Annotated in this window: 130 protein-coding genes, 6 pseudogenes, 3 riboswitches and 1 other annotated feature (2 of these 140 only partly in view); of the genes and pseudogenes, 49 read left to right on the forward strand and 87 right to left on the reverse strand. The window is 35.6% G+C overall.

The window, feature by feature from the left end; all coding sequences use genetic code 11:
* Positions 1-335 carry the 5' portion of a homoserine O-acetyltransferase MetA gene (metA, locus tag AC3CH7_RS08415; RefSeq protein WP_012294631.1) on the reverse strand. It extends 601 nt beyond the left edge of the window, so only the first 335 of its 936 coding nucleotides appear in the window; the start codon lies at positions 333-335; its stop codon lies off the left edge, out of view.
* A 98-nt stretch (positions 336-433) separates the two neighbouring features.
* Positions 434-543, reverse strand: a riboswitch (SAM riboswitch).
* A 202-nt stretch (positions 544-745) separates the two neighbouring features.
* Between metA and AC3CH7_RS08420 the strand changes: the two genes are divergently transcribed.
* Entirely contained in the window at positions 746-1,117 is a 372-nt protein-coding gene (locus AC3CH7_RS08420) for a nucleotide excision repair endonuclease (RefSeq protein ID WP_025116318.1), read from the forward strand.
* 45 nt (positions 1,118-1,162) lie between these two features.
* On the opposite strand, the gene AC3CH7_RS08425 is transcribed toward AC3CH7_RS08420, so the two are convergent.
* Together AC3CH7_RS08425 and AC3CH7_RS08430 are read right to left on the reverse strand one after the other, a co-directional pair.
* Positions 1,163-1,546 carry a hypothetical protein gene (locus tag AC3CH7_RS08425; protein ID WP_230584417.1) on the reverse strand — a complete coding sequence of 128 codons (384 nt, stop codon included), beginning with the start codon at positions 1,544-1,546 and terminating at the stop codon, positions 1,163-1,165.
* Positions 1,547-1,567: 21 nt separating this feature from the next.
* Positions 1,568-2,350, reverse strand: a complete 783-nt coding sequence (locus tag AC3CH7_RS08430; RefSeq protein ID WP_012294634.1) for a TrmB family transcriptional regulator — start codon at positions 2,348-2,350, stop codon at positions 1,568-1,570.
* Between the two features lie 127 nt (positions 2,351-2,477).
* On the opposite strand from AC3CH7_RS08430, the gene AC3CH7_RS08435 reads away from it, so the two are divergent.
* Positions 2,478-3,248 (forward strand): TSUP family transporter, encoded by a 771-nt coding sequence (locus AC3CH7_RS08435; RefSeq protein WP_008178734.1) that lies wholly within the window; start codon positions 2,478-2,480, stop codon positions 3,246-3,248.
* 44 nt (positions 3,249-3,292) lie between these two features.
* Here the strand turns inward: AC3CH7_RS08435 and panF are convergent, their stop codons facing one another.
* The 3 genes from panF to AC3CH7_RS08450 all read right to left on the reverse strand — a co-directional run bounded on the left by panF (position 3,293) and on the right by AC3CH7_RS08450 (position 6,673).
* Complete coding sequence (panF, locus tag AC3CH7_RS08440; protein ID WP_036161783.1) at positions 3,293-4,738, reverse strand: sodium/pantothenate symporter; 1,446 nt, start codon at positions 4,736-4,738, stop codon at positions 3,293-3,295.
* A complete protein-coding gene (locus AC3CH7_RS08445; protein ID WP_012294636.1) occupies positions 4,738-5,001 on the reverse strand; it encodes a YhdT family protein in 264 nt (87 codons plus the stop codon). Before AC3CH7_RS08445 ends, panF begins: the two co-directional genes overlap by 1 nt.
* A 691-nt stretch (positions 5,002-5,692) precedes the next feature.
* Positions 5,693-6,673, reverse strand: coding sequence for a diaminopimelate dehydrogenase (locus tag AC3CH7_RS08450; RefSeq protein ID WP_012294638.1), 981 nt, complete (start codon positions 6,671-6,673; stop codon positions 5,693-5,695).
* Positions 6,674-6,956: 283 nt separating this feature from the next.
* Between AC3CH7_RS08450 and AC3CH7_RS08455 the strand changes: the two genes are divergently transcribed.
* Entirely contained in the window at positions 6,957-7,256 is a 300-nt protein-coding gene (locus tag AC3CH7_RS08455) for a hypothetical protein (protein ID WP_036163751.1), read from the forward strand.
* A 46-nt stretch (positions 7,257-7,302) separates the two neighbouring features.
* On the opposite strand, the gene yeiL is transcribed toward AC3CH7_RS08455, so the two are convergent.
* A complete protein-coding gene (gene yeiL / locus AC3CH7_RS08460) occupies positions 7,303-7,965 on the reverse strand; it encodes a transcriptional regulator YeiL (RefSeq protein ID WP_031416058.1) in 663 nt (220 codons plus the stop codon).
* Between the two features lie 98 nt (positions 7,966-8,063).
* Here yeiL and AC3CH7_RS08465 point away from each other — a divergent pair, with 98 nt between their 5' ends.
* Complete coding sequence (locus AC3CH7_RS08465; RefSeq protein ID WP_036161791.1) at positions 8,064-9,215, forward strand: MFS transporter; 1,152 nt, start codon at positions 8,064-8,066, stop codon at positions 9,213-9,215.
* A 37-nt stretch (positions 9,216-9,252) separates the two neighbouring features.
* Here AC3CH7_RS08465 and AC3CH7_RS08470 read toward each other — a convergent pair whose 3' ends face one another.
* Entirely contained in the window at positions 9,253-10,437 is a 1,185-nt protein-coding gene (locus tag AC3CH7_RS08470; protein ID WP_481276446.1) for an oxalate decarboxylase family bicupin, read from the reverse strand.
* A 146-nt stretch (positions 10,438-10,583) separates the two neighbouring features.
* Complete coding sequence (locus tag AC3CH7_RS08475; protein WP_488381680.1) at positions 10,584-12,044, reverse strand: aminotransferase-like domain-containing protein; 1,461 nt, start codon at positions 12,042-12,044, stop codon at positions 10,584-10,586.
* Positions 12,045-12,150: 106 nt separating this feature from the next.
* Here AC3CH7_RS08475 and AC3CH7_RS08480 point away from each other — a divergent pair, with 106 nt between their 5' ends.
* Complete coding sequence (locus AC3CH7_RS08480) at positions 12,151-12,753, forward strand: LysE/ArgO family amino acid transporter (RefSeq protein ID WP_012294644.1); 603 nt, start codon at positions 12,151-12,153, stop codon at positions 12,751-12,753.
* A gap of 41 nt (positions 12,754-12,794) precedes the next feature.
* Here AC3CH7_RS08480 and ileS read toward each other — a convergent pair whose 3' ends face one another.
* From ileS to AC3CH7_RS08505, 5 genes and pseudogenes are all read right to left on the reverse strand, one after another.
* Entirely contained in the window at positions 12,795-15,887 is a 3,093-nt protein-coding gene (ileS, locus tag AC3CH7_RS08485; RefSeq protein ID WP_488381681.1) for an isoleucine--tRNA ligase, read from the reverse strand.
* A gap of 59 nt (positions 15,888-15,946) precedes the next feature.
* Positions 15,947-16,183: a binding site (T-box leader), on the reverse strand.
* 243 nt (positions 16,184-16,426) lie between these two features.
* A pseudogene (locus tag AC3CH7_RS08490) lies at positions 16,427-16,908 on the reverse strand (DUF2785 domain-containing protein).
* A complete protein-coding gene (locus AC3CH7_RS08495) occupies positions 16,845-17,084 on the reverse strand; it encodes a hypothetical protein (RefSeq protein WP_227256849.1) in 240 nt (79 codons plus the stop codon). Before AC3CH7_RS08495 ends, AC3CH7_RS08490 begins: the two are co-directional and overlap by 64 nt.
* Positions 17,081-17,740, reverse strand: coding sequence for a hypothetical protein (locus AC3CH7_RS08500; RefSeq protein WP_036163761.1), 660 nt, complete (start codon positions 17,738-17,740; stop codon positions 17,081-17,083). The genes AC3CH7_RS08495 and AC3CH7_RS08500 overlap by 4 nt, the downstream gene beginning before the upstream one ends.
* A gap of 237 nt (positions 17,741-17,977) precedes the next feature.
* The gene (locus AC3CH7_RS08505) at positions 17,978-18,424 is read right to left on the reverse strand and encodes an Lrp/AsnC family transcriptional regulator (RefSeq protein ID WP_031416066.1); all 447 of its coding nucleotides are present in this window, start codon (positions 18,422-18,424) and stop codon (positions 17,978-17,980) included.
* A gap of 138 nt (positions 18,425-18,562) precedes the next feature.
* Between AC3CH7_RS08505 and AC3CH7_RS08510 the strand changes: the two genes are divergently transcribed.
* Positions 18,563-19,147 carry a DJ-1/PfpI family protein gene (locus tag AC3CH7_RS08510; protein ID WP_325881504.1) on the forward strand — a complete coding sequence of 195 codons (585 nt, stop codon included), beginning with the start codon at positions 18,563-18,565 and terminating at the stop codon, positions 19,145-19,147.
* A 57-nt stretch (positions 19,148-19,204) separates the two neighbouring features.
* On the opposite strand, the gene AC3CH7_RS08515 is transcribed toward AC3CH7_RS08510, so the two are convergent.
* From AC3CH7_RS08515 to AC3CH7_RS08525, 3 genes are all read right to left on the reverse strand, one after another.
* Positions 19,205-20,665, reverse strand: a complete 1,461-nt coding sequence (locus AC3CH7_RS08515; protein WP_036163764.1) for an S-layer homology domain-containing protein — start codon at positions 20,663-20,665, stop codon at positions 19,205-19,207.
* Between the two features lie 280 nt (positions 20,666-20,945).
* On the reverse strand, positions 20,946-23,651 hold the full coding sequence (gene acnA / locus AC3CH7_RS08520) for an aconitate hydratase AcnA (protein WP_099805897.1): 2,706 nt from the start codon (positions 23,649-23,651) through the stop codon (positions 20,946-20,948).
* Between the two features lie 885 nt (positions 23,652-24,536).
* The gene (locus tag AC3CH7_RS08525; protein ID WP_180276611.1) at positions 24,537-24,701 is read right to left on the reverse strand and encodes a hypothetical protein; all 165 of its coding nucleotides are present in this window, start codon (positions 24,699-24,701) and stop codon (positions 24,537-24,539) included.
* 262 nt (positions 24,702-24,963) lie between these two features.
* Here AC3CH7_RS08525 and AC3CH7_RS08530 point away from each other — a divergent pair, with 262 nt between their 5' ends.
* Positions 24,964-25,413, forward strand: a complete 450-nt coding sequence (locus AC3CH7_RS08530) for a hypothetical protein (RefSeq protein ID WP_488381682.1) — start codon at positions 24,964-24,966, stop codon at positions 25,411-25,413.
* Positions 25,414-26,739: 1,326 nt separating this feature from the next.
* On the opposite strand, the gene AC3CH7_RS08535 is transcribed toward AC3CH7_RS08530, so the two are convergent.
* The gene (locus AC3CH7_RS08535; protein WP_325881509.1) at positions 26,740-27,300 is read right to left on the reverse strand and encodes a hypothetical protein; all 561 of its coding nucleotides are present in this window, start codon (positions 27,298-27,300) and stop codon (positions 26,740-26,742) included.
* Positions 27,301-27,627: 327 nt separating this feature from the next.
* On the opposite strand from AC3CH7_RS08535, the gene AC3CH7_RS08540 reads away from it, so the two are divergent.
* Complete coding sequence (locus AC3CH7_RS08540; RefSeq protein WP_012294664.1) at positions 27,628-28,017, forward strand: hypothetical protein; 390 nt, start codon at positions 27,628-27,630, stop codon at positions 28,015-28,017.
* 236 nt (positions 28,018-28,253) lie between these two features.
* On the opposite strand, the gene AC3CH7_RS08545 is transcribed toward AC3CH7_RS08540, so the two are convergent.
* From AC3CH7_RS08545 to AC3CH7_RS08575, 7 genes are all read right to left on the reverse strand, one after another.
* Positions 28,254-28,571: a heme oxygenase gene (locus AC3CH7_RS08545; protein WP_488381789.1), complete on the reverse strand. Its 318-nt coding sequence runs from the start codon at positions 28,569-28,571 to the stop codon at positions 28,254-28,256.
* A gap of 31 nt (positions 28,572-28,602) precedes the next feature.
* Complete coding sequence (locus AC3CH7_RS08550) at positions 28,603-29,316, reverse strand: ABC transporter ATP-binding protein (protein ID WP_447402373.1); 714 nt, start codon at positions 29,314-29,316, stop codon at positions 28,603-28,605.
* Positions 29,317-30,438: an ABC transporter permease gene (locus AC3CH7_RS08555; RefSeq protein WP_488381683.1), complete on the reverse strand. Its 1,122-nt coding sequence runs from the start codon at positions 30,436-30,438 to the stop codon at positions 29,317-29,319.
* Between the two features lie 156 nt (positions 30,439-30,594).
* On the reverse strand, positions 30,595-31,113 hold the full coding sequence (locus AC3CH7_RS08560; protein WP_031417221.1) for a PadR family transcriptional regulator: 519 nt from the start codon (positions 31,111-31,113) through the stop codon (positions 30,595-30,597).
* A 739-nt stretch (positions 31,114-31,852) separates the two neighbouring features.
* On the reverse strand, positions 31,853-32,512 hold the full coding sequence (locus tag AC3CH7_RS08565; protein WP_488381684.1) for a hypothetical protein: 660 nt from the start codon (positions 32,510-32,512) through the stop codon (positions 31,853-31,855).
* A gap of 46 nt (positions 32,513-32,558) precedes the next feature.
* Positions 32,559-33,032 carry a GNAT family N-acetyltransferase gene (locus AC3CH7_RS08570; RefSeq protein WP_012294669.1) on the reverse strand — a complete coding sequence of 158 codons (474 nt, stop codon included), beginning with the start codon at positions 33,030-33,032 and terminating at the stop codon, positions 32,559-32,561.
* A gap of 188 nt (positions 33,033-33,220) precedes the next feature.
* A complete protein-coding gene (locus AC3CH7_RS08575) occupies positions 33,221-34,696 on the reverse strand; it encodes a methyl-accepting chemotaxis protein (RefSeq protein ID WP_200990369.1) in 1,476 nt (491 codons plus the stop codon).
* A gap of 136 nt (positions 34,697-34,832) precedes the next feature.
* Here AC3CH7_RS08575 and AC3CH7_RS08580 point away from each other — a divergent pair, with 136 nt between their 5' ends.
* Entirely contained in the window at positions 34,833-35,795 is a 963-nt protein-coding gene (locus AC3CH7_RS08580) for an MBL fold metallo-hydrolase (protein WP_198695940.1), read from the forward strand.
* Positions 35,796-35,846: 51 nt separating this feature from the next.
* Here the strand turns inward: AC3CH7_RS08580 and AC3CH7_RS08585 are convergent, their stop codons facing one another.
* Positions 35,847-37,664, reverse strand: a complete 1,818-nt coding sequence (locus AC3CH7_RS08585) for a DNA ligase D (protein ID WP_197149558.1) — start codon at positions 37,662-37,664, stop codon at positions 35,847-35,849.
* A gap of 107 nt (positions 37,665-37,771) precedes the next feature.
* Between AC3CH7_RS08585 and ku the strand changes: the two genes are divergently transcribed.
* Complete coding sequence (gene ku, locus AC3CH7_RS08590; protein WP_012294673.1) at positions 37,772-38,593, forward strand: non-homologous end joining protein Ku; 822 nt, start codon at positions 37,772-37,774, stop codon at positions 38,591-38,593.
* 17 nt (positions 38,594-38,610) lie between these two features.
* Here the strand turns inward: ku and AC3CH7_RS08595 are convergent, their stop codons facing one another.
* Positions 38,611-39,156: an AAA family ATPase gene (locus AC3CH7_RS08595; protein ID WP_488381685.1), complete on the reverse strand. Its 546-nt coding sequence runs from the start codon at positions 39,154-39,156 to the stop codon at positions 38,611-38,613.
* 320 nt (positions 39,157-39,476) lie between these two features.
* Here AC3CH7_RS08595 and AC3CH7_RS08600 point away from each other — a divergent pair, with 320 nt between their 5' ends.
* Both AC3CH7_RS08600 and AC3CH7_RS08605 read left to right on the forward strand, forming a co-directional pair.
* On the forward strand, positions 39,477-39,818 hold the full coding sequence (locus AC3CH7_RS08600) for a hypothetical protein (protein WP_488381686.1): 342 nt from the start codon (positions 39,477-39,479) through the stop codon (positions 39,816-39,818).
* A 164-nt stretch (positions 39,819-39,982) separates the two neighbouring features.
* Positions 39,983-40,354 (forward strand): hypothetical protein, encoded by a 372-nt coding sequence (locus tag AC3CH7_RS08605; protein ID WP_488381687.1) that lies wholly within the window; start codon positions 39,983-39,985, stop codon positions 40,352-40,354.
* Positions 40,355-40,489: 135 nt separating this feature from the next.
* Here the strand turns inward: AC3CH7_RS08605 and AC3CH7_RS08610 are convergent, their stop codons facing one another.
* Positions 40,490-41,020: a dihydrofolate reductase family protein gene (locus tag AC3CH7_RS08610; protein WP_036166404.1), complete on the reverse strand. Its 531-nt coding sequence runs from the start codon at positions 41,018-41,020 to the stop codon at positions 40,490-40,492.
* A gap of 101 nt (positions 41,021-41,121) precedes the next feature.
* Between AC3CH7_RS08610 and AC3CH7_RS08615 the strand changes: the two genes are divergently transcribed.
* The 4 genes and pseudogenes from AC3CH7_RS08615 to AC3CH7_RS08630 form a co-directional block, all read left to right on the forward strand.
* The gene (locus AC3CH7_RS08615) at positions 41,122-42,066 is read left to right on the forward strand and encodes a helix-turn-helix transcriptional regulator (protein ID WP_488381688.1); all 945 of its coding nucleotides are present in this window, start codon (positions 41,122-41,124) and stop codon (positions 42,064-42,066) included.
* Between the two features lie 89 nt (positions 42,067-42,155).
* Positions 42,156-43,199 (forward strand): DUF418 domain-containing protein, encoded by a 1,044-nt coding sequence (locus AC3CH7_RS08620; RefSeq protein ID WP_488381689.1) that lies wholly within the window; start codon positions 42,156-42,158, stop codon positions 43,197-43,199.
* A gap of 229 nt (positions 43,200-43,428) precedes the next feature.
* Positions 43,429-43,674, forward strand: coding sequence for a hypothetical protein (locus tag AC3CH7_RS08625; protein WP_012294680.1), 246 nt, complete (start codon positions 43,429-43,431; stop codon positions 43,672-43,674).
* Positions 43,675-43,979: 305 nt separating this feature from the next.
* Positions 43,980-44,264 (forward strand): annotated as a pseudogene (locus tag AC3CH7_RS08630) (IS5/IS1182 family transposase); the annotation flags it as partial.
* Between the two features lie 367 nt (positions 44,265-44,631).
* Here the strand turns inward: AC3CH7_RS08630 and AC3CH7_RS08635 are convergent.
* From AC3CH7_RS08635 to queF, 6 genes are all read right to left on the reverse strand, one after another.
* Positions 44,632-45,024 (reverse strand): RidA family protein, encoded by a 393-nt coding sequence (locus AC3CH7_RS08635; protein WP_012294682.1) that lies wholly within the window; start codon positions 45,022-45,024, stop codon positions 44,632-44,634.
* A 1,080-nt stretch (positions 45,025-46,104) separates the two neighbouring features.
* Positions 46,105-46,644 carry a VUT family protein gene (locus AC3CH7_RS08640; RefSeq protein WP_012294683.1) on the reverse strand — a complete coding sequence of 180 codons (540 nt, stop codon included), beginning with the start codon at positions 46,642-46,644 and terminating at the stop codon, positions 46,105-46,107.
* A 45-nt stretch (positions 46,645-46,689) separates the two neighbouring features.
* Positions 46,690-47,418, reverse strand: coding sequence for a 7-carboxy-7-deazaguanine synthase QueE (gene queE / locus AC3CH7_RS08645; protein WP_036161829.1), 729 nt, complete (start codon positions 47,416-47,418; stop codon positions 46,690-46,692).
* Positions 47,411-47,884 carry a 6-carboxytetrahydropterin synthase QueD gene (queD, locus tag AC3CH7_RS08650; RefSeq protein ID WP_012294685.1) on the reverse strand — a complete coding sequence of 158 codons (474 nt, stop codon included), beginning with the start codon at positions 47,882-47,884 and terminating at the stop codon, positions 47,411-47,413. Before queD ends, queE begins: the two co-directional genes overlap by 8 nt.
* 2 nt (positions 47,885-47,886) lie before the next feature.
* Positions 47,887-48,546 (reverse strand): 7-cyano-7-deazaguanine synthase QueC, encoded by a 660-nt coding sequence (queC, locus tag AC3CH7_RS08655; protein WP_012294686.1) that lies wholly within the window; start codon positions 48,544-48,546, stop codon positions 47,887-47,889.
* 53 nt (positions 48,547-48,599) lie between these two features.
* A riboswitch (PreQ1 riboswitch) is annotated at positions 48,600-48,643 on the reverse strand.
* A gap of 22 nt (positions 48,644-48,665) precedes the next feature.
* The gene (queF, locus tag AC3CH7_RS08660; RefSeq protein ID WP_031418567.1) at positions 48,666-49,166 is read right to left on the reverse strand and encodes a preQ(1) synthase; all 501 of its coding nucleotides are present in this window, start codon (positions 49,164-49,166) and stop codon (positions 48,666-48,668) included.
* Positions 49,167-49,288: 122 nt separating this feature from the next.
* A riboswitch (PreQ1 riboswitch) is annotated at positions 49,289-49,335 on the reverse strand.
* 426 nt (positions 49,336-49,761) lie between these two features.
* Between queF and AC3CH7_RS08665 the strand changes: the two genes are divergently transcribed.
* Both AC3CH7_RS08665 and AC3CH7_RS08670 read left to right on the forward strand, forming a co-directional pair.
* Positions 49,762-52,116 (forward strand): M13-type metalloendopeptidase, encoded by a 2,355-nt coding sequence (locus AC3CH7_RS08665; RefSeq protein WP_012294688.1) that lies wholly within the window; start codon positions 49,762-49,764, stop codon positions 52,114-52,116.
* A gap of 312 nt (positions 52,117-52,428) precedes the next feature.
* A complete protein-coding gene (locus AC3CH7_RS08670) occupies positions 52,429-52,581 on the forward strand; it encodes a hypothetical protein (protein WP_155729468.1) in 153 nt (50 codons plus the stop codon).
* Between the two features lie 91 nt (positions 52,582-52,672).
* On the opposite strand, the gene AC3CH7_RS08675 is transcribed toward AC3CH7_RS08670, so the two are convergent.
* The 3 genes from AC3CH7_RS08675 to AC3CH7_RS08685 form a co-directional block, all read right to left on the reverse strand.
* Positions 52,673-53,428 carry a class I SAM-dependent methyltransferase gene (locus AC3CH7_RS08675; RefSeq protein WP_012294690.1) on the reverse strand — a complete coding sequence of 252 codons (756 nt, stop codon included), beginning with the start codon at positions 53,426-53,428 and terminating at the stop codon, positions 52,673-52,675.
* Between the two features lie 93 nt (positions 53,429-53,521).
* On the reverse strand, positions 53,522-53,923 hold the full coding sequence (locus AC3CH7_RS08680; protein WP_036161832.1) for a VOC family protein: 402 nt from the start codon (positions 53,921-53,923) through the stop codon (positions 53,522-53,524).
* A 189-nt stretch (positions 53,924-54,112) separates the two neighbouring features.
* Positions 54,113-54,874: a glycosyltransferase gene (locus AC3CH7_RS08685; RefSeq protein ID WP_012294692.1), complete on the reverse strand. Its 762-nt coding sequence runs from the start codon at positions 54,872-54,874 to the stop codon at positions 54,113-54,115.
* Between the two features lie 1,269 nt (positions 54,875-56,143).
* On the opposite strand from AC3CH7_RS08685, the gene AC3CH7_RS08690 reads away from it, so the two are divergent.
* Positions 56,144-56,464: a DUF4183 domain-containing protein gene (locus tag AC3CH7_RS08690; protein ID WP_031418571.1), complete on the forward strand. Its 321-nt coding sequence runs from the start codon at positions 56,144-56,146 to the stop codon at positions 56,462-56,464.
* Positions 56,465-56,686: 222 nt separating this feature from the next.
* On the forward strand, positions 56,687-57,088 hold the full coding sequence (locus AC3CH7_RS08695) for a hypothetical protein (RefSeq protein WP_031418572.1): 402 nt from the start codon (positions 56,687-56,689) through the stop codon (positions 57,086-57,088).
* A gap of 569 nt (positions 57,089-57,657) precedes the next feature.
* Here the strand turns inward: AC3CH7_RS08695 and AC3CH7_RS08700 are convergent.
* Positions 57,658-58,131, reverse strand: coding sequence for a hypothetical protein (locus AC3CH7_RS08700; protein ID WP_031418573.1), 474 nt, complete (start codon positions 58,129-58,131; stop codon positions 57,658-57,660).
* Between the two features lie 144 nt (positions 58,132-58,275).
* On the opposite strand from AC3CH7_RS08700, the gene AC3CH7_RS08705 reads away from it, so the two are divergent.
* The 5 genes and pseudogenes from AC3CH7_RS08705 to AC3CH7_RS08725 all read left to right on the forward strand — a co-directional run.
* Positions 58,276-58,908: a hypothetical protein gene (locus tag AC3CH7_RS08705; protein ID WP_012294697.1), complete on the forward strand. Its 633-nt coding sequence runs from the start codon at positions 58,276-58,278 to the stop codon at positions 58,906-58,908.
* Positions 58,909-59,348: 440 nt separating this feature from the next.
* Positions 59,349-59,570 (forward strand): spore coat associated protein CotJA, encoded by a 222-nt coding sequence (locus AC3CH7_RS08710; RefSeq protein ID WP_036218267.1) that lies wholly within the window; start codon positions 59,349-59,351, stop codon positions 59,568-59,570.
* Positions 59,567-59,830: a spore coat protein CotJB gene (locus AC3CH7_RS08715; RefSeq protein ID WP_080695204.1), complete on the forward strand. Its 264-nt coding sequence runs from the start codon at positions 59,567-59,569 to the stop codon at positions 59,828-59,830. Before AC3CH7_RS08710 ends, AC3CH7_RS08715 begins: the two co-directional genes overlap by 4 nt.
* Positions 59,831-59,956, forward strand: a pseudogene (locus tag AC3CH7_RS08720) (manganese catalase family protein); the annotation flags it as partial.
* 303 nt (positions 59,957-60,259) lie between these two features.
* Positions 60,260-60,837 (forward strand): annotated as a pseudogene (locus tag AC3CH7_RS08725) (transposase); the annotation flags it as partial.
* 325 nt (positions 60,838-61,162) lie between these two features.
* Here AC3CH7_RS08725 and AC3CH7_RS08730 read toward each other — a convergent pair.
* The gene (locus AC3CH7_RS08730) at positions 61,163-61,534 is read right to left on the reverse strand and encodes a winged helix-turn-helix transcriptional regulator (protein WP_488381690.1); all 372 of its coding nucleotides are present in this window, start codon (positions 61,532-61,534) and stop codon (positions 61,163-61,165) included.
* 126 nt (positions 61,535-61,660) lie between these two features.
* Between AC3CH7_RS08730 and AC3CH7_RS08735 the strand changes: the two genes are divergently transcribed.
* On the forward strand, positions 61,661-62,287 hold the full coding sequence (locus AC3CH7_RS08735) for a nitroreductase family protein (protein ID WP_012294702.1): 627 nt from the start codon (positions 61,661-61,663) through the stop codon (positions 62,285-62,287).
* A 227-nt stretch (positions 62,288-62,514) separates the two neighbouring features.
* Here AC3CH7_RS08735 and AC3CH7_RS08740 read toward each other — a convergent pair whose 3' ends face one another.
* From AC3CH7_RS08740 to AC3CH7_RS08775, 8 genes are all read right to left on the reverse strand, one after another.
* Positions 62,515-62,697 carry a hypothetical protein gene (locus tag AC3CH7_RS08740; RefSeq protein WP_230591343.1) on the reverse strand — a complete coding sequence of 61 codons (183 nt, stop codon included), beginning with the start codon at positions 62,695-62,697 and terminating at the stop codon, positions 62,515-62,517.
* A 204-nt stretch (positions 62,698-62,901) separates the two neighbouring features.
* Entirely contained in the window at positions 62,902-63,771 is an 870-nt protein-coding gene (locus AC3CH7_RS08745) for a GNAT family N-acetyltransferase (RefSeq protein ID WP_031416078.1), read from the reverse strand.
* A 254-nt stretch (positions 63,772-64,025) separates the two neighbouring features.
* Entirely contained in the window at positions 64,026-65,231 is a 1,206-nt protein-coding gene (locus AC3CH7_RS08750) for an EAL domain-containing protein (RefSeq protein ID WP_031416080.1), read from the reverse strand.
* 469 nt (positions 65,232-65,700) lie between these two features.
* Positions 65,701-66,804 (reverse strand): TFIIB-type zinc ribbon-containing protein, encoded by a 1,104-nt coding sequence (locus tag AC3CH7_RS08755; protein WP_488381691.1) that lies wholly within the window; start codon positions 66,802-66,804, stop codon positions 65,701-65,703.
* A 14-nt stretch (positions 66,805-66,818) separates the two neighbouring features.
* A complete protein-coding gene (locus tag AC3CH7_RS08760; protein WP_031416084.1) occupies positions 66,819-68,150 on the reverse strand; it encodes an SPFH domain-containing protein in 1,332 nt (443 codons plus the stop codon).
* Positions 68,151-68,296: 146 nt separating this feature from the next.
* Positions 68,297-68,671, reverse strand: coding sequence for a DUF423 domain-containing protein (locus AC3CH7_RS08765; protein WP_012294707.1), 375 nt, complete (start codon positions 68,669-68,671; stop codon positions 68,297-68,299).
* Between the two features lie 12 nt (positions 68,672-68,683).
* Positions 68,684-69,109, reverse strand: a complete 426-nt coding sequence (locus AC3CH7_RS08770; protein WP_031416085.1) for an acyl-CoA thioesterase — start codon at positions 69,107-69,109, stop codon at positions 68,684-68,686.
* 352 nt (positions 69,110-69,461) lie between these two features.
* Positions 69,462-69,779: a YhjD family protein gene (locus AC3CH7_RS08775; RefSeq protein ID WP_488381692.1), complete on the reverse strand. Its 318-nt coding sequence runs from the start codon at positions 69,777-69,779 to the stop codon at positions 69,462-69,464.
* Positions 69,780-70,392: 613 nt separating this feature from the next.
* On the opposite strand from AC3CH7_RS08775, the gene AC3CH7_RS08780 reads away from it, so the two are divergent.
* Positions 70,393-70,704: a YpjP family protein gene (locus tag AC3CH7_RS08780; protein WP_488381790.1), complete on the forward strand. Its 312-nt coding sequence runs from the start codon at positions 70,393-70,395 to the stop codon at positions 70,702-70,704.
* Positions 70,705-70,763: 59 nt separating this feature from the next.
* Positions 70,764-71,300 (forward strand): hypothetical protein, encoded by a 537-nt coding sequence (locus AC3CH7_RS08785; protein ID WP_099806208.1) that lies wholly within the window; start codon positions 70,764-70,766, stop codon positions 71,298-71,300.
* Between the two features lie 98 nt (positions 71,301-71,398).
* On the opposite strand, the gene AC3CH7_RS08790 is transcribed toward AC3CH7_RS08785, so the two are convergent.
* The 4 genes from AC3CH7_RS08790 to AC3CH7_RS08805 form a co-directional block, all read right to left on the reverse strand.
* A complete protein-coding gene (locus tag AC3CH7_RS08790; RefSeq protein ID WP_180276638.1) occupies positions 71,399-71,638 on the reverse strand; it encodes a hypothetical protein in 240 nt (79 codons plus the stop codon).
* A 215-nt stretch (positions 71,639-71,853) separates the two neighbouring features.
* Positions 71,854-72,123 carry a capsid assembly scaffolding protein Gp46 family protein gene (locus AC3CH7_RS08795; protein WP_488381791.1) on the reverse strand — a complete coding sequence of 90 codons (270 nt, stop codon included), beginning with the start codon at positions 72,121-72,123 and terminating at the stop codon, positions 71,854-71,856.
* A gap of 3 nt (positions 72,124-72,126) precedes the next feature.
* Positions 72,127-72,384, reverse strand: a complete 258-nt coding sequence (locus tag AC3CH7_RS08800; protein ID WP_257216294.1) for a hypothetical protein — start codon at positions 72,382-72,384, stop codon at positions 72,127-72,129.
* A gap of 170 nt (positions 72,385-72,554) precedes the next feature.
* Positions 72,555-73,403, reverse strand: a complete 849-nt coding sequence (locus AC3CH7_RS08805) for a hypothetical protein (protein WP_031417203.1) — start codon at positions 73,401-73,403, stop codon at positions 72,555-72,557.
* Positions 73,404-73,830: 427 nt separating this feature from the next.
* On the opposite strand from AC3CH7_RS08805, the gene AC3CH7_RS08810 reads away from it, so the two are divergent.
* Together AC3CH7_RS08810 and AC3CH7_RS08815 are read left to right on the forward strand one after the other, a co-directional pair.
* A complete protein-coding gene (locus AC3CH7_RS08810) occupies positions 73,831-74,163 on the forward strand; it encodes a hypothetical protein (RefSeq protein WP_031417202.1) in 333 nt (110 codons plus the stop codon).
* 27 nt (positions 74,164-74,190) lie between these two features.
* Positions 74,191-74,502: a hypothetical protein gene (locus tag AC3CH7_RS08815; RefSeq protein ID WP_031417201.1), complete on the forward strand. Its 312-nt coding sequence runs from the start codon at positions 74,191-74,193 to the stop codon at positions 74,500-74,502.
* 248 nt (positions 74,503-74,750) lie between these two features.
* Here the strand turns inward: AC3CH7_RS08815 and AC3CH7_RS08820 are convergent, their stop codons facing one another.
* A complete protein-coding gene (locus tag AC3CH7_RS08820; RefSeq protein WP_289448928.1) occupies positions 74,751-74,921 on the reverse strand; it encodes a RusA family crossover junction endodeoxyribonuclease in 171 nt (56 codons plus the stop codon).
* 8 nt (positions 74,922-74,929) lie between these two features.
* Positions 74,930-75,112, reverse strand: a complete 183-nt coding sequence (locus AC3CH7_RS08825) for a RusA family crossover junction endodeoxyribonuclease (RefSeq protein WP_236249535.1) — start codon at positions 75,110-75,112, stop codon at positions 74,930-74,932.
* Between the two features lie 856 nt (positions 75,113-75,968).
* Here AC3CH7_RS08825 and AC3CH7_RS08830 point away from each other — a divergent pair.
* Positions 75,969-76,172 (forward strand): hypothetical protein, encoded by a 204-nt coding sequence (locus AC3CH7_RS08830; RefSeq protein WP_036216442.1) that lies wholly within the window; start codon positions 75,969-75,971, stop codon positions 76,170-76,172.
* 98 nt (positions 76,173-76,270) lie between these two features.
* Here AC3CH7_RS08830 and AC3CH7_RS08835 read toward each other — a convergent pair whose 3' ends face one another.
* Both AC3CH7_RS08835 and AC3CH7_RS08840 read right to left on the reverse strand, forming a co-directional pair.
* A complete protein-coding gene (locus AC3CH7_RS08835; protein WP_036216446.1) occupies positions 76,271-76,990 on the reverse strand; it encodes a hypothetical protein in 720 nt (239 codons plus the stop codon).
* 249 nt (positions 76,991-77,239) lie between these two features.
* On the reverse strand, positions 77,240-77,461 hold the full coding sequence (locus AC3CH7_RS08840; RefSeq protein WP_036216449.1) for a hypothetical protein: 222 nt from the start codon (positions 77,459-77,461) through the stop codon (positions 77,240-77,242).
* 655 nt (positions 77,462-78,116) lie between these two features.
* On the opposite strand from AC3CH7_RS08840, the gene AC3CH7_RS08845 reads away from it, so the two are divergent.
* Entirely contained in the window at positions 78,117-78,497 is a 381-nt protein-coding gene (locus AC3CH7_RS08845; protein ID WP_099806212.1) for a hypothetical protein, read from the forward strand.
* Positions 78,498-78,641: 144 nt separating this feature from the next.
* On the opposite strand, the gene AC3CH7_RS08850 is transcribed toward AC3CH7_RS08845, so the two are convergent.
* Positions 78,642-78,914 (reverse strand): SGNH/GDSL hydrolase family protein, encoded by a 273-nt coding sequence (locus AC3CH7_RS08850; protein ID WP_235616129.1) that lies wholly within the window; start codon positions 78,912-78,914, stop codon positions 78,642-78,644.
* 616 nt (positions 78,915-79,530) lie between these two features.
* On the opposite strand from AC3CH7_RS08850, the gene AC3CH7_RS08855 reads away from it, so the two are divergent.
* Both AC3CH7_RS08855 and AC3CH7_RS08860 read left to right on the forward strand, forming a co-directional pair.
* The gene (locus tag AC3CH7_RS08855) at positions 79,531-79,953 is read left to right on the forward strand and encodes a ferritin-like domain-containing protein (protein WP_031416121.1); all 423 of its coding nucleotides are present in this window, start codon (positions 79,531-79,533) and stop codon (positions 79,951-79,953) included.
* A 236-nt stretch (positions 79,954-80,189) separates the two neighbouring features.
* Positions 80,190-80,474: a hypothetical protein gene (locus AC3CH7_RS08860; protein ID WP_036216456.1), complete on the forward strand. Its 285-nt coding sequence runs from the start codon at positions 80,190-80,192 to the stop codon at positions 80,472-80,474.
* Positions 80,475-80,717: 243 nt separating this feature from the next.
* Here the strand turns inward: AC3CH7_RS08860 and AC3CH7_RS08865 are convergent, their stop codons facing one another.
* Positions 80,718-81,572: a hypothetical protein gene (locus AC3CH7_RS08865; protein ID WP_012294729.1), complete on the reverse strand. Its 855-nt coding sequence runs from the start codon at positions 81,570-81,572 to the stop codon at positions 80,718-80,720.
* A 649-nt stretch (positions 81,573-82,221) separates the two neighbouring features.
* On the opposite strand from AC3CH7_RS08865, the gene AC3CH7_RS08870 reads away from it, so the two are divergent.
* Positions 82,222-82,485: a hypothetical protein gene (locus tag AC3CH7_RS08870; protein WP_012294730.1), complete on the forward strand. Its 264-nt coding sequence runs from the start codon at positions 82,222-82,224 to the stop codon at positions 82,483-82,485.
* A gap of 199 nt (positions 82,486-82,684) precedes the next feature.
* Here AC3CH7_RS08870 and AC3CH7_RS08875 read toward each other — a convergent pair whose 3' ends face one another.
* On the reverse strand, positions 82,685-82,966 hold the full coding sequence (locus AC3CH7_RS08875) for a CPCC family cysteine-rich protein (RefSeq protein ID WP_207974157.1): 282 nt from the start codon (positions 82,964-82,966) through the stop codon (positions 82,685-82,687).
* A 683-nt stretch (positions 82,967-83,649) separates the two neighbouring features.
* On the opposite strand from AC3CH7_RS08875, the gene AC3CH7_RS08880 reads away from it, so the two are divergent.
* Positions 83,650-84,189, forward strand: a complete 540-nt coding sequence (locus AC3CH7_RS08880; RefSeq protein WP_036216464.1) for a hypothetical protein — start codon at positions 83,650-83,652, stop codon at positions 84,187-84,189.
* A gap of 110 nt (positions 84,190-84,299) precedes the next feature.
* Here AC3CH7_RS08880 and AC3CH7_RS08885 read toward each other — a convergent pair whose 3' ends face one another.
* The 4 genes from AC3CH7_RS08885 to AC3CH7_RS08900 form a co-directional block, all read right to left on the reverse strand.
* Positions 84,300-84,809, reverse strand: coding sequence for a hypothetical protein (locus tag AC3CH7_RS08885; protein WP_197149619.1), 510 nt, complete (start codon positions 84,807-84,809; stop codon positions 84,300-84,302).
* A 417-nt stretch (positions 84,810-85,226) separates the two neighbouring features.
* Positions 85,227-86,111 carry a peptidase MA family metallohydrolase gene (locus AC3CH7_RS08890; RefSeq protein ID WP_281487100.1) on the reverse strand — a complete coding sequence of 295 codons (885 nt, stop codon included), beginning with the start codon at positions 86,109-86,111 and terminating at the stop codon, positions 85,227-85,229.
* Between the two features lie 317 nt (positions 86,112-86,428).
* Positions 86,429-87,223, reverse strand: coding sequence for a cytochrome c oxidase assembly protein (locus tag AC3CH7_RS08895; RefSeq protein WP_488381693.1), 795 nt, complete (start codon positions 87,221-87,223; stop codon positions 86,429-86,431).
* A gap of 13 nt (positions 87,224-87,236) precedes the next feature.
* Positions 87,237-87,701 (reverse strand): DUF2243 domain-containing protein, encoded by a 465-nt coding sequence (locus tag AC3CH7_RS08900; RefSeq protein ID WP_012294741.1) that lies wholly within the window; start codon positions 87,699-87,701, stop codon positions 87,237-87,239.
* Positions 87,702-88,282: 581 nt separating this feature from the next.
* On the opposite strand from AC3CH7_RS08900, the gene AC3CH7_RS08905 reads away from it, so the two are divergent.
* Entirely contained in the window at positions 88,283-89,638 is a 1,356-nt protein-coding gene (locus AC3CH7_RS08905) for a lytic polysaccharide monooxygenase (protein ID WP_488381694.1), read from the forward strand.
* A gap of 549 nt (positions 89,639-90,187) precedes the next feature.
* Here the strand turns inward: AC3CH7_RS08905 and AC3CH7_RS08910 are convergent.
* Positions 90,188-90,346, reverse strand: coding sequence for a hypothetical protein (locus AC3CH7_RS08910; RefSeq protein ID WP_172799063.1), 159 nt, complete (start codon positions 90,344-90,346; stop codon positions 90,188-90,190).
* Positions 90,347-90,669: 323 nt separating this feature from the next.
* Between AC3CH7_RS08910 and AC3CH7_RS08915 the strand changes: the two genes are divergently transcribed.
* Complete coding sequence (locus tag AC3CH7_RS08915) at positions 90,670-91,215, forward strand: DUF7010 family protein (protein WP_031417209.1); 546 nt, start codon at positions 90,670-90,672, stop codon at positions 91,213-91,215.
* 269 nt (positions 91,216-91,484) lie between these two features.
* On the opposite strand, the gene AC3CH7_RS08920 is transcribed toward AC3CH7_RS08915, so the two are convergent.
* Positions 91,485-92,126 (reverse strand): DUF998 domain-containing protein, encoded by a 642-nt coding sequence (locus AC3CH7_RS08920; RefSeq protein WP_099806217.1) that lies wholly within the window; start codon positions 92,124-92,126, stop codon positions 91,485-91,487.
* Between the two features lie 230 nt (positions 92,127-92,356).
* Entirely contained in the window at positions 92,357-93,271 is a 915-nt protein-coding gene (locus AC3CH7_RS08925) for an EamA family transporter (RefSeq protein WP_036216491.1), read from the reverse strand.
* Positions 93,272-93,719: 448 nt separating this feature from the next.
* On the opposite strand from AC3CH7_RS08925, the gene AC3CH7_RS08930 reads away from it, so the two are divergent.
* Positions 93,720-94,655 (forward strand): EamA family transporter, encoded by a 936-nt coding sequence (locus AC3CH7_RS08930; RefSeq protein WP_036162783.1) that lies wholly within the window; start codon positions 93,720-93,722, stop codon positions 94,653-94,655.
* Positions 94,656-94,820: 165 nt separating this feature from the next.
* On the opposite strand, the gene AC3CH7_RS08935 is transcribed toward AC3CH7_RS08930, so the two are convergent.
* From AC3CH7_RS08935 to AC3CH7_RS08975, 9 genes are all read right to left on the reverse strand, one after another.
* Entirely contained in the window at positions 94,821-95,204 is a 384-nt protein-coding gene (locus AC3CH7_RS08935) for a hypothetical protein (protein ID WP_488381695.1), read from the reverse strand.
* 85 nt (positions 95,205-95,289) lie between these two features.
* Positions 95,290-95,673 carry a hypothetical protein gene (locus AC3CH7_RS08940; protein WP_012294750.1) on the reverse strand — a complete coding sequence of 128 codons (384 nt, stop codon included), beginning with the start codon at positions 95,671-95,673 and terminating at the stop codon, positions 95,290-95,292.
* Positions 95,674-95,902: 229 nt separating this feature from the next.
* Positions 95,903-96,487: a GNAT family N-acetyltransferase gene (locus AC3CH7_RS08945; RefSeq protein WP_036161862.1), complete on the reverse strand. Its 585-nt coding sequence runs from the start codon at positions 96,485-96,487 to the stop codon at positions 95,903-95,905.
* A 159-nt stretch (positions 96,488-96,646) separates the two neighbouring features.
* Positions 96,647-96,928, reverse strand: a complete 282-nt coding sequence (locus tag AC3CH7_RS08950) for a hypothetical protein (protein WP_036167046.1) — start codon at positions 96,926-96,928, stop codon at positions 96,647-96,649.
* A gap of 135 nt (positions 96,929-97,063) precedes the next feature.
* Positions 97,064-97,777, reverse strand: coding sequence for an MraY family glycosyltransferase (locus AC3CH7_RS08955; protein ID WP_031417854.1), 714 nt, complete (start codon positions 97,775-97,777; stop codon positions 97,064-97,066).
* A gap of 47 nt (positions 97,778-97,824) precedes the next feature.
* The gene (locus AC3CH7_RS08960) at positions 97,825-98,100 is read right to left on the reverse strand and encodes a hypothetical protein (protein WP_036216497.1); all 276 of its coding nucleotides are present in this window, start codon (positions 98,098-98,100) and stop codon (positions 97,825-97,827) included.
* A gap of 96 nt (positions 98,101-98,196) precedes the next feature.
* On the reverse strand, positions 98,197-98,370 hold the full coding sequence (locus AC3CH7_RS08965; protein WP_155273060.1) for a hypothetical protein: 174 nt from the start codon (positions 98,368-98,370) through the stop codon (positions 98,197-98,199).
* A gap of 275 nt (positions 98,371-98,645) precedes the next feature.
* Positions 98,646-98,819 carry a hypothetical protein gene (locus tag AC3CH7_RS08970; RefSeq protein WP_230584433.1) on the reverse strand — a complete coding sequence of 58 codons (174 nt, stop codon included), beginning with the start codon at positions 98,817-98,819 and terminating at the stop codon, positions 98,646-98,648.
* Positions 98,820-99,126: 307 nt separating this feature from the next.
* A complete protein-coding gene (locus AC3CH7_RS08975; RefSeq protein ID WP_031417856.1) occupies positions 99,127-99,606 on the reverse strand; it encodes a GNAT family N-acetyltransferase in 480 nt (159 codons plus the stop codon).
* Positions 99,607-100,019: 413 nt separating this feature from the next.
* Between AC3CH7_RS08975 and AC3CH7_RS08980 the strand changes: the two genes are divergently transcribed.
* Entirely contained in the window at positions 100,020-100,664 is a 645-nt protein-coding gene (locus AC3CH7_RS08980; protein WP_012294757.1) for a pentapeptide repeat-containing protein, read from the forward strand.
* Positions 100,665-100,841: 177 nt separating this feature from the next.
* The gene (locus AC3CH7_RS08985) at positions 100,842-101,012 is read left to right on the forward strand and encodes a hypothetical protein (RefSeq protein ID WP_171821092.1); all 171 of its coding nucleotides are present in this window, start codon (positions 100,842-100,844) and stop codon (positions 101,010-101,012) included.
* A 106-nt stretch (positions 101,013-101,118) separates the two neighbouring features.
* On the opposite strand, the gene AC3CH7_RS08990 is transcribed toward AC3CH7_RS08985, so the two are convergent.
* Positions 101,119-101,946, reverse strand: a complete 828-nt coding sequence (locus AC3CH7_RS08990; RefSeq protein ID WP_036167040.1) for a DNA alkylation repair protein — start codon at positions 101,944-101,946, stop codon at positions 101,119-101,121.
* A gap of 164 nt (positions 101,947-102,110) precedes the next feature.
* Positions 102,111-102,992, reverse strand: coding sequence for a cation diffusion facilitator family transporter (locus tag AC3CH7_RS08995; RefSeq protein ID WP_036161865.1), 882 nt, complete (start codon positions 102,990-102,992; stop codon positions 102,111-102,113).
* Positions 102,993-103,274: 282 nt separating this feature from the next.
* Here AC3CH7_RS08995 and AC3CH7_RS09000 point away from each other — a divergent pair, with 282 nt between their 5' ends.
* Together AC3CH7_RS09000 and AC3CH7_RS09005 are read left to right on the forward strand one after the other, a co-directional pair.
* Positions 103,275-103,472: a hypothetical protein gene (locus tag AC3CH7_RS09000; protein ID WP_488381696.1), complete on the forward strand. Its 198-nt coding sequence runs from the start codon at positions 103,275-103,277 to the stop codon at positions 103,470-103,472.
* 583 nt (positions 103,473-104,055) lie between these two features.
* Positions 104,056-104,163: a YjcZ family sporulation protein gene (locus AC3CH7_RS09005; protein WP_080695207.1), complete on the forward strand. Its 108-nt coding sequence runs from the start codon at positions 104,056-104,058 to the stop codon at positions 104,161-104,163.
* Positions 104,164-104,604: 441 nt separating this feature from the next.
* Here the strand turns inward: AC3CH7_RS09005 and AC3CH7_RS09010 are convergent, their stop codons facing one another.
* From AC3CH7_RS09010 to AC3CH7_RS09035, 6 genes are all read right to left on the reverse strand, one after another.
* Positions 104,605-105,327, reverse strand: a complete 723-nt coding sequence (locus AC3CH7_RS09010; RefSeq protein WP_488381697.1) for an SDR family NAD(P)-dependent oxidoreductase — start codon at positions 105,325-105,327, stop codon at positions 104,605-104,607.
* 239 nt (positions 105,328-105,566) lie between these two features.
* Positions 105,567-105,725, reverse strand: a complete 159-nt coding sequence (locus tag AC3CH7_RS09015; RefSeq protein ID WP_008177317.1) for a hypothetical protein — start codon at positions 105,723-105,725, stop codon at positions 105,567-105,569.
* A gap of 205 nt (positions 105,726-105,930) precedes the next feature.
* Entirely contained in the window at positions 105,931-106,218 is a 288-nt protein-coding gene (locus tag AC3CH7_RS09020) for a hypothetical protein (RefSeq protein WP_031417863.1), read from the reverse strand.
* Positions 106,200-107,180 carry an anti-sigma factor gene (locus AC3CH7_RS09025; RefSeq protein ID WP_012294765.1) on the reverse strand — a complete coding sequence of 327 codons (981 nt, stop codon included), beginning with the start codon at positions 107,178-107,180 and terminating at the stop codon, positions 106,200-106,202. Before AC3CH7_RS09025 ends, AC3CH7_RS09020 begins: the two co-directional genes overlap by 19 nt.
* A gap of 2 nt (positions 107,181-107,182) precedes the next feature.
* Positions 107,183-107,659 (reverse strand): sigma-70 family RNA polymerase sigma factor, encoded by a 477-nt coding sequence (locus AC3CH7_RS09030; protein WP_031417864.1) that lies wholly within the window; start codon positions 107,657-107,659, stop codon positions 107,183-107,185.
* A 321-nt stretch (positions 107,660-107,980) separates the two neighbouring features.
* On the reverse strand, positions 107,981-108,826 hold the full coding sequence (locus AC3CH7_RS09035; protein ID WP_488381698.1) for an MBL fold metallo-hydrolase: 846 nt from the start codon (positions 108,824-108,826) through the stop codon (positions 107,981-107,983).
* A 475-nt stretch (positions 108,827-109,301) separates the two neighbouring features.
* Between AC3CH7_RS09035 and AC3CH7_RS09040 the strand changes: the two genes are divergently transcribed.
* The 4 genes and pseudogenes from AC3CH7_RS09040 to AC3CH7_RS09055 all read left to right on the forward strand — a co-directional run.
* Positions 109,302-109,811 (forward strand): DUF3231 family protein, encoded by a 510-nt coding sequence (locus AC3CH7_RS09040; protein WP_012294768.1) that lies wholly within the window; start codon positions 109,302-109,304, stop codon positions 109,809-109,811.
* A gap of 50 nt (positions 109,812-109,861) precedes the next feature.
* Positions 109,862-110,283, forward strand: a pseudogene (locus tag AC3CH7_RS09045) (hypothetical protein).
* A 183-nt stretch (positions 110,284-110,466) separates the two neighbouring features.
* Entirely contained in the window at positions 110,467-110,679 is a 213-nt protein-coding gene (locus AC3CH7_RS09050) for an RNA polymerase subunit sigma (protein WP_230586074.1), read from the forward strand.
* 39 nt (positions 110,680-110,718) lie between these two features.
* A pseudogene (locus AC3CH7_RS09055) lies at positions 110,719-110,844 on the forward strand (ATPase); the annotation flags it as partial.
* 145 nt (positions 110,845-110,989) lie between these two features.
* On the opposite strand, the gene AC3CH7_RS09060 reads toward AC3CH7_RS09055, so the two are convergent.
* Positions 110,990-111,358, reverse strand: a complete 369-nt coding sequence (locus tag AC3CH7_RS09060) for a DUF6713 family protein (RefSeq protein WP_036215909.1) — start codon at positions 111,356-111,358, stop codon at positions 110,990-110,992.
* Positions 111,359-111,536: 178 nt separating this feature from the next.
* On the opposite strand from AC3CH7_RS09060, the gene AC3CH7_RS09065 reads away from it, so the two are divergent.
* The gene (locus AC3CH7_RS09065) at positions 111,537-111,737 is read left to right on the forward strand and encodes a hypothetical protein (protein ID WP_012294770.1); all 201 of its coding nucleotides are present in this window, start codon (positions 111,537-111,539) and stop codon (positions 111,735-111,737) included.
* Positions 111,738-111,982: 245 nt separating this feature from the next.
* On the opposite strand, the gene AC3CH7_RS09070 is transcribed toward AC3CH7_RS09065, so the two are convergent.
* Positions 111,983-113,065: a DNA alkylation repair protein gene (locus tag AC3CH7_RS09070; protein ID WP_488381699.1), complete on the reverse strand. Its 1,083-nt coding sequence runs from the start codon at positions 113,063-113,065 to the stop codon at positions 111,983-111,985.
* Between the two features lie 12 nt (positions 113,066-113,077).
* Entirely contained in the window at positions 113,078-113,413 is a 336-nt protein-coding gene (locus AC3CH7_RS09075; RefSeq protein WP_012294772.1) for a hypothetical protein, read from the reverse strand.
* Positions 113,414-113,564: 151 nt separating this feature from the next.
* Between AC3CH7_RS09075 and AC3CH7_RS09080 the strand changes: the two genes are divergently transcribed.
* Positions 113,565-114,509, forward strand: coding sequence for a helix-turn-helix transcriptional regulator (locus tag AC3CH7_RS09080; RefSeq protein ID WP_031417869.1), 945 nt, complete (start codon positions 113,565-113,567; stop codon positions 114,507-114,509).
* A 367-nt stretch (positions 114,510-114,876) separates the two neighbouring features.
* Here AC3CH7_RS09080 and AC3CH7_RS09085 read toward each other — a convergent pair whose 3' ends face one another.
* Together AC3CH7_RS09085 and AC3CH7_RS09090 are read right to left on the reverse strand one after the other, a co-directional pair.
* Positions 114,877-115,218 (reverse strand): YhjD family protein, encoded by a 342-nt coding sequence (locus AC3CH7_RS09085; RefSeq protein ID WP_012294775.1) that lies wholly within the window; start codon positions 115,216-115,218, stop codon positions 114,877-114,879.
* Positions 115,211-115,343, reverse strand: partial view of a YolD-like family protein gene (locus tag AC3CH7_RS09090; RefSeq protein WP_197150204.1) — the 3' end only. It continues 206 nt past the right edge of the window; 133 of the gene's 339 nt are visible here — the last part of the coding sequence; the start codon falls outside the window, past its right edge; its stop codon occupies positions 115,211-115,213. The genes AC3CH7_RS09085 and AC3CH7_RS09090 overlap by 8 nt, the downstream gene beginning before the upstream one ends.

Genomic DNA, 115,343 nt, shown 5'->3' on the forward strand with positions numbered 1-115,343 from the left:
TTTTCTACAGGTGCCCCAGTAATAATCATACCATCATAACGTCGGTGACGAATTTGGTTAAACGTTGTGTAAAATAATTGTAAGTGAGATTTACTGACATTTTTAGATTCATGAGTAGCCGTGTTTAAAAAAGTAATATTGACCTGTAATGGTGTATTTCCTAGTAAACGTAATAATTGTAGCTCCGTTTTTTCTTTTTCGGGCATTAAATTTAAAATTAATATGTTTAATGGACGTATTTGCTGTGTTCTCGCACGATCCTCTTCCATCACGAAGATTTTCTCCTCACGTAAATGCTCCCCAGCAGGTAAATTTTTCGGAATATTAATTGGCATCTAGCATTCCCCTCTCTTTTTTGCTCCTTTTTCTAAAAAAATTAAAAATCCTCCACATTCCATATGAGATAGAATGAGAAGGATTTTTTTCACGTTCACTCTTATCTCTCAAAGGAAAAACCTTTGCTGGAATTAGCACCTTTCTAACATTTGTTAGAGGTTGCTGAAGCGTCATCGGGCCAAATCCCTCTGCTTCTCTTGATAAGATTATTTAATTATTTTGAATTGTAACATGGACTAGTTAGAATATCAATAATTCATAGAATATTTTGTTATTCCCATGCATGTTCTACATTCATTTGATGAACACTAAGCTTGCTGTATATGGTTATTCTACATGAAATTTTATGGTAAACATGCCGCTATTATGTTACCATATATCTTTAGTAATAGAGAGGAACGTGAATACTTTGATTAATATTGAATTTCCAAAACCAGATGTAGTTATTCGCCAACGCGAACAAGATGTAAAACCAGGTGATGTCCCAATTACACCATACTTTGGTTTCATCGACTTCCACAAAATCACACGTGATAAAGGCGGCATTTTCTTATTTTATAATGAAAAGAATGAGTTATTATTTGTCGGCAAAGCACGTAAAATTCGCCAACGCATAAAAAAACATTTTGAAGACAATGTATCTCCGATGAAAAACTATCGTGACGAGGTCTTCAAAATTGAAGTCTATGAAGTAGAAGATCCTATGGAACGTGAAATTTATGAAACGTATGCGATTAATACGTTCCGCTCCAAATACAATGTAGATAAAGTATTTTATTAATATCAATAAAAACCGAAATCTCTTTTTAGGGATTTCGGTTTTTTATTACAGCATGGTAATACGATCTATCGGCATGCTTTTGCCGTTAATATACAGTTCGATAATAGTCAGCTCCGCGCTTTTGTTGATGGCATAGACATAGGGTAGAGCTTCTTTCTTTTGCTCGCTTCCTTCCTTGAAATGAATGACTAACCTATTTTCATTAGCTGCTACACTTGCTAGCACATTTCCTTTTGAAAACATGACAAGATAGTACGTCACGTCATCTTCATACAATAACTGAATTCTGTCTGTAGCTATAATATGTTGTTGGATATGGTCAGGAACGATTGTTAGCTCTTGAATCTTAGGAAAAACCGGCAGCGGTGCAGAATCACATCCACCCATCATTAATAAATAAAGTAATACTGGCAACATCCATTTTTTCAAGATGCTCCCCTTCCCTTATAACTACTCTAAGAAAAATGCTTTACGTTCTTTAGCAATCCAGTCCTCCAATTCATTATCATCGCGTTTTACTAGTCTATTGATAAGAACATCATGCCAAATATAATCCTCTAGTAAATAAATATGCACAGGGTCATTCGTTATAAATGCGGTTTCTTGGTTGGATGGCGAGTGACCATAAATCATTTCTTGACCATCAACCGATAAAATAAACCAATGAGGTGTAGAAGTCTTTCTCGTATAGTGTGTGGCTCTGTGCATGTCTATAGATGCTAGATGTTCCTCGACATATAAAGTGATGCCATGCACCTCCACATGCTGAGATACCTCTTCAATATCCTCACGTAAGGTATCGTACATATCTTCCCACATCGATAGGATGACTTTTGTCTCTGCTTTTTTTAATAAGGTTTGACAATAATTAACGATCGTCTGCTTCCCTTTTAGCATTAATACTTTAGATTCCGCTTCCTGTTCTTTCATTTCTAGTTTTTCTAACTGATCACTAATCGATGTAAAATTCGATTGCCAGCGCTGTTGAATTTGCTGCAAAAACATCTCGACAGGAATAGAAGAATACGTCGTTTGATCCGCCGTTTCCTCTTTCAGTACGAATCCCTTTTCAACAAGACCATTTAATATGTCATAGATTCTAGCTCTTGGAATCCCAGAGTTTTTGCTAACTTGATAGGCACTGACATGACTATTTTGTACGAGTGCTGTATAGGCCTTTGCCTCATATTCTGTCAATCCCAGTTCTTTTAATTGGGCGATTAATTCATCCATATCATCCCTCCATATTTTTATTATAGGCTACTGTTGTGAACATTTGCCAATGAAAAAGTTAGGCTTTACAGCTTCAAATAAATTAGTTACTATTTCAGTAGTAACTAATTAAAATGAGGTGTAAGACATGGTTTTTGATGTGGATGTACATATTCTAATACTTTTAATTTCGTTTGGATTTCTGGCGGCATTTATCGATTCAGTCGTTGGAGGTGGCGGTTTAATTTCCTTACCAGCTCTATTGTTTGTTGGCCTAAATCCAGCCGCCGCTGTGGCAACCAATAAGTTAGCAGGCGCAATGGGCTCACTTACTTCGTCCATTTCCTTTTACCGTTCTGGTCAGCTTGAAATTCGATCTGTGCTGAAATATTTCCCTCTCGCCTTCATTGGATCTTTATGTGGTGCATGGACTGTTCATTTAATTAACCCAGCTCTACTAAAACCATTAATGCTTATCATGCTGGCAGCTGTTGGGATTTATACAATCTTTAAAAAAGATTGGGGCGCTGTCTCAACGGTAAAAAATCTGTCGAAAACCCACTTATTTTTATTTATGATGCTATTATTTGCTATTGGATTTTATGATGGGTTTCTTGGTCCAGGAACGGGCTCATTTTTAATCTTTAGCTTCTTGCTTGTTGGCTTTGATTTTTTAAAGGCGGCAGGAAATGCGAAATTTTTAAATCTAGCAAGTAATGTGGCAGGTGTTTGTATGTTTGCTTACCTAGGTCAAATCCATTATGTATATGGTTTAGTCATGGGGGTTGCTCAAATTGGAGGGGCTATGCTTGGCTCTCGAATGGCCATTCAAAAAGGAAGCGGCTTTGTCCGGACGCTTTTTATTATTGTGACAATGACACTCCTTGCAAAAAATGCCTACGATTATATGATTCATTAATAAAAAACAACGCCACAGTCCAAAATTTGCGGCGTTGTTTTACATTATATGAGGAAGTGCTCGTCCTTAAATTTATGACTAGTAGCAAGACTTACGATTACAAAAATAATAAGGGAAGCTACAATTGGAATCGTAACGGTATGCATACCGAAGGCCGTCGGATAGAACCGGTCGATGAAAATATATAAAGCCATACCTGAAATCATGGACGCAATGGCGCCATATTTGTTTGCTTTCCTCCAGTATAATCCGAGAACTACCGTCCAAATAAAGACTGCCTCAAGCCCACCAAATGCAAATAAATTTAACCACACTAATAAATCAGGTGGATGGAGTGCAAAGACGATCACTGCTAAGCCAATCACAGTCGTTACAATAAAGCTTGCGCGTTTAATTTCGGCATCACTTGCCTGTGGCTTCATGTAATTTAGATAGATGTCTTTGACAACCGTAGAGCTTACTAGCATAAGTAATGCATTGACAGTGGACATGGTAGCGGCCATTGGCGCTGCTAAGACAATCCCTGCTAAAAATGGCGGCAGCACCTTCAATGTTAAGAGTGGCATGACTTTATCACCAATGTCGATGCCAGGTAGGACAGGTCGTGCTAACACACCAATTAGATGCATCCCAAACATAATGGTCCCAATAGCAATCGTACCAATAATAATCGCTAAGTGCATACTTTTAGAATCTTTATAACTCATCGCACGCACGGCAATTTGGGGAAGTCCCACCACACCTACACCAATTAATAGCCAAAACGTTGAAACATACAGAGGCGTTAAATCCCCTTCTGCTCCAAATGGAGATACGAAATGGGGATTTTCTGCGACCAGCGAGGACATAATTTTATCGATGCCTCCACCTGCAATAATAGTTCCGATTAATAAAATAACAGTTCCAATGACCATTATCGTACCTTGAACAGTATCTGTTAAAGCAACTGCTCGGAAGCCACCAATGATAACATACACTAATACTGATATCGCAAATATAAACAATGCTGCCGTGTAATGTAAGCCTGTTAAAGACTCGATTAAACGGGCTCCCCCTACCCACTGTGCCATCATCGCTGAAAATAAAAAGACAATGATACTAATAGCAGACAGAATGACAATGACATGGCTTTTATAGCGCTCACGTAAAAAGTCAATGAGCGTAATAGCTTGGTAACGACGAGCAATAATAGCAAATTTCTTCCCTAAAATCATCAGGACAAAATAGCCCGCAGGTAGCTGTGCCATGGCAAGTAGCACCCAGCCAAGTCCTTTCGTATAAGCTACTCCTGGCCCTCCGATAAAGCTGCTCGCACTACCATAGGTAGCTATCATGGTCATCGCTAGAATAAATCCACCCATTTCTCGACCACCAAGGAAATACTCCTGTAGAAACGAGTTAGAGGAGCGAACATGTTTATTGGCCCAGAGTCCAATTCCAAAAATAATAATTAGAAATAATAGCAATGGAAATACAACTTGCCAGTGCATTAGCGCTCCTCCTCCCCATCATCAAATGGAACCTCTTTAAAGAAGAGCTTCATAACGATCCAGACGAGCAGGATCATAAAGCCTGTCCCTGCGATACAGCTATAGAAAAACCAAGCAGGAAAACCCAAAACATACGAATAATTTGCGGGATCCCCTGCACCTAGTCCATATGCAAAGCCAAACCAAATCGCAAAGTTCACAAGGACTAGTCCAATTCCAATAAGTGCCTCTCGATGCGCAATTTTAAAGCGTTGATCTTTCACAAGACAATCCCCCTAACCTACTCTATTTTACTGATATGTTGGTCTGATGGGAAGAGATGTGGACAAATAAGCGTCCTTGACTTTACTACGCTTTAATTGACGATTTTAATTTTCCTATGATTGGAAAGGCATCCTCATAGCCAACAACGGAGCAATTAGGAGTGGCTTATCTATGTTACATAAGCAATTGATAAACAGCTTGTACCAGCGATTGAGCTCCTCCATTTTGGAAAGCGAGATAATTGGTCCCATGTATCAAATGTCTGACCAAAATTAGGTACAATTTGCTGTATACTGAGAAAAAGATGCCTTAAAAAGGGTAAAACTGTATCATCTTCATCGGAAATACTATACCAAGAAAAACGTCGAGATTCGGGTATAGAAATTGAGTGAGGATGGTTGTCTTGCCATATCCTGCTCCACTATGAATAAGTGTGCATGTATGCTGATGACATTTTATTAATGTTCTCATAAGAGTTGCTCGATTAATACAATAATTGGATGGATTTGGAGCTATACATTTAGATTCAATGATAATATCTGTCATGTAAACGATAACCTCCGTTAGTGTAAGGTTACAAAAATTCAGGTTATTAAATGATTGACAGTTTACCATATTTTAATAGTTTTGATGGAGATAAATAAAAAACCCGATTATCAAATCAATGATAATCGGGTTTTAGTTCTGTAATTATAATAATTCTTTACGTAATTCAGCCGCTGATTTTGGTGAAAGCAGACTGAATGGGATATCAAATACTGTTTTCGCCCCTTTATCACCAGCTTGGTTCAGACGGTGTGCTGCGCGTGCATAAGCAACTAAAACACTTGATGTGAAGTTTGGATTACTTTCGAGTTTTAATGAGAATTCAAGAATTTGTTTATCGTTTGCACCACTATCACCACTTCGAATAACAAAACCACCATGTGGCATACCTGTGTGGTTTGCTTTAAACTCTTCTTCAGAGATGAAGTTGACAGTTGTATTATATTCATCGAAGTAGTTAGGCATTGTCACAATTTCTTGTTCAACTTTTGCTGCATCTGCGCCATCTTCCAGCACAACCCAGCATTCACGAGCATGTTTCTCCCGTGTTGTTAGCTCTGGATTTTCACCGTTACGTACACGATCTACTGCTTCTTTAATTGGTAAAGTGTATTGTACAGCATTTTTAACGCCCTCAATACGACGAACTGCATCAGAGTGACCTTGACTTAGACCATCTCCCCAGAACGTATACGTTGTACCAACTGGTAATACAGATTCTCCTAATAGACGATTTAATGAGAATAAACCTGGATCCCAACCAACTGAGATGACAGATACTTTACCAGATTTTTGAGCTGCTCCATCAACCGCATCGAAAAATTCAGGAATTTTCGCATGTGTATCAAAGCTATCAATTGTATTAAACCATTGAGCAAAATGTGGACCTTGCTCTGGTAAATCTGTTGCTGAGCCCCCACATAGAATCATAACATCAATGTCATTTTGGAATTTTTCAGCGTCCTCTACTACATATACGCTAGCATTGCTTGCTACGTTTACTGTTGAAGGGTCTCGACGTGTGAATACTGCTACTAGTTCCATATCTGGATTTTGTGATATAGCATATTCCACACCACGACCTAAATTTCCATAACCTACAATACCTACTCGAATTGCACTCATTAAAATTCCTCCTCACGATTACGTGACTTTGTGAAAACCTTCACGTTAAATCTAACTACAATAATACTTCGTGTTAGAAAAATTCACAATAGTTTGAGTATGAGTTTTTTTGAAAGAATATATATCAGTTTTCTATGATTTTCATCCAATGATGGTATGAATACGGTTACAAATTACTAAATATTCCATGGACCTTTAAGTTTTCGTAAAAGACTTGTAAATGACGGCTATTTTTCGAACCAGTCTTGTACAATAAATGTAACGACAAAAGGGGGCATGTTGAATGAAAAGTACTGGTTACTCATTAAGCACAACAACGGCACAAGGAGAACTACTTACATTTTCTGTAAACCAAAGCAGTGAAACGATACAAACTGTAAGGAAGCCGCTTGAAAGTTTATTACCAAACAAGCATGTAAGTATCGGTGTTCTACCTTTTGACGTTATGGAAAGCACCTTAGACAAATCCATCCAAAAAAACAGGGTTAATGAAGTAGACTTTTATTATAGCGGCAAGGAAATTGCTCGCTGGCTCATTAAAAAAAGTGAATATAACAAATCTATCCATGACTTCTTTATTTGAAGTCTGAACGACGGTTTATATACTCCACCTATTTTTAATTCCCCAACTACTGAATCTCCTGAGCCAATTGTGCGAGACGTTTTTCATCAATAATATGGTAGCCTGTCTTGCGTTTTTCTAAAATTTTCTCCTCACAAAACTGTGCCAATACATATAATAAATGGCGATAGGAAACCCCTAAATACTCACAGATCTCTGTATGCTTTTCCTTATAAACACCTTGATCAGCCGATAATTGAATAAAGGCTGCTAAACGACTTTCAAAAGGATATGCCTGATTTTGTGTATATTTGGAGGTTATTTTTGTGGCCTTTTCCCCTAAAAACACACAAAGTCGTCGTAAAAATAAAGCGTCAGCAAGTAACTTTTCCTTACATGATTGGGTAATGGAGTAACAAATTGTCTTAGATACCGTTTGAATGCCCTTTGTATATCTTGCCTCATTCAGCAATTCAATCTCCCCCATAAAACGTGGTGCCTCTAAATATTCGATGAGTGAAACCTTGCCATTTTTATGCGTCATATAGAGCTTCGCCTTACCCTCAATCATGTAATACAATGTCTCTGGAAAAGAGCCTTCCTGGAAAATCCATTCTCCTTTGTCAAATTCACAAACTTCTAAATAGGGATTAATGTCAAAGGAGAAGAAATCATGAATAGGGTATTTTTCGAGATAATGGGTGCGTGTTTCAGCTGTTAGAATATGCATTTTTTACTCTCTCCTCTGAAAAATATGAGATATCTCACATTATTGTAGCGATGAACGTGCTATTATTCAACATAGTTAAATGGAGGTACGGTAAATTTATGAATAATCAACGATGGCTTTCTCAAAATTTCTTTACATTTTTTATTACTTGGGGCATATTCTTACCCTACTGGACAGGCTGGCTTGTGGATGCTAAACATTTGACAGTATCACAAGCAAGCGTTGTAATGGGCTGTGGGTTACTCGCTAGAGCCACGTCTAATCTATTCTTCTTCCCCACGCTCGCTAAATATGTTAACAATAAACGTCTCATTACCATTTTAGCAGTCGGTGCACTTCTGACAGCACTGCTGTACATACCAAGTTCGGGCTTTAGTGCATTATTAGTGGTCACAATTTTGTTTAGTATTTTTTACCCAGCACTGTTACCAGCTGTTGAAAGTAGTGCTGCAACGCTTGTCCAATCTGGCAACATTCATTATGGTAAAAGCCGCTCCTATGGTTCCTTTGGCTTTGTGATTGCCGTATTAATTATAAGTATGCTAACAGGGGTATTCGGTAAAAATATTATCTTTTGGAGCATGATCCTTGGCTTAATCGGCATGCTGCTTATGCAGCTATTCGCTACACCAAAGGAATTGCTTATTGTGCCAACAAAGGAGCAACGTGCTAAATCATTGTCCATGAAAACACTATGGACTATTAAAGGTTTCCCAATTGTTTTATTCATTGTTATTTTATTGCAAGGTGCACATGCCTCCTATTATAGCTATGGTTATATTTATTTAGAAGATTTACAAGTAGATCCATTTTATATGGGCATGATTATTAATATCGCCGTTATTTGCGAAATCCTATACTTTATGAAGGCTGATACTTTATTTACGAAATGGCGTTCTTCTTCATTATTACTGTTAGCAGCTAGCGGGTCTTCTCTACGTTGGTTACTCATATTTATGTTCCCAAATGTTTGGGTATTTATTGCCTCTCAAACTTTGCATGCATTCTCCTTTGCTCTGGCACATTTTGCTTTTATTCGTTATCTCACACAAACCCTACCGAAGGAGCAAATTCCAAACGCACAGGGTATATATTCAGCATTAGCGATGGGGTTAAGTACAGCCATCCTGACATTTTTGGGAGGCTATTTATACGAGCTATCGCCTGGTTTATCCTTTGCAGCCATGTTAATTTGTACCGTACCAGCCATCGCTATAGTGCTCATGACACGACGCAAATATCAATATTAATATGAAACGCAGGTGAGAATTACTTCACCTGCGTTTTTCATTTCGGATAATAGGAAAATCCAGGATATTTCACCACTGGCCACTTTTCCTTTCTTAATGCTTGTATTAGCTCCGGACCAACCTGTAGATTGCTTTGTATCAGCTCATTTGGTGTTAGTGCCATCCATTGATTTAACGATACATCTTGGAATCGGTCACTTTTAAACATTTCCAAAAACCATAATGGCTCCGTACCTGTATTTTCAATATAGTGACCGGTCGCAAACGGCACATAGCCGACATCTCCTGCGCGATAATCGAATGTTCGAGCAGTTCCATCCCCAGTGAATACCGTCATACGCCCTTTTCCTTGTAAATAATATTGCCATTCATCATTATTCGGATGCCAATGCAGCTCCCGCATTGCACCTGGCTCAATTTCCACTAATGCTGCCGCAATATTTTTAGAGATTGGGAAATTGGTCGAATCAACAATGCGTACACTGCCACCCGGTGTTTTCAATGGTGGCTGAGCCAACAAACGGTGTTTAAAAGTTTGTGGCACCTTACCATAGGGAGAGTGAATTTTTTGCGAGTCAATCGATCCTGGTACATTGCCTTGGTAAATATACACCTGTTCACTCGGAATATCATCAAAGGCACGAATTGGAACACCAAAATTCGCTGATAGCACTTCCTTTGGCGTATGAGCAAACCAATCAGAAATGGAAAGCGTATTGAGATCAGAGAAATTCCCATCATCAAATACTAATAAAAATTCACAGCCGTCCGCTAAGCCTTGTATGGAATGCGGTATTCCTGGTGGAAAATACCACAAATCGCCAGGGCCTACATCCGCAATAAAATTACAGCCATTTTGATCGACCGCCGTAATACGTGCATGCCCCAATAACATGTAGGACCACTCTGCCTGTTGATGCCAGTGTAGCTCACGTACGCCGCCCGGTGTCAAACTCATATTAACACCAGCCAATGTGGTCGCTATTGGTAATTCACGTACCGTAATTTCGCGAGACCAGCCCCCTTGATTTAAGGTCATATGTGTGTCTGAAAATGAAAATCGTAGGTTCGGAATCAAACCTGCATCTGTTGTTGGGGGCACCAGCATATCGGGATTTTCTAAATCTCTCATTATATCGCGTGGTCCTTTATCTATGCCTCCTGCCCCATCACTACGTATGGGTTGGGGCACCTGAAAATAACCTGACGACAAATTTTCCAATCATTCACCTCTTTATGTTAGAAATCGAACTGAAATGCTATGATTCTCTAAAATGTATGGGTATACAGCTCGGATTATGCCCTTTACATTCACAGGTAATTATGCAATCAATCGTTTCTGTTCAACAATTTCAGAGTGTCCCCTTCTTACTTCTTACTCACTTTGCTACCGTTACCAATATCCGTAGCCTCCACTACATAATCATATAAAATTTGTAAACCCTCCTGCATTTCCTCATAGGTTGCATAGGCGTAGGATAAACGAATATGATGCTGATCTTGAGGATCATAAATATAGCCTGGGTTAATTAAGACACGATGCTGTAATAGCTTGACAAAGAAGTCCTTATCGACAACTGGATAATGGAACTTGAGCCAAATGTAAAAGCCTCCCTTTGGCTTATTCCAATCAGCTAACTCTCTAAACTTTTCCTGTAATATTTGTTCTGTAAAATCAGCACGATCCTGTAATTGCTGTCGTAAACGTATAAGATGTTTTTCATATTTCCCTGATTGTAGCCAATGTAGCACAAGTTCTTGTGAAATAGCACTTGAGCCGTAGTCCGTTTGCATTTTAATATCTGCCAATCGTTCGATAACAGTCGTTGGACCGATTAGCCAGCCAATGCGTAACCCAGGACTTAAGGTTTTGGAGACACTCCCAATATATAGAACTTGTCCACTACTATCCATTGCCTTAATGGGTGGTGACGGGTCATCAAAAAGCAATTCATGATAAACATCATCTTCAATTATAGGAATGCGTGCTGCTTGGCAGACCTCATATAGCTGTTTTTTTTCCAAAGATGTCCATACATGGTTAGTTGGATTATGCAATGTAGGAATGGCATAAAACACGGCTTGTTTTTTTCGTTTCCTTTGAGATAGTGTTTGAGCAAGCTGTTCATCTCGCTGTATCCCAATCATTTGCATACCAACCGATTGAAATGGATGAACAGAATTCAAATAGGAGGTTGATTCCTGAAAAACGATGGACCCTTGCTCTAGTAAACCAACGGCAATTAGCTGTAAAGCTTGTAATGCACCAGAGACAATACAAACGTTCTGAGGCTCCGCTTCGATGCCTCGTTTTTGTACATAATCGCAGATAGCTGCCCGGAGTTGATCATTGCCCTGTGGTGATGAGTAGCCTAATGTTTTGGGCTGCAAGGATAGCTCCCTTAGTGAAGCTTCAATTTCCTCTGTTGGTAAAAGACTTGGTGCTAGTTCTCCTGTCCCTAATCGAATCACATCATCACGCTGCTCATATTCGTTAATTAATTGGATTGTATGGTAATTTGGTTTATGCAGGCTCGTTTCGATATATTTTTGCCAATTTGGCTGTGTTTGTTGAAGTAATGCATGCCAGAAATTGCGAGTGACATAAACTCCTGAACCTACCTTTGCTTCAAGAATACCGATCGCTTTTAATTCATCTAAAGCCTGTTGAACTGTACTGCGATTTACACCGAATTGCATAGCCAGTTGTCTTTGAGTAGGCAGTTTAGTCCCTGCTGCCCAATCTCCTCGTTCGACTTGGGCAGTTACCCACTGAACAATTTGTTGCTGTAATGTATGGCCACTTTTTCTACTTGGTTGCCAGCCCATGGTTATCGCCTCCATTTAAAATTGGGTGGATAAAAAACCATCCAATTGGTCGTTTTCTTTTAGTGATACCATAGCTAAAATGATGAAGGAAAGGAGGGATTAATCATTGGAAGCATTTCTTCACGGCATCATTTTAGCATTTGGTCTCATTTTGCCATTAGGCGTACAAAATGTTTTTGTTTTCTCTCAAGGTGCTACACAACCAACTATATGGCGAGCGCTGCCAGCTAGTTTGACAGCTGCCATTTGCGATACATTGCTAATATTACTGGCGGTATTTGGTCTGTCAATAATCGTCTTACAATTTGAATGGTTACGCATTACTTTAATGTCGGTTGGTATATTGTTCTTACTTTATATGGGCTATACGATTTGGCGTTCAAGTCCAGTAACTGGCAATAAGAGTGAGGCACTTCCCGTAAAAAAACAAATTCTCTTTGCACTTTCTGTATCACTTCTAAATCCACATGCCATTTTAGATACTATTGGGGTGATTGGTACGAGTGCCTTAAAATATAGTGGTACAGAGCAATTCATCTTCACTACAGCATGTGTCCTTATTTCTTGGCTATGGTTTTTTGGCCTTACTGTAACTGGATCCTCTTTCCAAAAGCTTGATAGCTCCGGAAATGTGATGAGAATTTTTAATAGATGCTCAGCGATTTTCATTTGGGCGACAGCTTGTTATCTAGCATTTGGCTTACTGTAACCTACAGAGAAAATGCTCAGGATGAATCCTGAGCATTTCTTTTATAAGGAGATATAAACAGTGAGCTTTTCATCAAATAGCTCTGTTTCTGCCGATCTCACTTCTGTCCATTCTTCGCCATAATGTATGGATTTGACTAGTACATTGGCTTGTAATAACGCTTCATGCTGTTGAATGACGGAAAGTAGCTCTTCACTACCGCAAAAGGCGATGGATATATATTGTTCAACAGGCAGCTGCCACTTTTTACGAGAATCTTGGATGAACCGAATTAATTCTCGTATTTGTCCCTCTTGTAGCAAACTCTCGGTTAATTGAACATTCATCAATACACGGCATTTGCTATCTTCAGCTAAAATATAGTCGTCTTTCACAATCGCTTCAGCTATGACATGACTTGATAATAATGTTAGCTGTTGCTCTTCCACTATGATGGGCACTTCCCCATTTTGCTGTAGCTGTTCTTTCTCTTCATCCGTTAACGTCATCATATACGATTTTACTTGATTGACCTGTGAACCAAAAGCAGTACCAGCTGTTTTAAAATTAAGCCTATATTGGACACTTTCATAAGCTGAAAAATCATGCGTCCATATGCAAGCCTTAATGTTTAATTCCTCTTGTATTAACTGGCTATAAGCTTGATAGCCAGTCAGCTCTCCAGACACCTCAACAATAAGCTCACTTAAAGGCTGTTTGACCTTCATTCCTTGACTATTACGTATACTCCTACCCAGCTCTACAACCGTTAAAACCGTAGACATTTCTTGTTCCAGCTGAGGATTCACAAGCTTTTCTTCGTAGATTGGGTAGTCTTCTACATGCACACTCTTGCCTGTTAATTGTCGGTAAATATCTTCGGTGATAAAGGGCGTAAATGGTGCAAGTAATCGGCAAATGTTCGTTAAAACCTCATAAAGGGTACTAAATGCACCTCGTTTATCCGCTGTCAGCCCATGTGCCCAAAATCTTGCACGTGATCGACGAATGTACCAATTGCTTAGTTCTTCCATTAATTGTGCGATTTCTCTTGTAGCATACGTAAATTGAAATTCATCCATAGCTGCCGTCACAAGCTGAATTGTGTGATGCAATCGTGACAATATCCACTGATCTAAAGGTGTTCGTGTACCAGTATTTGTAGCATCATACGTAAATCCATCAATGTTGGCATAGAGCTGATAAAATTTAAATGTATTATCCAATGTATCCACTAGCTTTGATTTGGCATCCACCACAATCTTTTTGGAAAAACGCTTTGGATTCCAAGGAGAGCTATCAACTAAAAATGCCCAACGTAATGCATCTGCCCCATATTGGTCCATTAACTCTACAGGCTCTAATGCATTGCCTTTACTTTTTGACATCTTTTGTCCATGTTCATCCAACACATGCCCTAACGATAACACCTGTTTATAAGCAGGCTTTCCAGTAAATAACGTCGAAACCGCTAATAAGCTATAGAAAAAACCACGTGTTTGGTCGATTCCCTCAATCACAACATCTGCTGGAAACTGATTGTGAAAAGCCTTGACATCTTCAAATGGATAATGTTGCTGTGCAAATGGCATTGAGCCGCTGTCAAACCATACATCCATTACCTCTGGTGTCCGCGTCATATCTCCTTGACATGTAGGACAAGTACAAACAATTTCATCAATAAACGGTTTATGAAGCTCTATTTGCTGATCGACAGCTCCCTTGGCTAATTTTTCTAACGCTGTGATACTATGAGGAGCCTCCTCATGACCGCAATTCTGACAAATCCAGACATTCAACGGCGTACCCCAATAGCGGTTGCGGCTTATATTCCAATCCACTATATTTTCGAGGAAGTTGCCAAATCGCCCATCCTTAATATGACTAGGATACCAAGTCACTTGCTGATTGTTTTGTAATAATTGCTCTTTTAAAGCGGTCATTTTGATAAACCAGCTATCCGTTGCATAGTACAATAATGGAGAATCACAGCGCCAGCAATGCGGGTAGCTATGCTCATATTTTTCTTTACTAAATAAGAGCTCCTTTTTCGCAAGCATTTTTATAATGTCCACATCACAATCTTTTACAAATCGTCCGACAAGCTCTGGCACCTCTTCTGTGTAACAGCCTTTCAGATCCACTACATTGACAAAGGACAAGCCATGCTGTTGAACCGTTTTATAATCGTCCTCCCCATATGCTGGAGCAATATGCACAATCCCTGTACCGCTATTCTCCGTGACATAATCAGCCATCACGACAACATGACCTTGATGAACCGTTACATATGAAAATGGTGGCTGATAAGACACACCAGCAAATTCCTGCCCAGTATGCTCACTTAAAATTTCCACAGCTTCAGTGAAAACCTTAGAAACCAAAGATTTGGCTAAAATAAATACCTGATCCCCTTGCTTTACCCGTACATATTGTAAAGATGGGTTCATCGCCAACGCTACATTGGCGGGTAATGTCCATGGTGTTGTGGTCCAGCCTAAGAAATATTCATCACAATCAGCAAGCTTAAACATAGCTGTGACAGATAAATCTTTCACATCCTTATAGCCCTGAGCTACCTCATGTGAGCTTAAGGATGTTTGACAACTCGGGCAATATGGTGAAACACGATGCCCTTTATATAAAAGCTGTTCCTTATGAACATGACTTAAAATATGCCACACCGATTCTATATAATCATTGCTTAATGTGAGATAGGGATCATCCATATCAAGCCAATAGCCAAGCTGTTCTGTAAAGGAACGCCATTTCTGTTCATAGGTAAAAACACTATTTTTACACGCTTGAATAAAGCGCTCCACTCCATACTTCTCAATCTCCTGCTTCCCTGAGATACCTAAGGCTTTTTCTACTCCTAGTTCTACAGGTAAACCATGTGTATCCCAGCCTGCTTTTCGTTCAACAAAAAAACCTTGCATTGTTTTATAGCGGGCCACTACATCTTTAATCGTTCTTCCAAAGGCATGCCCAACATGTGGTAAACCATTTGCTGTCGGTGGTCCCTCATAAAATACAAAGGGCTGCTGTCCAGCTCGATTTGTGACAGAGGCTAAAAATGTTCCCTCTTGCTCCCACAATGTCCGTATCCGTGTTTCTCGTTCAAGCGTCGTTTCTTTCTTTTGTTCTGTTTGCATTTAATTCCTCCTATACAATTCTATTTTGTATAAAAGGCATACAAAAAACCCCGTCCCAAGAAAGGGACGGGGTTAACCGCGAATACCACCCTAATTCTATTGACGCCAGTCAATAGCACTCAGCAACGTACTATCATACGTGTTCTTTTTAACGGTAGACACCCGGGTTAGCTTACTGTTTTCAGCCAACCTTCTCAGAGAGGATTTTCATGTAACACCTGCACACCGACTTCCACCAAATGTCGGCTCTCTGTAGAACATAATGAAACATTACTTTTTCTCATCAACGAATTTGTATGCTTTTATTGTCACTCATCTTATCAGATTTACCAATTGTCTGTCAACGGTGGACAATCTTAATTAATCTCATTTAGACAAGTGATAATGCTTTGATGCAAGGTTGCATACTGAGCTTGGTGATTCGTTTGAATAAAAAAGCTCTTTAGCAATGTTTTACTATTAAACCTTACATGATAAAAATACTCTTCGTCCACTTAATCTTTTAATGTGGATAGGATTGATGGAATTTACTGGAATGATCAGACTACCTCATTTTGTGCTAAGCCTCGCTCCAACATCGCAAAAATGCGTACTAACAGCCTTTCATCCTCATCATGAATAAAGATATATTGAGGCTGTAAATAAATGGACCCTAATGCATGTAACATATCAACATAGGCAGTTTTCTTTATTTTAGGATTTTTCACAAGTTCATCGATCGCACCTGATACATGTGCTACACTATGCGCCCATCCCTTGCCAGGTACAAAGCCCTTCCATCCATTTCTTCTTTTACATAAGCCAGTAATTTTGTTTGACCTTCGTCTATCCTGTCCTGCGTTAAAAAATCATCCTCTAAATCTCTTGCTAAAATAAATGCAACCAATAAAGGTGTAAAGGAACGAGTAAAGACCCCATCTGATGCCACTTCCTCAATATCTTTCCATAATAAATGGTTCAAGCAGTAATGCCAGAGGTCTGTCCTATAACGATATCTAACAAATTTTTTTCGAGTATCCATTCATAGAAGCCACTATAAATATAGGTATCTCTTAGCTCACTATCGGTCGAGCCGATATGGGCTAGCATGGACTGTAATAGCTGTTCTTGATTCACTTGTTCCCATGTTGTTTGACGCTGTTTTATTGTGCTTAGCTTATCTTTTAAATCACCTGCCATCAATATATCCTGTATCAATTGTCAAACTCCCCTTTATTCCTTATGGTTATGTTCTCCCGGTAGAGCCCCTCTAACTTCCAACCATTATTAAAACGGACATATGTAAATTCCTTTTGCCAATCATCCGTGTGCACAATTACCCTGCTACGCCAGGGTAAGGTGGAAGCATATATTTGCCCTCTACGAACCTCAGCTATATCATCGGTTACACCAAGAAGTGTAGAAGGTGCAATTGTATGATACATTAAATATTCTTGACGATCCGGATTAGACTCAATTTCTTCCATTACCTGCCGGTGAAAAGCAATTACCTGCTCATTTGCCTGAAATAGTGAATAAACTAGAGTACCACCGAATAGAACCATGAAGGACGCTACAAGAAGTACATGCTTCTTCTTCAAACCTATGTAAAATGCCCAATTCTTTTCTTTGTTAAATAAATGGATATACATAGCAATACTTATAGGCCACAAAAATAGTAACTGCCAACATAGGACTACCCAAAACACATCTCCAAACGAGACAAAATATCGAATGCCTAAGTAATTAACAATCCATAATGACATCGACCAGCGCCAAGTGGACTCATCCCGGGACCTACTTTTTAAATAAATGAGTAGGAGTGGCAGGCTTAGGAAAAAAGCAGTCCCATTATCCAATAGAGCGAATATCAACTGACCACCTCTTTAATTAGAAAAATATTACAACTATTGTAACTGAAACCAGAAAAGATTAAAAGGTTGGATACAAACAAAAAAAAGCCTGCCATTTGAAACAGACTTAGTTATTGAACATGTTGGTCGATGTGCACATTCATACTGATTTGCCATTCGTCTCGTAATATGGCACTTCCACTCCATCACCATTTTTAAGACATTACTAAAGGGAAGCTTTGCAGAAGTCGCCTGAGCCTACATATTATCGTTAAGATCCGTAAAAGGTGTAATCACCATTTTTTCGTTTGCAGATAACACGATATTAGTAGAGGGTGTACCATAGGGCATGGTCGCATCAATAAATTGCTCTAATGTTTCTACAGAATAGGTTGCTAGCTTGACAATATAGCTAATCTCCCCTGCTACGCGATAACATTCGAGTACATCCGGGTGGCTATTACAAAAAGCAGATAGACTTTTACAATCGATGGATTTAAATAAAATAATCGCTTGAATCGTTCGGTCCATTTTTTTGATGTTTACTTTAGTGTGATACCCTTCAATCACACCTTGTTCCTCGAGCTTTTTGACGCGTTCTATTACAGCCGGAGAAGATAAATGAACAGTAGCGGCTAATTCTTTCATCGAAATTTTAGCATTCTGCTGTAACTGCTGTAAAATGTGAATATCAATTTGATCCACCATTAATCACCTTTCTTAATTAACTTTTATTTATATAATTCCTGTTTTAATAAGGAGATTTATCTAAATTACATTATATAGCTTCTGTTAACGATTAGCTTCTTTAATTACAATAAAAGCATAAAGGAGGCAGAACAAATGAAAAAAATAATGTTACTTTTAGCAAATGGCTTCGAGGCTGTGGAAGCAAGTGTTTTTACAGATGTACTAGGTTGGAATAAATGGGAGGGTGATGGAACAACAGAGGTTGTCACGGTAGGATTACATACACAGCTTCAATGCACATGGAATTTTAAGGTCACTCCTGAAAAATTGCTGCATGAAATTGATTTAGCCGACTTTGATGCCTTGGCTATTCCAGGTGGCTTTGAGGAAGCGGGATTTTATGAGGATGCCTTTAGCGAGGAATTTCAAAGGGTTGTTCGACATTTTGACGATCAGCAAAAACCAATAGCAACGATATGTGTGGCTTCCTTAATATTAGGACATAGCGGTATTCTCCACAATCGTCAGGCGACAACCTACAATCATCCAACTAGTAAACGATTAGCGCAGCTAGCAAGCTTTGGGGCGACAGTTGTCAACGAGCGAATTGTACAAACAGACCATATTATTACTTCCTCCAATCCAGGAACAGGCTTTGATGTAGCCTTTCGTTTACTGGAAACACTGACATCTACCTCAAATACAGCAAGAGTAAAAGACTTAATGGGCTTTCGTTAATTGATAAAAAAGTAGGCTACACCATATATTTGGCGTAGCCTACTTTTTGATTCACGTTTATTTGCTTACTGGTGGTACTGTTTCAGTTGTGCTTAAATCGATTTCCTTCGCATTGTCTAACACATCTTTTGGAATGGTAATAGTCGTCACAGCATTGAAATCATGATATTTGATCGTCATTTGCTGTTTTGTTTTAATGGAATTGCCTTCTACTTTCATACCTAATGTCATATCCATAGCAATTTCTTCTACATCAAATGTTTTTTTATTAATCACCAATTTGTATGTGAGGCTATCAAAAGACATATTGCCTAATTGGCTATCTAAATCAGCATCCATACCTAAATCCATGGCACCAATTTGCTGCTTCACCAACTCTGTAAATTTATCACCAGCACCTTTCAAGGTTAATTCATAACGATTCGCTGTTTCCTTTAAAGTGAAATCCTCAGCAAAGGATTGAAGCATCTCTAATTGCTCCGCTGCATCTGGCTGCATGCCTGTTTGACTTAGAACGTCGTCAAATAATTGTTTCGGGAATTTTACCCAAGCCTTCTGGTCTGCCTCATACATATACATACCATCTTTAGCTGTCATATACATTTTAATGGGTAAATTAATCGCTTCACCACTAGTTGGATCTGTTAGTGACATGGTACCATCTGCAAAGAATTGCATCGGCTCTGTAACAATCTCCATCTTCATATTGCCTTTAGAATCCATTTTCATGGTTTCCTTACCATCGTTTGCTTCTACAGACTGTGAAATCGTCATAGAAGCCTTCATGCTTTTTACCTCTTTTTGCTTAGCTAAAGCCTTAGTAAACACTTCTTCTAGCAATGCTTGATCGTTTACTTCAGGCTTTTCTTCCGTTACCGGCTCCTTATCTTCCCCAGTTGAAGGCTGTTCTAAGCCTAAGGCGTTAACAATAAATGTTGCTAACTGACCACGCGTTACATTTTTATCCACCCCGAATTCTGTTGCCGTCACGCCCTTCGCAATTCCTGCTTCATGCAATGCCGTTACAGCATCTGCAAATGGACTAGTTTGAGGTACATCCGTAAATGGACTTTTTCCTTCTGCTGTTAAGCCTGTTGCCTGTGCCACCATAACCGCCATCTGTCCACGCGTAATCGTCTCATCAGGTCTGAAAGTATCATCCTCATAGCCATTTACAATACCTAAATTAACCAATGTAACAATCGCCTTATAGTATGGACTAGTTGAATCGACATCCTTGAAATTCGGATTTTCAACATCCGTTGTTGTAAGATCGAAAGCCCCTGCAATCATCTTCACTGCTTGTCCGCGTGTTACGTCCAATGTTGGCTTAAAGGTTCCATCAGGAAATCCATTAATTATATCTGCTGCATGTAATGTAGATATACTTTTAAAATGTGCATAATCTTCGCTCACATCTGAAAATGGACTAGCTGCCGATGCAGGTACAACTGCTACAGCCGTCAAGGCCACTGCCGTAGTTGCCGCCGTAAAAAACTTTTTATTTTTCTTTGTCATGATAAATCTTCCCCCATTTATGTAAAAATTTAAAGGCTTACCCTTTAATTTTATATAAACATTTGGGAAAATGCTATGTATTTGGAAATATTCGAGCTTCTTGATTTTTCCTCTTTGTCACATTAGGGCTTTATCCGTCACTTCTGCCTCGCTATCCGTCACTTTCTCGTTTTATCCATCACTTTGGCTGTTCTCTCATTTTCTCTCCATGACTTCATAAGGATTTCATGAGCAAACAAAAAAGCCGACCTCCTAAGAGATCGGCTTTCTAATGTCATGATTACTCAGCAGCTTTTGCGCGTAGAACCATTTGTAGGATACCACCATGACGGTAGTAGTCTACTTCTACTTCTGAGTCGAAACGAGCTAAAGCTTGGAAAGTTTTAACTGTGCCGTCTTCAGATTTAGCAGTTACTGTTAAGATTTCACGTGGTTTCACGTTATCAGTAATGTTTACAGAGATTTCTTCCTTACCAGTTAAGCCTAATGTTTCAGCAGATTCACCTGGCATGAATTGAAGTGGAAGAACACCCATCATTACTAAGTTAGAACGGTGGATACGCTCGTAAGATTGTGCGATAACAGTTTTCACGCCAAGTAGGAATGTACCTTTCGCAGCCCAGTCACGAGAAGAACCCATACCGTAGTCGTTACCAGCAAGTACGACTAAGCCAGTACCTTGCTCTTGGTATTTCATACATGCGTCATAGATGTACTCTACTTCACCTGTTGGCCAGTAAGTAGTGAAACCACCTTCTGTACCTGGAGCAACTTGGTTACGGATACGGATGTTTGCAAATGTACCACGCATCATTACTTCGTGGTTACCACGACGAGAACCATAAGAGTTGAAGTCACGGATTGCAACACCGTTTTCAATTAAATATTTACCTGCAGGTGTATCTTTACCGATTGCACCAGCTGGAGAAATATGGTCAGTTGTGATTGAGTCACCGAACTTCGCCATAATGCGTAAACCGTCTAAGCCTTTAATAGCTTCTGGTTCTTTCGCAAGACCTTGGAAGAATGGTGGGTTTTGAATGTAAGTTGATTTATCATCAAATGTGTATAGAGACTCAGTTGATGTTTCAATTGCATTCCATTTTTCGTTTGCTGTGAATACAGTTTCGTATTCTTTTTGGAATAGCTCACGGTTAACAACAGTACCTAATACTGCGTTTACTTCTTCAGTTGAAGGCCAGATATCAGCGAAGAATACTTCGTTACCATCTTTGTCTTTACCAAATGAATCTTTTTGTAGATCGATATCCACTGTACCAGCAAGTGCATAAGCAACAACAAGTGGTGGAGAAGCTAAGTAGTTAGCTTTTACAAGTGGGTGTACACGACCTTCGAAGTTACGGTTACCAGAAAGAACAGATGTTACGAATAAGTCTTTTGCTTTAATAGCATCTTCGATTTCTGGTAATAATGGACCTGAGTTACCGATACATGTTGTACAGCCGTAACCTACAGTGTTGAAGCCGATTTGGTCAAGGTATGTTTGTAAACCTGAATCTTCAAGGTAACCAGTTACAACTTTAGAACCTGGTGCTAAAGAAGTTTTTACCCATTTAGGTACTGTAAGACCTTTTTCTACAGCTTTTTTCGCAACTAAGCCAGCAGCAATTAATACATATGGATTAGATGTATTTGTACAAGAAGTGATCGCAGCAATTGCAACAGCACCTGTTGGAATTTCTACATCGCCTTCAGCAAATTTAGCTACAGAAGTTTTTGCGAATTCGTCTTCAGTTAAACCGAAACCTTGTGTACCTTGTGGTGCCACTACTGCTTCTTTGTAACGAGAACGCATTTGAGATAGTGGAATTAAGTCTTGTGGACGTTTAGGACCAGAAAGGTTTGGTTCGATATCAGCTAAGTTTACTTCTAACACGTCAGTGTAAACTGGCTCTAAAGATGGATCGAAGAACATGTGGTTTGCTTTTAAGTAAGCTTCAACAACCGCGATGTGCTCTTCGTCACGACCTGTTAAACGCATGTAGTTTAATGATTCTTCGTCAATTGCGAAGTAACCACATGTAGCACCATATTCAGGAGCCATGTTTGAGATTGTCGCACGGTCAGCTAGTGGTAATTTAGATACGCCAGGTCCGAAGAACTCAACGAATTTACCAACTACGCCACGTTGACGTAATACTTGTGTTACTTTTAATGCTAAGTCAGTAGCAGTAGTTCCGTTTGGAAGATCGCCCACTAATTTAACACCGATAACTTCTGGGATTGGGAAGTATGAAGGCTGACCAAGCATACCTGCTTCAGCTTCGATACCGCCTACGCCCCATCCAAGAACGCCGATACCGTTAATCATTGTTGTATGAGAGTCAGTACCTACTACTGAATCTGGGAATGTTTCGAATGTGCCATCAGCATTTTCGTTTACGTGTACAACTGGAGCTAAGTACTCTAAGTTTACTTGGTGAACGATACCTGTTGCTGGTGGTACAGCACGGAAGTTATTGTAAGCAGTTTGAGCCCATTTTAAGAAGTTATAACGCTCAGCATTACGTTCAAATTCTAGGTCCATATTTGCTTGTAATGCAGATGCATTACCATATTTGTCAACTTGTACTGAGTGGTCAATTACAAGGTCAACTGGAATAGCAGGGTTGATTTTGCTTGGGTCGCCGCCCATTTCCTTCATTGCTGAACGAAGAGATGCAAGGTCAACAACTACTGGTACACCAGTAAAGTCTTGTAATACAACGCGAGAAGGTTTGAATGGTACTTCTGCTTCTGGATCAGCACCATTGCCCCATTTTGCTAATTCGTTTACGTGCTCTTCTTTAATTACATATGCATCATATTGACGTAAAACAGATTCTAATAATACTTTAATTGAGTAAGGAAGGTTTGAAACTTTTGCAACGCCAGCTTTTTCAATCGCAGCTAAGTCATAGTAATTGTAAGTTTTACCATTCACTTCGAATGATGCACGGCTGTTGTGTAAATTACCTTGTGCCATTTGCGGATCCCCCTAAATATATCTTTTTGAAAAGGCTTTATAAAAGTGTAGCATCTTTTCTCCAATACCCATGATAACGTATTTATATTCATAAGTAAATTACATTAATATTATCTTTTTTGATAAGCATTACTTATGACCTTGGTTTCTATCCTGATGCTTTTAATTTTTGATGTACATAATAAAAAGGGTTTGTATTTATGAGGGATTCTATACTATTTAAATAAGTGTATTTAAATGTATTTAACTGGGGTACTTTGTGGAGCACTTGCTGGGGTACTCGTAGTTTTTTTAAAAAAAGGTACCCCAGTTAGTAAAATGAAAATGTAAAAAAAGTTTGGACAGTACTATTTTATATAATATAGAAGAAAAAATTTAAAGTGCTTAAAGTTAAAAGTTAATATTATTTCTTTGCCACATCCTGTGACATTTTTTTATGTACTGACAACATCCCACAATATCGATACAATTTTATTATCTTCACCTGCTATAGCAACCTATTTGACTGAACCAAATGGAAGTGGACGATTTTCACGTGATAACCACTTTTATGTTGATTATAACGAAGCTGTCAATTGATACATTGATATCTATACCGCAAATAAAAATAACCCAATCAGTAACCAACCATAAACTGCAGGCGCTCTTGAATCATCTTTTTTAACACATGAAACTCGTTTTCAAACAGGACAATGGCGTTCAAGACCTCTAGGTTTTGCAGACTATTAGTTTCAATTAGCTCATTATTAGAAGTAAGACGGCTACCTCTTTATTAACTTCTATTAGCTTTTTTTTGTGACGCTACAACACATGTATAAATATTTGCGTATAGGTGCTTTTTAAAACTCTAAATTTTCTATATAACTATTATTGGATTTTACCAATTTAATGATTATTAGATAATTTCACTGCTTTACCAGTGATTTTAAGTTTACTTTCACTAATACTTCCAAATGTAGTAATTCTCCCTTCTTCAAAAGTAGGGATTTCATTAAAAGTTACTATTTCAGACTCTTCTAATACAACTTCTGCACCTTCTGCTATAAACATTCTAAGTTGTTCCAAAGGTAATATTTCTAAATCTTCATTTTCTAACCCTACTTCATTTAATAGAATTTCTTCTTCTTGTGTTAAACCTTCTGACGCAAAAGCATTACTTGTACCGAGAGTAACAAATAAAAATAATCCGAAAAGTTAAATGCAAATTTTTTAATTTATGCCATTATTCTTCCATATTTAGAATTAATATCAAATTACGGTATAATGAAAACGTAAAGTATATAGACAAAAATACCTAAATGAGGTGGTTAAATTGAAAAAAATAATTTTGTTTTTAGTATTAATTGTCGTAGTATTGATTTCATATTTATTATTTAATAATGATGACCAAGAAAAAAAATTACATTTAATTGGAGAACTCAAACTTGAATCTGAAAATACTCCAATAAATAAATTTAATTTTTCAGTTACATCTGCTGAAACAGAACCAATTACAATTATATTTAGTAAAATAAATGATATAAGTCTCTCGTTACAAAGAACAGAAGGAAGCAAGGAAAATATCCTGCCTGAATCATTGATATATGATATTCCTAAACGAAATATAGGCGATAAAATAACATTAAAGCCTAATGAAGCACTAGAGTATCCGATAGCAGTAGATACAAAAAAACTAACTCCAGGAAAATATGAATTAGTTGTCAAATTCTCTGCTGAAAATGTTGAAATAATTAAACAAACTATTGATATAGTCATTGAGTAAGAGTTTTTCATTGGGAAGAAGTGAATAAGTATTTACATCAAAAGAGGGACGGTTAACTGTCCCCTTTTTTGATGTAAATACTCCCTAACTTCAAAAATCGGAATTTTATGTCTATTAAGAAGGGCAATAGTATGGCTACCCATTTAACAGAATTTTTATCTTTTTATAACGATATCCCATTATTTCGTTCTCCATATAGTTCTACTTTGTCATATATACCATTCTAAGCCCCCTGTAAACCGTTCCAACCCAAGTGCGAAGTGCTTTTCGAGTGTATGGAAGTACACTCTTAATCCTACGTTGTACTTGGCTCTTTTCACGCAGCTAAGATGCCCCTTAGTAATTCTGATTCAAAAAAGTAAACTAGTTTAAACTAATTTACTTTTCCTAATAAATTGCATGGATTTATCATATTTCCCGCAAACATGGGGTTTCCATCAGATTTATATGGATTTACAACGTTAAGAAATATACACAATTTTATGCAAAGTGAAGAACAAACCAAACAAGTAAAAATACTGTTACATCCATTTTTACGTTACCTGTATAAAAAGGTGCAAGTGCTTCCTATTCGCCGTTTGCCACTACTTTCTATGTTGAAATATTCAGTATTTATATTATGCACTACATGAATAAATCTACATTTTCAAACATTACCCAATTATGTTATCCTTTATAAGTTAATGACCCAAATATTAGGAGTATATATGCTATGAAAACACAGTATTCTATAATTAAACATATCATATTTATTTTAGCTGCCCTCTTAATTTCAAGTGGAATGGGAAGATTAACAGGTTCCCTCGATTACAATTCACTTATTCCAAATAAATATGTTGCGATACTATTCTTTTTTATAGGACTTTCTGTTATGTCCTTTTCGTACCTTAGAAAACCCCGAAAGGAAAAATAATCAACGTTTCCCTTTGCCTGTCCAATTAGGCAGAAGGACCTTGTGGGATACAATGGTTCAATCATTATTTTCTCTTAAGCAAGACATCTATAACATCATATGTCCTCTGAAACTTCTGCATGTATCATTTCATCAGCCTCAACAACCTTCTGCAGCTCAACCAACTTAGAGCATATTTTAGAATTTCTTTTAGAATAGTTTTTTAGCCATACTGATTTTCTAAGGGATTGTCCAAAAAACTTATGTTTTAGTAAGGATAAAACATCCAATATAAACGGTCGGCATGTCTTTGATTAATCTTTTCATTAAATTCTGGCTATAAAAGAGAAAAAATGCCAAAAGTCATCGAGAATGGACGTCTCAACGACTTTTGGCAACAGCGTTCCTATATACCTATGTAGGTTTTCTTTTTATTACTTCTTCTTATTTACATCATCTGGATAAACAATGGTATTAAATACTTCTCCGCTAGATGCATCTTTATAAATTACTGTGACTTTATAATCTTCAACGTCTGCACCATTAAATAATTGATAGTACATACCTGTTAAAGCAAGTCCAACTGAGGCCATTGTATCAAGACTACCGTCGAACTCTTTCTTGTTTACAGTAAGTGTGAATTCTGAAAAGGATTTATTATAAGTAATATCTTTAACAGATTTGTAATCTTGACTAGCTTTAATTTCATCTACACTTGCTAAAATACCTTCTTTTAAGCCTTTCATCATTTCTTCGTGCTCAGGTTTAGACATTTTATACGTTAAAGAACCATCATCATTCTTAATGACTTCCTTAATTCCACTATTTTTCGCCTTTGAAATAACAGAATCAATATCCTGTCCCTCGAAAAATAAAGCTGGAATGGTTACTTCTACTTCCCCACCCTTATTGCTCTCTTTTTCTTGATCCTGACTACACGCAACCATCAGAACACTTACTAATAAAAGTAATGGTAACATCCATTTTCTTGCCATTAAATCTCCTCCTCCTACACAAATATACAGAATGTGAAGGGATTTCACTATAACAATTTTTAAAAAATATTTATTAATATAGTAAATACTTTTTATCAATTGCTAGTAAGTGTATATGGAAGTGGATAAATCATTCTACTTTTCGTTCTATAGGATTATATTGTCACGATTGAAAATAACAATGTATATGGTTCAACGTATGCTTCTGTAGTAAAAGCAACTCTTAGTAATATTTCTATTTATAATTCTTCACTCTACCTTCCTTATAGTCCAAAGAATCTTATTCCATACGAATAACCTATTTATAGGAATGGAGGTGAAAATAAAATGGCATCATTTGAAATTGGAGCAAGAAGTCTTTTCAACTTTCGGAACGAGCGCTTTTTTCTAATAGTTGAAGATGAAATTACAGTTCCAGATAAAGGTGTGGAGATTGACCCAGTAAATATCTATGAGATTGACCGACAAACTTTCAGATTTATTAGAGAAGAAGGAGATACACCTGTAGTTGTACCCGTTTTAAAGCTTCCACCTGTACCACCTGGGTTTGACTTAGAACGAAAATGTATTTTTTCGGTGGATAATTCCTACTTCGTCATCTATGATTTAGAAAATGGCACTGATAACCATGTTCTATTAAGAATCAGTGCAGCCCTATTTAACTCGTTAAGAAATTCTGGTGTTCGTGAATGTATTCCTCAAAATTTCATTCATTAAGCAAAAGGAATCAGTTAATGATTACAAGTCCAAGTTAAAACTGATGCTTTTTAAATAGAAAAACTTAGTAAATGTCACACATCAAATGTATATACATTAAAAGGATAGAAGAGCTTAAATAAAATTCGCTCTATCTATCCTCTTTTTACTAAAAATGACCCTATTTATTACAACAATAAAATGAATCTAATGTTTTCTTACTCCACAATCGGTCGTGGAGTAAATATTGTATAGCATTATGCAATTGGCTCTAAAGCCGAAGCAACCTCTGAAAAAATAATTTCACTTCCCAAAATTGGAGATTCCTGTTCCGTGTTATTTGACCCTGCATGGGTTTCTTTAAAAGCAGCGCTATTTTTCCATTGAGTAAAGTCTTCAATCGTGTTCCAATACATATTTACATTCAGTTCATCAAATCCGGTTAGATTTTTAGCAATTAAAACCTCCACTTTTATAAAACCTTCTGTTTTTTGTAAGGGACCTGACCTAGTGAACATGGGCGCCATTTTTGCAGCAAAACCTAATTTCGTTTTAATTCTGTTTGTTACAATGATCTTAGTCCTCCTAAATTTTCTATAAACATTTCTATCCTTTAGTAGAGGTAATTTTCAAGTTTTTAAAAGATTCATCATGTTTAAGTTTGCCATCTTCCATTCGATACACTTTATCGCAGTATTCAAGCATTCGTTCGTCATGGGTAACCATAATTGCTGCTTTGTTTCTTGTTTTTGCTTGTATAGCTATGAGTTGAACCACTTCATGAGCTCTTTTTGAATCCAGACTAGCTGTTGGCTCATCTGCCAGAATAATAGACGGGCTGTTTATAAATGCGCGGGCAATTGCCGTACGTTGGCGTTCTCCTCCAGATAACTGTTCTGGCAACTTATTCAGTTTTTCTGTTAAACCCAGACTTTGCAATAACTCCTTTGCATACTCCTTATCCTGTTTTAAAAGTTTCCCTGACATTCTTTTTACTACAAGTAATTGTTCAAGAACAGTTAAATAAGGCACAAGATTGCTAGTTTGTAGGATAAATCCTATTTCATCCAGCCGCAATTGAGCTAAGTTCTTTTGGTTTAACTGATTAAGGCTTTTGCCGTTAAGAATAACTTCACCTTCAGATGATTGGAGTAAGGCGCCTGCAATGGCAAGAAAGGTACTTTTACCCGAACCTGATGGACCAATAACAGCTATAAACTCACCTTGTTCCACAGTTAGGGATATATTATCAAGGGCAAGAACTTGATTTCCCCCCTGTTGATACAGTTTGGAGACATTTTTTAATTGTATACCTGACATTTATTCCATCCTCCCAATCGCTTGAAGTGGGTCTATTTTTGTAATTTTCCTAACTGAAACTAATGAACTTAAAATAGAAATGACAAGTAAGAACAGGGCATAAAGGACAACTAACTTAAGGTCAAGTGAAAATGGCATTTCATCAGGAAGAATAAGGGCTGTCCCATAGGTTAACAAGATTCCTGCTGCAATACTAATGAATGATAATAGAAATACTTGGGATACAATAGCTTTCCCGAGGAAACGATTGCTGGCGCCGATGGCCTTCAATATGCCAAACTGATTTGATTTTTGCAAGGTAAGTACGTAGAAGAATACCCCCAGTACAAATGCCGAAATGGCCAAAAGGAAAGCAAGCATCATCATAATTGTGCCATTCTCTTCTTTATAACCGGGCATTCCCTGTATGGCTTTGGCCTTAGTTACTGTTTCAGTATTTTTGAAGACCTGATTTAGTTTCTCGGAGTCAATTTCCTCCCCTTGCAGCATAATTGCGTTTACAGGTTTTTCAATCCCTTTATCAGAACCAGGTGCTGCAAATTGAATGGAGCGCCATTTATCTAAGGTAGTAAAAATTGCAGGTAAATGATTGTATGTTTCATTTTTTACAAACCCGACAATTTTCAACTCTTCTAATGATCCTTCTATTTTCAACGTATCACCAATTTTAAATCCCTTTTTCTTTAAAGTATCATTCGCGATTACTTCCAAAGACTGATTTGCATCGAGGGGCTTTCCTTCTTCTACAGTAGGTTCCAGAAAACTACCTGGATTGATTCCTAGAATGGCAATATCTACTTTTTCATTTTTATTCGAACTCGAATTATTTGTTACTGTTCCCATAGTGGCACCCATTGCTGATACCGCTGAAACATTAGGTTGGCTTTCTAGTTTCCCTGTTAATGTTTCACTTAATAACGATCGGCTCATAGAGGCTCTTGATCCCTCTTCAAAGGTTACATAATCGGTATCCATATTTTTAAAGGTTGCTGCACTAAGAGTAGACAGGCCGTTACCTAATCCTGATAGTATGAATACTAGCCAAGCAATTAGAATAGTTATAACGCCAATCATCAGAAAGCGTAATTTACCATACTTTAATTCTTTCATAGCAAGAAACAATGTACGACACTCCTTTATCATTAATATATAGTCACGTTTGACTAATTGAATTCTAATAGTTTCTTTTTGATTAGTCAAGCGTGACTATATAATTTTATTTTTGTCTCAAATAAAAAAAGGAACCCTCTTTGGTTCCTTTTTTTGTGGATATACTATTTAATCCGAATGAATAAAATTTTGAATAGTTTTTTCAAGAAAGACTATTTCTGCTTCTAGCATAATAATTTTATGTTCGACCGCTAGATTAACACCGGTACGTATCCCATGTGCCGGCGTTTCCTTAAATACATCTATGCGTTTTTTGTTTTTCTTTAATCGTTCTTGCAAGGCCGGGATTGCTTGATCCATAGGAAGGAAATCAATAAACATTAACCCAATATCTCCTTGATAATTAACACTTTCTGCAGAGGATAGATTATCCAATAATAATTGATAAAAATACGTTCGGCCGCTTTCATTTATAGAGTACACTTTTCGGGTAGGTCTATTTCCTTCTTGCACTAATTGAATATCTATATAACCCTTTTGATTTAGTCTATCCAGAGTAGCATAAGCGGTTGGCTTTTTCATATCTGTAACTGTACTTAAGTTTCTTTCGATAAATTCATTAATTTGATATCCATGTTGACTTTGTCCCATTAATAACCCAAGCAGAATTAGTGAGCGATGTTCCACAGAAATCCTCCTTTCTTTCAGCATTCTTTATATATTCTCTCTTAAATTCTATCTGTAGTCAATTGAGTGTTAATTTCGTGCTTGATCCGTTAATGGTGCTATAAAGAAAGGGAACTTTTATTATCTAGAAAAATAACATCTATATTTGGTGCCATTCGTAGATAGCAAACTATAAAAAATGAGATGTTAAAATGAATTTGTTACTTTGGATATCAGTTGGTTTAATCGTAGCTGGACTTTTTGTCCTTATGTCAATGAAAAAAAGCATAGAGGAAAGAAGGAAAAGAGACATCCACTAAATCCGTTGTTTGGTGGATAATAGGGGCCGAGGTGTGGGATTAATAAGTATGTTATTAACTTGTGGTGTTTTTCTGTTTATGTAAAAATGGATGCATTGTAGATAGGTCGAGAATAAATAATTCATTTTGGTGACAGTCCCTAATTAAGACAACGAGCGCGATTGTTTAATAAACGTCGCTGTTCTTCTTCAATTAGCGAGGTGCTTTCGTAGAGGAAGAGACAGTAAACGTTGTCTCCTTTTACTACTTAAATGCTATTTTGATATACTTGCTAGTGCGTGAAAAAATATGTATACTATCAACCGCTGATTTTCTACAAATGCAGCTCCTAAATCTTTAGGATGCTTTTTACACCTGTTACGATGGCAAGGGTATATCCCTTTTCTTGCTACAAAGGCTAGGCATTTGAATATGAGCGCTCGAAGCACACATCTCCTTATTCATTTATGGTACGCAAACATTTTATTTTGTATTTCAATATAGAATTGCTGTATATCAAATTGATGATGCTTTATAACATCCTCGGCTACTTGTCGAACTTCCTTTTGAATTACATCATCCTTCTCTTCTGTTAAATTGATGATGATGTGGACATGTTCTGATGTCATCGTGTGGTCGATACTGAAGACACCAACATGTTGTGCAGTCATCGTTTCAAATAAATGAGCCATAACATCATTATAGCTAAGCCTGGTCGAGTCAGTGGCTACAGGATCATAAAGATTTTTAATTGTTATTTGAAACGATATCGGGTTTAAATCATTTTTTTGAATACAATCAAGTATCGTTTCCTCTATTTTTTGTTTGGACAGCTGATTGATTGTTTCAGGTATAGACACAAGGAGCTCCATTTTCCCATTTGGCACGACAGCATAGTCTAATTGAAAGCTATAAGATTCTTTTTGCAGGGCTATGACAATATCACTAATAAGAAATTGATAATGTTGCATATAACCTAATAGTTCATCGTTGCTAGGTTGCGATAGAGACGCATTTGATTTCTCAGCATTTTGAATAGGCGTATGGGAAAAAAAGAAAAAGACGACACTAACAATGATGGAAATAAGAAACCATAAGGTAAATAGTTTTTGGATAAACATCTATAGCCCCCTTATTGGGGACTATATGCAAGGTCATTCAAGGAAATTACGATAGAATTTTATAAAATAACACACGGTCTTGATTTTCGCCGCTATAATCACTATGGATAGACATATTATCCATCACCTTGTCACCCTTCTCCATTCTAAATCCCAAATTTTTGTGAAAGGCAATGGATACTTCGTTTATAGGGGATGTAACACACTTAACGATATTACGGTGATACTGTTTCACCACATGAAAGAATACATCATATAACCTTTTTGCAATATTCTGTTTTCTATAATCAGGGTGAACCCCTACAAAATGAATGAACGCTTCATTTGTGTTGGATTGTGATAAAAAACCGACAAGAAAACCAATGATCTCGCCATCCTTTTCCATGATGAGGCTTGTGTTCGTAAAGTGATCGAAAAATAATTTAGGCAGTTTATCTGACATATTCCTTCCGCCCCACCACTCATTAATTACTGGCAATAAAGTATAATAATCTGCACTCTGTAAGCTACGAATGTTCATGGTATCCTTCCTCCCTTTCAACTTCACCTTTTAACTGGACATCGTTATGTAGGTCAAGCTACCGATGCATATGACTTTAATTTGTCCTTTGGATATCTCAGATGACTAACAACACTATACCCTCCATCTAAGATGTTTAATCATACTGTTATTTTAACCTACCAGTTATTTCAATTTCAATCTCTCCTTCAAACCTTTGCCATAACCAATGATTTTAATGTATCGCTTAAAGTCTGAATACGATTTGTCGTATCCGTCATCTTCACTAAGAGCTTATTTTCGTCCTCCACTGAATGCACTATATCACCTGTTGATGATGCATTTTGCTCTGTCATTTTATTCAGCTTTTCAATTTGAGATTGGATTGCCTCAAATTGTAAGATGGCACTGCTTAATTCGTGCATCCCCCTTGTCAAGTCTGTATTCGTTTGCGTAAATGATTCCTTTAAACTATTAAAGAAATAACTGACATCCTGTAAAAGCTGTTCCCCGTGCTGTAATGCTTTTTCACCATCATCAGAACGTTGATGAGCCTCCGTCGCTTTCTCAAACAACGTTTTCGTCACATTCGTAATACTGACCGTAATGGCAGCACTTTCCTCCGCTAGCTTTCGTACCTCTTCCGCTACAATAGCAAATCCCTTACCATGTTCCCCCGCCCTAGCAGCTTCAATGGCTGCATTTAGTGCCAATAAATTTGTCTGCTGCGCAATATGTGTGATCCCCTGTAGCAAGCTATCCACCGTTTGCAAACTGAATTGAAGCTCGTTGACGGTTTCTCCGGTTGAGCTCATGGCATGACTCATCACGCTCATTTGAGCCATCGCGTCCTGCATTTTAGCCCATCCTGCCAAAACCTCTTGCTGAAGTTCAGTAGATTTCTCCACTGTGTCCTTTGAAATCGTCAACGTTTCATTTACAAAATGAACAGAATCACTCATAGTGACATGAATCATTTGCAAACTAGAAGCCTCTTGCTGAATACTGGCAGAAATATCCTCAGTGGCTAATAATATTTGTTTACTAGAGCCAGAAATACTTTGCATGGTTTGCTGGAATTGCGTCACATGTTCGTCCAAAGCCTGACTGCTTTTCTCGATTTCCTGGAATGTATTTTGTAATTGATTGAAAGAAGCTTGGACTTCATTTTGCTGAATTTCAGCATGTTTAATAAGCTCATTCCCCCATTTAGCAAGTAAATAAAAAGCAATAATGACACCGTTCATAATCGCTAGAAGCGTGATGAAAACAATGATGTCATCAAAGGGCCCTAATAAAGATGAAGAATTGACCAAATATAAAATGATAAAGCTAATGTTAGTTAGCAACCCAAAAAACACAATTAATTCCTTTTTAAAATAAAGCGCGATAATGGCAATGGTGCACAGCAAAATATAATGTTTATTCAATGAAAAACTATCTAGCAAAAATAATGTAAACACTATACTTGATGGAATAAGACCAAAGATAAACCCTTTTACATAAGCTTTTATCGGCAAAAAATAATTGCATATAGCTAAGGCGATAACGGCTAGTCCGACAAATAAAAATAGTATTCCTTTTGATATAATCATAGGTCCACAAATTAGAATGGCTAAAATCGATATTATTGCCAAATTAACTCGGTGCACTTTCCTTGTATCATAACGAATTTTGTTCTCCATAATGATCCCCCTAAAAAATGAATGGACATTCAGTTTGATTTTCTATTATTATATAGTATAACTACTACTTTTTGTAGCTAAAAATTGACTTTTAGAGCATATACTTCACATTATTGAAATTAAAGGGGGAATTCTTTTGAGCAGAGTCCAACAAATCGCCGCAAATTTTTATTGTATTGATACACATGATCTAAATAGAGAGCAACGAACAAGCTCCTATCTATTAATTGATGAAAAAATAACCTTAATTGAAACGTCTGCTAGTCCATCCGTTCCATACATTATGGAAGGATTAAAGGAATTAAATATCGCTTTAGAGGATATTCACTACGTCATTGTGACACATATTCATTTAGACCATGCCGGTGGTGCAGGCTTATTTTTACAGAGCTGCCCTCATGCTAAATTAGTTGTTCATCCTAGAGGGTCGGCCCATATGATCGATCCGGGAAGACTCATTTCCAGCGCTAAAGGCGTTTATGGGACCGAATTTGACCGCCTTTTTCATCCGATTGTGCCGATCGATGCAGCCCGAATTATAGAAGTAAGTCATGAACAACAACTCCATTTAGGACAACATCATTTAACGTTTTATCATACAGAGGGCCATGCAAAACATCATGTTTCTATGCTTTATTCCGCTACTAACGGTCTTTTTGTTGGGGATACAACAGGTGTACGTTACCCAGAAATGGACGGTGAAGCAATTGATCTAATCATACCTTCCACTTCCCCAAATCAATACAATCCTGAAACGATGGAGCATTCCATTCAATTGTACGAAAAGCTACAGGCAAGCGAATTATATTTTGGCCATTATGGAGCTTATAAAAATCCAGCAGAGGCCTATCGTCAAGTACGTTATTGGACACCTCTTTTTTTAGAAGAAGGCCGTAAAGCACAAGGAGCATCCAGCCAGCTCCAGGAACAAATTCGCGATTTAGATGCTCGATTAAGGGAGCTGTTATTTAGCTACTTACAAGCAAATGGTCTATCACCCGACCACCCTGTCTATCAAACCATTCCATTCGATACGATTGTGTCAGCGATGGGAATATTGGATTATTTAGAAAAAGTGAAAGCACAGGTTACACTTTAATCATAAAAAGGGTCAAGAAGTAGCTTACAATACTTCTTGACCTGATGAGCATTATTCATTTATACGATCTAAAACTGCTTGAAAGTCCTGTTGTTCCCCTACTTCACGAAAGTATTTAAAGGGATTGCTTATTTTCTTCATTCGCTCCATAACAGCAGGAATCGAAAAATAATAGGGTTTTAAATCGTCATTAACCTCTTCCCAATGGAGTGGCGTTGCGACTAAGCCTAATTCATTTCCACGAGTGGAATAAGGGGCAATTATCGTCTTACCTTCAGCATGCTGCACATAATCTAAATATAATTTATTATGGCGATTTTTTTTAAATCGCTCGATTGTATATAAATGTGGCTTTTGTTGGCATAAAAAACGACAAGCAAATTCAGTAAAAACGCGAACCTCCTCATAGGTAAATTTATTTGCTGGTAACGGGATATAGAGCTGTAACCCTTTCCCGCCTGAAGTTTTGACAAATGATTGTAGCTGAAAATAATCAATAATTCCTTTTAAATCTAGTGCCCCTGCAATCGCCAAAGAAAAATGGTCCGTTGAAGGGGGATCTAAATCGAAGACAATCTCTGTCGGATTCATAGTTTGTCGTGTTTGAAATGGAATATGCCACTCTAATGCTAATTGATTGCCCAGCCATAACAATGTTTCAAGATTATTACAGACCATATAATCAATCTCATCCATCATCGCTGTGCCTACAAAATCAGGTAATTTATCTGGTCTACTTTTTTGATAAAAGCTTTCCCCAGGAACACCATGTGGATAGCGTATTAAAGTTAATGGGCGATCTTGAAGAAATGGCAATAAATAGGGCGAAACACTTTGTAAGTACGATAAATAATGATCCTTTGTTACACCTATTTCTGGCCATACAGGTTTATCAGGATGTGTTATAGGAACTGTTTCAGGAATAGGAAACAGCTGTCGCTGCATATGCTGCCATTGGCAAATATCTGGTGTTAATTCCAATCGAAAGGCATGAAATTTTGGTTCTCGGAGCTTACTACCATCAAAATCTATGCAGGCAATATCAACACAAATAGAAGGCTCTAACTCCCACAATTCTTTCTTACGTTGCCCTTGAGCCTGAAAAAAAGCAACGAGTGTTTGATGCTCTTCCTCCTTCATGCCATGTTTAAATGTAACAACCTCTCGTAAATTTCCTCCGTCATAAATGGAACCTTGGAAATAGCCATTACTATGATCATATTGCGTCACAATGACTGTCACATAACGCCAGTTTTTAATTTTCAACCAATGGCTTGAGCGTGTGTTATCCAGCCATTTACTAGTTTTCTTCTTGGCAACCATGCCCTCCCCATTATAGACCTTAATCGCCTGCCATAAAATATTACTTTCCTCCTTAGCCTGCACAATTTGTATGACCTTTCCATCTTGATCATCTACATTGGGAAGCTTTACCTTTGCTGCTAGCTTTGCCAATTGCTCTTTACGAGTTTTTAAATAACGGTTGCTAAACGATTCCCCTTTGATCATTAACATATCAAACACGAGAAGCCTCATGGGGAAGGCTTGAGCATGCTTTGCAATGACATCTTGATTTTGCATTCTCCCTCTTTGCTGGACAACAGAAAATTCACTTTTATATGGATTGCTTAAATACACAAGCTCCCCATCAAAAATGAGTGGTAAAAATGCTTTCACTGAAGCATGTATTTGGTGACAATAATCTATAATTTCAGGAAACGAATGATTTAAATTGCGCCCGTTCCTACTAATAAGTATCGGTTGCTCATCCCATATTAAGAGGCATCGAAAGCCATCATATTTCGTTTCATAAAGCCAGTCATCCCCTATTGGAATTTCATTTGCTTCCGTTAAAAGCATTGGTTTCATGTCACAATACCTACCTTGCTTTTTATCTACAGTGTTTGATGATTTCGATTTACAATACATAAAATACTGCAAAAAATATCATAGTAAGAAAAAGAGGTGACATTTGTATGCATACAGTATGGAAAGGAAGCATTTCCTTTGGACTTGTCAATATCCCAGTAAAGCTTCATGCCGCTACGGAAAATAAAGATATTAAACTGCGACAGCTCCATAAGGAATGCCATACACCGATTAGCTATAAAAAGGTTTGCGAGGGGTGCAATCAAGAAGTAAAAGATGAGGACATTGTAAAAGCTTATGAATATACAAAAAATAAATTTGTCGTACTGGATCAAGCGGATTTAGAAAACTTACGGAAAGAAAATGAAGATAAAGCCGTAGAAATTATTGATTTTGTACAATTGACGGAAATCGATCCGATTTATTTTGAACGCACCTATTTCCTATCCCCTGATTCTACTGGTGCTAAAGCCTATTCATTATTGCGTAAAACATTAGAGCAATCTGGCAAAATCGGCATTGCTAAAATCATTATTCGTTCAAAAGAACAGCTTGCTGTTGTGCGAGTGTATCAAAATGCACTCGTGATGGAGACCATTCATTATCCTGATGAGGTGAGGAGTGTCGGGGATGTCCCGAATATTCCAAGTGAGCAGGACGTTGTACCAAAGGAGTTAGAGACAGCTCTGATGCTGGTCGACCAATTAACTACCACATTTAACCCAGAGAAATATACAGACGATTATCGGAATGCATTGCTGGACTTAATCGAAGAGAAAAAAGCAACCAATACGGTAGCTACGAACGATCAACAACGACCAGTTCCCGATAATGTCACAGATTTAATGACTGCGCTACAGGCATCCTTAGATAAAACGAAAAAGCCTACTACAAGAAAGCGTACAACACGCACAAAGAAAAATGCCTAAAAATGAAGCGTATCCACTCATCGGGATACGCTTTTTATTGATTGAAACTGACGAAAATAATTGTCTACATCCTTTTGGTGCTGAACTAATAATACTTTATCTAATAGATCTTCCCTTTTTGTAAAAAATTGTGGCTTCCCCACCTCTTCAAAACGTTTATTCCATCGAAACATTTTAAAAAAAATCGAAAAAGTTGGCTGATAATGGGCTTTTTCGATTCCTATTTTTTGTTTGACGAACCTCTTTATAATCCGAGCAGTACGAATTTTATAAGGCGTATCTAGAAAGATAATACAATCCGCTTGCTGGAAGCTTTGTGTCACCCATTCCTCCTGATGGATTCCTTCAATAATCCACCCGTCTGTTTGGATAATACATTGTAGATATTCCTGTCTCTCTTGCTCCGTCCTTCTAATATCCCCCGATTGTTTACGAATCCAAACTACATTGTCTAATTCATGAAAAGAAAGCTGAAGCATTTTGGATAATGAACGTGCTAATGTTGTTTTCCCACTACCAACAGAGCCAATAATATGTATTTTTCGCGGAAGTTCCAATGACATTGTAGTATCCCCCTCTGTATCCTTGTAGAAATGTCCATTTATTATACAATAAAATAGGAGGACCATACATGAACCCACCCAATATCCAAAACAATGTACAAACCTATTATAATCCTTCTGATTATGAATCTCAGGTATGAAACAACACCAATGAACGCTAAGTTTAATCTGTAATATCTCTTATCATTCACTTCAAATTGTCTCCTTTTATCCAAATGGAAAGAACATTCCTTACTGAATATACTAAATTTTTAAAATAATAGCTTTGATAACCAACACTTGTTTAAAAATGTTAATCTATTATAAAAAAGGGTGATCATTTGTCAAAAAACTCCTATAAATATTTAAAATATATAGCGTTATTTATTCTCATAATTCAAGCCCTATATTTAGGAATTCCAGATTCTGTTGAGCCTGTGTTGGTTTATGAGTACATTCTATTTTTCGGATTCGCTTATTTATTTGCTATTCTTCAAGATTTTTTTAATCCAAGTGAAAAAACCGCTATATTATTACGTGTAGCCCTTATCATCAGTTCAATTATCATGGCTATTATATCCATCTATTATAAAGAAATGTTCACGATTATTTTTTCTATAATAATGACCATTGGGATAAGTTTCTCATTACATTTAGCAATCAAACATAAGCAAAAGGATTAAATACTCTTTGCTTGTTTTTCTAAACCAATGGTACGAATATGTTGTTTTTGTTAAGTAATTAATATTGTTGCCAATTCAAAACGGATTGTACTGTTTGCTGTGCAGGTCTTTTAAAAAGGATTTGCAACCAAACTAACACCTAAATTTTAATAAAAGGTGAGACAATGAGAGAAAATTTAATTTCTAATCTATTACTTTTATTTGGCACGTTTGTTTTACTAGGGGCCTTCGCTTATCGGTTATTGATTACTTCTGATATACCCGTTTCATATACAATTGATGAAGCCATGATTCTACATGTACTCCTATTTAGTTCCACACTGTTATTTGTGTATGGCTCAATTATTGGCTCTCAAAATGCCATTCGCTACACTCTAATAGCTGTATTAATGCTATTTACGATGCTGAACACCTTTCTTTTCGATACCGATGCTGAATATTTTGGCGCTTCTTATGCTCAAATAGCCATAGCATTTATCATGCACCCATTATTAGTTATATTAGTGAATATTTTTATGCAATTAAAAACAAGATGAACCGATTGAGGCTGGTCTTGTTAACATAACAGATACAGAGTCAAGCAAGTTCTTTTTCATAATAAGCAACTTATTATTCCATGAAAAAAAGGATAGATTTTCTTCATCTATCCTTTCCTTTTAATCCGTACTACCTTACTCTTCTTTTCTCACCTGATAATGCATTTGGACCATTTGACCGTATCGCTTTGTCTCGAGTAGCTTTAAATCTTCAAATGGACGCGGTTGTTTAAATAATGGAATACCTGCCCCTAATAAATGCGGGGTAATGGTGATAATCCATTCATCAACCAACTGCTCCTGTAAAAAAGCATCCAATATATGAGCTCCACCGACCATCCAAATTTTTGCGCCTGATTGTTGTTTTAATTTCTTAGTGAACGCCACAACATCCCCTTGGACAAATTCCACATGCTCATCTTTCCCTGTTTGAGATTTGGTGAACACATAACATTTCTTATCAGGATAAGGGAATGTATCGAGATGCTCTTTGACATAATCATATGTTCGTTTCCCCATAATAATCGTATCGATGGTTTGATACATATCAGCATAGCCATTATCCCCTTCCCCCTCTGTTTCTTCCAGCCATTGTAAGTCATCATTTTCTTTAGCTATAAACCCATCTAAACTTATTCCGATAAATACCACTATTTCTCGTGACATCATGTCAGCTCCTCTTCTTTTGAAAATCTTTCGTACAATGTATATACTAAACATAAAACATGACAACTATTGACATGATTAATTAAAAAAGGTGAAAGAATATGTCCAAGGCTAAACGATTAATTGATATTTTGTTATTTGTCAGCGCTAAAAAGCAATTTACAGCCCAGGAAATTGCCGATGCCTTCAACATTTCTGTAAGAACAGTGCATCGTTACCTGTTAGATTTAAGTGATATGGGGCTGCCAATTTACGCAGAGCAAGGAAGAAATGGTGGATATACAGTGCTTTCAAGTGCCATTCTTCCCCCTATTTTATTTACAGAGGAAGAAGCGGTTGCTATTTTCTTTGCGTTCCAATCTCTGCAATATTATCGTGATTTACCATTTAATACGGAAATGAAGTCTGTTTCACAAAAACTATATGAATCGTTACAGAAAGAGGCGCAAAAAAAGGTAGATAGTCTGCAATCCTATATTGCCTTTTGGAATCCTAAACGCGCTATTTCTACACCTCTATTATCAGACGTATTAGAAGCGGTTATTAACCATTTACAATTAGACATTCAATATGAATCAAAATCAGGCATCACAACTAAGCATGTCCATCCTATTGGCGTGTATGCGCATGATGGCTTGTGGTATATGCCTGCTATTCATTTACAAACAGAGAAAATCCTTCTATTTCGAGTTGATCGCATTCATTCAATGAATAAAAGCGATAAAGGCTATGAGACATCTGTTCATTTACAGCAATGGCTAGAGAGTCCCCATGAACCTCAGCAGCCAATACGCTTGTATGTCGAATTAACAAGAGAAGGTGTACGACAATGCAGAAGTGAGCCAAATTTCGAGAAGGTGGTGGTTGGTCATAGTGATGGAACTGGCTATATCAATACAATGATTGACCAAGGAGAGATTCACTTTATTAGCCCCTTTTTTTATCGCCTAGGTCCGGATGCGATTGTCAAAGAACCACCTGAATTAATTCAGCTTTTGCGTCAACATGCTCATGCTATATTAGCGACATACCTTATAGAAAGCTAATTCCAAATATGACGATTTTGTAAGATTCACGTAACATTCTTCGTTACTAATTTTTAGGAAACGACCTTATACTTGGTTGTAAGGAGGAGATGACGTTGCAACCAACCGACAACAACAAACGTATTGATACTTTAGATTATTTAAGAGGGTTTGCCTTACTTGGCATTATTTTAGTGAATATCCCTGCATTGATGTGGATTGCACCACCACAAATAGCTAGTGATATTGCCTATAGTCGATTTCTCACGCTTTTTATAGAGGGTAAATTTTTTATTATTTTTTCTTTTTTATTTGGCATAGGATTTTATCTTTTTCTTTCGCGTGCAATGGCTAGAAATGATAGAGCCTATGTATTATTTAGTCGCAGACTTTTACTATTATTATTAATGGGGCTTATCCATTTCTATTTTCAACCAGGAGAAGCATTAACTGTCTATGCCATCTTTGGTTTTTTAGCCTTACCTTTTTATAAAGTACGGAAAGAAATCAATTTAATAGTTGGGATCATTCTATTAGCCCTGTCAGCTTATTTTGGGATAAAGATCCTCATGCCTTTCCCACTAATTTTGCTAGGTTTAACTGCTGGACAATACCGCCTATTTGAAAACATCTCTGTACATCGAAAAAAAATAATGCTAGTGACGATTGTAATGTTCTGTGTTAGCATAGTTAGCTGGCTTTATCAGTGGCACTATGTCCCTACAGCCAATGTTAATATCAATCATTTATCCAAAATTCAACTGGAAGAGCATATTACTAATATGGAGCAATTTGCGTTAATTGGACTACAGTTTAGCCCATTTGTTTCCGCTTTTTACATGGGGGTTATTATCCTATGTTTACAAAGTGTATTATTCCAACGACTATTATCACCATTAAAGGCGTATGGACGCATGGCCCTAACAAATTATTTAGGGCAAACTGCACTCATTTTAATAATCGGTCATACATTTCAACTAATTGGGCAAATTCGATTCCTCGAGTCACTATGGATTTGTCTAGGTATTTACGTTTTACAATTAATCTTCAGTAAGCTATGGTTACACTATTTCCGCTTCGGACCACTGGAGTGGCTGTGGCGAATGGGGACCTATTGGACAGTCCCTCCCCTTAGAAAAAGAAAAGATTTTTAGCCAAGGATATATACCTATCAGCATAAAGCAAAACGTCATATATTGGTAATGTACCCTACTCGCTTTCCATCTTTGCTCATATCTTCAGGAAGATACACATCCCCATTTTTTTTGGTCACTTATTGAAAAATAAGTGACCTTTTTTGGCTGCTAGTCACCATGGTTCTGCACCTGTCTCTTACAGCATGCATACTATACATATAATACCCTTTTTTGCAGGGAGGATTTTATGAAAAATAACAAAGGCTATCGGAATAGTGAAGGAGCTGAGTCAGTGAGTCAAGCTGCTAAGCTGGCTGTTATTGCGGGAGCCATCACAACACTTGGTGATGCACTAGCGACCATTGCAGCAGGTCTTGCCTTGGAAGATGAGTTACAAGAGAACCAAGGTAAAAATAATGATATTGATAAACTGCAAAAGCAAATTGACGATTTAAATTATGAAATGAAGCAATTAAAAAGAATGCTTCGGTAAAATGTAGCCATGAACGTAAAAAAAACGACAATATTCAAAGGATATTGTCGTCTCAGACTGTAGACAAACTCAAAAAATTTGAGAGTTTGCTTACAGTCTTTTTTCTTTTACAATGAAATAAAGTAAAGCTGTTGATTTCCACTACGGGCGGACGCTTTCCGCGGGCGGGGTCGAGCTGCTTCCCTCGCTTCGCTCAGTCCAGGATCTCGACTTTCCCGCTTTTCCCGCAGGAGTCGCCGCCCTTCGTTCCCATCAACTTCTACATAAAGTACTTACTTTTATCTACATAGGGTGTTGAAAAGTAAATTCTCCATGCAGAACATTTATTTATCGATTCCACGCATGTGAAAGCGAGTGCGAATAAACGGAAGGATGATAAAAAGGTTGTGCGAAAAGAAACACGGGCTTATGAAGAGAAGCTTCAATTAGAGGTAAATATGGATCGTGAGGAACACGGAAAAAAGCCCTTTCCCCTGAAGAAGTTTGAAAAGGAAGAATGGAAAGAAATAAAGGAAAGTACGACAGATCCTGAAAGTGGCTATTACGTGAAGGATGAACGTACGAAACAGCTTGCCTATTCTTTCCATGCAGGCGATGCTTACTTTTGCTGCCATTAATTTAAAGAAACTAGCTACTTGGACATGGCAGACAGCTTAAGAGAGCATCTATGCTCGAAGAGGATGTTGGATACAGCAATGATATACCAAATATTGAATATGAAAGAGAAAGAAAAATGACAAAAGCCATCGAGAATGAACTTCTCGACGGCTTTTGTCTACAGTCTGAAACGACAATATTCAAAGGATATATTCGTTTTTAAATTTTACAATGAAATAAAGTTAAGCAAGCAATCTTCACGGTGGATGGTCTGTTTTCGGTGGCGGAATAGCCCTTCCTTCCAACTGTCTTCGTAAAATGAACTTTTAAGGGTATAAACGATAATGACAAATCATCAAATCATTTAGCAGCCCAAATATCAAGCTCTATTTTAATCTCTGGCAAACCTAGTGCTGATACATAGGCTATGGTCATTGATGGATAGGAATCGCCAAACATACCTTGCCATTGCTCGTCGAAATAATCCCAATCTATTTCCTCTGTAGCCCAAATATTGACCTTTACAATGTGAGAGGCATCAATTCCCTCTGAAGCTAAAATCGTTTCAATATGATAAAAGGTATTTGTTATTTGTTCCTCTAATGTCTGTGGTAATTGATCATCTTGGTCCAAACCAATTTGACCAGAAAAAACATACATTGTTGCATCTTTTGGAATAATTGTGACATGACTATATTTCCCTACAGGCTTTGGTGCCTGTATTGGGTTTTTACGCACTAGTTTTGATTTCATGTTGAATCTCCTTTAGGTTCTTTTTTTCTAAAAAAGTGCAGACTTATCCCTTGTTCAACTATTCTAGAAAAAAACAGCAGTGGAGAATCCAATGCCCATGCTTAAAAAACGGATAGATCTTTTTTTCATAAGCTTTCTCCCCTTTACCTAAAGTTATTGCCATATTACCATTTCTATCCCTCTTTTTCAATTTATAACTGAAATTATTAAGAATTTTCTTTTTAAGACTCTGAGGCAATTAACTATTTAAACATAGCGAATCTAACATATACTTAATAGTGTAAAGCTAAATTAGCCTTACACCTCCGAAATTGTTACTAGGGTTACTCCATCCCAAGTGGCCCTTCCTTTTTTCACAATTAAAACTAGGTACTCTCTTTGTGGAGTACCTAGTTTTTTGGTTATTATGCGTGTTCATTCACAGAATACCATATCATCCTCTACAATTTTTCAACAAACTTCCAATAGGTGCCGTAAGCATAAACCATGATTGAAGTGCGCTTATATGTACTGGCATGATATTCTTTTCTTTTTACATCAAGTAAGGTATACAATTTACAAAATAAGTAAATGATATGTTTTGTAAGGGGGGAATCGCTATGAACACTAATGTGACTAAACCCTAAACCCTTTATTCCATCCCCAAGTTCATAGCGATTACCGTTCTAAAAAATTCAGGTCTCATTCGAGTACCTGTTTTTTTTCATCGTTTTTTATAGTTTTTAGGGCATTATCATTTACTACGTGTCGGATGTCCATTGATATAATTTATACTGTCTTTCATTTCTTCTAATAATTTTGTTTGTCTTTTTAGTTGCCTAATCGTACTAATAGCAAACCAAATTATAAAAATAATCGGAATTATGTAAAACAACAGTCCTACTATCGAAAATAAACTAAATATAATATCTCCATTATTATAATTATTCAAATCCTAAACCTCCTGTCTTTAAACAAGATTGTAGCATACTAGATTTCAATTTGGTATTAAAATGGAAAATGTCAATGTGTTATAACGATTATTCTTTGCAGGCTACTCACTTTTCCCACAGAAAACGAGTAGCCCTCTTCTACAAAGAATTAACCTGAAATAAGACGTTTTTCTTTTAATGATCCCACTTGACCAAGAATTAGGGCTCCGAACATTTGTATAATCGTCTTCACTATAATTTGTCCTACAATAGCGGCAGGTACTGCTTCCCAAGGCAATATATTAGCTCCAAGTGGACTCAATCCAATGACTACAAAGATTGCAGAATCCAAAAACCCTCCCACGATTCCACTGTAAAGCACTCGCCAAGCCATTGGTAATTTCAGTCGACTATAGATTTCTGTATCAGCTGTTTCAGCCACAACAAATGAGACAGCCGATGCTACCACAATTAAAAGTGTATCCCCGAGTATGAATGACACTACTGCTGATAAAATTAAAGCTGTAACGATAAAGAAATATGTCTTTGTTCTACCATATTTATTTTGCACAAGGTCCCTGAAAATAAAGGTCGCCCCTATTAAAAGCGTCCCCATTGGAACAATAAACATCCCAAACTGTAATGGCGCAAATGCTGCTGTTACCACATTAGCGATGATAATCGATAATAAATAAAATAAAATTCTCATTCTGGTACTCCTCTAATACATTTATAGACATTTCGTAATGGCACACTATACACCTCTTTTATTTCCCCATACAAGAGTGTGCAACTGTGGCAATACTTTAACATCCTTTAATTCTTCATCTTTCAACACGCTATCAATCAGTGCATGATATTTATCTAGTAAATTTTTCATTAATCGCGAATTGTCATTCGTTGTGAGATCATCATTGCCGACTTGAAGATAAAAGGGGATAGTTGGAAATTGATGGTGAATTTGTTTAGCAAAATCGTAATCCTCTTGAGTAAAAACGACTATTTTTAGAGAAATATGGTGATGACTATTTCGCAATCTAAGTTTTCCAAAAATATCCACCAACACTGAATACTCTGTTGTCATACCTGAACTAGGCGCCTTGGGAGAAATGGTCAATTCATCAATGTCGTACATCCAGTTCTGCCACCTACTTCCTTGTGTTTCCACCGCAACCTTTATGTTGTTTTCTTTTAAAATGGCAATAAGCGCCTCTAAATTAGCATAAAGTGCAGGATTGCCGCCTGAAATCGTAACATATGAAAAGCCATTACCCCCAAGACGCTTCAACTCTGCCCAAATCTCTTCCGCTGTCATTTGAACAATAAGATGCTTTCCGCTACCGTCCCACGTAAACGACGAATCACACCACGAACAAGAATAATCACAGCCAGCCGTTCTTACAAACATGGTCTTTTGGCCCACTACCATTCCCTCGCCTTGAATTGTCGGTCCAAAGATCTCGATAACAGGTATCTTACTCAACTTCCATCCACTCCCGTCTCGCTTCTGCATAGCTTGTTGGAGTTTCATATAGTCTGATAAATTCTACACGCGCACCATTATTTCTTTGCTCATCACGCAAGGCCACTACCATGGTATCGTAAATCCAAACAACTATATTTTCTGCTGTAGTATTCATAGGTGGAAGCGTTTCGTTTAAATAACGGTGATCCAGATGAATCTCAATTTTTTGTTTCCATATTCTTTTGATATCACCAAAATCAATCATCAAGCCGCGTTCATCTGTATATCCACTAAGTCCCAATACAACACGATAAGTATGGCCATGTAGGTTTTTACATTTGCCCTCATAATGATGTAAATGATGAGCAGCATCGAAGGTAAATTCTTTGCTTACAAGCACACGCTTAGCATGATAGTTCAATTGATTACTTTGGATATCTACCCCTATTTTTTGGAGCTTATCGACGATTTTAAAATCTGACATGCTTAAAACTCCTTCCTATAGCTTAGATACTCATCAAGCCCTTTTTTTCGCAGTTTACATGCGGGGCATTCCCCACAACCATCTGCGATTACTCCGTTATAGCAAGTCAATGTTCTTTCCCGAACAAATTCTAGAGCCCCAAACTGATCGGCAAGCTCCCATGTCTGCGCTTTATTGAGCCACATTAACGGTGTATCAATCACAAAGGAATTATCCATCGATAAATTTAACGTTACATTCAAGGACTTAATAAAAACATCTCGGCAATCCGGATATCCACTGAAATCCGTTTCACATACACCAGTTACAATATGCTTGGCTCCTATTTGACTTGCTAAAACACCAGCGAATGAAAGAAAAAGAAGGTTTCGTCCAGGTACAAATGTCGATGGAAGCTCACCATTTTGACCGTCTTCCACTTTAATGTCTTGTCGTGTCAATGCATTCGGAGCAAGCTGATTTAAGAGGGTCATATCAAGTATGTGATGCTTAATACCAAGCTCCTCTGCTATCTGTTCCGCACATTCAATTTCAAGGCGATGTCTTTGTCCATAATTAAAAGTCACGGCCTCAATCTCTGCAAAACGTTCTTTTGCCCAAAACAGACAAGTTGTACTATCCTGACCTCCACTAAATACAACAATTGCTTTCTCCTGCTTCATCTATAAAAACTCCCTTTGATGGAAAAAACAGCACGCTAAGAAAAGGTGCTGCTTTCTCCTTAGTTTTTTTAAGAGGGTAGCTAAAAACCTCTTTTTTGATTGGACTAACTAATTTCTCGTTATCGATTATCAATTTTTTCTGGATAAAGGTCATGGTTCATTAAACGGTAATTTGCGATTTCTTCATATTTAGTCTCTGGCTTCCCATAGTTACACCACGGATCGATTGAAATCCCCCCACGTGGCGTAAACTTCCCCCAAACCTCGATATATCGAGGGTCAAGCAATGTAATTAAGTCATTCATAATGATGTTAACGCAATCTTCATGGAAATCACCGTGATTTCTAAAACTGAATAAATACAACTTTAGTGATTTACTCTCTACAATTTTTTTGTCTGGAATATACGAGATGTACATCGTTGCAAAATCAGGTTGATTGGTAAGCGGGCATAAACTAGTGAACTCTGGACAATTAAACTTAACGAAATAATCGCGATTGGAATGAAGATTATCTACTGCCTCCAATACCTCAGGTGCATATTCAAATGAATAGTTCGTTCCTTGATTACCTAATAATGTTAAATCCTTTAGTCCTTCTTCATGACTTCGACCAGACATAAAAAAACCTCCTTGTAAAATGTTTCCCAACACTTTCAAGAGAGGCTTTACCAATTCATCTATTAAAACATACGTCTAAACATAAAAAAGCCACGTCCGATATGGACATGGCAAATTGTCATGTTTCCATAGTTTTTTATAGAGGGTATCAGCTATGAACCTCTCCCGATCAAGTTCGGGCATTCTTTTCCTCCATATAATACGAAAAATAGTACGAAACGTCAAATAGATTTTTTCATACAAAATCCCTGAATTGCTTCTTCTGAAATTACACTGTCATTCTAGGCTATATTTTAGCAGCTCATAAAATCTTAGCTGGGCATAGTTTCATTACTATTCGTAAAAAATAAAACCTGAGTGTAGTATTACTTAAATCCTATAATCCACTCTAAAGTAATACTATTATAGTCGGTTAGAAGTGACCTTTCTCAGCTCTATTAGCGCAAAATTAGCTAGATAATGCTCCCTTAAAATGAAAAAGCTCCTAACATATTTTCAAACTGAAATAAATCAACTACAATGGACAAATGGTAGAAATTCTAAAATCTACCCAATTACCTTAATTTATACAAATTTACTGTGAAGGAGCACGAACATGAAAAAGAAGTTTTTATCCTTACTCATGACCGTCATAATGGTCCTGTCCGTAAGTGTAGCGGTGTATGCTGATGAAAAGTCACCACCTGCGACAAGAGGAGAAATTGTTAAAACCTTGTTGATAGCTGCAGATACCTATCAACCAGGACTAAATAAGGAGGCAATTATACAAGGCTCTAAAAACAAAGATTTACGAGAAAATGAGCCAGCGAAGAAAGTTGAAGCTTTAGTTATGTTGAGCAGAGCATTCGGCGAATTGCCAAAGCCTGTTGGAAATGATCTTCGCAGTGGCACATTTGGAGTTGAGTATACTGATGTACCTACATGGGCTAAGAAAGATATCGATAAACTGACTAAAGCAGGCATACTGACAGGCAACCCTGACGGTACATTAGGAGCAAATGAAGAAATTACTATCGATGAATTCCAAAACCTGATTGCCAGAATATGGACACTTAAAGGTTCCCATTTAAACGATGATTTTTATGAAGCCATCAATAAGGAATGGTTAAATAAATCGACTATTCCAGTCGGAGAAATCATGGGCGGCGGATTTTCTGAGCTTCAAAAACAGAATACTGATAAAATCGAAAAGATAATAGATGAGCTCTCTGGCAAACAATTTGCAAAAGGATCAAAAGAGCAGAAAATTGCCGATTTCTATTCGACAGCATTGGATACAAACAATAGAAATAAACAAGGAATTGAGCCCATTCAAACATATGTAAAAGCAATTGATGAAGCTAAAACTCTTGCTGAACTTGTGCAAGCAGATCTTCATTTGGAGAAAGAATTAGGTATAAGCTCACTATTCAGCTTTGCCATTATGAACGATGCAAAGAATAGCAGTGAAAATGCTTTGTATTACACTGGGTTAGCTACTGGTTTGGATAAGAACAGTTTTGTAACTGAAGACTCTAACGCGAAAAAAGCCTATATTCAGTATATGACCAGACTATTAGTACTATCGGGCGAAAAAGAATCTACGGCAATTGCTCTAGCAGAGAAAATTTATGAAATGGAAAAAAGCTTAGCTTCCGTATCACTTGACCCTCATGAACAAGGCGACGTTAAGAAATACTATAACCCTTATACAATCGAGCAATTTAACAGCATGTTCAAAACAGTAGATATGAAACAAGTTTTAAATTCGATGAAAGTTGACAGTGTTGATAAAGTCATCGTATTTGATGTGAAGCTGGCGCAAAAAGGCGCGGAGCTCTTGAATGAAAAGAATCTTAATGTGCTGAAAGCTTACTCTAAATTGCAGCTCCTTATGGCAACTGGCGGTCTGTTGTCAGATGAATTCGGAGATGCTGCTAATGAGTTTTCTGCAACGTTATATGGAGTTTCAGGCGTAAAAACAGATAAGGAAATCGCAATAGCTAAGACAACTAGCACAATGAGCGGATACTTGGAGCAACTGTTCGCCGAAGAACATTTTTCACCAAAAGCTAAAAAAGATGTTGAACAAATGGTAGATAAGTTAATTGCTACGTATGAGGAAAGAATCAAATCCCTTGATTGGATGTCAGAAACAACAAAAGCTAAAGCAATTAAAAAGCTGGATACAATGATTGTTAAAATCGGTTACCCAGATAAGTGGGATACGACATTAGATAAAGTAACTATCAAGACATATGACGAAGGTGGTTCGCTATTTTCTAATACCTTCACAGTAACCAAAGCATACATTGATAACACAAAAGCTAAGCTAGGAAAACCAGTAGATAGAACGGCATGGGTAACGAGTGTCTATACCGTTAATGCTTTTTACAATCCTCTTAATAACGAAATTACGTTCCCTGCTGGTATTCTTCAAGCGCCTTTTTATGATATTAACGCTAAACCTGAAGAAAATTATGGTGCCATTGGCATGATTATTGGTCATGAAATCAGCCATGCATTTGATAACAATGGATCTGCATACGACGAAAATGGAAATGCAAATAACTGGTGGACAGAAGAAGACTTTAAGAAATTCGAAGAGAAAAACCAAAAGCTGATTGAGTTTTATAATGCCATTGAGATTATTCCTGGTGTTTTGAATGACGGTCAGCTTACATTAAGCGAGAATGGCGCTGATTTAGGTGGAATGGCGGCTTCACTGCAGGTTGTCTCTCAAATGAGTAATCCAGATTTTAAAGCATATTTCGAAAGTAATGCAAAAATGTGGAAATCCACAACAACAAAAGAATTTGCAGCAATTTTGAGCAAAAATGATGTACATTCATCCAATAAAGTTCGGGTAAACCGCACGATTGTAAACTTCCAGGAATTCTATGACACCTATGGAATTAAGCCTGGAGATGGCATGTATGTAGCTCCGAAAGATCGAGTTTCCATCTGGTAAACAGCTAATTCAATAGCTCTTACATCCCTATAAAAAAGTTAAGTGACTGTCTAGAGAAAGAGTATGGCGCTTTACTAAGATTGTTGCTGTTAAAACAAAAAGGCAGATTTAATCTATACATTTAGATTAAATTCTGTCTTTTGTTTCAATATTTCATGCATTAAATTTATCCATATTAGCAACCTTATCATTTTGGCTTACCTACTAAAACAAACGAGTAAAAGTTTCTCTAAATATTACCTATCATCACTTCATGTACTTTAAGGGGATAAAAAAACATCTTTCACCCAAACTAATGGTGGAGGTGAGATGATGATGGGTAATAATAAACATAAAAATAATAAAACGCAAGACAACAAAAAACAACAGAATCAAAATCAAAATGCTAACAGAGAGCGTAAAAACAGAGAAGAGTTCGCAGAGGAAATAGATTTCAGTCAAATTATAAATGAAAAGAATAAATAATTAATGTGGAACGTAGCCCCAATATCCTTTTAAAAAGCTGTATATTGGGGCTTTTTGTATTTCCTTAAACGAACCCCCTTCTATTGGCTATTTATACATTACCTAGATAGCTTCGTGTTATATTCTGAAGAACAATTTGTCCATTCTTACTGTATTTTTCGAATAACCCCGACAGGAGAAAAATGAAATTTTCATATTCGTCGTCGTGTTTTTTTGGAGCATACGAAGCTGATAAATTCCTTCCCAAGAAATCCTCATAATTAAAAATCAAATCATTTTGATACTTTATAAGCTCATACTTTCCATCCTTAAAAAAGCTGTTAAAAATTGCTGGAGTATCTTCCATTCCACCGCTAAATCCTTTGAAATTCGAACAGGTCTTTTGGCAAATTGCTGCATTCTCTTGAATAATTGGACTAGTTAAATCTCTACTATTCCACACAAGAGCAACATTTGCATTTTGTTTTAATATCCGTTGACATTCCATTTTAAAAGCTTTTTTATCAAACCAATGAAATGCCTGTGCCACAGTTACTAAATCAATACTATTGCCTTTTAATGTGGTATGTTCAGCAGTTCCTTTTATTGATTTAAAACGAGAATGGAAGCTTAAAGACTCCTCAGCCATCTTTCTCATGTCGTCATTTGGCTCCACACCAATAACATTCATCCCTTTTTCAAGTAACTGACGGCTCAATATCCCCGTACCTGAACCAATATCTGCCACCGTCTGTTCTCCTTTAAGTTGGTTTGCTGAAAACAAATAATCAATATATTCATTAGGGTAACTAGGGCGATATTTCGCATATATTTCGGCCTTGTCCGTAAAATTTTCAGTTGTTTTCACTGTACACCCTTCCTCCCCACACTATTTTCTTTAATGTTTTGATAATGAGATAAGGATCATACCTTACCAAAATTCATTATCACTCACACTTTATTAGCCCTCCGAAGCTTCAACACTTTTACAAACCATTAATACATTTCCTTCTAAATCTTTGAACACAAAATAAAAATCATCCTGTATTTCTGTTAAAAGTTCAACATGATTGTCTTTCATAAATTGATAAGAAGCTTGGATATCGTCCGTCACAAACTGAATGGATGGAACTTGGTAGGTGGCAATATCTCCATCCTCTTTTCTCCACATTGGCATAGCATCTAAAATCAACCCAGCCGTTCCTTCCATGGGTGCCACGAATAAATGCCCAAAATGTTCTTCTCCCCCCTCCAAACCAAATATTTTCCTGTACCATTCTATTGCCTTCTCTAAGTTACGAACTGGAACAAACACAGCACCCACTCTGTTTTTAATTGGGGTACTATTGTTAGAAATAATCATTCATACACTCTCCTTCCAATCAAGCATTCCATATACTTTAGAATTCTACCTCACCCTACTATTCACCTTTATTAGTTATCTATTACAACATCACTATCACAGCAAAAAAAAGCGTTAATCGATGGAGGATTAACGTCACAAATGTTTCTTTATTTTTATCTCTCATTTTAACCTCTAGCTTAAGATCATTCATCTATCCTGATTTTCATAATAAGCTTCATCCGCATATTTTCGGTCTGTTCCTTTTAGGTAGGCTAGGATGATTGTCGGACGCTTAAGTAAAATCCAATCCCCATTTTTATCAAATTTTCTACTTGATGTGATCATTCCATTTTGAATTGTCCCATATTTTTTCCCGTTCTTTTTTCCCCACATTTTTAATCGTTTAGCAAAATCTGCATCTTCTGCCATAAGCATTTCTTCATTAAAACCATTAATCGATTTAAAATCCTTTTTATTACACCAAAAGATTCCCACAGATATGGCTCCATATTTAAAGAATAATGGACCAATCAATAACATAGCTGAAACAAAAATTCCTAAAGACATTCTCTCAAACTTCCCTGTAACTCCACCGCCAATGTATTTTCCAGAGCTTAAATACTCCTCTGCCTTTAACAACACATGGTCATTCATCCGTGTATCTGCATCAATCGTTACGATGATTTCACCTCTTGCTATCTCAACACCAGCATTCCTTATCTTAGAGAGGTTCTTGTCGTTATTCTCTAATACGATACAATTGTACGATTTTGCAATATCCTCCGTTCTGTCTGTACATCGATTTAATACAACAATGATTTCCACTTGATGTTCAAATGGCTTGGAAGCTTTTAATATGGATTCTATGCATTTTCCAATGTACTGTTCTTCGTTATGCGCGGGTATTACAACTGAAAATTTTATATCCTCTTTATTTTTTTCCTTTAAAACGTTCTCCTTCTCATTCATGTAAAATCTCCCCTTTAACTAACAGTAACTTACATAAGAGTGAATAACATGGAAATAAAATCAAAGTGGCACTACCTATTCACTTTATTTCCAAACCTACCCATTAATTATTATCTCATTGAATTAATGGTCTCAGCTAGTTAGAATTTGAATTTTTTTCTAATTATTATGTATTGTAGAAATAAAAAAATTAGAAGTCTTTATCAACATAAGTTTTTCCTTTTCCCACATTTCAGAACGCCTAAATTTCCTTTCGTCACCTTCTAGAACATTATGTGAATAAGCTTCTGAGTTCAAATTTACAACAAACTGCAAAACCAAAAGGCATAAACCCCTTGAAGTGATGCTGTTGCGTTTTTAATCAAGAGGAAATGATGAGATGAAAAGATTCGTGTAGAATATCAGCTACACAAGCTTGAAGTGCGTGCCAACACATCCCTTGAACTTGAACACCTGCAAGCTTGCTTTCTCAAGAGAGCTGATTGGGATCAAAGCCCATTCAAAATCTATTTTTTGCCATCAAAGAGTACGAATTATTCAAAAGAAATGGGCCATTAAATAGAATAGTATGCTACGGGAGAATGAGAACGTGGTGAATTGAGCAAATGTAAAGTTCACTGCTCCTGTAGAAAGTGCGGTTATAAGCAGATCACACGTTAACAACAGATAAATAGACAGGAAATAGACGATCATGACTATTTCCTCTTTGTCGATATGATTTCATTCCCCCATGATGATGCATTATATTTCCCTTGTGAAAAGCTATCTAGCTAGGAAATAAAAAAATAATTTCCCGGGTAAGCGCAAGAAATGACAAGTTTAGTCTCCTCTTTTAACACTAGACGACTGATTTCATCATAATCCTTGACTTACTCAAGCATCTGAGTAGTATTCTTACCCTCATCATATTGCCTTTCAATAATAGTCGATAGGAAATTTCCAAAAGAATGTTGTATCTATCGGCCGGCCATTTTTGTCTTGCCTCGCGCGTGTTTATGCAGTGTTCGGCCATCGACTGCCTCCCATTTCCCATTTTTTTCTAATCCTATATTCAATTTTTTTAATAGACACATTACCAATCATCTTCCATATTCGATTCATATACTATTAATGAAAATAAGATAAGATGTATTTTTTTTAAAACTTACATGTTTCACTGTGAAAATAATCAACTTTTTTCACCCGTATAACTCTCGTAAATCTCATTGGATAGGTAAATGAATTTGAAGTTTTTCAGTAAATATTATTGTTTTGGAAGGAGGTGAAAAAATGGCACTTTCAATTATAAATATTCATGTAAATGTTACAGGAACTTCGACTAAATTCTTTAATATTTTAGCAGCCAATTTAACTGTCACAGATGGCACAACTATTGCTGCAACTGCCTTTTTAAACGATAGTGGAAATGCCGCTACTGCTTTCCCAGTAGTAACTAATGGCTACTATAATTTCTATATTAATGGCGTATTACAAGAAGGCGGCTCCTATACAGTTTCTGCGACAGAATTAACATTTAATGGCGTTACAGGCACGCTTACTGCAGGTACACCTTTAGTAATCGAAGCAGTAGAATTAGTTACACAAACGTAATGAGTTATTAATTCACATTCCTTTTGTTCGAGGGTCACTACATCCCAAGTGACCCTTCAAATACTTCAAGGCATTGCCACTACAGCAAAATTTTAATTTTCTTATGCACTTTAATAACTGATTTAAAAAAGTAATAAACTAATAAAAAGTTCATAGAATAGCATTGCATCATTCATAAATAATTAGGATGGGTACGAAACTATTTAACGAAGGAGAATGTTTATGAGCATTGAAATTATTAAACTCGCACCAACATTATTACATGTATTTAAAGCTGGAGAGTCGATTCCTAAAAAAGAAAAGCGCGTTATTTATGGACAAGCTACATCAGATGCAAATGGTATCGCTACTTTTTATTTCACAGACAATGCAATAGCGAGTGGCAATCCTTTGTTAACAACTATTGATTTCGCAGTATCAAGCGTATACTCTACAAATACAACCATTAATTTAAGACCTCGGGTACAAATGAGAGAGAAGAATATTGCCGCAAAATATGTTTCTGCAAATGTGACAAATATTAGCGGTGTAACAGTATTAGGCATTAATGTATTGGGGTCAGAAAATCCAGTAAGTGGTGTTGTTGTAGATTTCATGGTTCTAGGCAGCTTTGATCAATCCTAATGCATCTACTAAATGATGTAATAAAAAAGATGTCTAGAAAGGAGAGCCTTTTTGAACATCTTTTTCTTATTGCAAAGGAATATTCAGTTCAATATTTTCCCCCATGGGATTGGCATCATAATTCAAATAAGTTTTTGCTTTTCCATTATATTCTTCAAATTGTGTTCTCTCCACTACGTATTACTCATCTCGTGAAATCGAAATACCTTTGCGTATTGCGTGCCTTTCTAATTCAAATTTTATCCTTTCCACCTCCTTCCTCCATTAGATGGAGTAATTCTTCATTCCGTTCAAAAATTTAATTATCACCAATAGAACAAAACCAGCAAAACACAATATATCTGTGTCTTACTGGTTTTGTAGAAGCCCACCCTTTACCGTGAGATGGGGAAACTCCAAGTTCCGTGCATCAGCAAAGGCATGTTACGTTTGTTTCACTTATCTATAACAATTCGTACATTTCTATGTATTCATTACCTCTTTCTGTGTAGAAATATACAGGGTATTTCTGTTGGAGGAATAATCTTTTTGGTACCTGAACTCAACATAAAATGTTTTTTGAATATGGTTTACTGCGTATACACTCCGATGAATCCATCATCGTTCCCGTTATTAACGAGTTTGATTTCATTATATGGATTCTTCTTATAACTCTCTAACAGAAATAGCGTTTTTTTATTTGTATTACTTCCTTCTGTCGTTGTATAGGTAAGAGTTAAAATTTTCTTTTCCTTATCAAATTTAAACGAGTAATCAGAGTAATTCCTAGTAGTTGAATTTATCAAAATATATGTTTTATGCTTATTCTTGTCGTAAGCATAAATTCCATCCTTTAAATCATCTCCAAATGTGTTAAGAACCCTTTTACTTTCTTCATGATTAATATCCAGTTCTAGTACTCTTACATTTTCCAATTTTGTATTTTCGGAAATTACCATTTCAGGATTGCTCACTTCTTCGTAGTTAACATTTACTCCATAGCTACAAGCCGTTTGCATCAACAATAATCCGAGTAAAGCACAAAATGTTAACCTCTTTTTCACGACTCTTATTCCACCTTCTCTTAAAATTTAATAACATTGGTTAATACTTACATATTATACAATAAGCAAACCTTCTATATACAAATATTGCCACTTAGTATATAATGGAAATTGAATTACAAATATAGGGGAGGTTGTTAAAAGATGACAGCAATAACTGGAAATAAGTTACTTAGTTCGTTACTCTTTAGCTTTGTGTTATTTTTAGTGTTTAGTTGCAGTAGCCTTTTAGTCCATGCAGCCGAGAGTGATTCAGAATTACTACCCTTTGAGGAATTAGAATTAGTGACAGATAATAGGTATAGCATAACAACAGAAGATGGCGGCATGATTCTGTTTGAATCAGAAGCAGACTATCAATCCTATCTGAATAACAGCAAACAACTATTATGTGCTACATGTAATCAAACAACTCAGACTACACTTGAAAAATATACTGTTTCACGGGCATTTATTGGTTACCACCCTGCTACACCAGGTTGGGATAAAGTGAAAAGTGTATCCATTGCTGGTGGCATCACTTGGAGTATAAACGGCTCCTTTGCACAAGGTTCATCGACGTTCGGTATTTCATTTTCACATAGCTTTACTTCTACAAGGACTTATGAATCGCAATACCCTAATAAATATGTCCGAGTTGGTGTTAGAAAAGACGTTATTTACCACAAAGTAAAAAATGTAGTGAAAAACCCTATGGGTACAATCATCAACACGTATATAACTGAAACTGCAACTCCAATTGGTGATACGTATACTGAATTAATGTATAAAAATTAAGTAGCTATTTAGCAGTACAAGCTATGAATATCCTGCTACGAAAACCCAACTACAAACTGTTTGTAGTTGGGTTTTTAATGACTTCGTAAAATAAAAGCAACTCAAGCATACTCATTTTAATTAAAATAGAATAAATATTGTCCATTGTGGCGCACAATCATAAGAGAATGGCGCATTAAAGTAATTCTAGAGGATATTGTTAAATCAATGTTTGTAAAAGTAAATCAAGTGGGGGTGTACGACCGTTATTGAAGTTTGTACCCCAGATTATCGGTTAGCATAATAAGTATTATATGGCAGGTGTTTGAAAATCTCTACTTAATTTAAAATTGTTTAATGGTTTAGGACTTTCTTTTGAAATATCTTTATTTTTTCAGAATAATACTTATCGCCTCCCCATATATTGCACTGATGCAAATGATTATAGAAGGGAGGATATCATGTCTTCACAATATAAGTATTGGAAACCTTATATCGGCCCATTCGATCCATGTCCACCTATAAAAGTTAAAGTTTATGCTACACCCCCACAATTATATATGGGCTTTCAACCACCCGGATTACCTCAATTCCCAACCCCTCACGAAGCACTTCTAGCCGGAACTTTATGGCCTCAATTGTTTAGTCCCTACCCACCACCAAAAAGGAGGGATGAAAAGTGAGTAAAAAGATGCCACCTGAATTTTATACCCTACTTGAAGAAATACAAGCGATCGATTTTGTCATTGTTGAATTAAACTTATATCTGGATACTCATCCCGATGACTATGATGCCATTCAGCAATTTAATGAAAACACTGAAAAAAGTATGAAACTTAAAGTCAAATTTGAGCAAAAATTTGGTCCATTAATGAATTTTGGAAGAAGTTATTCTGATTATCCTTTCAATTGGGTTGATACACCTTGGCCATGGCAAGTATAAATTCTGAGTCCGGGAGGAATAATTTTTGCGGTTAAGGTTAGTACATGTAATCCCATGCTCGCAAAGTATTTAACGGAGCAATATGGTGATGCTGATGGGGAATTAGCTGCAGCTCTAGAAATTTTAAAGGATGACAGAAATCAAAAGAAAATTTTCTAAAAATGTAGTAGACCACTTTTCTAGGTGGTCTCAGACTGTAGACAAACTCAAAAAATTAGAGAGTTTGCCTACAGTCTTCTTTTTTCTTTTACAATGAAATAAAGTAAAGCCGTTGATTTCCACTACGGGCGGGGGCGGGGTCGAGCTACTTCCCTCGCTTCGCTCAGTCCAGGATATCGACTTTCCCGCTTTTCCCGCAGGAGTCGCCGCCCTTCGTTCCCATCAACTTCTACATAAAGTACTCCATCTACATAGGGTGTTGAAAAGTAAATGCTCCATGCAGACCATTTATTTATCGATTCTACGCATGTGAAAGCGAGTGTGAATAAACGGAAGTATGATAAAAAGGTTGTGCGAAAAGAAACACGGGCTTATGAAGAAAAACTTCCATTAGAGTTAAATATGGATCGTGAAGAACACGGAAAAAAGCCCCTTCCCCTGGAGAAGTTTGAAAAGGAAGAATGGAAAGAAACAAAGGGCAGATATTGAAGTATGCGACAACGACGAAGGAAGGATATCGCCAATATAAATCGAATCCTTTGATTTGTGCGAAGTGTCCATGCCTTTCCCAATGTACAGAAAGTAAGCATCATCAAAAACTCATTCAACGTCATATTTGGGCGTCGTATGTGGAGGAAGCTGAACATTTACGCCATTCCTATGACATCAAATAAATTTATGCCAAGCGCAAAGAAACGATTGAGCGTGTCTTTGCGGATGCAAAAGAAAAGCATGGTATGCAATGGACAACCTTAAGAGGTCTAAAAAAATTGTCCATGCAGGCGATGCTTACTTTTGCTGCCATGAATTTAAAGAAACTAGCTACTTGGGCGTGGCAGACAGCTTAAGAGAGCCCTATGCTCGAAGAGTATGTTGAATACAGCAATGATTTACCAAATATTGAAAATGAAAGAGAAAGAAAAATAAAAAGCCATCGACAATAAACTTCTCGATGACTTTTGTCTACAGTCTGAGACCACTTTTCTAGGTGGTCTGTTTTCATTATTTTGCATTTTTTTAGTATTACATTTATGAAACGGGTCATGGCCTTTTTCTCAAGTATGAATTAGTAGTTTAGCGCTTAAAATAACTCAGTGCTCAATTAAATGAGCACCGGGTTATTTATTTGTAACTTGTGAAATTTCACCCTTTAAACGATACAATTTTTAGCAATTACGACTTTACTTCGTTTGCAATGAATGTATGACAATCAATTTTTTGATCTTTATCTATACCATTCATTAATGCATACTTATTCCCCCATTCACACATTGTGTTTAAAACTGGTACAAATGACTTACCTAAATCAGTCAAGCTGTACTCTACTTTTGGTGGCACTTCTTTAAATATTTCTCGTTGTACAAGCCCATCTCTTTCTAGTTGTTTCAATTGATCTGTTAAAACTTTTTGTGTAATTCCTGGTATGAATTCATAAAATTCTTTTGTTCTTACAGATTTTTGGCTCAAAAAAAAGAGGATTAAACACTTCCATTTTCCACCTGCAATATTAATAAAAATATTGATGCCAGTATTATATTTAACCATATGCTTTCTCTCCCTAAATAGGCACAAAAAAGTAGCTATACCACTTTTTTGTGCGTTATTTTCTTATTTATTATTGCTTACTATAATTAAAGCTGCAAGAAATAATAAAAATTATGGAGTGATATCATGAGTGTAAAAAATATTTTGGAAAAAAGACGTTCAGTTAGACATTATGATCCAAGTTATAAAATTAGTTCAGAAATTATAACTTCTTTAGTTGAGACTGCAAGCAAATCCCCTAATGGGAATAATATCCAAGCTACACGTTACTTAATAATTGATGAACCTGACTTAAGAAATTTAATATTGCCTATAGCTTTTAATCAGCAACAAGTAATAGAAGCTTCAACTTTAATTGTTATGTTGGGAGATTATCAGGCATTCGATAAAGAAAATATTATTAGGATACATGAAGAAGGCTTTCAAGCAGGTTATTTTGACGAATCACTAAGAGATTATCTAGCGCATGCTGCGATAAATTATTATAAAAATAAATCAACTGAAGATTTAAAGATAGAATTAACTAGAGATGTAAGTCTTGCCTCAATGTCATTAATCTTGTTAGCAAATGAAGCGGGCTTTGACACAATTACTATGTCAGGCTATGATTCTAAAAAGTTAAAAGACGCCTTAAATATTTCTGAAAGATATTTAGATGTTATGCTAATAGCGATTGGTAAAGGGACGAAGGCTGGTCACAAAACCGTAAGACACAATGTAAATGAGATAATTTATAAAAACGAAATAATATAGTGCTTTTTAGAGCCTAAATTAGATAGTCATGAAATAGGTTATCTTAAGAAAAACCACAAATAGACCAGGCGCTTTTGTGGAAAAAATGCCCAGGCTCAAGATTTATTGAGTGCCTGGGCCCTGTAATAACATTTTTCTTTCAATAATTGCAAGAAAATCAGTCAAAAATTACTTCTCCTGTTTTCTCTATCTTAATACGTGTAGGTTTATTTTCACCTGTTGCCATTTCAATTTTGAAAATCATTCAACACATCTTTAACTAGTGCAACATCATATTCTTCATAATTATCATCATCTAGCTCTAACCCGTTATCAGAATCGTAGAAAGTGTTAGCTTCACAAACACTAGTCTTTTCATCTTCCCACAGAATTTCTAATTTTGACTTTGATGTCCTATTATCATAATCCATTGCCAACTTCGGTTTTTTTAAGGTGCAGTTGGACAATCCAATACTATTTTATCCCATTATAAATAGTTAAATAATGATCCGTTTTGGAATCAAAGTAATCATCAATTTTTTCCTAAGACCACACTTTCTTTATTTTTTTTACCATATTACCTTTTCCCCTTATATTAGTTCCAAACGTTACATGAACAAAGGATATTGATATCTCTAACCAAAAATTTGTGCAGCAATAGCAAACAACTCTTTATTCCTATATGGCATTTTAATAGAATTCTTTATCATTATTGGAGGATTACTAACTTTAATAAATCCACTTTTCTCCAAGAACAACATTAACTCGTCATTACTGGATGGCACATCAATCCTTATCTTCCCTTGATGATTAATAACTAACCCATCGATTATTAAAGCGGCTGTTTGTGAATTTGGTGCTACAATAGGTCCTATTAATAGATTCTCTGGACCTAATATAGATAATCCAAATCCAATAATCTTCCCATTTTGATTTTTAACAACTAAACATTGTTTTGATTGATTTATCCTATTAAGAAGCAATTCCCCCCTCTTATCTCCAAATGCAGCAGAATCTAATTCAATAATTTTATGAATTTCTTCCTCTTTGTATCTTTCTAAAGTAATTTGAGGATGATTAAACAAATTAGTTGGAATATAATTATCACTTAAATATTTATGTACAGAATCAACCGTACTAAAACCCAATCTTTCATATAAAGGTTTTCCATCCTCGGTTGAAATTAACATGATTGAGGTATTTTGAGAAACACTGTCTATACACTTCTGAGTGGCCTTCTTGCCTAAGCCTAAGCCCCTATAATCTTCATTAACAATAACCATACCTATTGAAGCTAAATTAGTATCATAAGGTATAATTGCAGCACTAGAAACAATTTTCCCCACAGTATTTTTATGTCCGTATATTTTTCCAGATGCCATAACGGTTCTTACTTCATATTCATCATAATCCCAGCCAACTGATGTAGAAAGTTCTACTAAGCCTAAGACATCATATTTATCAAATTCCACTAATTTTAATTCTATTTTATTGTCAGTATACATGAAAAATCCCCCTATTTTATTTCTATTATTATCATAATTTACCATCTACCTTTATTCAATGAAACTACTCTATCGTTGCAGAAACAATACTTTTACATATAACTAAAAAGAAGCAACCTTTCGGCTACTTCATCATCTGACTCAAAATATTATTTCTAACTGGTAATGTACAAACTCTATTATGATAAACAATCATTTTGGGGTACAATCATAAGTTATACCCCACAAACCTTGCTATATAAGCATTTCTAGGCTTACCTAAAAATACTGTGCTCATAAAGATAGTCATAGGAAAGGTCAACAAACAAGTATTCATGTTCGTTGATGGCGATTGAAAAGGTTCTTGTAATTTCTCCTGTTTCAATATCACGATAAAGCTCAGAAATTTCCCCACTTTGATCGTTTCGCATTTTAATGATCGTTTGTAAGAAGTATGGGCGCCAGCTCCAATTTTTGTTGATGGCACGTGGCTGCAACTCCCAATTTCCATCTATTCGCATGACGTTAGGCGTTAATTGGAAACCATCCTCATTACAAATGTAAAGTCTAAAAGAATAGTTATCCAGTAATTCAGCTAAATGCTCTAATTGTGAGGCATTATCACTCGTTGGTTTCACACGGTGAACAATAGCCTCCAACTCTTCTCTTAATTTCTTTAGCTGCAAAAATTGCGCCTCTAGCATTTTCTTTTCAGACGTAATAAATTGCTGGCATTCTTTTTTAAATCGTTCCTTTAATACATCTTTATCGACAAGATTTCTAGCAGGGTTGGCTAAATAAGGACCTTGATAATAGCGTCCTCCGTTTTTCCAAGCAAATTGTAGCTGATAAACCGTTTCAATATCTTCGAATAAAAGATTGGCACCTATTTTATAAGCAAGACTGCCAATAGCAGAAATCATATCGGATTGAGCAGACCAAGAATCATAATTTAAATCACGTGTGTTGACTTTTAAAATATGGGGGGCCAATAATGCAATATGCTCTAAATGACTTTCAGCTCCGACCTCTTGGACAGCGATTTTTACCCCAAATGTCGTAAAATACCGCAGTGCATGGTGCAATTTATTAATATCGCCTAAAAATCGATGCTCAGATACGACAAACACGATTCTGTGTAAATCTTCTTCTCCAATATATTGTTGGATGATATTAAAATGACTCTCACCAAAATCCTGCATCAATAAATTAGGGTTACTTGGAATGTAAATATCAATATCAGATGCAATTTCATCAATTTGGGCGAGTGCTGCATGCAAAATTTTATGTTCCATATCTATTCGGTATTCTTCTGGAATGTCCTCATTATTGACAAAATCCTTTAAATTAATTTGCTGACCTTCAATTTGTAGATGTCCGGAAATTTCGTAGGCTATCACCGTATGCGCATCTGCGCTAAATATCGGCTGATAATACCCATGTATTTGATCTAAATTCGTTAACACTTCAATTGCGTCCATCTTCGAAACCTCCATTATGAATAACCTTTTATTTGTTATTCAAAAATAACAATATATAGTCTATAAATAGCTTAAAAAATGCTCTCTGACTGTATAATAAGTTGTTTATTGTAAAATCGCAACTTCACTTCTTAACATTTATAGCTTATCTAATAGAAATTTTCAGATCAACTTAGGTGTCATACTCATAATTTCCCATCATTTCCGACGACTTATTAACAGAAAAGGTTATTTTTTTACGCCATCTTGTCATGTTATGCTTTTGTTCTCATGAACATGTTATTGGTTCAAGGCTGTTCGCTCATTTTCCCTATTCATATTAATTTATGCTACGAGTGTCACTAGTGGTTGGGATAATAGATGATAATAATTCATAAAGTAGTCATTTACCCAGCACGGATGGACAATTTTATGAAAAAAGCAGTATTCCAAATGGTCAATTACGCCCCTGATGGAATACTGCTCGTCATTATTCAGACATGAAGAAATACCAAATGATCGCTATTACCATTAATGATAAGATAACAGCTATCGTTACACGAAGTGGTGATACAGGAGCATCCCCACCCACTCGACCCGTTTGCCCATTGACCATAAAGCGATAAATTTTCTCTTTATAACGGAAAGAGGATAACCAAATCGGTAACATTAAATATTTGTATGTAATATCATCATGATTGGTCGAAAAACGTAAATTCGATACTACATCTGCGCTATTTTCCCAACGAATTTTTGAAGTGATTTGCGCATGAAGATGATCATGGATATCCCTTTTGGCTTGATTCCAGCCATCCTGTAAGCCGATGCTATATCGTTCAGACAAAAAGCCAGATACATACTCTGGTTTATAAGCCTTATTGTTTAAAAGATTAAAAGGCTCGATTTTTCGCATCATATTCTGATCATAGCGAGTAGTTGCACTTATTAAATGATCGTCGATAAATTCCTGATAAAAGCCGCTTGTGGAATACCAATCTGTTTCCGTATGTGTTTTCCCATCTTTATCTGTAACGGTGCGATGTCGTCCATATCGGGCAGAATATCTGGAGCTTGTTTTCGTATCAAACGTCCAGTATGGAAGATAGACCCCTTTAAAGGCATCAGGCCTAGCACTATTTTTGGCGGCTTTCGGTGTAAACCATCTACCTTTTATCCACTTTTGAAAATGTTCCCCAGCTTGCTTATCCGTTACTTCAAAAGCACATACACCATTTGGTGCTAGTGTGTTTTCAGCACTCGCTTCCATGACCTGATGGGAACCACAGTAAGGACAACTGTCGGCCACTTGCAACGCATCGTATATCGTTTCCGCGGCACAGGCTTCACAGATGACTGTTTTTTTCTCTACACCCCAATTGAAATTGCCACGTTCCTCGGCTGTTAAAAAGTCCATTTCTCGAGCAGCTTTTTCTTCCTCTTGCTCAGGAGTTGCAATTTCTGTCTCAAAGCCACAATATGGGCAAGCTAGCTTACCTGTGGCAGGATTAAATTCAATTGTTGCGCTGCATGATGGACATTCTGCATCAAAATCAAGCTTTACTTGTTTGACATTCTCAACTTCTTGCGTTGACATGAATCATCCTCTCCTTACTTCACGTCATTTTCATCAAACACATCGCCACATTCAGGGCAGAACTTAGGTGGATTTGCAGGGTCTACTGGTGTCCATCCACATTTATCACATGCGTATAATAACGCTCCTGTAGGTTTTTTTGTCCCACATTCACTGCAGAACTTCCCTTTATTCACCGCTCCACATGCACATGACCAACCTTCTTCAACCGGTTTTGCCGTCCCACAATTCGAACAGAACTTCCCAGTATTTTCATGACCACATGTACATGTCCATGAATTATCTTCTTTTGCTGATTGATTTTGCCTATCCGCTTGAGCCATTTGTGCTTGCTTATTTTGTTCATTCATTTGATAAAGCTGACTAGCATTAATGCCACCTGCTTGTGCCGCCATGTTCATGCCCATAAATCCTGTCATTGCACCCGCCTCATTGTTGGCAGCTGCAATCATCGCTTCTGCCTGTGCCCCTGTTAAATGAGCCGCGGCCATTCCAGGGTCACGCATTACAGCACTGCGTTGAAGTTGCTTAATCATAGCCTCATCTTCTTCTGATGCTTTTAGTGTACTAATACCAAAAGACACAACAGCTAATCCGCGTGTTGCAAGCCATTTCTCCGATAATACTTTGTTAAGAGCCTCTGCTAATGCAGCAGTATGGGCAGGTATTTCACTATAGCGAACGCCGCTAGCAGAAATCTGTGCGAACGCCGGTTGTAGAGCTGTCATTAATTCTGACTTCAACTGGCTATCAATAGCAGCCCTTGTATATTCACGCTCTACATTGCCACAAACATTTGTATAGAATAGTAGTGGATCTATAATTTTATATGAATATTCGCCATGACAACGAATAGCAATATCAATATCTAAACCAATATTGCGATCAATCACACGGAAAGGGACAGGTGCAGGTGTTCCGTATTTATTCCCCACTATTTCTTTCTTATTAAAATAGTAAACTCGCTGATCTTTCGCAGGTTCTCCTCCAAATGTAAAACGTTTGCCAATTTGCTTAAAGGTCTCCATAATCCCCTGAGACAGGTCTGAGCCATACATAATTGAAGGTTCAGTTGACGTATCATAAACATACTCGCCTGATTCCGAAGAAAACTCTACGACTTTCCCCTGCTCAACGACCATCATACACTGCCCTTCGTTTATCGCAATAATAGAACCATTACTAATTATATTGTCATTCCCTTTATTGGACCCTCGTTTGGACGTGCGCTTCACACCTTTTGTCACAAGCACATCCGCCGATAATGCCTCACAATAGAAATATTCACGCCATTGATCCTCTAAAACGCCAGATAACGCGCCAATTCCCGCTTTTAATAAACCCATTTGATTTCCCACCTTCACATTGATATTTAGCTTATTTTATCATCTATAAACAATATGTAATACGCATAATCAGACAAATTGTTTCACTTTTCTTTATTCGCACATAAAAAAACGAGCAGCTCCTATGAGAACTGTCTCGTTTTCTTTTAAGAGAATGCCGCAATTGCTACAAGTACCCAAGCGATAATAAATAACATTCCACCTATGGGCGTAATCGCGCCTAGTTTTTTCACACCTGTCACGGCAAGGACATACAGGCTACCAGAAAAGAAAACAATCCCAGTAAACATTAGATATACCGCCCATGAAAGCAGACTAGAACTTCCTAGAAGCGTCTCATTTGAAAGAATACCTAAGCCGATAATCCCTAATGCATGGTACATCTGATATTGAACTGCTGTTTCCCAAATAGCTGCATAATGGGGGGATGCAAACTTATCCTTTAAAGCATGGGCCCCAAAAGCACCTAAAATAACACCAAGGCAGGCCAAAATCGCACCGAACGCTAAAAACATTTCCATTTAGGCTCTCTCCTATTTTGCCACAACGGCAATTTCTTTATATTTTGCATCCCAAGCAGGATCCACCTTACTTAAAGATACCGGACGCAATGTATCCTTACGTGCTAAAATATGTACAGACTGTGCAGTGGCCGCCACTGTACCATCCTCATGTAAAATTTCATAGCCATAGGTTGTTCGTAAGCGGTCATGCTTTTCTACCCAAGTACGAACCGTTGCCACCTGTCCGTAGTGCATCGCAGCCTTATAGGAAATCGATAAATCCATAACCGGTGATACATAACCATCTTCTTCTAACGCCGCATACTTAAAGCCCACATCACTTACAAGCTGCGTACGCCCAATCTCCATCCAAATTATATAGTTGGCATGGTAGACAACGCCCATTTGGTCTGTCTCTGCATATCGAATCTCAATCTGTTTTTCACTCACAAACATTTTCTTCACCTCGTCCTACATTATAGCGTAAAAGTATTGGTTTGGTGGGGTTTTTGCTCTATTGATTAGAAAAAGTTAATAAATTCATTTTTACAAAAATTAGAAATTAGAATCAGAAAAATATTTGGTAATAAATGTTAGTTTCCGTTTTTACCCGTTGTACCCCACTCAATTGGGGTACACTGGGGTACAAAAATTTAAAAATAAAAGATACTGGGCAGGTGCTGGAAATCAAAAATGATACCTATTTTTTAAACGAGAAAAATTTGATGTAAATGATTAAAACCAGGCACTCATCCAAGCGCCTGGTTATTAGTTTATTGCTTCTGGAATTTTACCAAAATTAAATCCTTTAAAGGATACAATTCGTAGTGACCCAGTATTTGTTTTCTCCAAATATTGAACTTTGCAATACAACCTTGGCTCTATCCACATCACTAAAATACTCGTCTATCTTTTCTACTTTTACTAATCTTATTTTGTCTTTTACCAATAATCTTTTTGAATCATAATAATCATGTGTTATGTCCTTTAATAACTTATTGAGGATCGGTAAATAAACTTTACTCATTTTCAAATTTTCAATTACAGAGAAGTCACGTTGCAATGATTGAACTGCCATTTCCAGTATTAAAAATTTATGAAATAGTCGCCGTTGTTCAGGATTCAATATACAACTCTATCCTCTCAATAAGAACGATTGTTTGTATTTTGACAAGTATTGATTTGTGGAAATAAAAAAGCCCTGGCAGGCTTTATGTATAATCAAATTATGAACACCAGTCATTTCTTTATAAACTCAAAGACTATTTGCCTCAGATTTTAAACTGTTTACGAATTCATTAATTTGTTCCATTTTTACTATTAGACATAGTGCAGGACCACATGCTGTTGCAACCAGATTATTTTTATCACCTGCATCTAATACAAAAATTAATTTATAACGAGACTCCCTTTCTCTCTCATTATCAGGAACCTGAAGAAAACCGTATTCAGGAAAGTAGTAAGTTCCATATTCAGGAATGTGATAAATACACAACCCTGGATCTTGAGGCTCTAGCATACTTAGATGTGTATTATCAAGTATTTCTGAAAATAGCAGTTTATTTCTTGAAAATGCTGATATTACTGTCCTTAATTCATATGGTCTTGAAGATCAAAATATTGCATTACTAAAATATTTTTATGAAATTAATTATCCATCGGTAACTTTAAATGCCTTTGCTGTTTCACAGAATGTAACTAACAATGATAACATTCAACCCCGTTTAGCAAATGTATTAATCAGAGTATTGATTAAAGATGCACTTAAAAAGAAAATGGGTGATAAAATAAAAAAAGAAATTGGTAAGGAAGTAAAAGATAAAATTGAGGATAAATGGATAGCTGCAGCTGAAAAAGAAATTGATAAACATGGCTATTCTAAATTCGTAGGACCAGAAGGTTCTGGGGCAAATGGAATTAGACAACGCGACCATGTTTTTGAAATTTACGGAAAAAATGGTAATTCTATCATGAGAGGACATGTAGGCCTTGAACAAAATAAAACTGTAACCAACTGGCACTACCACCTTAAATATGATGGTTTTGAATAACATCATGAACAAACACTTTTAAGACATAATAGCTTACCTGCATGGGGGACTCCGATTAAGTGAATGAACATGAAGAAGTTTTTATATTAAGCTACGGGTGTGATTTAGATCATAGTAATATTGATTATTTAGTAAAAGAACGGCTGTTACCTTTTTCTCATTGGACTAATAAGAAACGACCTAAGGAAACAGATATTTGTGTTAGATATGAGGTATTTGATATTAACCCAAAGAAACACAAACAGCTCTATTACGGCCACAAATTTTATATTAATAAAATGAGATTAGAGGCTTTCATGTATTCACTCTCTAAACTTAAAGGAAATCATGTTTATGTTCACCCTAAGGTTAGAGGGCATGTTAATGTTTATATTGATGACCTAGAGTATTCTGGCCGAGTATACCAAACATTAGTGAATGACCAAAAATTAATTTTTATAGACGAGGAATCTGAAAATAATTTCACTTTAAGAGAAAAGTTGCCCAAACTACAAAAAGATTTACACTGTCTAAAGATGCAAAGTAATATAACTTTCGAAGAGAGAGATCTGTTAGTTACTAATTGGATAAATCGCATAATTAACGAAATTAATTAAAAAAGCAATAAAATTGTTCAAAGTCTAAACTTTAAAAGTTTACTGTAAATTGGACACATTAAGCCCAGGCTCAAAATTGAGTACCTGGGCCTTTACAATTATTTTACTTCATAGAATTTTGTTATCTTGCTTTCGTTGTTATAAACGATCTTCAATCCTAGCAAACCTGCAAGCTCACGTACTTGTACATGCGTCCTACTATTTGTAATCACAGCAGGGATAGTCTTAGCATCATTAAGCATTACTTTTGCTTCTTGTGTCTCTTTTACTTCCTCTAAACCGTTCTTTATATGTAGTTTGAATTGTTCCTCTGTAATCCCCATACTCGCTAAATACAAATATGGATCTCTATGTGTCGTGCCTTTTAAATTGTCCGTAATCCAGCGGCGATACGATGAAATCCAACCATACGAGCCATGTTGTCGTAATTGTCAACAACCTGTAACATGGAACCTTGCTTAAAAGCTTTGTACATTAGGCGTCCACGACATAATGAGATCTATATCGTAAATCTTCATATGTTGTGCGACGTCTGTAAGTACTTCCAGCCATTCTAGTCCGTCGACTCGGTTGTTTCGCCCAATAGCTGCCCCTTCTCGTCCAAAGCATTTGGATTAGTAGTTGTCTTTTCTGCATCATCGCCTACAAAGAACCCTACTAATTTACTCGGTAAGCTCTTTTCGGTAGCAGCGGACAGTGCTGGATTCACTAGCTTTTCTCGTGCAGCTTCTTTTTGAGACTGTTCAAATTGTGCTTTTAAATCACGTAACTGTTTTGCTTCCTCCAATTCAGGTGGATAGCGTTTAGAAATCTCTTCTTCCAGTTTCTATGGAAGTGTTTTAGTTTCATAGGTTTTGATTGCTTCTGTCACACGAGTGTCTGCAAAGGACTGTAAATAGCTCTTACCTTCCGCATTTTCGTTCAGGAAAGTTTGAACCGATTTAAGTGTCAATGTAGACTCTTGACCGTTTATGTCATCTCCTGATGGTGGGTTTTCCGTTGGGGGAGTTCCTTCGCCACCGTCTGCAAGCATTTGAATATCTAAAGGTAATAAAGTTTTAAGATTGAATAGATTGCGTGCCATGTTTTCCTCCTTGCCCAATTTAGTTACTCTCATGAATCCCTAAACTGTTGGAAAGTTTATTTGTTCTCGTTCTTTATAGCGTCTGCGAGAATAAAGACAAAATAAAAAACCACTCAAAATGAATGGCTTTTGTAGAATTTTTTTACCCCAAAAAACTATATGAAGTTAACTTATATATCAAAAATATCACTTCTTTGATATTCTACCTTAAGGACTTTACCAATTTGATTTTCTATTTTTATACTTAACCAACTGTTGATTAAATTTCTCAAATTGAAATCAAGCTCCTTTAGATCTATAGGATTTTTATTATAAACTTTTTCAGATTCTCCGTGACGCGAGAATATACCAGTCACCTCTGTTCCATCAGAACTTGCTGTAGTGTTTGCATAGTGAGTAAAATCTCCTAAGATAAAATAATCCAAATAAGGCAAAATCTCTTTTGATAAGGTAGTACGAATTTTTTTATATTCCTTTGCATTTCTCTGAATACTTAAATCAGCAAGAATAATTTCATAGATTTTATAGGCATTTACTAAAAGATATAAATTGTCTCTGTGATATAGATATAATAGGCCAATTACTCTTCTAACTTTTTGATTATGTTTAACCATAGTTAAACAGTTAGCTAGGTATGAGTTGCTTTCCAAATCCTCTATTTGTATATTTTCGAACGGATTTACAATCTGCTCATATTCGATAAGACTTCTGCCATATACCTCTTTTCCCCTACGTAAAGCAGTATATGAATCATCAAAATTAGTCAAATAATTATCCGCTTGCAGTAAGTAATCACCCGTTAAAAGTAAACACCCATTTATTAAACGAACAAAAGACAGTGCCTTGTAGTATGCTTTTTCATAATCTTCTTCTGGCAAGTCACTAAAATGAGGCGATATTAAATAGTATGTTTCATGTTCACTATTGTCTGTAAGATACATTATATCTATATCACTCGAGAACCTTTGTCTTGCTAAACTATATGTTTTATTGTTGTTTGTTAACCCCAGATGCCACATACAACCCTCTCCTTTATTGTTACATTAATGCTATATAAATTTTAGCATAAATACCCAATAATAAAATCACTTCCAAAAAACCACGAAGAAAGGATGTAGTTTAATAAACTCTTATGATGAAAATCAACATTGAATCTAAAGCATCTGGTGTAATCGTTAGTGTTCTTTCTTTTAACATAGGTTTCCCCTCCTAAGTTGTGGTATAATGACTTATCTGACTAGCCTAGAAGGGCATAAACCAATTCGAGCTGTAGCGTCTGCAAACGCTGCAGCTTTTTTATATTTTCCATCTTAATCATATATCTAGATAATTAACTAATTTTTACACAAATTTAAATTTCTTCATCTTATTTACACGCATTTATTTTAAAAATACACCAACAATAGTTGGCGTAACACCTAATCACATAACAAAGGAGAATAAAAAATGAAAGATTTACTTGCTTCTGTTTTATCTGAGAAAAATAAGCTAAAGGGTCAAAATCATCGTTCGAGTGGGAATTTTAATACCCTATTAATTCCTTCTCTTGAAACTGAGTCATTCACATGGGAAGTTCAAGATGCAGATGGGAATGCTTTAAATGACATTACTTTTGATGTAATGCAAGATCTTTGTGCCGATATCGACCCTGTCCTTTTTAAGGGTTTAAAAAATGGTTCATCAACAGCAGGTTATGAAAGTGAAAACTCACTTTATATAGCTAACCCTACTGGAGCTTCAGAACAATTTTTAGTTAGCGTTTACGCAAATTTCAATTAATAAAATTGTGAAATGGAGGATTATAAAATGGAAAAAAAATTAATTGCTCGAGTAAAATCGCAAGATGTTCCACTTACTGGCCAAAAAAATCGATCAAGTGGGAATTTTAGTACTTTAGTACTTCCTGAAAACACCAAGTCACTTAAATGGGAAATTGAAGATGGTGACGATTATACTTTTAATGTAATGCAAGATGTTTGTGCTGGTACAGATCCTGTAATTTATAGCAATGTAATGAGTGGAAATAGAACTGAAGTAAATTCTCAAACATCACTTTATATCGCTAATCCGGATGGACCTAATGGCACTTTCTTAGTTAATGTATATGCAATAATTTAAGTCATTTTAACACCTCTACTTCTATAACAAAGCTATACTTTTTCCATGCTAAACCTACCTCGATTACCGAAATACAGTACGGTCTATTCGAGGTAGCTTTATCTTTCAACTAACCACTTTCCTCTTCCCTAGCAACCCACCAGCTCTTCACCCAATATTCCCTGCCATTTCAAGTAGCAGATGTATCGACTCTCTATTTTTGGTGCCATTCTATCGTCACCTCAGCTCTAGGCTGCTCCGAATAAAACCTACGAACATTTAATTTCAACGATTTGTGCGTCATCATGCCAGATGATTTTACTCATCCAATCCTTTTTGTCCTTAATCAGGTTATCCGCTTCGGGTTTCGTTGTAGGTCGTAATTCACCTCTAGCTATTAGAGCTCTTTTGGGTCCTGTATGGTATTTCTTCGGTGGCATTAGATCAATTAAGCTTGTAGTTTAATCGGCCCTGTAATCAATTCAGACGGCTTATTTTGCCATGCTACGAGCTTTACAAAGTCCTTACTCTTTGGTGAGTCATGTGTGACAACATTTTTACCACTTCTACTAAATCGAGGTCGTTCTTGCGGTTGTATGACTCCTGGTATTTCAAATGTGAGTACGTTCATGTTTGCCCTCCTATTCCACACAAACCATATTGGCTTGAACACATCGGAACTTCCTCCATCAGTTTCAAAAGGTCGCATTGTACTCCGCCATAAGTCGTTTTGACCATTCAACTACATCATGGATTCCATGTCCTCTGTCATCACTTGAAAGAAAGTTGCAAATCCACGCTTAGGTGCTTTTGAAACAATCTCTCCCCAGCAGCCACCCTCTCAATTTCTTCAGGGAATCGTCTAGCAATTTCGTACAGTTCTTCTTTTTTACTATTGATACATGGCATACAACCAACTCGCCCCATACCTTGTTTTTACAGTGGATTTGGCTCAATACCGTGCTTATCATGCTGCTAAAAAACGTCATATACATCCCAATTGAGTATTGGCCGATAGATTGTGTAACCTTCTGGCGTTTCCTCTGTCTCATCCATTTTAGAGATCGTCTCAAACTTTCATTCGCCCTAATTCCTTGCCAACTTATTACTTTGTCGCCAGCCTCAAAGATTGGTACATTTATTTGGTCAAACATCGGTCTAACTTTTAGTTCAACTGTACAAAACCTTGCCATTGTTGAAGGGAAACGACCTTTCCACATACATAAAAATGGATTACCTGTTGGATGCAGTACTTCTAACGCTTGCTTGATAATCTTTTCTGATACAACTTCTTTTCACCATTGGCTATAGTCAGGCTTAATTCTTGTAACAGGCCCTAGCTCTTTTTCAAGATAATCAATATATTTATAGGTTTCAGGATGTTAATGTCCCACATCCGAAAACACTACTTTAAGGTTTGGTGTATCTCTTTCGAGTGCCCGGAGCCTCTAAAATCAAAACTGAATCTTAACTGTGGAAGGGTTAAGATGGAGGGGAATTCCCAGACCGAAGTTAATAAACGTTGGCAAGAGAAGAATAAGGAGGGAGCAAAATACATTAGTGCACGATCAAGCGCGCGCAGCTTGATAAAAAATTATGCTTTAGAAGAAGATTTAGATGAGATTATGGAATTGATTTTAGAACGAAAACAAGTATTATTAGAAATGAAAATAGACCAAGACGGCATGTAGCTGTCTTGGTTTTTGTTGTTCTGTAGCCGCATTTACAATTCTTTTCTATACTATTCAAAACTAATTTCAAATACAAAAAAGAGCACCAATTTGGCACTCTATAGACTCGTAAATCTTCTTTCGTTATGGGAGAGATTGTAATAATTTGAATTAAATAAGTTTGCATTAGGTTCTTTAGTGACTTCAAAAGATATATATTTTTGCCCACCATTCTTTTCATAAGCAAAAATTAAATACTTTTCTATGACAGTACTTGTTTTTTCTTTTTCTAGTCCTCCAATTATAGCACCTAACGAACCAAAAATATTATCCCCCGCTATAGCTCCTCCAGCATTACTTACCCAGCTTTTTTGAATCTCAACATCTGTTTTTATTAGAATATCGGTAACTTTATTTATATCTAACTCGATTGTGTCTTGACCCCTCTCAAAAATGACCTTATCTGTGCATCTGTAAACAAAGGTTTCAGCACCTTCAGCAATTGGTAAACCAGCTGTATGTTTTACTTTAATACATAAATCTGCATTGAATAGTTGTTGTCGAGCTCTTGAACCAAGTACTTTACTCTCTGCATCGAATTGTTCTCTCTTTCTATTAGCTTCTCTTTCTTTGCGTGCTTTTATAGCTTTAGCACTATATTTTCTTCTATAAAGTTGAATTAAAAATCCCTCAAATAGAGCAACTAGTACTAATAAAATAGCTAAAATTATAAAGTCCGCAGCTGTATTTCCTTGGGTGTTTAAAAATATACTAGACAAACCATACACGAAATATATTCCAACCAACGAAATGATTATTAGGTGAATAACTCTTTGCATCTAATCCCTCCTCATACACAAATATACATAATTTGGGGAGAATTCACCAGAGCTGTAATAATAGTTATCATAGCTAGTTTTATTTCTTTGATATTTCAGCCGACGGAAATTGGACAATGACATTTGAATAAGTAGATAAATTGTCGTTATCTTCTAAAAAGATAGAGTTAACATATGTTCATTAAAAATGCCCAGGCTCAAATTTATGAGTACCTGGGCTTTGATAATGATGATTTTCAATCCTGCCAATTACCATTTCTCATTATTTTTAAAATTTTTCAAATGGATGTACTCATCATTTTTCATTTTCTGCCAACTACTAATAGCATTCAAAATCAGCATAAAAATTACAAATAAAATAGAACCCACCATGTAATGACCTAAGAAAAAAATAACAAACGCCGCAACCAATAACGATATCATCAATAATATCGCTAAAATATGTATTTTATTATTCTTTTTTTCATTCATACACTCAACCTCCTATTAAATATCTTTTCTGTTATTTCAATACGTTATTATGGCTTATTTTACCACATTGATAAATTTCGCATATAATTTTCCTTACTTAAATACAAAACAAATTTGATTACTTTAAAAAAATAACGATACTTATCAAACTTTATTTTGCACTAAATTGCTTTCTCCAATCCTCTAAGCTTATGAAGGGTACTGTTACACTCGGCGGCTTTTTGATTTACTAGAATTACTTAATCTCTTAAAAAATGGGCTGGCGTTGTATGGGATGCTTCGAACAAGTTTGTTCAGCACTGGCCGCTCGTAAGTATGTCTTTCCCTAATAGTTAGGTTTTTTATAAATACCAAGAGAGGAAACATTTTTCTGTCTCCAACCTCCCCTCCAGTTTACAAGAAAAGTTTTAAATACCTAATGTGTAACGAATGTAACATTTATACATCTATTACATTTGTACATGAACAAATTATAGTGTAGTCATGAATGCTATAATATTTGTATATCAGCAAACTGATGTTAAAAGCACTGAATGAATTTTCAAAAACCTCCAATTTTTAACTATATAAGGTATAATAACGTATAAAAAATACTAAATTAAACCTATTTCAAAGTGTTTAATTTAAAATATTTTGTAATTAAGGAGAATTATTGATGAAAATCCAAACCAATAATACATTAAATTATTTGAAAACTGAGGTAAATAAAAATATAAAAAATGAAAGCCTCTTAGATTTATTTGGAATTAAAAACAAAGATGAAGACGAAAATGAAAAAAATATCAAACCTAAATTCGAAACCAGATATGAAGATGGATATATACGTACATATCTTGTGAAATCGAATGGACAAAAATTAGTTAGAGTACTTGTTAAGGAGGTAAAACAAACCAAAGAAAACATGAAAGAGTCTATAGATATAGAGGATATGTTGATACAAGAGCTTGAAAAGGTATCTAATCCCCAAAAATATGAACAGAATACTTCTATTTTTGAAAAGGAAAAAAATATCTCTAAATATAAAACAGGTATTTGAGGACGAATAATATATACCATGATTAGTATTTATTATTAATTTGCGTGAAGGTTATAACTGATACCTAAATATAAATCTTATTAATTGCCACACTCTTTAATTGTGGCAATTAATTCGTAGGAGCCAAGGCCCCAATTCATGCAATCATCTTAACGATGCATGCTTAATACGTTTAATGCTTGTTGCTGATAGAGCCATGTGTAGCCCTATCCATCGCTGGGACTTGCCGTCTAACATCCAGTTCAACACTTGGACCTCTCTATCACCAGCAACTCCTTCGTTTAAATTTTGAACCTCAAAAAGCTTCTTTTCATACTCAGTAACACGTTTCCTATTTTTCGAACGTCTAATTGCATCCTGCATAATTGGATCGCCTACGCCGATTGCTGCCTTTGGTAGTGTTCTTTCTTTTAGCATAGGTTTGCCTTCAAGCTGAGCTATCATGACTTATCTGACAAGCCATCAAAGGGCATAAACCAATTCGAGCAGAAGCGTGAACATGCTACAGCCTTTCTATATGGGCACCCTTATACCCAATTGTTGTTAAATAGTCTTTTCAAGAAAGCCAATGAGTTATATGAGCAAATTATTGAATCGGCAAAGGCGCTTTATATTTAGATTTCTTCGATTTTTACTAATATGAATGGTTCTCCCCCTCATTATTTGTTCATCTGTATGCTGTATCGTCTGTAACCCGATTGTGAGCTGTCACCTTTATGTAACGCAATACATAGAATACGGATGTGGTAATTCATCACTATGTAAGTAAAGAGGTTATTGATTGAAATGACCAAAAATAATTCACTTTGGGTGATGGCCTATCTGCTGTTGCAGCAGGTTTAGCATCAAATGCTTTAAAAAAAACAAATAACCAAAATCCTCAAATCCAGTGATCAATCTAAGGTAGTAAAGGCTCTTCAAAAGCAAATAGACTATTTAATAAATGAATTAATGCAAGTTAAAAAGTCGATTACTAGAGCTTCTCCTAAACCTTAAAAGGTGACATTAAAATATAAAAAAGGAGGGTAAACCTTTGCAATACACTGTACAACCAACTTCAAACAATAGATTAATTCTCGACCTTAATAAAGCCATTAACGGCGAATATAATGCTATTCGATATTATGAACAATTGGCAAAGCTTGCTCCAAATGAGGAAGTTAAAAATCGTATACTAGAAATACAAAAAGATGAAATAAGACATTACCAAGGTTTTGTTTATACCTATACTTACCTTACAGCTCAACAACCAACTCTACAAATAAACGAAACATTGCCACAGAACTTTAAGAGTGGTATTTTAACGGCATTTAAAGATGAACAAGAAGCCGTGGAATTTTATCATCGTGTTGCTAGAGAATATAATATTCCTTATATTAGTAATCAATTCAGTTCCAATGCTTCAGATGAACAGAATCACGCAGTTTGGTTTTTATTCTTTATTAACCAATATTGATAATGAAATATTACCGACTAAATGGTCGGTTTTTTTTATTGATTATCAGGAATTACTTACAACCGCCAATCAAGATAGTGTATAACTCAACTAGTTGTTTTTACCCCATATTACACCTCGATAAAAATGGTTATTATTATTTTAAAAGTTAAAATTATACATATATAAGCACCCTTTTATAGGAATTAATGATAAAATATAAAGTGTTAAATTATCATAATTGGAGTGGTGTTTCAATGGAAAAATTCCGTGTAAGAAAATGGGTTAAATTGCACCCTCAAAAAGAGATACTAATCACAAGTGAGCACTACAAAACATTTGGGGATATTGGATTCATAAAAATAATAATTATTGCTACATATAAAGGAAAAACCTTATCTTTTGACCCTCAACTTTTTGAAATTATGCCTTCACTTCCTTCTGTAGATACTGACACACTTTCTAAAATAGTAAAGGACTACGCACAATTAGTAAGAGAACAGTATTTAAATAATAAAAAAAAGCCATCTCATTATTTTTAATACAAACCAGTTAGTATCAAAAAATTAAAGGACACTCAATATGAGCGTCCCTTGAATAATTTATTTCTTTGTCATGCTCAATGAAGTAGCTTTCCACGAATCACCAGAAACGAATGTAACTGCACCTAAACCATTTACGTATGATGCCATTGCTACAATACTGTTTGAACATGCCTTATCTAATTTCAAAACCACTCTATCAAGAGTGGTTTTTAGTCATCCTCATAATATTTGGGTTAATGTCTAAATACGCATTAATGCACCATCTGGTTTTGGTAATTCTTGAGCTGATATCTGATTCATTTTACAAAAATGTTTGAAAAATTGTTGTGCCAGCTCCCGTTCATTTGAATCACTTTTCAACGAAACTATATCAAGCAAAATTTGTGCCATCCACAAATTTTCAAAATAACGATATTTACCTGTTTTCCATATTATTTTTTCAGGGGATTTTTCGTTTATATAATATTTCCAGAAAAGTAACTGATTCGATTCTTGTTCTGTAAGCTGAATTCTGTATAAGGAATGAGCTGGAATGTATCCATCTTCACAAATTTTACCAACAAAATCTTCTTTCACCATATAGACACCTAAAATACGTCTGTCTTTTTCAGGCATTTTGGGATCTATTGCTGTTAAGACGACAGCACTATTTGGGTGCAATCGGCTCGGCTTGTTTGGCTTTCCTATGTTATTACCACTTTTCAATATTCCTGAAAAAACTTTCCACTCTGAAAAAGCACTATTCTGTTCATTTGTGTCACACCAAAAAACCATTTGAGAGGATGGATGTAGTTTATGGTTTTTCATAAGTTTTTCATGTTCCAAGCGAAGTGCCAATTTTTTTCGTTGTTGTTTTTTTTCCTCCTCCTTTTTTAGTTCCTCTTCTTTTCGTTCTTTTTCCTTTTTTTGTATAATTTCTTCAAGTAATTTAGCATCACTTTTATCATGTAATATTAGATGGTTTCCAAATACATCCGGATAAACAAACTTTTTATTTTCCGATGCGAAATGGATTTCAATACTAGAATCGTTATGCTTCACTATACTACCTATACCAAAACGCTTGTGTGTAACTTTCTTATTGATTAGATTCATTATTTTAGTCCTCCTTAAGGAATAAAAAACTTAATTACAATTAGATAGTAAATTAATAAATTTATTTTCAACTAACTTCCTTAAAAGCTCACATAATTGTTTTGATTTTTTCTTTGGCTTATAAAAGGATATTAAAAAAACGTACCCAAACTCTATCAGCAAAAAGGACTTCAGAATTCAAAAATACGATTTTAAAAATAATTGTAACATTATTATAACATTTTTTTAGTAATTCCACAAATTTATTATTGACAACTCATTTTATCATAGGTTAAAATGAAAAATTATTCTCTGAAATAGTTTAGATTTTATCTATAACTGAAGAACTGTTAGTCAGAAAAAGCCCCGGCTCAAAATTAATTGAGTACCTGGGCTTTTAAAATTTCATCGTATACCTTTAGTAATTCACTATTTGAAAGCCACCAAAATATCTCGCTGAAATCAGGTGTATCTCTATCGCAATATTTTTAAAGCTTTTATCCGTTCGTGTCAAACATACTTCATGAGTCAAAAATAAATCTGATATTTGCATTATTAATGATATTAAATACTCTTCCATAAATTTGATGACTTATTTTATTTATATATACAATTCATGTCAAATTTCCTAAAATGGTAAATAGAAGATAGATAAATCGAGGTGGAATGTATGAATAATTGTCCTAATTGTTTAGCCAATACTCCTTTTAAAAAAGTATATCGAGATGGTTTAGTATTTGTGAAATGTGAGTATTGTAATACAATTTTTGAAGATAAAACAACAACGAAAAAAACGAGAGAAGTGTCAGAGAGAATACGTAACGAAATTCAAAATGATGTGCAAAATGAAAAATCTTCAGGTAAGGTTTTCGTAATTGTAATTGGACTTATGATCCTGATTTTCATTATAGATACTTTATCTAAATTAAATTAAATGATAGCAATTTGAAAAAGAATAAAAACCCAGATACACAAGTACCTGGGTTTTCTTTAAGGAACTATATGGATCAATTTTCCCATGGTGGGTATTGTACATGAAGCTCATTTTTCATAATAAATTGCATGTAGATCATCATTTATCGCTTCTGAATTTTGTGCAAGTTCTTCATCCGTCATATAACGGTAAATTTTTTCTATTTCAAAACTTGGAAATCTATACGTTTCCAATTAGGGTCTTTTTCGTCTTTCTCATTAGGTTTTCTTACAAATTCAATACATCTTTCTTCACAAGCTCCAAATACAATAAAATTTTTTTGTGCTTGCCTTAAGGATGGAATATTAGCTCCTCCTATACCATCAGGGTCAGAAAATTGAATTCCATCATCTTCCCAAAAACAAATTTCACAAATATCATAAGTTCCGGGTGGTTCTTCGCCTAATGTTCTATATCCACAACAAGGACAAGTATATTTCATATAATTTCTCCAATACTTTTATAAGTAAATAACATCATACTTCTTTTTACTTGGCCTACCCAAATACATTTTTTCACCAAATGGACTTTTGTTCTACTGATACAAGCCCTCTCAATCTTCTAAATATGAAATGGGATATGGAGAGTAAACTACTGTATCTCCATCTTCCTCGCTTTAAAATTATGATAAAATCTGCCCCATTACTAGTTCTCTAGAATTACATTATAGCTTATTTTCTCGGCTTTTTTAAGCCTACTCGTATAATGATTTACTAGGAAGTTATACAGCCTAATGGTTAAATTTATATTTTATACATAATACACAACAAATAACCAGTAACTCATTTGAGCTTCTGGTCTTTACTTTGCTATCTGTATTCGTTTCTTCATCTGCGCCTTTAGCAAACTTTTCCTCAAAAATAATCACTTGATTCTCACCAGCTGTGACAACAATAATTTTTTATTCTCAATTTGTCTCTATACAATTCATACTAAGTTTCCTAAAATAGTAATTAGAAGAAGAGATTGAGAGATGTATGTCGTTGAATAACTGTCCTAATAGTTTAGCCAGTAATGTTTAAGAACGTTTATAAAGAGGGTTTAGTGTTAATAAAATGAGAATATTGTCATACGATTGTTGAAGACACAACCCGAAAGAAGTGACAAAGGTAAGGAGAAGGATTTATGAAAAATTGCCCTAACTGTTTAGCTACAAATTCATATAAAAAATCTCACAAAGAATATAAAGATATATATGTATGTGAATATTGTGGTGCCGTTTCAGAAGATTATACGATTATAGAAAAAGAAACTCATTTTGAATATAATCACCCAGAAATAGTCAGAGAGTCAGCAAATAGAACTTATTATTATAGAGAGGTCACTCCACCAAAATGGCCTAAAAAAATCGCTTTAATTTTGATTAGTATAATTGGATTATTGATAGTTGGCCAATCGATAGAAATGATCTTCTCAGAGGAGGAAAAACCGACAAAACAAATTTCAACCATAACGCCTGAAATGTTTCGAAAGCTCAAAATTGGTATGAGTGAAGAAACCGTAAAAGAAATCGTAGGATACGGAGCTTTGCACACAGATGAAAATAAACTTAATTATAAAGGAAAGAACGGTGTAGAAGAAAATTCTATGGTAAGTTTAGAATTTAATAATGGCAAGCTAGAAGCTATTTATGAATTCGGATTGATTACAAAAAGGAAATATTAATATGATTATCCATAAAATCATTTTTTTACAATACATATAGAATAATTTTGAGACCAAGACGGCCTTTAGCTGTCTTGGTCAGAATTTAATCTTACAAAATTTTAGAATTATTAGGAACTAGCTACTATGTATTTGTCAAAGTAATATTCAAATATCTTATAAATATCTTGTACTTCATTGATATTTACTAGAAGAAAATTTTCAACGTTTCTTACTTGGATTTCTTCTAAAGCTTTGGATTTTTCATAAGCATTTAGCAGGTCATAAAAAAATTCACAGTGGATTGAACAATGGTAACCGTCACAATACCATCCAGCATTAAATAGAAAACTTACCCAAGATATTTGACGTTGTTTATATTGTAAAAATAAACATGCCAAATAGAAATCATTTACTTCTGGAAAATTTTCAAAGGGTTCCGAATGCGCAAATTCTCTTACTATTCTTACTGCATCATTTTGAACTTTTGTTAATGATAGTTCTATAATCCAATAAGGAGGATTTTCATATTTTTCAATAATTTCGTCACAAAATAATACATAATGCTTATACGTTATTAAGCCAGATTCAATCATCTCCCCCATTTTCCAAGCAAGAGATTTGTTCAATTTAATTTGCAACATAAATCCTCCTTTAGGTTTTCACAGATTCTGTATTAACATCAGTAGCTTTAATACACTATTGTTGCATACAAAAATGCGGCATTAGTTTAAATACATTTAGCTTGTCGTACAAAAAACGACCCTCTTAATTTTCTAAATATGCTTGAATAGGATATGGATGATAAGTTCCTTTCACAATCTCCGAAATTAATTTTAACATAATTATCCATAATAAAATTACTAGAAAGAAAAAATAATGCATTAATTTTAGTAAGACTTTTTTTTGATAAGCAACTATCAAATTACTATTTCCGTTAACACACAAGCAACATTATAAGCTGATTCAACCATTTCCACTGTTAGCATTATAGTTTAGACAGCTATTTTTTAGTAGGAATAGCTGTTTTTTTCTTTCTCTCATATAACAGAACGTCCTTAGTCATTTGTAGTATCTCTAGAAAAATACTTGGCATCAATTTGATTAATAAGTGAAGAAGTTAATTCGGAATAATTCCTCATTTTTATTATTTCTTCTTTTGTTGGTTCTGGACTACGTTTAATAAAAGCTACCCATTCTTTCTCTATTTCACTAACATTCTTCCCGTATACTTCCTCTATTTTATTTGCTACATTTTTTTCGTTGTATATCTTTTCAAACTTTTCTAATCCATAAGTTTCAATTAAGTAATTAATAAATGAAGCTGAATGAATATAGCTCATCCTCATTAGGGTGAACCTTGTTTCACTTGTAATATCTGGTCGAAAATAAGAATCGTCTTGAGTTGGGTCTATTAAATTACTAATAGGTAATAATGTATTTGAATCGATAAAAGACTTCACAAACTGATTGGTATATGAGCTTTTTCCATACTTATCTTCCATGTAAGTAGCAAACCCTTCTTGCGTAAAATAGCCATTACTTGCATCAAAATTGTTGCCATAGCCTAGTATAGAATGTGTCAATTCATGAACAAGTGGATAGAAATTTGATTTAACACCATATAAATAGATTTCCGACCTCAGGCCCCAAGATAAGTCATTACCTGCATTAAGATATACTTTTATTCTCTCGGATGGAACATAATCCGTTTGAATTGAGTTTTGAATATCATGATAGGCAACTAGAAGTTCATCTTTTAATGATTCTACTTTGCTTTGTGAAATCTCGATATTTTTAATAATCTCAAAGGTTATTTTTCCATCTGGTGTCACCACGATATTATCATCATTTTTTTCTTGTTCTTTTGGAATGACTGCCTCCTGAGTACAGGCCGTTAGTAAGAGGACTAAAATAAGATAGCAGCTTCTCAACTTAAACATTTTTACCCCCTGAAAAAAATAGTATTACCCATTTATACGAACTGAAAATACAGAAGTTTCAATTATTGGCATTTATTCGAACTTTATTATAAGGCAACTAGATTAATTACACTTGAGTTTCATTTTTACAAAGAATAAAATACAAAAATGCCCAGGCTCTCATATGATGAGTACCTGAGCTTTGTCTTTTACTATAAAATTTCAAGATGGAGCATCGTTATTCTCATAGCTCAATCTAATTGGGCTATGAGAAAATAGTTGGAAATCACTCGATTTCATACTCATCATGATTGTTTATAAGTTTATACGATGAGTTGTTAAGAAATAATAGGCTTTGCAAAAACAGGATTTCTTGTCTTTTTAAACCACTGATAAAATAGTATATAGACCAGTGCAATTTCAATTAAATCTCCACCGTAGTACATAATCATAGCACCTTGCTCTGCTTGTTCAGTAGCTACATGATTAGGGGGATACGCATAAATATGTTTGGACAATATCGAATGAGCTGCTAAAGCTATCAATAAAACGATTGAACGAAAAACATAAGATAATCGATGTGGCGTTGGATCAATATAGATAAATGCACTAGTAAACAAATAGCCTGCTAGAAAAATATGCATGTGAATCAGTATATATAAAATCGAGCTTTCGTGCATCATGCTAAAAAGCGGCGTAGTATAGAGAAGCCATAAACCACCTACATTCAGAATCGTTGCTATGATCGGGTTGGACACAAATTTAAAGTAAGAGGTACTGAGTATTCGTGAAATAAAACGGGCCTTTTTCACAGGAATAGTTCTTAAAAATAAGGTAATAGGTGCCGATAATGCTATAAGTAGTGGTGCTAGCATTCCAAGCAATAAATGACCCACCATATGGGCTGAAAAATTAACATGTGCAAGCTCTGCTAATGGACCCATTAATGTTAATATGGCACATACATGTCCAAGAATCCCACATAATGTACGAATATAAGGCCACTGTTTTTTATGTTGATTTGAGAGCTTGACTGCCACGATATAAGAAATCAAAGAAATGAAAAATGGGATAACTACTATTAGCTGTACAATGACAGAAAGATTTTGGATGTGAGTTTCATGTGAATGCAAAGATGGTACCTCCTTATTGATTAGTTTTAAATAATAAGGCCATACCAATAATAATTAAAATAGCCGCTAGCACATTCCAAACTATATCATAGGGGACAATATCGACATCATATCGTATTTGATGTAGCCTCATGAATTTATGTTGAATGATACCATCGTATAGTTGAAATGTTCCTGAACCTAGAAAAATACCTCCAAGCCACCTTTTTAACCAAAACCCATGTTTTCGATGAAGATCTGCCAGTAAAAAAGCAGAGCCAATTGTGGCGAAAAAGCTAAAGGCATGAAACAATCCATCAGAGACTAATCCAATATTAGCCGTAGATTTATCATAGAAATGATGCCAATGTAATAATTGATGAAAAATTACTTCGTCTATAAATGCTACTGCACCAAAGCCAAATAATATGCCGGTCCACATATTACGTTTCCCATACTGAAAACGATTTTCGTGTGTATGATGGTTAACCTCATTCATTTTTGATATATCCAACCCATTCACCTCCATCTAGATTTTTATTAGTTTAACCATGAAACAAAAGAATCTAAACCATTTTATGTAATCAATTCCTTTGTTTATGGTGTGTAGAAAACCACCAAAAGGATTTGCATGCATGTGCAAGAGCAAAGCATCTTTAGGTTATTTTTTTCTTAGCTGCATTCTATCGCAACAGACATTTACCTACATAGGGTCTAAAAATATTGGATTCATCCCTTAACTCACCACTTACTGTTGCTTCGCGGTGAAACTTAGTTTGTCCTTTAAAAGACATCTCCAATAGCCCTTACAAGCTTAATCAGTTGGATATTTTGGAATAATATCAATTAGTACGAAAATAGACAAATTTAAATATTTTATTAGAATTTATAGCTTTTTTTAATAGAAATTAGCTTTTGAAAATAACAATTTCCACTAAACCAGGTCTTTATATCTATGTTTTTATAAAAATGTTTTTTTGCAAAATAAAACTATTGTATTATTTCTCCGTAGTTTGAATAATTATTAATCTATTGCTATCATACTAGTCGCAATACAAATTCAAATTAAGGAGACGATGGATGATGAACACTAAATTCTCAAAATTAAGCAAAAAAGGACTGAGTGCTGCCCTATTAGCAGCCGGAATCATAGGGATTTCGACAGCTCCAAATGCATATGCTCATGGATTTGTTGAAAAACCAGCTAGCCGAGCAGCGTTATGTACTCAAAATTATGGAGCACTTAACTTAATGTGTGGAAGCATCATGTATGAGCCTCAGAGTCTAGAGGCGCCTAAAGGATTTCCGCAAAGTGGACCTCTAGATGGAAAAATTGCATCTGCGGGTGGTCTTTTTGGTGGTATCCTTGATCAACAAACTGCAGATCGCTGGTATAAGAATACGATTACAGGAGGTCCCAATACTTTTACATGGAAATATACTGCGCCACATTTAACAAGCAAATGGCACTATTATATTACAAAACGTGATTGGAATCCTAACAAACCTTTAACCCGTGCTGACCTTGAGTCTATTGGTACTGTAGCACATAATGGCACTGCTGCATCGACTAATTTAACTCATACCATTAACGTGCCGACGGACCGTAATGGCTACCACGTTATTCTAGCCGTTTGGGATGTCGCAGACACTTCAAATGCATTCTATAATGTGATTGATATAAATTTGGTTAATAATGGTGGCAATGTGGATATGGAAGCCCCATCTCAACCAAATGGTTTACATACAACAAAAGTTACTTCTACTAGCGCCGAGCTAAAATGGAACCCTTCTACTGATAATGTAGGTGTAAAAGAATATCAAGTATTACGTGATGGCAAAGTAGTTGCCACTATCCCAGGAACGACATTTATAGATAAACATTTAAATTCCAATACAACCTATACTTACTCTGTAAAGGCTGTAGACGCAGCTGGGAATGTTTCTACAGTAAGTGAGTCTCTAGTTGTAAAAACATTGAATGCTGCTCCAGATACAGAATCCCCTACGCAACCAACTTCACTACATACAATGGGAATTACTTCTTCAAGTGTAGACTTAATGTGGGGTGCTTCAGAGGATAATGTAGCCGTTGACCATTATGTTATATATAGAGGGTCAACAAAAGAACAAATGTCTGCAGTTGGGACTTCCACAATCCCATCATTTATGGACATGAATCTTCAATCAAGCACTTCATATATGTATGCAGTAACTGCCGTAGATGCAGCTGGAAATGAGTCCATTAAAAGTTCTATTTTAACTGTAACGACTAAGGAGCAAGGTGCTTCTTATGAGCAATGGAGTCCATTTAAGGCGTACAAAAAAGGAGATAAGGTAGAGTATCAAGGTAAAAATTATGAAGCGGTTCAAAGCTATCAAGGATATGGAGATCCAAATTGGATAAACGCACTGTCTTTATGGAAAGAAATTTAATAAAAAGACAGTATTCTAGTAAGAGGATTCAGTATCTTTTTATTCCAAAAGAATGATTCAAGTAAAAGCAGCTTACTTACAAGCTGCTTTTACATTTGTAAAACATGCTACTATTCTTCGAGATTATACAACAGGTTAGTACAACAGATAATCTAAATGAAGAATCCGTTCGATGGTGGAAATAGAGTTTTCTCCACAACGTTATTATTATTTGATTTCACTTTTAGTTTAGACTATTTTTATAAGAAAAAGCCCCACCATCAGGTGAGGTTCAATCTTACTGCCCTTTAACTCGGTTGAATTTGCAAGGATATCATAGTCATTTTAATACTTGATTCAAATTGCAGAAGTAATGAGAGATTGAGAGTCACCATCAAAATGGCTAAACAAATGAGCTCCATCGTTAATTTTACTTAGACTATGAGTAAGATAAATATGTTCTCCTCATGTAACTGACTTAGTATTGTTCCACTTATAGAAGTTTTATCTAGTCCTACTAAAACGCTATTCTCGTCTCTTCTATCGCAAATCTTCCTAGATGGAAGGAAGTTACTGTCTCTTTTCAACAAATAATAAAATTAATGTGGCAAATGGACCTAATAAAAGAGAAAGTAAAAACCAATTTAACCCTGTTCTATTTTTCCCTTGTGCCAGGCCTGCATTAATTAACGCTAATGTACCCCAACCTACGAAATACTGATTATCCATCATCTGTCCCCCTATTTCATTAGACCACACTGACTGTTTGTGAATATTTTCCACAAATTTGATCATAACATATCCAAATGCCTCATACTGTAATTATTAACGTTTAGTTTTCAAAAGAGAGGGATGGAAGAATAACCGACGAATCAATGCCTGCTACTCCTTCAATTGAATGATTTTTTCCATTTCTTCCCCATTGCCATTTCCCTATATCTTCCGCCAAAACATCTGAAAAAGATACCATTTTTAGGATATTTACGGCAAATTTGATTATGAACTGTTATACTATATTATCCTCTCCCCATTTTATGAAAGGTGGTACGTTTATGAGTAAAACTCTTGTAAATTTGCAAAATGAACTTATAGCTGAAACACAAAAAGGATTCCCAATTCTACTTTCTGGCGTTATTGTCTTTTTAGTTTTCACCCTAATGTACTTTGTTCTTCCAATAGAAGCTGTCCGTTTAATTTGGATCTTTGGATTGGGCGCTATTTTTCCTATTGGCATTTTCATTAGTAAAATTCTTGGTGTCAGTTTAAACTCTACAGACAATCCTTTAGGGATTTTAGGAGGAATTGTCGCGGCTCCTCAAGCTTTTTATATACCTGTATTTATCATTGTGTATATGAAAATACCTGAATACCTTCCCTTCACAATTGGTTTACTTGCAGGCTCTCATTTTCTTCCATACATATGGATTTATAAAAGTAAAGCCTATTTATTCGTTACTTTAGGAACCTGTTTTTCTGCTCTCATCTTAGGTGGTTTCTTTGTTGATTATGCTTTCACTGTTGTCCCTTTAGCTATTTCGATTGTGTATGGAATTGGAGTTGTTTTAATCCAAAGAGAACTTAAAGTCAAACCTGTATAATTAATGGAAGATAGTATATAGGGTACATGCCGAAATTATGCTTGGCACTTTATCCACTAAAAATTTGTTGACTTTTTCCTTTTTATGTTTTATATTGACAATATCCATGTGCTGTTTAATCTCTAGTCAGATTAAGCAGCTTTTTTTATTGCTATGTACCTTTCTTACATCCTTCTCCCAGTGAAATGGTCATCATGAGTCGTCCTCTTCTTTGTGATGATCCTCTATATGTTTACTTTTCCGTTTATATAAAAAATACCAGGCTCAAGTCAGTGAGTACCTGGTTTTATTTCTGATGAACCTAATAGAATAGTTAGTCCCATACCCCACACGAAAATTACACCATAAAAAAGCCTTTGTAATAAACCTGCAGGCAAAGGAAGGAAAAACAATAGACCAATAAGGATTAGTAAAACTATCAGTACAATTAAGTTTAAATAGGTCCAATGTTTACCTCTATCTAATGATTTTGCATATATTCCCAGCCCAATTAAAAAAGTAATCATGCCTATTTGAGCTAAAATCGAATGCCAAAATAAATGAACATTTGCCGGTATAATACCAGACACAATATTTCCTACTGCAAAAATAAGAATACATACTGTTCCTATTTTATTGATCAAATTCTTTTCTAAATATTGATATATATATATAACGCCAACTGAAAATGATAAACCATTTACGATAAACAATATATTCATCCAAAAATGATATGGCGAACAAATTTCATGCGGCGCGATTGTATACGTATACTTACCACATGTTGTCACTCCTAAATCACTCATAGCTTGTTGCATTATATTATAAGGTACAAGTGAAGTCATAATAAAAATCGGCTCTATCACGCAATATAAAATGGTAACTATCCAGCTTACTATTCCTATTTTTTTAGATAAATAGATAACATTCATCCCCCTTTTTTATAATTATATAGTTAATTCCAAAATAAATTACCAATTTATAACCAAAAATGAGGATAAAATATAGTTATCATAGCTGTCTAGACTACAATTATTAAAACAACTCTTCCTTCTTGACTCATAAAAAAGCCTCCATTCAAAGATGAAAGCTTCTATGATAGATAGGCAAACCAAGCTTTATAAAATGTCTAGATTGATCGGTGATCCCCGTAGATAGCATTCTAAAATTCTGTGGCTTCATTACTAAAACGGGCTAGCTGCCTCTCTTTTCGTACATTTAGCATTTGAGGGATGAAAATACCTAGTAAAATACAGACAATTCCCAGCCATTGCAAAAGAGACACGACCTCATGAACAAGCGTAATTGAAGCGATCACGGCTGTTGGTAGCTCGACAGCTCCTAAAATGGTTCCTAAACCCGTCCCTACTTTTGGGATACCAATAGAAAAACAAATAACTGGTATAACGACACCAAAGAAACCTAGGATTAGCGCATATTTCCATAATCCAGCCTGCAATGTACCATCCATCAAGTATGTTGGGGGGAACATTATGCAAACAAAGAGTGTTGCACTCGTTGTCATCAGAAAGCTTTTTGAATAGATCGGTACTTCGGTAGAAACACGGCCACTAGCAAATATATAGAAGGAAAAAGTTATCGCTGCTAGTAGTCCAAAGAGTATTCCTTTCAAAGATAATTGTTGTCCTAACCCTTCAAACACACCCCCAGCGAGCATCGTTCCTACAAATAAGATAATGATCGACAAAACCTTTTCGCGACTTGGGAAACTTTTATTAATAATCGCTTCAATGAGAACACCCATCCATGTGAATTGAAATAACAGCACAATCGCAATAGATGCCGGAAGTTCTTTTACAGAAAAGCCGTAAAAAATACTCGTTAAACTCATCGTTGTCCCAACCGCTAATAGTGATACTATATTTTTCAAGGATACTTTATAACGAGAAAAAGTAAGAACGAGTATTAAAAGTCCAAACCAACCGAATACATATTGTCCCCCTAAAAGTTGAGGAAAAGTATAGCCATTTGAAAATCCAACTTTCAGAATGGATGATAGGACCCCATAGCTACAGGCCCCTAATAAAACCACTAAAGAAAACTTCAACTTGTTCAAAAAATCCCTCCAAAAAATAAAAAATCTCGTCGCCTATAAATAGACAACGAGCGAATGAAACAGAGTGAACACTCTACAAAATTCCGCCACTCACGAACCTGTGAGTGTTTGCTTATAAAATTAGCACAATTGTATAAAAAAATTAGGGAAGTGTCAATGCTATTCAATTTCTCTTGATAGCAAATACATTTCTCCATTTTGAAAAATATTTAGTCACAACCATAAGCCAAAGCCTTGATACATATGATTTTGGTATTTTTACCTTTTCTAAAATATTACTTTCCTCCACAGAAAAACTCTTTTTCACCAGCAATTATTATAAAAAAAAAGATTGTAAAATAGCAATCTGTCATTTATATTGGAGATTATGATTTTTTTTCTAAATCTCAAAATCATAGCTAAATTTCTATTTATATAAACGTTTTAGGAGGGAAGTGGATAAATGAAGATGTATCTTTATCCCCTACTAGTTATTATCGCAGCTAGTAGTTTTGGTATCGTTTCAACTATTATAAAACTGGCCATGCGTAGTGGGTTTTCTGTCTCTGAGGCCGTGACAAGTCAGTTTTTTATAGGCTTTTGTATAGCGGTATGTATCTTCTTAGTTACAAACAGAGCCAAAATGAGCTTTAAAGGTGTTAAAATCCTTATATTCGCAGGTATTTTAACAGGATTAACAAACATTTTATATGGTCATTCTTTAAACTTTTTGCCCGCTTCGTTGGCAGTTGTACTACTGTTTCAATTTACATGGATCGGTATGTTGATATCTTGTATTACAAAACGACAATTCCCAAGTAGAATTGAATTAATCTCTTTACTCATATTGGTAGCTGGAACCATTCCAGCTGCTGGCATCATTGATGTTGATTTATCCCAAATCCCTATGCAGGGATGGTTATGGGGGCTAGCAGCTGCTCTTTGTTATTCCTTATTTTTATATGTGAACGGAAAAGCTACTGCCAATATGTCCACGTCCAACCGTTTAGTATTTGTTTCTTTCTTTGCCTTTATGATTACGGCTGTTTTTCAATCCCCAGAAATTATTTGGAATGGTACTTTGTTTAATGAAGGACTGTGGGTTTACGGATTGGCGTTGGGATTATTTGGTATGATTATACCCGTATTCTTATTCACTATTGCCGTTCCTAAAGTTGGTTTAGGAATGTCATCCATTTTAAGTGCGGTTGAATTACCCATAGCAGTGATGGTATCCGTTATCTTATTAAGCGAAACGGTTACAACTTTGCAAATTGCAGGTATCGTAACAATCATTATTGGTATTTGTTTACCAACTATATTAGATAAAGATAGCTTGTTAAGAAATAACGAAACAACATACAAAAAATCAAGCAAGGAAATAGCTAAAGGATCTTCTATTTAAAAATCCTTTCAGACTGTAGGCAAACTCAATGAATTTTGAGTTTATCTACAGTCTTTTTTCTTTTACCATACAGTAAAGCCATTGATTACCACTACGTGCAGACGCTTTCCCAGAGCGAGGTCACCCTTCGTTCTAATCAACTTCTACATCAAGAGCTACTTGAAATTAGTCCTGGTTGAAATGTAGCAAATGCTTTAAAGGAATTTTCTCAAAAATATCATCATTTATTTTACGATAAAACGTAAGGTGGATATCACAATGAGCTAATGCAACATGATCCGTTAATTGTTTAGCAAACTGATCGATTAACTCTATATGTTTACTTTTTACTTGTTTTTCGGAGTATACCTTCACAGTGATTAGATTCTCTCTTAAATCCTCTTCAAATACCCTTGCATTAGGGGGCAAGTTCAGATCCCTTATTTCAGAAGCACGGTTTTCATCTACAATAAACAATCTATATATATCTTTATCAAACCAGATATCCCATACTTCCATATCTTTAAATCTTAATTTTCTTTCAAAATAATCAATCATAAAACCCTTCATTTATATTCACCCTTGCTCCATATGAATAATTGATAGTATTCATATAATCTCCTCCTCAAAATTCTTGAATGTTTTTGTAGATACTCTAATTGCGATTTGATTGGTTTAGTTGTAATCTTTTTAACAAATAATCAAAGATTACAAATATAGTTATATAAATACTTCCCATTAAAGAAACTAGATAAATAGTATCTTTAAAAGTATTAACATTAAAATTAATTAAACTAAATAATAGTGAAAAAATTAATGCACATAGTAAATGCTTCAAATACATGAATATAGCATTTTTATTTTTACTGTATTTTTCAATTAAAATTGATATGGTAACAGCTATAAGCATAGCTGGTGCAGTAAATGCAGTGCCATAAATACCATATGAAATGCTGTATGTATAACCAATAAATAATGGAATAATAAAAGCACCTATAATTAATGTAATTACAGCTGAAATTATTTTATTTTGTAACATCTTTTCACAATCCTCTTATTTCTTAATGACCATGCGTCTTATAGATTTTTGTTAATCATTTCCTCCCCTCTTCTTTTATATTAAAGCATAAAAAACAAATTTTGGTAATCAATAACCTCAAATATTAAAGATAATAAATGCTTCATTATTCCCTTTCACCTCATAAATTCATACTAACGTTTTGACTAGTTGATACCCACTATTAAGAAAAGAAAAAAGCCACTGCTCATTACAAGCGTGACTCCTCATTTAGCGCGATATATTCACTTTTCAACATTGAAAAGAGGACAAGATCAACATATTTCCCTTTTTCAAATTCATGTTGTCTTAAAACACCCTCTTGGCAAAACTTTAATTTTTCCAGCAATCTGATGGATGCTTTATTTTCAGGTTCAACTTTCGCTTCTATTTTATTTATTGCCATCGACGTAAAAGCAAAATGAATAATTTTGCCTAAAGTCTCTTGCATGATACCCTGCCCCCAATAAACAGGGTTCAAATCATAACCCATTTCTATACGGTTATGTTCTTTTTCATAATTCAAATAGCCACATGTTCCAATCACTTTTTTCGTTTTGGCTTCTTCGATTACCCATCTTAAACCAATTTGTTCTTTAAAAATTTTCTCATACCAATTAATTTCAACCATTGCGTCATCAGGCGATTCAAATAAATTTAATGGAAGATACTTAACCACATTTTCATTAGCATAAAGCTCAAAAATATCATTACCATCATCTACTGTGCCTTTTCTTAGAATAAAGCGTTCTGTTTCTAATACGGGGAAATCTTTAAATTCGAACCCACTTTTCATCATAACTCTCCTTTTCACTATAGAGTAATATAATTGAATAGTACCATATTCTATTTAGGCAATTATTAAAATTATGGATGATTATTTCCTTTTTAGAGTTTTTTGTTCTTACAATATTAAAAAGCCACATCTATTGGATGTGACTAGGTAATGGATTATTTATAATAAATTTCGTGATTTAACATTGTTACCAGATACTATTAACTTTTTATTTTCTTCGTCAAATAATAGAGTGAATCTAAATTCGTTCATTATACTTCCTGTATACTCACTAAGTCTTAATGTAGGACTGACCCAAAACACAACTTCATTTCCATCCATTTTCCAGCCTTTTTCAAAGCCTTTGTGCTTTTCTTCAAGTCTTTCTTCGATAGATTGTCCGTTATTACTAATCGTATTTTTTACTACATCAATAAAATTAGTTTGTGCCTTCATATACATTTACCTCACCCCCACTCACACTCACAATAGCGCTTATGGTATTATATGGTTGCAAATACAAAATTAAAACAGTTAAGAACTTATATTCTGTAAAAAAAGCAACCACTCAACTATTAGTGAGGCTGAGCGTTGCTTCTAAATAATACGAAATTTACGTGAAGATTGCATGATAACCAACATAATGGTTATGCCAACAACGGGATACCATAATAGATGAGTAGGTACGATGAATATAAATACACCAAATATTACAGCTGTTAAAGTACTAATGATAATTGCTTGGACACTCGTAAACTTATCTTGAATAAAATAATATAAAGTGAATGGTAGTGCTAACGTAAATATCGGAATATAAATGGCTACAATAAATAATTTAATGAGCGATATTGAAAGTACAGCTATGATAAAACCTATTGATGTGGTAAGCGATTTTCCTATAAATAGGTTACCTGAGACATAACTATAAAGCAGAATAAGTAGAATCGCTAAACAGCTAGAAATCCCGATTATTAAAATAAATGAATGCCCCATAATGAAGGCTGCCATGGAGAAGCACACTAAAGAGACCAATGGCAATAGTAGTATGAAAGATTTTTGTCCTGTTTCAATATTCATAACATTTGTAAAGCCTACAAGAAATAATAAAGAAAAAGGAATCGCCAAATACCCTAATTCGATGTGGTTACTTAGATGAATATAATTCACCTCAAGACCACCAACCATTATCAAGACAAGTGAAGCACAAATTTGACTTATTAATCCCCAAATGCTTGATAGCTTAAAAGCCTGAGTAAGCTTATCGGCAATCATAATAACTGCGATGCCAATTAATAGAGCTATATATAACAACTTTTCCCCTCCTGAAATTCATTTTAAAAATTCGTACCTAGTTCTTCTTAAGTAACTTTATTAATGCGTGTTATTTCCTCTTCGTTGGGAGGTGTATGGCTTTCGAAATACCAAATAAATAGGCCGTCTAATTGATACTTTTCTACTTCACTTGGTGGCAGTATGACGGCTAAATCTAGTATAGTAGCATATCTTTCGCCGATTTTAATAAGTTGTTTGTCACCATTCCTAATGAGACCATAGATTAGACTATCGCTATGTCCTTTTAAATGATCCAATTTTTCATAGCCTCTCTCCTTGTCCATTGGGTCCCAAGTAAGCATCCCAGCATTCCATCCAAAGAGCCCTTTTTCAACATAAGCAGCCCCTATATTATTCGTATTTTTTATAAAAAAGAAGAGTGCCTTATCCTTTAGCTGTTAGCTTTGGATTAACACTAAATCACTATCCTTTGACCATAACGCTTCATGAGGTTCAGAGTAGGATTCTGATTTCGCTATCATCACCCAAACAAAGGCAATGAGGACAAATGAGATGATTAATAGCTCTAAAACACGCTTTAGACTTTTGGAAAAATTGTTTCCTGATTTCATTTAATGAATCCGATTTAAATCAATTTGATTTTTAATCAAATACGTTTGGAATTGCACATCTTCCTCAGTATAGTTGTCTGGGTTATGTCAAATTAAATTCAATTCAATTCAATTGAAGCTATAGTAGGCCTGTTGTTTCTTGGGAGAGGAGTAACAGCCGAAGTAACTTCCGAATCCTCTGAAATTTTAATAAAGGCATTTTTATAACTTACCGAATAAATCCTCCTTTATATTACCAAAATTGCAAATGGTATCAAAATAAAATTTAAAAGACCTTAATAAAGCTTTGAAACACTCTTACAGTATTCTTCTAACTCTCTCCGTGTATATAATGATGTGATAGGATATTCGCTTGAAGTTTCTATCGAATAGGTTAAATGAACGACTGCGTATTTATTCATCTTTTCAATCCAAAAAATCACATCATCATTATCTTCTCTTCTAGCCACCGCAATTGCCTCTTTCCCATAAAGAATATGTTGTTGTGAAATTTCTTTAACTCTTCATTTAATGATTCTGACATACCTCTTGAAATCTGCCACCACGGATCGTTCATAAAATGATTGACACTTTCTCGCATCTTAAATCATTACCTCTGCTTATTAAATTTCATCTAGCCATCATTAAAAAGAAGTAGCTGCTTGGCTACTTCATCATTGTTTTCAATTTACTGTCTCTGCTACCGAACGTCGTCGTACTGCCGTACATGGCCGTTCCCATACATAAAAGTAGGTCGTTATGTATTTGTGGGGTGTATTATTTTATTAATTGTCTCATAATAATTTCTTCGCCAATCCGTCCTATTAATCGCTCATTCGTATCTTCAAATCCTACCTTTAAATATAACTTTTGTGCTGGTATATTATCTTTATCTACAACCAAGACAAGCTCATCACAATGAGGGAATTCTGATTGAACAAACTCAACTAGTAATGTCATTCCCTGTTTTGCGTAACCTTTTCCTTGTTCAGCATGATTAATTGAAAGTGCCGATAATAACAAAGCGTTCGAATTATTAGAGTACTTCTTTACTCTTTCATTTGAATTCAATAGAAAAAAACCAACAGGTGTATGATCACTTAAAATTACAATACGATATTGTCCTTCATTGATTTCCTCAAAATTGCTTGGAAGCGCAGAGAATTGTTTTTGTTCCTCTGTAAGGACAAAAGTGTTTAACTCTTCTTTATATTCACTTATGAAATGCTTTAGTTCAACCCTGTTTAATTTCTCCATATGACCATTCCCCCAATCACTATTTCTATACTTTACCATTTAATGTGGTTTTGGTCATTTATTTATTTGAAATTTCTAAATAAACGATACCGATGCCCTCCATTAATGAACTGTTTGGCATCCTACTCATTGATTTTCAGTACCACTGAAAGCTAAGTGGAACATCAAATAGGTATTCGTCATATGCTATAGAATGTTCTTCTACTGAAGACACTGAGTCCGTAACAAATGGTTTTATGTATGCTGGCTATAGGTAAGCCTTTGCCTCTTTCCCTACTCCGGAATATCATTGAATGAACACTTTTATTATAGAAAATTAGATTTGCACACACTTTAAATTAATAAGAAAGACTTTTTATTTTAGTTCTTATTCTATAAGATAGATGCTAACTACTTTCGAAGGGTGTGCTTATATGTCCTATAATTTCCAAATTACATCACCAAAAATACCTACTGATTTAGAAAAAGCTAATTTTCAAGCTATTTATGACGAGGAGGAACCTTATTTATCAAATTGCATGATCGCAGATACAGTCATTGATAAGGAGGTTGTTGAAAGATTAATCGTAGCTAAGGTTATTTTTAAAAATGTCACATTCATCAATTCTTCTTTTAAAAAAATGGATGTAACGGATGTCATTTTCGAAAACTGTGATTTATCTAACTTAAACTTAAAGGAAAGCCTTATACATAGAGTGGTTTTTAAAAATTGTAAATTATTAGGTGTGAATTTTTCCGAAGCTAATCTTGGAAATGTTTCTTTTGAAAATTGTATGGCAACCTTAAGCAATTTTCCTGAGGCTCGTTTAAAACAAGTATTATTCCATAACACCAACCTACAAGGAGCGAATTATTTTGATTCCTTACTAAAGAAAGTGGCATTTCAAGAATGTGATATTAATGAGGTTGATTTTACTGAAACTTCGTTAAAGGGGATTGATATTAGTACGTGTACCTTTAAAAGACTTCAAGTATCTCTCGAAAGTTTGAATGGGTGTGAAGTATCTTCTGAACAAGCTATCGGGTTTGCTTCACTGCTCGGATTAACGGTTAAATGATACGACCAAGCAATGATTAATATACTACTCAAAACAGCCAATTATAAATAATCATTTACGTTACAGGTAGCCATTGAAGTTTATTTCTTTTTGGCTACTTTTTGTTTTATGAAAAAAAAGCGTTTCTATTATACAGCCTTTTGTTATAAGGTAATCCGACTATTAGGAGGTGTCATAATGACCCTAAAGATTGTTAAAACACTTTTATCTATTATGATGGTGTTCATGTATTATTTGGGCTTTTGGACAGAAACCCTCACAATAAAAATTGTTATCTTCTTTCTTATGCTCGTCTTTATTTTCGAGGCAGGAATGGAAACAGGGAAGAAACAAAATAACAGCATTTAAAAAGGCTTCACTCGTTTTCCTTCCCTTCCCACCTACTTTAATTCATTTAAATATCAAGAAACTTTAGCTCTTGCATATGCTAGATTGACGTTTTTATCTTTTTTAATTAATTGCCCTTCATAATTGTTCTTTTCGCTTTCTTTATAATTTTTGATGTTTCTTTTGTTTCAGATTCTTTACTCCATTTTTCACAAAGCATTATGACAAAATCAGGTTGGGTTTTACTGGCATCATTTAACCAATTCCCTACAGAATCTTGTACATACTTTGATGGATCAGATTTCAGTTGGTTTAGAATAGGAAGGGCTTTACTAGGATTCTGTTTTAAAACTTCGATATGCTTGGCCCAAACACCACGAGGACGAATGACTTCAATAGAAAATCTTCGTATATTTTCATCCTCTTCTTTTGCCCATTCTGTTAAGAATTCTATACTATCATCAAGTTGTTGCGCTATTTCCTCTCTAATCGACATCCAAGAAATTTCTCGAACCCCAAAATGACGGTCCCCAGCGAATGGATAAATATATGCTAATTTTTCTTCCAAAGAGGAGCTTTCATTTTTATTCATAAATGCTGCCCAACAGCGAACACTATCAGAAGGATGCGTTGCAAATTTTTTAATAATATCTTCTTTTGTTCGTTCGTTTTCTTCGTTTATTGCTGTATTTAATAGTTCACCAGTTAAACGAATAGCCTTCATTCCCGATTCAGCATTCTGTTTTAACATTTCTTCTACTATACCTTCTAATTTATGAGATAATCCTATCTTAGGTAGGACATGTTTCACTAAAGAAATATGATTGACCCCCAACCATTCAGTTAAATTAACACTTTCTATTTCTCCTTCATTCAACAATGTTAATACCTCTTCAGGGATTTCACTAACTTTTCTAGCCCCTTTTCTGTTTACTATATCTATATGAATTGGCATGAAGATATCCTCCTACTATTAATTATTTTCCAAAGTAAGTTTATTATACTAATAATTTCTAATTAATTTAAACAAACTTATACATTTCCTTGAAAGAAATGGCTTAAATATGGACAAATATAAAAAAAGATTAGGACTCAAATTCATTGAGTGCCTAATCTTTTTTATATTTTCTCCTCATTGGGTTCCACATGCACATGAACTTCATATACGCCCTGCTCATGAATCATCTTATCTTCAACATGACAAGCTACATCATGAGCCTCTGTAATATCTAAATTTGCATCGACTAGAATGACAACATCAATCACTTCGTTGTTGCCATAATTTCTACCTCTAATTTCTTTAATTCCAATAACTCCGTCTAACTTTAAAATAATATTTTTGTAGTTTTGAAGTATGTTTTCATCAAATCCGTCAGAAAGTTCATGAGAAGCTTCTTTGAAAATATCCCAAGCTGTTTTACAAATTAAAAAACCTACAATAATAGCTGTTACTGTATCCAACCATGGCATATGTAATTGTGATCCAAATATACCTACTGCTGTCCCAATACTTACCCAGGCATCTGACAAGTTGTCTTTGGCAGCAGCCATAACGGCTTTACTATTTATCTTTTCAGCCAATTTTTTGTTATAACGATATACAAAATACATGACCAATGCCGATCCAAGACCTACATAGGCTGCGAAAATGTCAGGTGATTCTTTTCCACCTTGAAAAATGGAAGTACATGCACCAAATAATACTTGAATACCTACTGCCATCATAATAAAGGAAGCTACCATAGAAGCAATTGTTTCACTTTTCCAATGACCATATCGATGATCATGATCTGCAGGTTTTTGTGAAAGCTTAAGGCCTATAAGTACTGCAATCGAGGCAATAATATCAGTCGTATTATTGAGACCATCCGCCTTTAAGGCTTCTGAACCACTCATGTAACCAATTCCCACTTTTACAACAGACAAAATTATATAAGCAATAATACTTATAATGGCACCACGTTCACCTAATTTAAGATTATTGTATTTTTCTTCTTCCAATTCATTACCTCCCACTAACGTTCTGTTTTATCATAACAGCCCCACCCCGAGTGGGTCTACAGCAACCTTTTTGCCTAAGCGTACATTAGTGGAAGGGATATAAAAGAGTTGCTTACAGGAAAAATTCGTTTCCTAAAGAAGCAGTCTTCGGCCACTCCAACATTTATTTCAATATATTATTTTCACCCTCATGAATTTCCTATTGATGCCTTCTAGGTGGTCTTAAACGCTGTCGTTTTTCATGTGCTATTTTCACATATACTGTAATCTTGAGGTGATTAGATGGGGACAAAAAAATTAGTCGGCAAGGCTCGTGAAATAAATTCTTTTGCAACTGGTCAACTACCTGCGGAAAATAATCAACTGTATGATAATGTCAGACCTACAGGCTCTTTTATTGCTTCAGCCTCCCCTCTTATTTTGTCATTTTTTAAGGAGAATTCTGATGTACGTATTAGCGATGTAAATAAACCGAAATGAGGTATTATTCCATTCGAAATGCTAAGCTTCGAGCACCATTCCAAGCATGGAAATTTTCACTACACATGGGGGACGAGCTGCTTGGTCCATTCTAGGTTCTCGACTTTCACGCTGTTCCTACAGAAGTCTCCGCTATTCGTTCCCAATGAACTTTTTGGGGAATGAAATAGATGGACAAGGCACCTTTAAAAACATAGCTCCTCAAATCCTGTTAGGACGAAAACAAGAGACAATCATTGATTTTCCCTCTTCTATTTGGGGGCGTTCTTCAAATGAATATGTTAACATCACAAAAGCCACCAAGAGGGTTCTTCTTCACGATACCTTTGGTTTACAGTAGATAGAGGTGTCTGTAATTCTTTATGTCATATTCGTTCTATCAAAAGTAAGTCGGGCATTTTACATAAGCTTTCAAGTAAGCATTTGGTTACTTTTTATTTGAATAGCAAAATCAACCATTTCCTATAATTTAGTTTGTCGCAATAATTTTTCTTTCATTAGAGCTCTATAGGTTTGGATAAATACCTTTAAACTTCCTATAACGATACATACTATACATATAGAGAGAAAGGAGGGATACTTTATGAGTTATTACGGAGGCAATAACGGCGGCGGTTACGGTTCAACATTCGTTCTAGTTGTTGTTCTATTTATTCTATTAATTATTGTCGGCGCTTCAGTTTTATATTAATCTCTCATTACTCGTTTGTCCTATATAGGAACAAATTAAAATGATAGATAGCCATTTTAGAGCCATTTTTTCCATCCCAAATCACTAGACTAAAAATCTATTACCTTCCCCAACCATAACAATATTTTCAAATTTCCTTGTGAACCTCTATTCATGAACAATTAGAGAGGGGGAGTAATGCGGTCTGCTAGATTAAGGGGTGGTTATGGCTCTAAATCATCATTTGTTTTAATGCAAGCTTAAGTTCATGTCTAAATATTAAAGGCATCCAACACTTCTCTGATGATATTGTTCGCCTCTAATGTTCATAACTACTAATATCACTTATTCTATAAAGGGTCACTATCCTCTGTGACCCTTTTTAATTCCCGCCGTTATAGCTCATGTAGCTGCTAACACTATACTCTAATAGGACGAGATCCCTAGAATAATATGGAACCATTAAGCATTTAAATCTGTTATGGCAGGGATATTAATTTCCTTTACACATGAAGCGGGTGATAAATTAACCACACATTGCACAATAGCTACAATATCTTGGACAGGGATACGTGTAGCTTCATATAATTGGATGGCCTTATCAGCGCCTGCCTCATAAGGGACTTCTGCTGCTAGCTCCCCAGGATTAATGCAAGTGACAGAAATTCTGTCTTCTCTTAAATGTTCACGTAAAGCATTTGTAATGCCTCGTAAACCGAATTTAGATGTGACAAATGAAACCTGTGCATTGTTTGTATGGTCTAACCCTGCAGTTGAACCAATTAAAATAACCTTTCCATTTTTCGCTTGTCTTAAATTCGGTAAAAGTGCCTGAATATATGTAATAGTGGACGTTAGATTGATATTGATTAAATTTGAAATATCCTCGACTTCATCTCTATCAAATGTATAATCATCCTCAAATCCACGTTTTTCCCAAACCCCAACATTATAAATTAATACATCTATAGCAATATCTTTTAATTGTTCTTTTAATGACGGTATGTGTTGTTGGCTAGACAAATCAATAGAAAGCCATTGACGATTTACGCCATCATTGATATCTAAGCTTTTAGGTCGTGTACGTGAAACTACCCATACAGTATCCCCCTTCACGGGTAAGCCTTTTACAAAAGCGTCGCCTAACCCCTGACTTGCTCCAAATACAATAATATTTTTACTCATTTTTACCACCCTTTCCATATCAGCATTAATTAGTAGATTATAGTAACTTTTACATTAAGTCCATTATGAGCTAGACCTAGGTCATCATCATTAAAAACAATATGTATGAAATATGAACAAGCACATAGTCTAGGAGCCGCTATTTATAACGGCTTGGCAAATAAAGCTTAAAAATGTAAAAAACCAGGTACTCCGCAGAGCGCCTGGCTTCCTTGTATTAGATTGAGATTTAAACATAGTTATTGGGGTAATTCAGAGGATTTTTCAAACTCAAGTATATACCCATCTATTTTTGCTTTTTCTAATACTTCTATATATTCTTCTTTTCTTTCATCTAGTCTAGAATCTTGTGTGTTTTGATAACCCGGATATAGATTGTAATCTACTGGTTTACCCATAAGTCCACCTCTTATTCTCTATTTTTTTACTCATTATAGAATATATTGATATTTTCTGACAATTGTTTTCGCTATTTTTGATTACAAAGACTGACATGACATCCTAACTGTCGCCTTATAAAAAACTAGTATCTATACTTTATTACCTATATCATAGTATGTTCTAAAAGACTCACAAACCATAGGTATGGCCTACTTGCTTGTCTTAAGGAAATGGGGTAATTAACCAGCCAACAAAGAATAGAACCGTCATAAACAAAATAAGATAGCCACCAATAAAGATTCCCCACTTGCCTAGAGAACGACTGGGTCTCGAAAGGATCGCAATGAACCCAAAAACGATTGTCAAGGTAATGAAATTCTTACTAGTAAATGGAGCACCATAGCCAATGATAATCCAACTATTAACCATGATAAGCGTCCATAGGCCAATGCTAATGCTAGCCCAGCCAAAAACATTGAAAATAGTCTGCTTTAACGTACCCAATTCCATAATTTAACCTCCCCTAGTTTCATATGCTTAATCATGGTTAAACTTTGTAGCTGTTCAACCTCAGCTTTGGGTCCTGTAACGACAACCCCATATGTTTTCATATCATGCTGTTTTAAATAATGGATTCTCTCTTTTAGGTCCAGATTTTTATGAGCGGAAACAGCAGTAGCCGTCTCCTCATAATCAACTAGAAAATTTAATATGGATAAAAACGTTTGTTCATGAGAAGTAGCACCTTTAAATGGGGACCAATTTGTTTGATCTGGTTGTACAGGATAGCCAATAGGCGATACAACATTCCCATTTGCACTTAGCATGGTGTCTTCTACTCCTGTATAAATCGCTGCCCAGGTGACATCTACATTTGGCATTTGCTGAATAACTTGATCTACTGTATATAAATCATTGAAAGAAAGATACGCTTCTACAACGGTTTCATTAGGTAATCCTTTTAATTTCCTTTGCTCCTCAATTGTGTTAAATTCTCCTCGATTATTAGGATGTACTAGCCATTGATTCGTTTCAGTTGGATATTTTGGATACGATTTTTCCAGTTTTGAAGTAATCTTCTTTCCCACTAAATTATTTAACATAAAGCGTGTATCATAATGCTTCACGGGATAGACCTCGTCACCGATCTGCTTGTATTGCTCAAATGATAATCCCATCGAAAAGAGCGAAAATTCCATATCAAATTCAAGTTCCTCCAATGTCGTATTCGGTTCCGTTACATAAAGTGTCTGACTTGTCACATCCATTAAGGTTGTAGACTTTGTACCAAAGGCATAGTACAAAAAAGTGAGCATATAACAAGTGGGGACGATTAAAAGGGCAATCGTCAGCGTTGTTACAATCAGCTTCCACTTAGATGACGCAATGGCTTTTTTTATCACATTTGTTGAAGGTGCATCTCCTTTCTCACTATTCTTTGCTTGCTGTAATAATTGTTGATAAGAATCCACCTTTATTCCTCCCTTTTAATGAGTACGCGCATTTTTTTGCGACCTCGCGCTAAATGACTTTTCACCGTATTCACGTTTAATTGCAAAATGTTTGCAGCTTGCTCATTTGTACAGTCATGTACATCACATAACAAAATAATTTGCTTTTCGATTGGTTTAATTTGTTCAAGTAGGTTGATTAATTTTAAATAAGCATCTTGTTCAACGATGATTTGCTCTGGTGTATTGAAATGCATTTGATCAATTTTGTCGGAAGTTACATACCGCTTCTCTTTTCGTGTACTGTCGATATATGTATAGTAAGCTACTTTAAAAAGCCAAGGTTTGATGTCTTGAATTTCTTGACCAAGAAGGGTAATATGCGCTTTTGTAAATGTGTCCTGAAGCAAATCCTCCGCTGCACTATGATTTTTCGTAAGTGAATATAAATAGCGATATATATCATTCATATAGGTGATATATATTGTTTCAAGTTCCATCTCTTCCCACCTTTCAACCTATCCTCGTATAAAGGTCACAAAAGGTTGCAAATAATTTAAAATTATTTTAAATGTTTACTTCAAAAAAGTGGTAATACAATAAAAAACGGCAAAAATCCAAACATAATAAATGGATTTTGCCGTTTTATCTATTTTAGTTATCAGTCCGTTTACTTAAAAACACCATTAATCCATGTTCCTGATAGTCCAATTCTCTGTATAGTAAAACTGTACCTCATACACTTCTTCAGCATTCATAAAAGACATAATTCATGCTGACCTATTTAAATGTGCAAGAAAATGCTACGTTATTCAAAAATATTAATTAAGATATTTACCTTGTTTTGGGAGAGCAATTTGTTCAAAATGATCTACAAGTTTTTTTAGTTCCCTTGCCAATTCTTTACCTTCCATTGGTAATCCATGACCTGTAATCGCCACAGAAGGTTTTAAAGCTTCTAATTTTTCAACAGATTTTCGAGCGGCTTGCCAATTCGTTGTTAGATATCTAGGGGGACCACTAATTTCCTTTGTCTGTGTAATAACTTTATAAAGAGATTCTTGTTTGACAGTCACAAATGCATCTCCAACAATAAGTACTTTATCCTTTTCACGATATAATGATATATGACCTGACGTATGCCCTGGGGTGTGAATCCATTGAAAATCTGGCATAAATGGGACACTACCATCTGATGGGATTGCTTGAATGTTTTCCCCTAAATTAATGGCTTCGTTTGGAAAAATAGGAGACATTTTTGACACCAATCCGCTACTTACAGCAGGGTCAGCTACTGGATAGTCCTGTGTTCCAGTTAAATAGGGTATTTCCAAAGCATGAGCGTAGACAGGGATATTCCATCGTTTTATTAGTTCGATAATCCCTCCCACATGATCAAAATGACCATGTGTCAGAATAATCGCTTTAGGCTGAGCATTGGAGCCAAAGCGTTCCTCAACTACCGATATTATCTCCTCTGCACTTTTGGGCATTCCTGCATCAATGAGTACAAATTCTTTTGTATTTGGGTCACCATAAAGCACAATATTTACGATTTGAATAGTATATTGATATAAATCAGGCACTACTTCTATACCAACACCACTCCCAATAGAAGTTGCCGGAATAAATTTATAGTCTTCACCATACATTAAATCTTTGTCCATATTAACTCCTCTTTCTTTAGAGATAATGCCACAAACCTAGGTTTGTGGCATTATCTCTTATTTCTTTTGCTCTTTTTCTTTTTTATTTCGAGTTTTTTAGGATTCAATTCCCATCCAATTTCTCCTTGCTCTAATTCATTCTTTTCCTTTTCTTTTGTCAATTTATTCACTTCAATAAGTTTTAACTTATCCTTCTAGTGATGTTCTATACTTTTAACTTTATTTTTCCCGATAAAAATATAACGTATAATTTGACAATAAACAGCCAATATAAAACCTGCGTATTGTCTCACTACTTAAAGAGCTGCAGTGATTCGATCGCTGTGGCTTCTTTCTGTGCTAGCCGTTAATACAATAAATGTTCTAACAACTATTAATACCTCAAATAATTTTTTTAAAAGGGTATTTCATTTCTTTTTTCACTCATACTACCTTTGGTTAAATAAAGGTGAAAACCAGAAAAGGAAGTGAAAGTATGGGTATTCTTGGTGGAAATCCAAAAGATGAACCATTGCATTACGGTGAAGTTTTTAGTGTTTGGTCAAATTTAATTGCTGATTATGGTATGATTTCAGGCTATCAAACGTTTTATAATCACGCTGGGGATGAAGATCTTAAAAAAATTATTGAAGATATCATCGAAACATGTAGGGATGAAGTAAAGCAATTAGAAAAAATTCTAAAAACGAATGGTGTTGCTTTACCACCTGCTTCACCTGAACGACCTGTAGCAAGAATGGAAGATATCCCTGCTGGTGCTAAATTTAATGATCCAGAAATTAGTGCTGCACTGTCAGTAGACCTAGCTGCTGGATTAGTTGCATGTAGTCAGGCAATGGGCACTTCCACTCGAGAGGATATTGCTTTAATGTATGGCCAGTTCCATACTGCAAAAGCTCTTATCGGTGCTAAACTACTGCGTCTTAACAAAAATAAAGGTTGGCTTGTACCACCACCATTACATGTGAATTATCCTGAAAAATAAACCTTATTTCCCCCAATCGAGGCATGTAAATTATTTACAAAGAAGAATTAATGAACCTCATTAAACCTGATAAACCGGATCAACAAGCAGCACGTGTATTGCAAGAAATATTAGATGGTCGTTAAGGTAAAATGAGAATCATGATGCAATTCACAGCTCTAATTTCAGGGGCAAAGAAACACAATATGGTGATTTACTTCGTGGCGTTTTCCATGTAGAACAAAGGTATGGACCAAGCTCCTTCAGAGAAGCGGTTAGACATGTATACCCATACCATGATATTGGGTGCACAATCATCTTTAGCTGTCGATGCTCTCTTGGGTGTATGCCAATATCCTAAGTGTAGAAAGTTTGTTGAAATGGGCTATCCTAATGCTCCATTTAACTTTGTGTTAGACTCAACACTGCAGGATTCCCAGTACCAGTTATGCCAAATGCACATAGTTCTGGCCTTAAAGATACGCATCATTAATTTATACACAATCTAAGCTGTAGCGTGCGACGACGTTACAGCTGTTTCTTTATGTATAAGTAACCATAAATGACACACACTATAATGAAGTGTATCGCACGCACTGATTATGGCTGTGGCGCTAGTTGACCGCCACAGCCTCCTTATAAGTGATGAGTTACACCATTATAACTTACATAAGAGGTGTTTCAGTTGACCACATTAGGAAAATTACTGTATTTTGCTTTCCTTGTAACCCTGTTTTTAATTACAATGATTTGGGATTATTTCAAAAACGATAATTGGGCATTGTTCGAAAATTTATTCTTTTCCTTTTGGGTAGCAAGTTTTATATTCATGGCATTGCTACTTAGAAGTAAAAAAGTAGAAACGGAAAAAGCTAAAAATAGAAGCTGATTGAATAAACTTGTAGCTTCAGGCGTTGGAAGCTAGCTTCAGTATGAAGTTGAAATTGTTCCTAATTAAAATGGCGGAATATATAGCGTTTATGGACGCATAGCTTCAGGAACTATCATTACTGCCGAACGGTTTGTAAATTCGGAATTAACACAGATTTTCTAAATGTTAGTTCATGCCGAAAAGCCTTATACTTCCGTATAGGGCTTTCCATTATTAGCTTTGTACCAGCTAGCTTCAGCATATTCTACTTGCTCCATGTATCCTCATGGGTAAAAAAGGTAATCCATAGTACCTTATACGATTATATCTAAACATTTATTAAAAAGAATAAGTGGATTGTCGCAAGAAATCCCATGGGATAAATGATAGCTCTTGAAAACGTATTTTTAAATTCGTTTCGAGGATGTCTTTCAAATAATAAGTGTAGGATTGTATGTATGATAAAGAATATATCAAGAACCCAAAAAGTTATTGTTTGATATGGACTGAATAGTAGGGAAAGAATAATGACATAAAGAAAAAGATGTATAACTATGAATACTTGATAAGCCTTTGAATCTTTCATATCTTTTAATACAATAAATAATCGCCACTCTGAGCGCCTTATCGCATCCATTTCATGCAAAAGAAATATAGAAAGGTTTAATAAAAAAAGGATTAGCAATAAATCAGGCATATAAAACCTCCTCCATCTTTATATACCCTATATTACTACAAAATTATTTTTCAAATTCCGAGTAAATCCTCCGAAATATGTCGATATCAAGTCGCGAATAATGTTGGAATATAAGCTTGCATGCCACATTCTCCTTTTTATGATACAATTTACATATATTACATAAAGAGGTGATAGCGTGGAAGATAAAAAGGTGGTTTGCAAGTCCTGTGGTCATGATTCTTTTACGATTGGACAAGTTGGTGGCGATTTTAATCAAGGAAATATTAGACCTATTGATTCTGTCTTTTCAGTTGGGTCCCCGTTTATTGTTACCTTTTGTAAAGACTGCGGAGAAGTAGCCTCTATTAAAGTGGAAAAACCACAATATTTTAAATAACCTCTAGTTAAATGGGTCACTCCCTCCGTTTCAGTGACCCCTAAGCGTTTTATAGTTTTCTTCTATGAAATAAGCCACCTATCACGTGTGGTCTACTTAGATTCTGCTTTTGCTATTGATCGATTCCATCTAGTCACTTGATAGCCCTTTTAAGTAGCACACTGGCTAATGTTGCCCCCCTTGATCCTAAGCCACTTATTGTTACATTGTTCATCTTCTGTTCCCCATTTTTCAGTATGGTTACTTTAGTGTTCCACGCAAAATTCGGTTGTAGCGAGCTCTTTTCCATTTATAATTACGGCTAGCTTATGTTGGCCTGGGTAATGCTTGCGGGTTGTCAAGTCTTTAAAATGGTGACGCCGTGTATATTGGTGACCCTCTTTTTCGAAGATACGTTCCGTTATTTTAAATAGTTTTCTTGAAGTCGCTCCATTCGCTTTGACAAAATCTATCCCATATTCGATTCGGAGCTTCTGTGGTGTAGTAGAATTTGTCTGAACAGTAAATGCAAAATCAAGGGTTTGTCCAATCGACAACCTTTCTTTTCCTAGTGTTAACTCATGGACGGTTACGTCTGGAAAGCTGTCAAAGCCGAACAAGAAAAGTACCTCAGCATCTCCTTTTCGCAATAAACCACGACATCCATGCTTAATAATCCAATCGGTGATTGAACTTTCTCCGTGCCACTCACGCGCAAGCCGTTTCACTAGTTCGGGATGATCCTTGGAAATATCATTCAAATTATTAGCGACACTTTTCTGTACATAGACAGATGGATCCTGTTTGAGCAGGTTCAATATCGGTAAGATTGGTGACGGATCCAATTTGTAAATTTCCAATGCAGATGCCCAAGGTAGCCTAGGGCGACACCCCTCACTAGCTAATCGCCTGATATGAGGATTTGGATGACTCGCCCACTCTAACATTTGATCTATCATCTTTTGTGGGTCTTTTACAATAAAAGGCCGAACAGCAAACTCTGAGCTAGAAAATTCCGTAAACACCTCTATTCCATGAATGGAGGCTTGCCAATCATCTAGTCCATTTACTTCGACAAAATCAGGCAAAAATAAATATTCCACTCCCTTACATTTAGGTGCCATTTGTATCAATATAGATAATGCCTCACGATAGGATGTCGGTAAAGTTGTCCGTAAAGAAGTACTAATATGCCTAATACGTTGTTTGAATTTTTTCGTTTCCCATTCGTCGTCATAAATTAAATTCATGAACTTATGTGAATCAAAGGCAGGGTATTCACCCTGTAATATATTTATGAATTGATGAAAGAAATCGGTTGTATATTTACCCTCAAATGTGTCAGCCATGTCCATTCCCCTTTAGTTATAGTTCAATTCGTTTAAATTAGCCGGAACTAGAAGTCTTTGTGTAATCTCCCGTGAATCAATCATAGAGACAAAAATTTGAAATGCTGACATAGACTTCAGCTTCTCCATAGCACTTCGAGCACTATCCATATCACCCCAATATATGATGTCCGTCCATTGATTTTCATTGAATGTATGTAGCAAAGTGCGGCCCTTAAATCCTGATATTTCAAGCTTTAGTAACTCCGTAAGTGCCGCAGCCGCCTGACAAAAACGATGCTTGTCAATACCCTCCTTCAGTTCAAATAAAACAACTTCCATTACATAGTTTTGTTTTTCTAGTTCCATTTTTTATCTCCTTTCGGCTTTTGATGATGAGGTCCATGTGTATCCTGTCATGATGTCAAAGCTTTATAAACATTGACTTCGAGTTTTACTATACGGGATAATGGTGACAACTATTGTCACTATTAATTTAGTTTTTTAGGAGGAGCTTTCCATGCACAAGGCTCAAAGACTTATTCAGCTCATGATGAAGGTCAATGAACGTAAAAAGTTTACTATTCAGGAGATGGCTGAAGAATGTGGTGTTTCACGCCGAACAATGATTCGTGATTTAATGGAACTGAGTGAACTAGGTGTCCCGCTTTATTCCGAAGCTGGGCCTAATGGTGGTTATCGTGTTTTGCGTGAAAAAGTGCTACCACCTATCAGCTTTACCGAACACGAGGCAATTGCTTTGTTCTTTGCTTGCCAATCATTACATAATTACAAAGCTCTCCCCTTCAAAAATGAAGTAAATACTGCATTAGATAAATTTTTCTACTATTTATCAAGTGAGCTAAAGCAAAAGATTGAAAGTATGCAGCAACGTCTTCTTTTCTGGGTACCTCCTCATGAATTAGAGGTGCCCTTTTTAAAGGAATTATTGGATGCTGCACTTCAACAACAGGTCGTCACAATCTTGTATGAATCCGCTACTACTAAAAATAGAACGATTCAACCTCTTGGAATCTATACGATGAACGGGTTATGGTACTGTCAGGCTTATTGTTTCCTAGCAGAGGATTACCGAGTATTTCGAATAGATCGGGTGAAAGATTTTTCTTTTGCTGAAGATCAAAGTTTGAAATTAGATATGACGAATGAGCACATCAAGTCGTGGATTATACCAGCGCACGAAGAAAATATGTTCAATCTTGAGGTAGATTTAACCCCAGAAGGAATAAGACGTTGTCAATCCGAACTATGGTTATCCCAATGGATAGAGCTTCGTGAGAACGGACATGGGAAGATACTCGCAACAGTGAACTCTTCCTTTACACCGTGGTTAGTCCATTTTTTTCTAGGCTTAGGCATGGAGGCTAATGTAAAACATCCTCCAATAGTACGAGAACAAATTAAAAGCAAATTACAGGAACTTATGAAGCAATACAATGAATGAAGAATAAAAACCAGGTTCTCAGAGCACCTGGTTTATCTTTGTTTGCCACAGCTTCAAATATTCATGTCCCCTCATTCCTATATGTTTATAAAATGCAATTGCATTGGTATTGAACTCCCAAACATTTGTTCTTAGCGATAAAAATATGACTGTTTTGATTGTCAGGCAAATCTTGAAAATAAGATTTAGGCATAACCGATTCAATACTTTTAAAAACAGCTAGCTCTTCCTTAACATGTTCCTCGTGCCCCTCACTCACAAGACTATTCACAGCATAATAATCCTTATTAGTAGCTGTATAAATAGAATCATCCCCCAAAATATCCCTTTTGATATATGGTAACCTAGGGCTCATTTCAAAAACCAATCATTTATCGAGATAACGGATGACGAGCTTTTCCACCTGTGTTTTCAATGCCTGATTAGCATAGCGGAGGACTACATCATTACCTGCCGTTGCAATTTGTACATCGCTAAAATATTCATCTACACGATGCCAGCCTACCACTCGTATATGTTGCTGGCTAAGCTGTCTTTTGAGATTAAAATAGTCTTGGCGCAAATCTTTTAATAATGCATCCATTAAGGGTACAAACACGATTTTCATTTTAAATTGTTCAGCAAATCGATAATCATGCTGTACTGACTTTACAGCTAATTCCAATAATAAATACTGGTGTACTAGCTGGCGTTGTTCAGCTTTAATCATAATAATCAGCTTCTAGTTGAGCTGATTGAATAAGATGGATAGGAACACGTTTTATTGTCAGTAGTGTTTCAAGTAACAGTTCGTTTGTCGATAGATTGATGGTATGAATGATTCCCGTCCAATGC

Source organism: Lysinibacillus sp. F12, from assembly GCF_057773605.1.

Coding starts and splice junctions, on each gene's coding strand:
- AC3CH7_RS08735 (WP_012294702.1), top strand. CDS start 61,661: ATGAGTGTAAAAAATATTTTGGAAAAAAGACGTTCAGTTAGACATTAT.
- AC3CH7_RS08890 (WP_281487100.1), bottom strand. CDS start 86,111: ATGTTTAAGTTGAGAAGCTGCTATCTTATTTTAGTCCTCTTACTAACG.
- AC3CH7_RS08815 (WP_031417201.1), top strand. CDS start 74,191: ATGGAAAAAAAATTAATTGCTCGAGTAAAATCGCAAGATGTTCCACTT.
- acnA (WP_099805897.1), bottom strand. CDS start 23,651: ATGGCACAAGGTAATTTACACAACAGCCGTGCATCATTCGAAGTGAAT.
- AC3CH7_RS09080 (WP_031417869.1), top strand. CDS start 113,565: ATGCACAAGGCTCAAAGACTTATTCAGCTCATGATGAAGGTCAATGAA.
- AC3CH7_RS08610 (WP_036166404.1), bottom strand. CDS start 41,020: ATGTCACGAGAAATAGTGGTATTTATCGGAATAAGTTTAGATGGGTTT.
- AC3CH7_RS08740 (WP_230591343.1), bottom strand. CDS start 62,697: ATGGATTATGATAATAGGACATCAAAGTCAAAATTAGAAATTCTGTGG.
- AC3CH7_RS08865 (WP_012294729.1), bottom strand. CDS start 81,572: ATGAATCTAATCAATAAGAAAGTTACACACAAGCGTTTTGGTATAGGT.
- AC3CH7_RS08985 (WP_171821092.1), top strand. CDS start 100,842: ATGACCCTAAAGATTGTTAAAACACTTTTATCTATTATGATGGTGTTC.
- AC3CH7_RS09040 (WP_012294768.1), top strand. CDS start 109,302: ATGGGTATTCTTGGTGGAAATCCAAAAGATGAACCATTGCATTACGGT.
- AC3CH7_RS08625 (WP_012294680.1), top strand. CDS start 43,429: ATGAAAAATAACAAAGGCTATCGGAATAGTGAAGGAGCTGAGTCAGTG.
- AC3CH7_RS08455 (WP_036163751.1), top strand. CDS start 6,957: ATGAAAAGTACTGGTTACTCATTAAGCACAACAACGGCACAAGGAGAA.
- AC3CH7_RS08620 (WP_488381689.1), top strand. CDS start 42,156: ATGACGTTGCAACCAACCGACAACAACAAACGTATTGATACTTTAGAT.
- AC3CH7_RS08435 (WP_008178734.1), top strand. CDS start 2,478: ATGGTTTTTGATGTGGATGTACATATTCTAATACTTTTAATTTCGTTT.
- AC3CH7_RS08670 (WP_155729468.1), top strand. CDS start 52,429: ATGATGGGTAATAATAAACATAAAAATAATAAAACGCAAGACAACAAA.
- AC3CH7_RS08860 (WP_036216456.1), top strand. CDS start 80,190: ATGGAAAAATTCCGTGTAAGAAAATGGGTTAAATTGCACCCTCAAAAA.
- AC3CH7_RS09010 (WP_488381697.1), bottom strand. CDS start 105,327: ATGAGTAAAAATATTATTGTATTTGGAGCAAGTCAGGGGTTAGGCGAC.
- AC3CH7_RS08685 (WP_012294692.1), bottom strand. CDS start 54,874: ATGAATGAGAAGGAGAACGTTTTAAAGGAAAAAAATAAAGAGGATATA.
- AC3CH7_RS08745 (WP_031416078.1), bottom strand. CDS start 63,771: ATGTATACTGACAATAAAATAGAATTAAAATTAGTGGAATTTGATAAA.
- AC3CH7_RS08915 (WP_031417209.1), top strand. CDS start 90,670: ATGAGTAAAACTCTTGTAAATTTGCAAAATGAACTTATAGCTGAAACA.
- AC3CH7_RS08850 (WP_235616129.1), bottom strand. CDS start 78,914: ATGCTAAAAGAAAGAACACTACCAAAGGCAGCAATCGGCGTAGGCGAT.
- AC3CH7_RS08840 (WP_036216449.1), bottom strand. CDS start 77,461: ATGAATGAAAAAAAGAATAATAAAATACATATTTTAGCGATATTATTG.
- AC3CH7_RS08690 (WP_031418571.1), top strand. CDS start 56,144: ATGGCACTTTCAATTATAAATATTCATGTAAATGTTACAGGAACTTCG.
- AC3CH7_RS08920 (WP_099806217.1), bottom strand. CDS start 92,126: ATGAATGTTATCTATTTATCTAAAAAAATAGGAATAGTAAGCTGGATA.
- AC3CH7_RS08770 (WP_031416085.1), bottom strand. CDS start 69,109: ATGTTTGTGAGTGAAAAACAGATTGAGATTCGATATGCAGAGACAGAC.
- AC3CH7_RS08810 (WP_031417202.1), top strand. CDS start 73,831: ATGAAAGATTTACTTGCTTCTGTTTTATCTGAGAAAAATAAGCTAAAG.
- AC3CH7_RS08945 (WP_036161862.1), bottom strand. CDS start 96,487: ATGAAAAGTGGGTTCGAATTTAAAGATTTCCCCGTATTAGAAACAGAA.
- AC3CH7_RS08910 (WP_172799063.1), bottom strand. CDS start 90,346: ATGGATAATCAGTATTTCGTAGGTTGGGGTACATTAGCGTTAATTAAT.
- ku (WP_012294673.1), top strand. CDS start 37,772: ATGCATACAGTATGGAAAGGAAGCATTTCCTTTGGACTTGTCAATATC.
- AC3CH7_RS08760 (WP_031416084.1), bottom strand. CDS start 68,150: ATGGGTTTATTAAAAGCGGGAATTGGCGCGTTATCTGGCGTTTTAGAG.
- AC3CH7_RS09070 (WP_488381699.1), bottom strand. CDS start 113,065: ATGGCTGACACATTTGAGGGTAAATATACAACCGATTTCTTTCATCAA.
- AC3CH7_RS09035 (WP_488381698.1), bottom strand. CDS start 108,826: ATGGACAAAGATTTAATGTATGGTGAAGACTATAAATTTATTCCGGCA.
- AC3CH7_RS08665 (WP_012294688.1), top strand. CDS start 49,762: ATGAAAAAGAAGTTTTTATCCTTACTCATGACCGTCATAATGGTCCTG.
- AC3CH7_RS09075 (WP_012294772.1), bottom strand. CDS start 113,413: ATGGAACTAGAAAAACAAAACTATGTAATGGAAGTTGTTTTATTTGAA.
- AC3CH7_RS08550 (WP_447402373.1), bottom strand. CDS start 29,316: ATGTCAGGTATACAATTAAAAAATGTCTCCAAACTGTATCAACAGGGG.
- AC3CH7_RS09015 (WP_008177317.1), bottom strand. CDS start 105,725: ATGGGTAAACCAGTAGATTACAATCTATATCCGGGTTATCAAAACACA.
- AC3CH7_RS08960 (WP_036216497.1), bottom strand. CDS start 98,100: ATGCTTACTTGGGACCCAATGGACAAGGAGAGAGGCTATGAAAAATTG.
- AC3CH7_RS08830 (WP_036216442.1), top strand. CDS start 75,969: ATGGAGGGGAATTCCCAGACCGAAGTTAATAAACGTTGGCAAGAGAAG.
- AC3CH7_RS08535 (WP_325881509.1), bottom strand. CDS start 27,300: ATGGCAAGAAAATGGATGTTACCATTACTTTTATTAGTAAGTGTTCTG.
- AC3CH7_RS08845 (WP_099806212.1), top strand. CDS start 78,117: ATGAAAATCCAAACCAATAATACATTAAATTATTTGAAAACTGAGGTA.
- AC3CH7_RS08980 (WP_012294757.1), top strand. CDS start 100,020: ATGTCCTATAATTTCCAAATTACATCACCAAAAATACCTACTGATTTA.
- panF (WP_036161783.1), bottom strand. CDS start 4,738: ATGCACTGGCAAGTTGTATTTCCATTGCTATTATTTCTAATTATTATT.
- AC3CH7_RS08820 (WP_289448928.1), bottom strand. CDS start 74,921: ATGCCACCGAAGAAATACCATACAGGACCCAAAAGAGCTCTAATAGCT.
- AC3CH7_RS08565 (WP_488381684.1), bottom strand. CDS start 32,512: ATGTTTATCCAAAAACTATTTACCTTATGGTTTCTTATTTCCATCATT.
- AC3CH7_RS08540 (WP_012294664.1), top strand. CDS start 27,628: ATGGCATCATTTGAAATTGGAGCAAGAAGTCTTTTCAACTTTCGGAAC.
- AC3CH7_RS08835 (WP_036216446.1), bottom strand. CDS start 76,990: ATGCAAAGAGTTATTCACCTAATAATCATTTCGTTGGTTGGAATATAT.
- AC3CH7_RS08750 (WP_031416080.1), bottom strand. CDS start 65,231: ATGGACGCAATTGAAGTGTTAACGAATTTAGATCAAATACATGGGTAT.
- AC3CH7_RS09020 (WP_031417863.1), bottom strand. CDS start 106,218: ATGGAATTGGGTACGTTAAAGCAGACTATTTTCAATGTTTTTGGCTGG.
- AC3CH7_RS08930 (WP_036162783.1), top strand. CDS start 93,720: ATGTATCTTTATCCCCTACTAGTTATTATCGCAGCTAGTAGTTTTGGT.
- AC3CH7_RS08450 (WP_012294638.1), bottom strand. CDS start 6,673: ATGAGTGCAATTCGAGTAGGTATTGTAGGTTATGGAAATTTAGGTCGT.
- AC3CH7_RS08975 (WP_031417856.1), bottom strand. CDS start 99,606: ATGGAGAAATTAAACAGGGTTGAACTAAAGCATTTCATAAGTGAATAT.
- yeiL (WP_031416058.1), bottom strand. CDS start 7,965: ATGCATATTCTAACAGCTGAAACACGCACCCATTATCTCGAAAAATAC.
- AC3CH7_RS08635 (WP_012294682.1), bottom strand. CDS start 45,024: ATGAAATCAAAACTAGTGCGTAAAAACCCAATACAGGCACCAAAGCCT.
- ileS (WP_488381681.1), bottom strand. CDS start 15,887: ATGCAAACAGAACAAAAGAAAGAAACGACGCTTGAACGAGAAACACGG.
- AC3CH7_RS09005 (WP_080695207.1), top strand. CDS start 104,056: ATGAGTTATTACGGAGGCAATAACGGCGGCGGTTACGGTTCAACATTC.
- AC3CH7_RS08695 (WP_031418572.1), top strand. CDS start 56,687: ATGAGCATTGAAATTATTAAACTCGCACCAACATTATTACATGTATTT.
- AC3CH7_RS08525 (WP_180276611.1), bottom strand. CDS start 24,701: ATGTTTATAGCAGAAGGTGCAGAAGTTGTATTAGAAGAGTCTGAAATA.
- AC3CH7_RS08605 (WP_488381687.1), top strand. CDS start 39,983: ATGAGAGAAAATTTAATTTCTAATCTATTACTTTTATTTGGCACGTTT.
- AC3CH7_RS08755 (WP_488381691.1), bottom strand. CDS start 66,804: ATGTCAACGCAAGAAGTTGAGAATGTCAAACAAGTAAAGCTTGATTTT.
- AC3CH7_RS08680 (WP_036161832.1), bottom strand. CDS start 53,923: ATGATTATTTCTAACAATAGTACCCCAATTAAAAACAGAGTGGGTGCT.
- AC3CH7_RS08905 (WP_488381694.1), top strand. CDS start 88,283: ATGATGAACACTAAATTCTCAAAATTAAGCAAAAAAGGACTGAGTGCT.
- AC3CH7_RS08585 (WP_197149558.1), bottom strand. CDS start 37,664: ATGAAACCAATGCTTTTAACGGAAGCAAATGAAATTCCAATAGGGGAT.
- AC3CH7_RS08825 (WP_236249535.1), bottom strand. CDS start 75,112: ATGAACGTACTCACATTTGAAATACCAGGAGTCATACAACCGCAAGAA.
- AC3CH7_RS08710 (WP_036218267.1), top strand. CDS start 59,349: ATGTCTTCACAATATAAGTATTGGAAACCTTATATCGGCCCATTCGAT.
- AC3CH7_RS08940 (WP_012294750.1), bottom strand. CDS start 95,673: ATGTTACAAAATAAAATAATTTCAGCTGTAATTACATTAATTATAGGT.
- AC3CH7_RS08880 (WP_036216464.1), top strand. CDS start 83,650: ATGAAAAATTGCCCTAACTGTTTAGCTACAAATTCATATAAAAAATCT.
- AC3CH7_RS08900 (WP_012294741.1), bottom strand. CDS start 87,701: ATGAATGAGGTTAACCATCATACACACGAAAATCGTTTTCAGTATGGG.
- AC3CH7_RS08875 (WP_207974157.1), bottom strand. CDS start 82,966: ATGAAATATACTTGTCCTTGTTGTGGATATAGAACATTAGGCGAAGAA.
- AC3CH7_RS08935 (WP_488381695.1), bottom strand. CDS start 95,204: ATGAAGGGTTTTATGATTGATTATTTTGAAAGAAAATTAAGATTTAAA.
- AC3CH7_RS08430 (WP_012294634.1), bottom strand. CDS start 2,350: ATGGATGAATTAATCGCCCAATTAAAAGAACTGGGATTGACAGAATAT.
- AC3CH7_RS08950 (WP_036167046.1), bottom strand. CDS start 96,928: ATGTATATGAAGGCACAAACTAATTTTATTGATGTAGTAAAAAATACG.
- queF (WP_031418567.1), bottom strand. CDS start 49,166: ATGTCTGGTCGAAGTCATGAAGAAGGACTAAAGGATTTAACATTATTA.
- AC3CH7_RS08615 (WP_488381688.1), top strand. CDS start 41,122: ATGTCCAAGGCTAAACGATTAATTGATATTTTGTTATTTGTCAGCGCT.
- AC3CH7_RS08510 (WP_325881504.1), top strand. CDS start 18,563: ATGAAAAAAATAATGTTACTTTTAGCAAATGGCTTCGAGGCTGTGGAA.
- AC3CH7_RS08965 (WP_155273060.1), bottom strand. CDS start 98,370: ATGAAATCAGGAAACAATTTTTCCAAAAGTCTAAAGCGTGTTTTAGAG.
- AC3CH7_RS08705 (WP_012294697.1), top strand. CDS start 58,276: ATGACAGCAATAACTGGAAATAAGTTACTTAGTTCGTTACTCTTTAGC.
- queC (WP_012294686.1), bottom strand. CDS start 48,546: ATGAAGCAGGAGAAAGCAATTGTTGTATTTAGTGGAGGTCAGGATAGT.
- AC3CH7_RS08475 (WP_488381680.1), bottom strand. CDS start 12,044: ATGGGCTGGCAACCAAGTAGAAAAAGTGGCCATACATTACAGCAACAA.
- AC3CH7_RS08595 (WP_488381685.1), bottom strand. CDS start 39,156: ATGTCATTGGAACTTCCGCGAAAAATACATATTATTGGCTCTGTTGGT.
- AC3CH7_RS08515 (WP_036163764.1), bottom strand. CDS start 20,665: ATGACAAAGAAAAATAAAAAGTTTTTTACGGCGGCAACTACGGCAGTG.
- AC3CH7_RS08870 (WP_012294730.1), top strand. CDS start 82,222: ATGAATAATTGTCCTAATTGTTTAGCCAATACTCCTTTTAAAAAAGTA.
- AC3CH7_RS08640 (WP_012294683.1), bottom strand. CDS start 46,644: ATGAGAATTTTATTTTATTTATTATCGATTATCATCGCTAATGTGGTA.
- AC3CH7_RS09060 (WP_036215909.1), bottom strand. CDS start 111,358: ATGCCTGATTTATTGCTAATCCTTTTTTTATTAAACCTTTCTATATTT.
- AC3CH7_RS09000 (WP_488381696.1), top strand. CDS start 103,275: ATGGGGACAAAAAAATTAGTCGGCAAGGCTCGTGAAATAAATTCTTTT.
- AC3CH7_RS08575 (WP_200990369.1), bottom strand. CDS start 34,696: ATGGAGAACAAAATTCGTTATGATACAAGGAAAGTGCACCGAGTTAAT.
- AC3CH7_RS09030 (WP_031417864.1), bottom strand. CDS start 107,659: ATGGAACTTGAAACAATATATATCACCTATATGAATGATATATATCGC.
- AC3CH7_RS08990 (WP_036167040.1), bottom strand. CDS start 101,946: ATGCCAATTCATATAGATATAGTAAACAGAAAAGGGGCTAGAAAAGTT.
- AC3CH7_RS08800 (WP_257216294.1), bottom strand. CDS start 72,384: ATGGCACGCAATCTATTCAATCTTAAAACTTTATTACCTTTAGATATT.
- AC3CH7_RS08765 (WP_012294707.1), bottom strand. CDS start 68,671: ATGGAAATGTTTTTAGCGTTCGGTGCGATTTTGGCCTGCCTTGGTGTT.
- AC3CH7_RS09085 (WP_012294775.1), bottom strand. CDS start 115,218: ATGATTAAAGCTGAACAACGCCAGCTAGTACACCAGTATTTATTATTG.
- queD (WP_012294685.1), bottom strand. CDS start 47,884: ATGTCAGATTTTAAAATCGTCGATAAGCTCCAAAAAATAGGGGTAGAT.
- AC3CH7_RS08465 (WP_036161791.1), top strand. CDS start 8,064: ATGAATAATCAACGATGGCTTTCTCAAAATTTCTTTACATTTTTTATT.
- AC3CH7_RS08805 (WP_031417203.1), bottom strand. CDS start 73,403: ATGTGGCATCTGGGGTTAACAAACAACAATAAAACATATAGTTTAGCA.
- AC3CH7_RS08730 (WP_488381690.1), bottom strand. CDS start 61,534: ATGGTTAAATATAATACTGGCATCAATATTTTTATTAATATTGCAGGT.
- AC3CH7_RS08570 (WP_012294669.1), bottom strand. CDS start 33,032: ATGAACATTCGTAGCTTACAGAGTGCAGATTATTATACTTTATTGCCA.